The sequence below is a fragment of the Pseudomonas sp. B3(2017) genome (genome assembly GCF_002113595.1).
Classification (GTDB): domain Bacteria; phylum Pseudomonadota; class Gammaproteobacteria; order Pseudomonadales; family Pseudomonadaceae; genus Aquipseudomonas; species Aquipseudomonas ekonensis.
The window spans coordinates 1-113726 of record NZ_NEIU01000018.1; the positions used below are offsets into that span (position 1 = coordinate 1).

General features: G+C 65.8%; 100 protein-coding genes, 2 tRNA genes and 1 riboswitch (1 of these 103 running past the window's edge). Of the genes, 60 read left to right on the plus strand and 42 right to left on the minus strand.

Annotation, left to right across the window (positions count from 1 at the left end; all coding sequences use genetic code 11):
* The first annotated feature begins 133 nt into the window (after nt 1-133).
* Both CAG33_RS22440 and CAG33_RS28845 read left to right on the plus strand, forming a co-directional pair.
* A complete protein-coding gene (locus tag CAG33_RS22440) occupies nt 134-1099 on the plus strand; it encodes a hypothetical protein (RefSeq protein ID WP_085640580.1) in 966 nt (321 codons plus the stop codon).
* Nucleotides 1096-1230 carry a hypothetical protein gene (locus CAG33_RS28845; RefSeq protein ID WP_256575690.1) on the plus strand — a complete coding sequence of 45 codons (135 nt, stop codon included), beginning with the start codon at nt 1096-1098 and terminating at the stop codon, nt 1228-1230. Before CAG33_RS22440 ends, CAG33_RS28845 begins: the two co-directional genes overlap by 4 nt.
* On the opposite strand, the gene CAG33_RS22445 is transcribed toward CAG33_RS28845, so the two are convergent.
* Nucleotides 1214-2647 carry a TolC family outer membrane protein gene (locus CAG33_RS22445; protein WP_085640581.1) on the minus strand — a complete coding sequence of 478 codons (1434 nt, stop codon included), beginning with the start codon at nt 2645-2647 and terminating at the stop codon, nt 1214-1216. The two genes, CAG33_RS28845 and CAG33_RS22445, sit on opposite strands and share 17 nt — an antisense overlap.
* Before the next feature lie 206 nt (nt 2648-2853).
* A riboswitch (TPP riboswitch) is annotated at nt 2854-2959 on the plus strand.
* A gap of 147 nt (nt 2960-3106) precedes the next feature.
* Between CAG33_RS22445 and thiC the strand changes: the two genes are divergently transcribed.
* Entirely contained in the window at nt 3107-4996 is a 1890-nt protein-coding gene (gene thiC / locus CAG33_RS22450) for a phosphomethylpyrimidine synthase ThiC (protein ID WP_085640582.1), read from the plus strand.
* A 150-nt stretch (nt 4997-5146) separates the two neighbouring features.
* Nucleotides 5147-6439: a putative hydroxymethylpyrimidine transporter CytX gene (cytX, locus tag CAG33_RS22455; protein ID WP_085582948.1), complete on the plus strand. Its 1293-nt coding sequence runs from the start codon at nt 5147-5149 to the stop codon at nt 6437-6439.
* Here the strand turns inward: cytX and CAG33_RS22460 are convergent.
* Nucleotides 6408-7154 carry an RsiV family protein gene (locus tag CAG33_RS22460; RefSeq protein ID WP_085582946.1) on the minus strand — a complete coding sequence of 249 codons (747 nt, stop codon included), beginning with the start codon at nt 7152-7154 and terminating at the stop codon, nt 6408-6410. The genes cytX and CAG33_RS22460 overlap by 32 nt on opposite strands.
* 228 nt (nt 7155-7382) lie before the next feature.
* On the opposite strand from CAG33_RS22460, the gene CAG33_RS22465 reads away from it, so the two are divergent.
* The 9 genes from CAG33_RS22465 to CAG33_RS22505 all read left to right on the plus strand — a co-directional run bounded on the left by CAG33_RS22465 (nt 7383) and on the right by CAG33_RS22505 (nt 16727).
* Complete coding sequence (locus CAG33_RS22465) at nt 7383-8000, plus strand: NUDIX domain-containing protein (protein ID WP_085582944.1); 618 nt, start codon at nt 7383-7385, stop codon at nt 7998-8000.
* On the plus strand, nt 7991-8443 hold the full coding sequence (locus CAG33_RS22470; protein WP_085582942.1) for a DUF1249 domain-containing protein: 453 nt from the start codon (nt 7991-7993) through the stop codon (nt 8441-8443). The genes CAG33_RS22465 and CAG33_RS22470 overlap by 10 nt, the downstream gene beginning before the upstream one ends.
* Nucleotides 8444-8541: 98 nt before the next feature.
* Nucleotides 8542-9357 carry a 3',5'-cyclic-AMP phosphodiesterase gene (gene cpdA / locus CAG33_RS22475; RefSeq protein WP_085582940.1) on the plus strand — a complete coding sequence of 272 codons (816 nt, stop codon included), beginning with the start codon at nt 8542-8544 and terminating at the stop codon, nt 9355-9357.
* 127 nt (nt 9358-9484) lie between these two features.
* Nucleotides 9485-10093: a YqiA/YcfP family alpha/beta fold hydrolase gene (locus tag CAG33_RS22480; protein ID WP_085582938.1), complete on the plus strand. Its 609-nt coding sequence runs from the start codon at nt 9485-9487 to the stop codon at nt 10091-10093.
* Between the two features lie 42 nt (nt 10094-10135).
* A complete protein-coding gene (gene parE / locus CAG33_RS22485; RefSeq protein ID WP_085582936.1) occupies nt 10136-12043 on the plus strand; it encodes a DNA topoisomerase IV subunit B in 1908 nt (635 codons plus the stop codon).
* On the plus strand, nt 12043-13044 hold the full coding sequence (locus tag CAG33_RS22490) for an esterase-like activity of phytase family protein (protein ID WP_085640583.1): 1002 nt from the start codon (nt 12043-12045) through the stop codon (nt 13042-13044). The genes parE and CAG33_RS22490 overlap by 1 nt, the downstream gene beginning before the upstream one ends.
* On the plus strand, nt 13041-13565 hold the full coding sequence (locus tag CAG33_RS22495; RefSeq protein WP_085582932.1) for a TIGR02281 family clan AA aspartic protease: 525 nt from the start codon (nt 13041-13043) through the stop codon (nt 13563-13565). Before CAG33_RS22490 ends, CAG33_RS22495 begins: the two co-directional genes overlap by 4 nt.
* A 7-nt stretch (nt 13566-13572) precedes the next feature.
* Nucleotides 13573-15828 carry a DNA topoisomerase IV subunit A gene (parC, locus tag CAG33_RS22500; protein WP_085582930.1) on the plus strand — a complete coding sequence of 752 codons (2256 nt, stop codon included), beginning with the start codon at nt 13573-13575 and terminating at the stop codon, nt 15826-15828.
* 185 nt (nt 15829-16013) lie between these two features.
* On the plus strand, nt 16014-16727 hold the full coding sequence (locus CAG33_RS22505) for a membrane integrity-associated transporter subunit PqiC (protein ID WP_085582928.1): 714 nt from the start codon (nt 16014-16016) through the stop codon (nt 16725-16727).
* A 353-nt stretch (nt 16728-17080) separates the two neighbouring features.
* Here CAG33_RS22505 and CAG33_RS22510 read toward each other — a convergent pair whose 3' ends face one another.
* Nucleotides 17081-18598, minus strand: a complete 1518-nt coding sequence (locus CAG33_RS22510; RefSeq protein ID WP_085582926.1) for an AhpA/YtjB family protein — start codon at nt 18596-18598, stop codon at nt 17081-17083.
* Nucleotides 18599-18732: 134 nt separating this feature from the next.
* Here CAG33_RS22510 and serB point away from each other — a divergent pair, with 134 nt between their 5' ends.
* Nucleotides 18733-19947, plus strand: coding sequence for a phosphoserine phosphatase SerB (gene serB / locus CAG33_RS22515; RefSeq protein ID WP_085582924.1), 1215 nt, complete (start codon nt 18733-18735; stop codon nt 19945-19947).
* A 66-nt stretch (nt 19948-20013) separates the two neighbouring features.
* Here the strand turns inward: serB and CAG33_RS22520 are convergent, their stop codons facing one another.
* From CAG33_RS22520 to CAG33_RS22535, 4 genes are all read right to left on the minus strand, one after another.
* On the minus strand, nt 20014-21768 hold the full coding sequence (locus tag CAG33_RS22520; protein WP_085640584.1) for a molecular chaperone: 1755 nt from the start codon (nt 21766-21768) through the stop codon (nt 20014-20016).
* Nucleotides 21769-21937: 169 nt separating this feature from the next.
* On the minus strand, nt 21938-22798 hold the full coding sequence (gene asd, locus CAG33_RS22525) for an archaetidylserine decarboxylase (RefSeq protein WP_085640585.1): 861 nt from the start codon (nt 22796-22798) through the stop codon (nt 21938-21940).
* 19 nt (nt 22799-22817) lie between these two features.
* Nucleotides 22818-23633, minus strand: a complete 816-nt coding sequence (locus CAG33_RS22530) for a rhodanese-like domain-containing protein (RefSeq protein WP_085582918.1) — start codon at nt 23631-23633, stop codon at nt 22818-22820.
* 39 nt (nt 23634-23672) lie between these two features.
* Nucleotides 23673-25211 carry an HDOD domain-containing protein gene (locus CAG33_RS22535; protein ID WP_085640587.1) on the minus strand — a complete coding sequence of 513 codons (1539 nt, stop codon included), beginning with the start codon at nt 25209-25211 and terminating at the stop codon, nt 23673-23675.
* 166 nt (nt 25212-25377) lie between these two features.
* Between CAG33_RS22535 and motA the strand changes: the two genes are divergently transcribed.
* Both motA and motB read left to right on the plus strand, forming a co-directional pair.
* Nucleotides 25378-26229, plus strand: coding sequence for a flagellar motor stator protein MotA (gene motA, locus CAG33_RS22540; RefSeq protein WP_085582914.1), 852 nt, complete (start codon nt 25378-25380; stop codon nt 26227-26229).
* 3 nt (nt 26230-26232) lie between these two features.
* Nucleotides 26233-27318, plus strand: coding sequence for a flagellar motor protein MotB (gene motB / locus CAG33_RS22545; RefSeq protein ID WP_085640589.1), 1086 nt, complete (start codon nt 26233-26235; stop codon nt 27316-27318).
* Nucleotides 27319-27366: 48 nt separating this feature from the next.
* Here the strand turns inward: motB and rsgA are convergent, their stop codons facing one another.
* Nucleotides 27367-28398, minus strand: coding sequence for a small ribosomal subunit biogenesis GTPase RsgA (gene rsgA, locus CAG33_RS22550; RefSeq protein WP_085582910.1), 1032 nt, complete (start codon nt 28396-28398; stop codon nt 27367-27369).
* A 110-nt stretch (nt 28399-28508) separates the two neighbouring features.
* Here rsgA and orn point away from each other — a divergent pair, with 110 nt between their 5' ends.
* The 3 genes from orn (at nt 28509) to CAG33_RS22565 (ending at nt 31068) form a co-directional block, all read left to right on the plus strand.
* Nucleotides 28509-29051, plus strand: a complete 543-nt coding sequence (gene orn / locus CAG33_RS22555; protein ID WP_085582908.1) for an oligoribonuclease — start codon at nt 28509-28511, stop codon at nt 29049-29051.
* A 210-nt stretch (nt 29052-29261) separates the two neighbouring features.
* Nucleotides 29262-29873: a trimeric intracellular cation channel family protein gene (locus CAG33_RS22560; RefSeq protein ID WP_085582906.1), complete on the plus strand. Its 612-nt coding sequence runs from the start codon at nt 29262-29264 to the stop codon at nt 29871-29873.
* 151 nt (nt 29874-30024) lie between these two features.
* On the plus strand, nt 30025-31068 hold the full coding sequence (locus tag CAG33_RS22565; protein ID WP_085640591.1) for a Fic family protein: 1044 nt from the start codon (nt 30025-30027) through the stop codon (nt 31066-31068).
* 5 nt (nt 31069-31073) lie between these two features.
* On the opposite strand, the gene queG is transcribed toward CAG33_RS22565, so the two are convergent.
* A complete protein-coding gene (gene queG / locus CAG33_RS22570; RefSeq protein ID WP_085640593.1) occupies nt 31074-32144 on the minus strand; it encodes a tRNA epoxyqueuosine(34) reductase QueG in 1071 nt (356 codons plus the stop codon).
* A gap of 63 nt (nt 32145-32207) precedes the next feature.
* Between queG and CAG33_RS22575 the strand changes: the two genes are divergently transcribed.
* The 12 genes from CAG33_RS22575 to CAG33_RS22630 all read left to right on the plus strand — a co-directional run bounded on the left by CAG33_RS22575 (nt 32208) and on the right by CAG33_RS22630 (nt 47220).
* A complete protein-coding gene (locus CAG33_RS22575; RefSeq protein ID WP_085640595.1) occupies nt 32208-33707 on the plus strand; it encodes an NAD(P)H-hydrate dehydratase in 1500 nt (499 codons plus the stop codon).
* The gene (gene tsaE, locus CAG33_RS22580; RefSeq protein ID WP_085582900.1) at nt 33695-34165 is read left to right on the plus strand and encodes a tRNA (adenosine(37)-N6)-threonylcarbamoyltransferase complex ATPase subunit type 1 TsaE; all 471 of its coding nucleotides are present in this window, start codon (nt 33695-33697) and stop codon (nt 34163-34165) included. The genes CAG33_RS22575 and tsaE overlap by 13 nt, the downstream gene beginning before the upstream one ends.
* 51 nt (nt 34166-34216) lie before the next feature.
* On the plus strand, nt 34217-35596 hold the full coding sequence (locus CAG33_RS22585) for an N-acetylmuramoyl-L-alanine amidase (protein ID WP_371856111.1): 1380 nt from the start codon (nt 34217-34219) through the stop codon (nt 35594-35596).
* Complete coding sequence (gene mutL / locus CAG33_RS22590) at nt 35593-37515, plus strand: DNA mismatch repair endonuclease MutL (RefSeq protein WP_085640597.1); 1923 nt, start codon at nt 35593-35595, stop codon at nt 37513-37515. The genes CAG33_RS22585 and mutL overlap by 4 nt, the downstream gene beginning before the upstream one ends.
* Nucleotides 37515-38486, plus strand: a complete 972-nt coding sequence (gene miaA, locus CAG33_RS22595) for a tRNA (adenosine(37)-N6)-dimethylallyltransferase MiaA (RefSeq protein ID WP_085582894.1) — start codon at nt 37515-37517, stop codon at nt 38484-38486. The genes mutL and miaA overlap by 1 nt, the downstream gene beginning before the upstream one ends.
* A 95-nt stretch (nt 38487-38581) precedes the next feature.
* Entirely contained in the window at nt 38582-38842 is a 261-nt protein-coding gene (hfq, locus tag CAG33_RS22600; protein WP_003221112.1) for an RNA chaperone Hfq, read from the plus strand.
* Nucleotides 38843-38854: 12 nt separating this feature from the next.
* Nucleotides 38855-40156, plus strand: a complete 1302-nt coding sequence (gene hflX, locus CAG33_RS22605) for a ribosome rescue GTPase HflX (protein ID WP_085582893.1) — start codon at nt 38855-38857, stop codon at nt 40154-40156.
* A 96-nt stretch (nt 40157-40252) separates the two neighbouring features.
* Nucleotides 40253-41428: an FtsH protease activity modulator HflK gene (hflK, locus tag CAG33_RS22610; protein ID WP_085582891.1), complete on the plus strand. Its 1176-nt coding sequence runs from the start codon at nt 40253-40255 to the stop codon at nt 41426-41428.
* The gene (hflC, locus tag CAG33_RS22615; protein ID WP_085582889.1) at nt 41428-42297 is read left to right on the plus strand and encodes a protease modulator HflC; all 870 of its coding nucleotides are present in this window, start codon (nt 41428-41430) and stop codon (nt 42295-42297) included. Before hflK ends, hflC begins: the two co-directional genes overlap by 1 nt.
* Nucleotides 42298-42610: 313 nt before the next feature.
* The gene (locus tag CAG33_RS22620) at nt 42611-43798 is read left to right on the plus strand and encodes an ATP phosphoribosyltransferase regulatory subunit (RefSeq protein ID WP_085582887.1); all 1188 of its coding nucleotides are present in this window, start codon (nt 42611-42613) and stop codon (nt 43796-43798) included.
* A 54-nt stretch (nt 43799-43852) separates the two neighbouring features.
* A complete protein-coding gene (locus tag CAG33_RS22625; protein WP_085582885.1) occupies nt 43853-45145 on the plus strand; it encodes an adenylosuccinate synthase in 1293 nt (430 codons plus the stop codon).
* Nucleotides 45146-45285: 140 nt separating this feature from the next.
* Complete coding sequence (locus CAG33_RS22630) at nt 45286-47220, plus strand: methyl-accepting chemotaxis protein (RefSeq protein WP_085640599.1); 1935 nt, start codon at nt 45286-45288, stop codon at nt 47218-47220.
* 176 nt (nt 47221-47396) lie between these two features.
* Here CAG33_RS22630 and CAG33_RS22635 read toward each other — a convergent pair whose 3' ends face one another.
* From CAG33_RS22635 to CAG33_RS22650, 4 genes are all read right to left on the minus strand, one after another.
* Nucleotides 47397-48959, minus strand: coding sequence for an iron ABC transporter permease (locus CAG33_RS22635; protein WP_085640601.1), 1563 nt, complete (start codon nt 48957-48959; stop codon nt 47397-47399).
* Nucleotides 48959-49969: an extracellular solute-binding protein gene (locus tag CAG33_RS22640; protein ID WP_085640603.1), complete on the minus strand. Its 1011-nt coding sequence runs from the start codon at nt 49967-49969 to the stop codon at nt 48959-48961. The genes CAG33_RS22635 and CAG33_RS22640 overlap by 1 nt, the downstream gene beginning before the upstream one ends.
* A 284-nt stretch (nt 49970-50253) precedes the next feature.
* Nucleotides 50254-50340: transfer RNA gene (locus tag CAG33_RS22645), tRNA-Leu, on the minus strand.
* A gap of 165 nt (nt 50341-50505) precedes the next feature.
* Nucleotides 50506-50592, minus strand: a tRNA-Leu gene (locus CAG33_RS22650).
* A gap of 226 nt (nt 50593-50818) precedes the next feature.
* Between CAG33_RS22650 and rnr the strand changes: the two genes are divergently transcribed.
* The 11 genes from rnr (at nt 50819) to CAG33_RS22705 (ending at nt 67779) form a co-directional block, all read left to right on the plus strand.
* Entirely contained in the window at nt 50819-53434 is a 2616-nt protein-coding gene (gene rnr, locus CAG33_RS22655) for a ribonuclease R (protein ID WP_085640605.1), read from the plus strand.
* Nucleotides 53431-54192 (plus strand): 23S rRNA (guanosine(2251)-2'-O)-methyltransferase RlmB, encoded by a 762-nt coding sequence (gene rlmB, locus CAG33_RS22660; protein WP_085582875.1) that lies wholly within the window; start codon nt 53431-53433, stop codon nt 54190-54192. Before rnr ends, rlmB begins: the two co-directional genes overlap by 4 nt.
* A gap of 355 nt (nt 54193-54547) precedes the next feature.
* Complete coding sequence (gene rpsF, locus CAG33_RS22665; RefSeq protein WP_085582873.1) at nt 54548-54976, plus strand: 30S ribosomal protein S6; 429 nt, start codon at nt 54548-54550, stop codon at nt 54974-54976.
* A 28-nt stretch (nt 54977-55004) separates the two neighbouring features.
* Nucleotides 55005-55235, plus strand: coding sequence for a 30S ribosomal protein S18 (gene rpsR / locus CAG33_RS22670; RefSeq protein ID WP_002551829.1), 231 nt, complete (start codon nt 55005-55007; stop codon nt 55233-55235).
* Nucleotides 55236-55272: 37 nt separating this feature from the next.
* Entirely contained in the window at nt 55273-56166 is an 894-nt protein-coding gene (locus tag CAG33_RS22675; RefSeq protein WP_085582871.1) for a hypothetical protein, read from the plus strand.
* Nucleotides 56167-56187: 21 nt separating this feature from the next.
* A complete protein-coding gene (rplI, locus tag CAG33_RS22680) occupies nt 56188-56634 on the plus strand; it encodes a 50S ribosomal protein L9 (protein WP_085582869.1) in 447 nt (148 codons plus the stop codon).
* 135 nt (nt 56635-56769) lie between these two features.
* On the plus strand, nt 56770-58167 hold the full coding sequence (gene dnaB / locus CAG33_RS22685; RefSeq protein WP_085582867.1) for a replicative DNA helicase: 1398 nt from the start codon (nt 56770-56772) through the stop codon (nt 58165-58167).
* A gap of 191 nt (nt 58168-58358) precedes the next feature.
* Nucleotides 58359-60662, plus strand: coding sequence for a YgiQ family radical SAM protein (locus CAG33_RS22690; protein WP_085630946.1), 2304 nt, complete (start codon nt 58359-58361; stop codon nt 60660-60662).
* A 376-nt stretch (nt 60663-61038) separates the two neighbouring features.
* Nucleotides 61039-64314 (plus strand): DUF2126 domain-containing protein, encoded by a 3276-nt coding sequence (locus CAG33_RS22695; protein WP_085640607.1) that lies wholly within the window; start codon nt 61039-61041, stop codon nt 64312-64314.
* A gap of 88 nt (nt 64315-64402) precedes the next feature.
* Nucleotides 64403-66889, plus strand: coding sequence for a circularly permuted type 2 ATP-grasp protein (locus CAG33_RS22700; protein WP_085640609.1), 2487 nt, complete (start codon nt 64403-64405; stop codon nt 66887-66889).
* Nucleotides 66889-67779: a transglutaminase family protein gene (locus CAG33_RS22705; protein ID WP_085630940.1), complete on the plus strand. Its 891-nt coding sequence runs from the start codon at nt 66889-66891 to the stop codon at nt 67777-67779. Before CAG33_RS22700 ends, CAG33_RS22705 begins: the two co-directional genes overlap by 1 nt.
* 139 nt (nt 67780-67918) lie before the next feature.
* Here CAG33_RS22705 and CAG33_RS22710 read toward each other — a convergent pair whose 3' ends face one another.
* A complete protein-coding gene (locus CAG33_RS22710) occupies nt 67919-68506 on the minus strand; it encodes a TIGR00730 family Rossman fold protein (RefSeq protein WP_085582857.1) in 588 nt (195 codons plus the stop codon).
* Between the two features lie 343 nt (nt 68507-68849).
* Here CAG33_RS22710 and azu point away from each other — a divergent pair, with 343 nt between their 5' ends.
* On the plus strand, nt 68850-69296 hold the full coding sequence (gene azu, locus CAG33_RS22715) for an azurin (RefSeq protein WP_085582855.1): 447 nt from the start codon (nt 68850-68852) through the stop codon (nt 69294-69296).
* A 199-nt stretch (nt 69297-69495) separates the two neighbouring features.
* Here the strand turns inward: azu and nadE are convergent, their stop codons facing one another.
* The 3 genes from nadE to CAG33_RS22730 all read right to left on the minus strand — a co-directional run bounded on the left by nadE (nt 69496) and on the right by CAG33_RS22730 (nt 72581).
* The gene (gene nadE / locus CAG33_RS22720; RefSeq protein ID WP_085630936.1) at nt 69496-70323 is read right to left on the minus strand and encodes an ammonia-dependent NAD(+) synthetase; all 828 of its coding nucleotides are present in this window, start codon (nt 70321-70323) and stop codon (nt 69496-69498) included.
* A 4-nt stretch (nt 70324-70327) separates the two neighbouring features.
* Entirely contained in the window at nt 70328-71551 is a 1224-nt protein-coding gene (gene pncB, locus CAG33_RS22725) for a nicotinate phosphoribosyltransferase (RefSeq protein WP_085582851.1), read from the minus strand.
* 118 nt (nt 71552-71669) lie between these two features.
* Nucleotides 71670-72581, minus strand: a complete 912-nt coding sequence (locus CAG33_RS22730) for a LysR family transcriptional regulator (protein WP_085630934.1) — start codon at nt 72579-72581, stop codon at nt 71670-71672.
* Between the two features lie 184 nt (nt 72582-72765).
* Here CAG33_RS22730 and CAG33_RS22735 point away from each other — a divergent pair, with 184 nt between their 5' ends.
* The 8 genes from CAG33_RS22735 (at nt 72766) to CAG33_RS22775 (ending at nt 82832) form a co-directional block, all read left to right on the plus strand.
* Nucleotides 72766-74256, plus strand: a complete 1491-nt coding sequence (locus CAG33_RS22735; protein WP_085640610.1) for an aldehyde dehydrogenase family protein — start codon at nt 72766-72768, stop codon at nt 74254-74256.
* A gap of 156 nt (nt 74257-74412) precedes the next feature.
* A complete protein-coding gene (locus CAG33_RS22740) occupies nt 74413-75696 on the plus strand; it encodes an FAD-binding oxidoreductase (protein WP_085640612.1) in 1284 nt (427 codons plus the stop codon).
* 368 nt (nt 75697-76064) lie between these two features.
* A complete protein-coding gene (locus CAG33_RS22745) occupies nt 76065-77198 on the plus strand; it encodes a branched-chain amino acid ABC transporter substrate-binding protein (RefSeq protein WP_085582843.1) in 1134 nt (377 codons plus the stop codon).
* 240 nt (nt 77199-77438) lie between these two features.
* A complete protein-coding gene (locus CAG33_RS22750) occupies nt 77439-78353 on the plus strand; it encodes a branched-chain amino acid ABC transporter permease LivH (protein WP_085582841.1) in 915 nt (304 codons plus the stop codon).
* A gap of 3 nt (nt 78354-78356) precedes the next feature.
* Nucleotides 78357-79658 carry a high-affinity branched-chain amino acid ABC transporter permease LivM gene (gene livM / locus CAG33_RS22755; protein ID WP_085582839.1) on the plus strand — a complete coding sequence of 434 codons (1302 nt, stop codon included), beginning with the start codon at nt 78357-78359 and terminating at the stop codon, nt 79656-79658.
* Entirely contained in the window at nt 79655-80527 is an 873-nt protein-coding gene (locus CAG33_RS22760) for an ATP-binding cassette domain-containing protein (protein ID WP_085582836.1), read from the plus strand. Before livM ends, CAG33_RS22760 begins: the two co-directional genes overlap by 4 nt.
* Nucleotides 80524-81240, plus strand: a complete 717-nt coding sequence (locus tag CAG33_RS22765) for an ABC transporter ATP-binding protein (protein WP_085582834.1) — start codon at nt 80524-80526, stop codon at nt 81238-81240. The genes CAG33_RS22760 and CAG33_RS22765 overlap by 4 nt, the downstream gene beginning before the upstream one ends.
* A gap of 827 nt (nt 81241-82067) precedes the next feature.
* A complete protein-coding gene (locus tag CAG33_RS22775) occupies nt 82068-82832 on the plus strand; it encodes an SDR family oxidoreductase (RefSeq protein WP_085582832.1) in 765 nt (254 codons plus the stop codon).
* A gap of 105 nt (nt 82833-82937) precedes the next feature.
* Here CAG33_RS22775 and CAG33_RS22780 read toward each other — a convergent pair whose 3' ends face one another.
* The 7 genes from CAG33_RS22780 to CAG33_RS22810 form a co-directional block, all read right to left on the minus strand.
* Nucleotides 82938-84071: an AGE family epimerase/isomerase gene (locus CAG33_RS22780; RefSeq protein WP_085582830.1), complete on the minus strand. Its 1134-nt coding sequence runs from the start codon at nt 84069-84071 to the stop codon at nt 82938-82940.
* A 182-nt stretch (nt 84072-84253) separates the two neighbouring features.
* Nucleotides 84254-84826, minus strand: a complete 573-nt coding sequence (locus CAG33_RS22785; protein WP_085582828.1) for a HupE/UreJ family protein — start codon at nt 84824-84826, stop codon at nt 84254-84256.
* A gap of 27 nt (nt 84827-84853) precedes the next feature.
* Nucleotides 84854-85468, minus strand: coding sequence for an urease accessory protein UreG (gene ureG, locus CAG33_RS22790; protein WP_085582826.1), 615 nt, complete (start codon nt 85466-85468; stop codon nt 84854-84856).
* Between the two features lie 23 nt (nt 85469-85491).
* Nucleotides 85492-86166: an urease accessory protein UreF gene (locus tag CAG33_RS22795; protein WP_085640614.1), complete on the minus strand. Its 675-nt coding sequence runs from the start codon at nt 86164-86166 to the stop codon at nt 85492-85494.
* A complete protein-coding gene (ureE, locus tag CAG33_RS22800) occupies nt 86163-86663 on the minus strand; it encodes an urease accessory protein UreE (protein ID WP_085582821.1) in 501 nt (166 codons plus the stop codon). The genes CAG33_RS22795 and ureE overlap by 4 nt, the downstream gene beginning before the upstream one ends.
* Nucleotides 86664-86935: 272 nt before the next feature.
* Entirely contained in the window at nt 86936-87568 is a 633-nt protein-coding gene (locus CAG33_RS22805) for a TetR family transcriptional regulator (RefSeq protein WP_085582970.1), read from the minus strand.
* Between the two features lie 170 nt (nt 87569-87738).
* Nucleotides 87739-88287: a hypothetical protein gene (locus CAG33_RS22810; RefSeq protein WP_085582819.1), complete on the minus strand. Its 549-nt coding sequence runs from the start codon at nt 88285-88287 to the stop codon at nt 87739-87741.
* A gap of 355 nt (nt 88288-88642) precedes the next feature.
* Here CAG33_RS22810 and CAG33_RS22815 point away from each other — a divergent pair, with 355 nt between their 5' ends.
* A complete protein-coding gene (locus CAG33_RS22815; protein ID WP_085640616.1) occupies nt 88643-90721 on the plus strand; it encodes an AsmA family protein in 2079 nt (692 codons plus the stop codon).
* 151 nt (nt 90722-90872) lie between these two features.
* Here CAG33_RS22815 and CAG33_RS22820 read toward each other — a convergent pair whose 3' ends face one another.
* Both CAG33_RS22820 and CAG33_RS22825 read right to left on the minus strand, forming a co-directional pair.
* Nucleotides 90873-91403 carry a bacterioferritin gene (locus CAG33_RS22820; protein ID WP_085582815.1) on the minus strand — a complete coding sequence of 177 codons (531 nt, stop codon included), beginning with the start codon at nt 91401-91403 and terminating at the stop codon, nt 90873-90875.
* A 101-nt stretch (nt 91404-91504) separates the two neighbouring features.
* A complete protein-coding gene (locus tag CAG33_RS22825) occupies nt 91505-92437 on the minus strand; it encodes a LysR substrate-binding domain-containing protein (RefSeq protein WP_170929979.1) in 933 nt (310 codons plus the stop codon).
* A 92-nt stretch (nt 92438-92529) separates the two neighbouring features.
* On the opposite strand from CAG33_RS22825, the gene CAG33_RS22830 reads away from it, so the two are divergent.
* From CAG33_RS22830 to CAG33_RS22840, 3 genes are all read left to right on the plus strand, one after another.
* Nucleotides 92530-93168: an FMN-dependent NADH-azoreductase gene (locus CAG33_RS22830; protein ID WP_085582811.1), complete on the plus strand. Its 639-nt coding sequence runs from the start codon at nt 92530-92532 to the stop codon at nt 93166-93168.
* On the plus strand, nt 93169-93474 hold the full coding sequence (locus CAG33_RS22835; protein ID WP_085640618.1) for a multidrug efflux SMR transporter: 306 nt from the start codon (nt 93169-93171) through the stop codon (nt 93472-93474).
* A gap of 91 nt (nt 93475-93565) precedes the next feature.
* The gene (locus CAG33_RS22840; RefSeq protein WP_085582807.1) at nt 93566-94456 is read left to right on the plus strand and encodes a triacylglycerol lipase; all 891 of its coding nucleotides are present in this window, start codon (nt 93566-93568) and stop codon (nt 94454-94456) included.
* 14 nt (nt 94457-94470) lie between these two features.
* On the opposite strand, the gene CAG33_RS22845 is transcribed toward CAG33_RS22840, so the two are convergent.
* Nucleotides 94471-95358 (minus strand): DMT family transporter, encoded by an 888-nt coding sequence (locus CAG33_RS22845; RefSeq protein WP_085640620.1) that lies wholly within the window; start codon nt 95356-95358, stop codon nt 94471-94473.
* Between the two features lie 97 nt (nt 95359-95455).
* Here CAG33_RS22845 and CAG33_RS22850 point away from each other — a divergent pair, with 97 nt between their 5' ends.
* The 3 genes from CAG33_RS22850 to CAG33_RS22860 all read left to right on the plus strand — a co-directional run bounded on the left by CAG33_RS22850 (nt 95456) and on the right by CAG33_RS22860 (nt 97819).
* The gene (locus CAG33_RS22850; RefSeq protein WP_085582803.1) at nt 95456-96250 is read left to right on the plus strand and encodes a helix-turn-helix transcriptional regulator; all 795 of its coding nucleotides are present in this window, start codon (nt 95456-95458) and stop codon (nt 96248-96250) included.
* A gap of 63 nt (nt 96251-96313) precedes the next feature.
* A complete protein-coding gene (locus CAG33_RS22855) occupies nt 96314-96619 on the plus strand; it encodes a PsiF family protein (protein WP_085640622.1) in 306 nt (101 codons plus the stop codon).
* A 186-nt stretch (nt 96620-96805) separates the two neighbouring features.
* Nucleotides 96806-97819 carry an AI-2E family transporter gene (locus CAG33_RS22860; protein WP_085582801.1) on the plus strand — a complete coding sequence of 338 codons (1014 nt, stop codon included), beginning with the start codon at nt 96806-96808 and terminating at the stop codon, nt 97817-97819.
* 51 nt (nt 97820-97870) lie between these two features.
* Here the strand turns inward: CAG33_RS22860 and CAG33_RS22865 are convergent, their stop codons facing one another.
* Nucleotides 97871-99145 (minus strand): Hsp70 family protein, encoded by a 1275-nt coding sequence (locus CAG33_RS22865; protein WP_085582799.1) that lies wholly within the window; start codon nt 99143-99145, stop codon nt 97871-97873.
* A 289-nt stretch (nt 99146-99434) separates the two neighbouring features.
* Between CAG33_RS22865 and CAG33_RS22870 the strand changes: the two genes are divergently transcribed.
* Nucleotides 99435-100379 (plus strand): DnaJ C-terminal domain-containing protein, encoded by a 945-nt coding sequence (locus CAG33_RS22870; RefSeq protein ID WP_085582797.1) that lies wholly within the window; start codon nt 99435-99437, stop codon nt 100377-100379.
* 23 nt (nt 100380-100402) lie between these two features.
* The gene (locus CAG33_RS22875) at nt 100403-100708 is read left to right on the plus strand and encodes a chaperone modulator CbpM (RefSeq protein WP_085582795.1); all 306 of its coding nucleotides are present in this window, start codon (nt 100403-100405) and stop codon (nt 100706-100708) included.
* 126 nt (nt 100709-100834) lie between these two features.
* On the opposite strand, the gene CAG33_RS22880 is transcribed toward CAG33_RS22875, so the two are convergent.
* The 14 genes from CAG33_RS22880 to CAG33_RS22945 form a co-directional block, all read right to left on the minus strand.
* Nucleotides 100835-101962, minus strand: coding sequence for a sensor histidine kinase KdpD (locus tag CAG33_RS22880; protein ID WP_085582792.1), 1128 nt, complete (start codon nt 101960-101962; stop codon nt 100835-100837).
* 154 nt (nt 101963-102116) lie between these two features.
* Entirely contained in the window at nt 102117-103817 is a 1701-nt protein-coding gene (gene ureC / locus CAG33_RS22885) for an urease subunit alpha (RefSeq protein ID WP_085640624.1), read from the minus strand.
* 160 nt (nt 103818-103977) lie between these two features.
* The gene (locus CAG33_RS22890; RefSeq protein ID WP_085582788.1) at nt 103978-104286 is read right to left on the minus strand and encodes an urease subunit beta; all 309 of its coding nucleotides are present in this window, start codon (nt 104284-104286) and stop codon (nt 103978-103980) included.
* Nucleotides 104283-104819, minus strand: coding sequence for a GNAT family N-acetyltransferase (locus CAG33_RS22895; RefSeq protein ID WP_085582786.1), 537 nt, complete (start codon nt 104817-104819; stop codon nt 104283-104285). The genes CAG33_RS22890 and CAG33_RS22895 overlap by 4 nt, the downstream gene beginning before the upstream one ends.
* A 5-nt stretch (nt 104820-104824) precedes the next feature.
* Nucleotides 104825-105358: a GNAT family N-acetyltransferase gene (locus tag CAG33_RS22900; RefSeq protein ID WP_085582784.1), complete on the minus strand. Its 534-nt coding sequence runs from the start codon at nt 105356-105358 to the stop codon at nt 104825-104827.
* A gap of 9 nt (nt 105359-105367) precedes the next feature.
* The gene (ureA, locus tag CAG33_RS22905) at nt 105368-105670 is read right to left on the minus strand and encodes an urease subunit gamma (RefSeq protein WP_085582782.1); all 303 of its coding nucleotides are present in this window, start codon (nt 105668-105670) and stop codon (nt 105368-105370) included.
* Nucleotides 105671-105762: 92 nt separating this feature from the next.
* The gene (locus CAG33_RS22910) at nt 105763-106602 is read right to left on the minus strand and encodes an urease accessory protein UreD (protein ID WP_085582780.1); all 840 of its coding nucleotides are present in this window, start codon (nt 106600-106602) and stop codon (nt 105763-105765) included.
* Between the two features lie 30 nt (nt 106603-106632).
* Complete coding sequence (urtE, locus tag CAG33_RS22915; protein ID WP_085640626.1) at nt 106633-107331, minus strand: urea ABC transporter ATP-binding subunit UrtE; 699 nt, start codon at nt 107329-107331, stop codon at nt 106633-106635.
* A 139-nt stretch (nt 107332-107470) separates the two neighbouring features.
* A complete protein-coding gene (urtD, locus tag CAG33_RS22920) occupies nt 107471-108343 on the minus strand; it encodes an urea ABC transporter ATP-binding protein UrtD (RefSeq protein WP_085582776.1) in 873 nt (290 codons plus the stop codon).
* A complete protein-coding gene (gene urtC / locus CAG33_RS22925) occupies nt 108340-109419 on the minus strand; it encodes an urea ABC transporter permease subunit UrtC (protein ID WP_085582774.1) in 1080 nt (359 codons plus the stop codon). The genes urtD and urtC overlap by 4 nt, the downstream gene beginning before the upstream one ends.
* Nucleotides 109419-110921 (minus strand): urea ABC transporter permease subunit UrtB, encoded by a 1503-nt coding sequence (urtB, locus tag CAG33_RS22930; protein ID WP_085582772.1) that lies wholly within the window; start codon nt 110919-110921, stop codon nt 109419-109421. Before urtB ends, urtC begins: the two co-directional genes overlap by 1 nt.
* A gap of 159 nt (nt 110922-111080) precedes the next feature.
* Nucleotides 111081-112346, minus strand: coding sequence for an urea ABC transporter substrate-binding protein (urtA, locus tag CAG33_RS22935; RefSeq protein WP_085582770.1), 1266 nt, complete (start codon nt 112344-112346; stop codon nt 111081-111083).
* A 224-nt stretch (nt 112347-112570) separates the two neighbouring features.
* Nucleotides 112571-112870, minus strand: a complete 300-nt coding sequence (locus CAG33_RS22940) for a hypothetical protein (RefSeq protein ID WP_085582768.1) — start codon at nt 112868-112870, stop codon at nt 112571-112573.
* A gap of 44 nt (nt 112871-112914) precedes the next feature.
* Nucleotides 112915-113726 carry the 3' portion of an iron ABC transporter permease gene (locus CAG33_RS22945; protein WP_085582766.1) on the minus strand. It continues 199 nt past the right edge of the window, so 812 of the gene's 1011 nt are visible here — the last part of the coding sequence; its start codon lies beyond the right edge, outside the window — the gene reads right to left on this strand; the stop codon is at nt 112915-112917.

The window sequence follows — 113726 nt, forward strand, 5'->3', positions numbered from 1 at the left end:
ACCTGTCCCACCCCGACATCCTCGAATGGTCAAAACCCCTGCCGCCCGAGCAATGGGCCCAACGCTCCCCGGCGCTTGCAGCCGCCATCGCCCAGCGCGAAGCGGAATTGGCGGCTCAATCCGAGGCGCCGGCATGAGCACGCCAGCGGCCGGCACCACGAAGAAAGGGATGTTTTCGCGCAATGACTATCTGGCGCCGTTGCCGATCCCTACGGGGGAGAAACCCTGTGACATGCTCAATACCATCTGGCGCAAGAACGACGTCTTTATTGACATCGGCAACTACAGCATTGGCTCGGCGGTGATGGTGCTTTGGCCGATGGTGATGTTGTTTTTAGCCATGTCATTTTTTACTCGAAATCTGAATTCTGATTTCAGTCAAGATGTTCTGATCCTCGGCGCATGCATCATGGCCCTCCCAATTTTTTGGTTCATCCGAGGCCTCTTCCGCGAAGTCCCCTTGCCCGTCCGCTTCAACCGCCAGCGCCGCGAAGTCTGCGTGCCCCGCGACAACGGCGAATACTGGATCGTCCCCTGGGAAACCGTGACCGCCGCCGCCACCCAGCATTCATCGGTCAGTCAAGGCGGCAGGGTTACGATGGGCCTGCTGGTCATCGGCTTCGAAAACCCCGACCCGACCGCCGGCGAGGACAACAGGCATTTTTCGCTGGGCTTCCCTTGCGGCGGCGGCACCACGGCGATGGCGTTGTGGGAGTGCATGCGCAGTTACATGGAGATCGGGCCGCAGGTTTTGCCGCAGACCAACGACTTTGAGGGCGGCCGGGAAAAGCTGCGGGGTCGAGGCGTTATCTGGGGCATCACTTGTGAATACCTGGATGGCATCCGGCAATACTGGGTGGCGCAGGAGTTCGGCAAGGCGGTGTGGTTGGTGATAGGTGCGATCTTCATGAACGTGCCCTTGGCGATGATGCTGCAAGCCTGGAAGTTATCGCCACCCCCCGACCTGCTCCATCCCGACATCCTCGAATGGTCAAAACCCCTGCCCCCCGAGCAATGGGCCCAACGCTCCCCGGCGCTTGCAGCCGCCATCGCCCAGCGCGAAGCGGAATTGGCGGCTCAAGCCGAGGCGTCGGCATGAGCGCGCCAACGGCCGGCACCACGAAAAAAGGGATGTTTTCGCGCAATGACTATCTGGCGCCGTTGCCGTTGCGCAACCACAAAAAACCCGCATTTCTGCGGGTTTCTGCTGCCCTCAAGGACGGGCCTTGAGCTGCTCTTCGGCCGCCTTGGCCAGGTCCGGCGGCAGGAAGTCCTTGTCCGGGTTGTAGTCGGGCTTGAGGTAGCGGGTCAGATCCTGCAGGTCGCCGGGGTTGAGCGTGCCGGCCGCCTGCTTCAGGCGCAGGTTGTCGAGGATGTAGTCGTAGCGGGTGTTGTTGTAGTTGCGCACCGAGGTGTAGAGCTGGCGCTGGGCGTCGAGCACGTCGACGATGTTGCGCGTGCCCACCTGATAACCGATTTCGGTGGCTTCCACCGCGCTCTGGTTGGAGATGATCGACTGGCGGCGCGCCTGCACCTGCTCGACGTCGGTGTTGACCGCGCGGTGCAGGTTGCGGGTGCTTTCGACGATCTGCCGGCGCAAGGATTCGCGTTGCTGCTCGCTCTGGTCCAGTTGCGCATAGGACTGGCGCACCTGGGAGCTGGTCAGCCCGCCGCTGTAGATCGGGATGTTCAGTTGCAGGCCCACGGTGCCCTGCTCGACGTTGCCGCGGTAGGGCGTGCCGAAGGCGTTCGGGTTGGCGAAGCCGAGGGCATCGTTGTCGCCCTTTTCGTATTTGGCCACCGCATCGAGGGTCGGCAAGTGGCCGGCCTTGCGTTGCTTGAGGGTCTCTTCCGCCGAGCTGACCGCGTAGTTGCTGGCCAGCAGGTTGAGGTTCTGCCTGGCGGCGGTGTCGACCCAGGCCTTGGCGTCGTTCGGCGCCGGCGGCAGGATCGGCAGCGTGTGCACGATGCCCTGGATCGAGTTGTACTGACGGTTGGTCAGGGTGATCAGCGCCTCGAACGCATCGTCCACCTGGCGCTGGGCGACGATCCGGTTGGCCCGGGCGGTGTCGTAGCTGGCCTGGGACTGGAGCACGTCGGTCTTGTCCGACAGGCCCACGTCGAAGCGTTCGTTGGACTGGTCGAGCTGGCGCTTGAACGCGGCTTCCTCGGCCTTGGTCGAGGCCAGGTTGTCCTGGCTGCGCAGCACGTTGAAGTAGCTTTCCGCCGATTGCAGGATCAGGTTCTGCTCGGTGGCGGACAGTTGCAGGGCGGCCTGCTCGTTGACGTCCTTGGCGGCCTGGTACTGGAACCAGCGGTCGGCGCGGAACAGCGGCTGGGCCAGGGTCGCCTGATAGGAATGGGCGCTGCGGTTGGCGGTGGCCGACGGCTGATCGATGCTGGTGCGCACGTTGGCCACTTCGGCGCCGCCGGAGAGGTTGGGCAGCAGCCCGGCGCGGGCCTGGGGCACCACTTCCTTCTGGGCGCCGTACTGGGCGCGGGCGGCGGCCAGGTCGGCGTTGTTGTCGACCGCTTCCTGGTAGACGCTGACCAGATCGGTCTTGGTCGACAACGGCGCTTCCGCTGCCCAGGCCATGGCATTGGACGCACAGGACACGGCGACAGCCAGTGAGAGTTTGCGCAGCATGAGGCGATCCCTAGCTTGAATATTATGAGAATAATCCGGGCGCCAAAGGTAAGGCGCGGCCTGCGCAGCGTCAAGGCGCAGCGGGGCAAGGCGAGTGTAGTAGCGCTTCGGGCCCCTCACAATCCTGGCGAGCCGTGCGATTGCGCCATTCATCATGGTGTTTGCCGTGGCGTTGGCGTTCTTCGGCGGTTGTGTCTAGACTGGCCAGGTTCTTGTCGGGGTGCCTTGCTGTGAGGCTGAGATCGAATCATTTCGGATCCCGTTGAACCTGATCAGGTTAGCGCCTGCGTAGGGAACAAGATTTCTCGTCAGCCCGGCGAGTCCTCTTGTGCTTCGTCCGGGAAATTGTTCGACAATCGAACGCTCGACGACGATGCACAGCACCGCCCCCGGTGCGTCCGTGCCTTTCAGGTTCTGCCCCGACAATCCACTGCCTGGATGCTGTCTGGAGAGCCCGTGATGACGACAAAAGAAAAAAGCGCGATCAACCTCAGTGATTCGGCCAAGGTCGATGAGCAGTCGGTTCAGCCGTTCACCCGTTCGCAAAAAGTCTACGTTCAGGGCTCGCGCCCGGACATCCGCGTGCCGATGCGCGAAATCACCCTCGATGTGACCCCTACCGACTTCGGCGGCGAGATCAACGCCCCCGTCACCGTCTACGACACCTCGGGCCCGTACACCGACCCGAACGTGGTGATCGACGTGCGCAAGGGCCTGGGCGACGTGCGTTCGGCCTGGATCGAAGACCGCGGCGACACCGAGCGCCTGGCCGGCCTGAGCTCGGACTTCGGCCAGCAGCGCCTCGCCGACCCCGAGCTGACCAAGCTGCGCTTCGCCCACGTCAACAACCCGCGCCGCGCCAAGGCCGGGGCCAACGTCAGCCAGATGCACTACGCGCGCAAGGGCATCATCACCGCCGAGATGGAATACGTCGCCATCCGCGAAAACATGAAGCTGCAGGAGGCCCGCGCCGCCGGCCTCCTGAAGCAGCAGCACGCCGGCCACAGCTTCGGCGCGAGCATCCCCAAGGAAATCACCCCTGAGTTCGTGCGCGAAGAGATCGCCCGGGGCCGCGCGATCATTCCGGCCAACATCAACCACCCCGAACTGGAACCGATGATCATCGGCCGCAACTTCCTGGTGAAGATCAACGGCAACATCGGCAACAGCGCCCTGGGTTCGTCCATCGAAGAAGAAGTGGCGAAACTGACCTGGGGCATCCGCTGGGGCTCGGACACCGTGATGGATCTGTCCACCGGCAAGCACATCCACGAGACCCGCGAGTGGATCATCCGCAACTCGCCGGTGCCGATCGGCACGGTGCCGATCTACCAGGCGCTGGAGAAGGTCAACGGCGTGGCCGAAAACCTGACCTGGGAGCTGTTCCGCGACACGCTGATCGAGCAGGCGGAGCAGGGCGTGGACTACTTCACCATCCACGCCGGCGTGCTGCTGCGCTACGTGCCGCTGACCGCCAAGCGGGTGACCGGCATCGTGTCCCGCGGCGGTTCGATCATGGCCAAGTGGTGCCTGGCGCACCACAAGGAAAACTTCCTCTACACCCACTTCGAAGAAATCTGCGAAATCATGAAGGCCTACGACGTCAGCTTCTCGCTGGGCGACGGCCTGCGTCCGGGCTCCATCGCCGACGCCAACGACGAAGCGCAGTTCGGCGAACTGGAGACCCTGGGCGAGCTGACCAAGATCGCCTGGAAGCACGACGTGCAGTGCATGATCGAAGGCCCGGGCCACGTGCCGATGCAGTTGATCAAGGAGAACATGGACAAGCAGCTGGAATGCTGCGACGAGGCGCCGTTCTACACCCTCGGCCCCCTGACCACCGACATCGCGCCGGGCTACGACCACATCACCTCCGGCATCGGTGCGGCGATGATCGGCTGGTTCGGCTGCGCCATGCTCTGCTACGTGACGCCGAAGGAGCACCTGGGCCTGCCGAACAAGGATGACGTGAAGACCGGGATCATCACCTACAAGATCGCGGCCCACGCCGCCGACCTGGCCAAGGGGCACCCGGGCGCGCAGATCCGCGACAACGCCTTGAGCAAGGCACGGTTCGAGTTCCGCTGGGAAGACCAGTTCAACCTCGGCCTGGATCCGGACACCGCCCGTTCGTTCCACGACGAGACCCTGCCGAAGGACTCGGCCAAGGTCGCGCATTTCTGTTCGATGTGCGGGCCGAAGTTCTGCTCGATGAAGATCACCCAGGAAGTGCGCGAATACGCGGCCAACCAGCGGATCGACGCGGTGGACGTGGACGTCGCCCAGGGCATGGCCGAGCAGGCCGAGCGGTTCAAGAAGGAAGGCAGCCAGCTGTACAAGAAGGTTTGATCCGGCCGTAAAAAAGGGGCCTGCACAGGCCCCATCGCCGGCAGGCTGGCTCCCACAAAGGATTTGCGGCGTTCGCGAGTTCTGTGTGGGAGCCAGCCTGCCGGCGATAGCGATCGACACAACAACACATGTCCCTCTGAGATAACACCCTTGAGCATTCAACCCAGCACCTATTCCCCCGACCTCGCCGTGCCCGCCGACAAGCGCGTGTTCGGCGGCCGTGATCTGTTTTCCCTGTGGTTCTCCCTCGGCATCGGCCTGATGGTGCTGCAGACCGGTGCGCTGCTGGCGCCGGGCCTGGGCCTGTCGGGCGCGTTGCTGGCGATCTTCCTCGGCACGCTGGTGGGTGTCCTGCTGTTGGCCGCCGTCGGCGTGATCGGCAGCGACACGGGCCTGTCGTCGATGGCGGCGCTCAAGCTCAGCCTCGGCCGCCAGGGCGCGAGCCTGCCGGCGCTGCTCAACCTGCTGCAACTGATCGGCTGGGGCTCGTTCGAGATCATCGTCATGCGCGACGCCGCCAGCCTGCTCGGCACCCGCGCATTCAGCGAGGGTTCACTGTGGGCGAACCCGGTGCTGTGGACGCTGTTCTTCGGTGCGCTGGCCACGCTCCTGGCCGTGAGCGGGCCGCTGACGTTCGTGCGCAAGATCCTGCGCAAGTGGGGTATCTGGCTGCTGTTGGCCGCGTGCGTCTGGCTGACCTGGAACCTGTTCGCCAAGGCTGACCTGGCGGCCCTGTGGGCGCGTTCGGGCGACGGTTCGATGCCGTTCGCCGTGGGCTTCGACATCGCCATCGCCATGCCGCTGTCGTGGCTGCCGCTGATCGCCGACTACTCGCGTTTCGGCAAGCGGGCGAAGAACGTGTTCGGCGGCACCGCCGTCGGTTTCTTCATCGGCAACTTCTGGCTGATGAGCCTGGGCGTGGCCTACACCCTGGCGTTCGCGCCGAGCGGTGAAGTCAACGCGCTGCTGCTGGCATTGGCCGGGGCGGGGCTGGGGATTCCGCTGCTGCTGATCCTGCTGGACGAGTCGGAGAACGCTTTCGCCGACATCCACTCGGCGGCGGTGTCCAGCGGGATCCTGCTGCGGCTGAAGGTGGAGCATCTGGCGCTGGCCATCGGCGTGGTCTGCACCCTGATCGCGCTGCTGGCGCCGTTGGCCCAGTACCAGAATTTCCTGCTGCTGATCGGTTCGGTGTTCGCGCCGCTGTTCGGCGTGGTGCTGGTGGATCACTTCATCCTGCGCAAGCGCAGCGGCCAGACCGCTTCAACCGCGCTGCGCTGGCCGGCGCTGTTGGCCTGGCTGGGCGGCATCAGCACCTATCACCTGCTGGCCAACCTGTATCCGGACGTGGGCGCGACCCTGCCGGCGCTGGTGCTGGCAGGGCTGCTGCAGCTGGTGCTTGGCCGGGCCTTCAGTTACGGCCGGGAAACAGCTCAGGCTTGAGGATGCCGTTCAGGCGCGGGTAGGGGATCTTCAGTTCGACGTGGCCCAGCGCGTAAGGCGCGATGGTGGTCACGTCGTACTTGAGGATGACGCCGCCGTAGGTCAGCGCCACGTTCGGGGTCTTCACGAACGGCCAGTTCTTCACGAAATCCGCTTCCTGATCGAGCTTGGTGCTGATCAGCCAGCTGTTGTGCGCCACTTGCGCAGCCTTCCAGAACGCCTCTTCCTGGCCCGGCAGCAGCATGTCCGAAAGGGTCAGCACCTTGTGCTGCTGGCGCGAATAGTTGATGAAGCCGCGCCCTGGCGTGCCGTGGGCGCCGCCGGTGTCGAGGTAGCTCGACAGTTCGACGATCACCAGTCCGTCATGCTGCTCGCGTACCTTGGCCTGCAGGTAGCTGCTGTTGCGCGGGCCGGCGTCGCGCAGGAACTGCTCGCGGTAGGCCGCCAGGGTCGGCGCGCTCGGGGCGCCCGGTTCGGTGCGGGTCATCTGCAGCAGGCGTTTTTCGATGATGCCGTCCAGCGCAGGCTCGGCCGGGAAGCGCAGGGTGTCGATGTTCACCAGCGGGCAGTCGGCGTTGGCGCAGCCGGGCTTGAGCTGTTCGGACGCGTCGCGGACGGTTTCCAGCGGCGTGCGGTAGTTGGGCTGGAACAGGCTGGCGCAGGCGCCCAGGGTCAGGGCGACGGCAGCCACGGAAGCGATTTTGAAAAGCGACATGGACGTCCTTTCGAAAGCAGGGGAAGGCGAAAAAGTTACGGCTTCGACTCTCAACGGAGCAGTCAGTTCGCCACTAAGCTAATTAGAGTGGGTTTCGCCTCCACCGTCCATCCCGCTGACGGTAAAGGGGCTGCATCAAACCGTACGGGCGCGTTAGGATGGCGCGAAGTCGAGGCCGCAAGTGACCAAGAGGCGCCTCGTGTCGGATTCGCAGTAAAGAGGATGCTCATGACCGATTTCGCCAAAACCACTCCGAGCGCCGTTGATATCGTGCGGCGCGAGCAGTGCTACAAGGGCTTCTACCGGCTCGACCGGCTCTACCTGCGCCATGAGCTGTTCGACGGCGGCATGAGCCGTGAGATCGACCGCGAGCTGTTCGTGCGCCACGACGCGGTGTGCATGCTGCCTTACGATCCGCAGCGCGATGAAGTGGTGCTGATCGAGCAATTCCGCATCGGCGCGCTGGACAAGACCGACAACCCTTGGCTGGTGGAACTGGTCGCCGGCCTGATCGACAAGGACGAGGAGCCGGAAGAGGTCGCCCGCCGCGAGGCCCAGGAAGAGGCCGGGCTGGACATCAAGGCCCTGTGGCCGATGACCCGCTATTTCCCGTCGCCGGGGGGCAGCGACGAATTCGTCCACCTGTACCTGGGGCGCTGCAGCACCGAAGGCGTCGGCGGCCTGCACGGGCTGGTCGAGGAGGCCGAGGACATTCGCGTCACGGTCTGGGCCTTCGAAGATGCCCTGCAGGCGGTGCGCGACGGTCGCATCGCCAATGCGGCGAGCATCATCGCCCTGCACTGGCTGGCGCTGAACCGCGCCGAAGTGAGGGGGCTATGGTCGTAAGCCTGCAGCGCGACCGCTACCGGGTCGACCTGGCGGGGCTGCAGGCGGCCTGCGAGGCGAACTACGCGCGTCTGATGCGCCTGCTGCCGGACATGCGCCACGAACCCCAGGCGCGGCGCATCGCCATGACCCAGGGCGACCAGATGCTTGGCGTGCTGACCCTGGAAGTGCTGCAGGCCTGCCCGTACACCACGACCCTGCAGGTGCGCCAGGAGCACAGCCTGCCGTGGCTGCCGGTGCCGCAGCTGGAGGTGCAGGTCTACCACGACGCGCGCATGGCCGAAGTCATCAGCGCCGAGCACTCGCGGCGCTTTCGCGGTATCTACCCTTATCCGAACGCGGCCATGCACCAGCCGGACGAAAAGGCCCAGCTCAACCTGTTCCTCGGCGAATGGCTGAGCCACTGCCTGGCCTGCGGCCACGAGTACGCGGCGGTCCGATAGCGGCGAGTTGTGAACTGCGTCCGGTTCGCCGGTTTCCCCTTTTGCCGATCCCCCAGCATAATTGCCGCACCCTTTGTGATTCCGCCTGGGAGAACGCCTTGCCGAGCGTATCCACGTTGACCACCGCCGATGCGGCGTTGCTGGTGCAGTTGTCCGACAGCCACCTGTTTGCCGAAGCGGACGGCACCCTGCTGGGCATGAACACCCGCGACAGCCTGCAGAAGGTCATCGAACTGGTGCTCGGCCAGCAGCCGCGGATCGACCTGATGATCGCCACCGGCGACCTGTCCCAGGACGGCACGCTGGCGTCCTACCAGGCGTTTCGCCGCCTGGCCGAACAGATCGACGCCCCTTCGCGGTGGATCCCCGGCAACCACGACGAACCGCAGGTCATGGCCGAGGCGGCCGTGCAGAGCGCGTTGCTTGAACCGGTGGTGGACATCGGCAACTGGCGGGTGACGCTGCTCGATTCGGCGGTGCCCGGCTCGGTGCCGGGGTACTTGCAGGACGAGCAGCTGCAATTGCTCGCCCGCGCCCTGAGCGAGGCGCCCGAGCGCCATCATCTGGTGTGCTTCCATCATCACCCGGTGCCCATCGGGTGCGCGTGGATGGCGCCGATCGGCCTGCGCAACCCCGAGGCGTTCTTCGAGGTGCTGGACCGCTTTCCCCAGGTTCGGGCGGTGCTGTGGGGGCACGTGCACCAGGAAATAGACCGCGAGCGCAACGGCGTGCGGCTGATCGCCTCGCCCTCGACCTGCATCCAGTTCGAGCCGGGCAGCGACGACTTCAAGGTCGGCGAACAGGCGCCGGGCTACCGCTGGCTGCGGCTGTTGCCGGACGGGCGGCTGGAGACCGGCGTGGAGCGCGTGACCGGGTTCGACTTCACCATCGACTACGGCTCCAACGGCTACTGAGCCCTCCAACGGCAGCGCTGCTCCCTGCGGGAGCGGGCATGCCCGCGAAGGCGTCCGCACAAACGTCCCCGAACCGGCTGACTCCCTGTAGACTCCGCATTTCTTCGCCGACGCCCAGGGAGCTCAAATGTCCGGTTCGATCCTCTACATCCACGGTTTCAACAGCGCTCCGGCCTCGAAAAAGGCCTGTCAGCTGGTCGAAGTGATGGAGCGGCTGGGCCTGGGCGGCCAATTGCGGGTTCCGGCGCTGCATCACCATCCCCGCGAAGCCATCGGTCAGTTGGAACAGGCGATCGCCGAGCTGGGCCGGCCGCTGCTGGTGGGAAGCTCGCTCGGCGGCTACTATGCGACTCACTTGGCCGAGCGCCATGGCCTGAAGGCCTTGCTGGTCAACCCGGCCGTCAGCCCGCACCGGATGTTCGACGGGTTCCTGGGCACGCAGAAAAACCTGTACACCGACGAAACCTGGGAGCTGACCCACGACCACGTCACGGCCCTGGCCGAACTGGAAGTGCCGGCGCCCCAGGATCCGCAGCGCTATCAGGTGTGGCTGCAGACCGGCGACGAAACGCTGGACTATCGCCTCGCCCAGCGGTATTACCGGGCCTGTGCGTTGCGCATCCAGGCCGGCGGCGACCACGGCTATCAAGGTTTTGCCGCGCAATTGCCGGCGCTGCTCGGGTTTGCCGGCATCGGCGCCGATATGTATCAGGCAATCGATTTCACCGCACTGTGAAACCTTGCCCCATTTTCACTGAATCACTGACGACGAGACCCTATGGCCACTCCCAGCGCTAGCTCCTATAACGCCGACGCCATCGAAGTCCTCTCGGGCCTCGACCCGGTGCGCAAGCGCCCCGGCATGTACACCGACACCAGTCGGCCGAACCACCTCGCCCAGGAAGTCATCGACAACAGCGTCGACGAAGCCCTGGCCGGCCACGCCAAGTCGGTGCAGGTCATCCTCCACCCCGACCACTCGCTGGAGGTCTGCGACGACGGCCGCGGCATGCCGGTGGACATCCACCCGGAAGAGGGCGTGTCGGGCGTCGAGCTGATCCTCACCAAGCTCCATGCCGGCGGCAAGTTCTCCAACAAGAACTACCAGTTCTCCGGCGGCCTGCACGGCGTGGGCATCTCGGTGGTCAACGCCCTGTCGACCGAAGTCCGCGTGCGGGTCAAGCGCGACGGCAACGAATACCAGATGACGTTCAAGGACGGCTTCAAGGCGTCCGAGCTTGAGATCGTCGGCACCGTCGGCAAGCGCAACACCGGCACCAGCGTGTTCTTCTCGCCGGACCCGAAGTATTTCGACTCCGCCAAGTTCTCCATCAGCCGCCTCAAGCACGTGCTCAAGGCCAAGGCCGTCCTGTGCCCGGGCCTGTCGGTGACGTTTGAGGACAAGAGCACCGGCGAGAAGGTCGAGTGGCACTACGAAGACGGCCTGCGCTCCTACCTGGTGGACGCGGTCAGCGAATTCGAGCGCCTGCCGAACGAGCCGTTCTGCGGCAACCTGGCCGGCAACAAGGAAGCCGTGGACTGGGCGCTGCTGTGGCTGCCCGAGGGTGGCGACGCGGTGCAGGAAAGCTACGTCAACCTGATCCCCACGGCCCAGGGCGGCACCCACGTCAACGGCCTGCGCCAGGGCCTGCTCGACGCGATGCGCGAGTTCTGCGAATTCCGCAGCCTGCTGCCGCGCGGCGTGAAGCTGGCGCCGGAAGACGTCTGGGAGCGCATCGCCTTCGTGCTGTCGATGAAGATGCAGGAGCCGCAGTTCTCAGGCCAGACCAAGGAGCGCCTGTCGTCCCGCGAGGCGGCGGCGTTCGTCTCCGGCGTGGTCAAGGACGCGTTCAGCCTGTGGCTCAACGCCAACCCGGAGACCGGCCTGGCCCTGGCGGAACTGGCGATCAACAACGCCGGCCGCCGCCTGAAGGCGAGCAAGAAGGTCGAGCGCAAGCGCGTCACCCAGGGCCCGGCGCTGCCGGGCAAGCTGGCGGACTGCGCAGGCCAGGACCCGATGCGTTCCGAACTGTTCCTGGTGGAGGGCGACTCCGCCGGCGGCTCGGCCAAGCAGGCGCGGGACAAGGAATTCCAGGCGATCCTGCCGCTGCGCGGCAAGATCCTCAACACCTGGGAAGTCGACGGCAGCGAAGTGCTGGCCAGTCAGGAAGTGCACAACATCGCGGTGGCCATCGGCGTCGACCCGGGCGCCGAGGACATGAGCCAGCTGCGCTACGGCAAGATCTGCATCCTCGCCGACGCCGACTCCGACGGCCTGCATATCGCGACCCTGCTGTGCGCGCTGTTCGTCCAGCACTTCCGCCCGTTGGTGGATGCCGGCCACGTCTATGTCGCGATGCCGCCGCTGTTCCGCATCGACCTGGGCAAAGAGATCTACTACGCCCTGGACGAACCCGAGCGCGACGGGATCCTCGACCGCTTTGTGGCCGAGAAGAAGCGCGGCAAGCCGCAGGTCACCCGATTCAAGGGCCTGGGCGAGATGAACCCGCCGCAGCTGCGTGAAACCACCATGGATCCGAACACCCGGCGCCTGGTGCAGCTGACGCTGGGCGAAGACTACGCCCAGACCTCGGAAATCATGGACATGCTGCTGGCGAAGAAACGCGCCGGCGACCGCAAGACCTGGCTGGAGTCCAAGGGCAACCTTGCCGAGGTGCAGGCCTGATGCGGTTTGGCGGGATCCTGGCGGGTGCGTTGCTGCTGGCTTCGACGTTTGCCTGGACAATGGCGTCCGCCGAGCCGGCGCCGCAGCTGCGGCTGCTGGCCGAGCACCCGGTCGAAGGCATGCGCGGCGGCAACCTGTCGGGGCTCGCGCTGTGCGGCAACGAGCTGTGGACCGTGTCGGACCGCGACGATGACCAGATCTACCGCCTCGACACCCGCGACCCGGTCTGGCGCGCGGAAACCGTGCGCATCGACCCTCCGCCGGTGCCGGACAGCGGCCTGCCGTGGGGCATCAGTTCGCGCACCTGGGCGGCTTCGTTCGTGCGCGGCGGCGACCTGGACTTCGAAGGCATCGCCTGCGACGGCGCGGGCAACCGCTACGTCGTCAGCGAGGCCCATGCGGCGGTGCTGCAAGTGCCGGCGCAAGGGCAGGCCGCGTGGCTGAAGATCTCGCCGCTGCTGGTGCGCGAGGCCCGGGCCAGCGGCATGCTGCTGCACTTCAACGCCCTGTTCGAAGGGTTGGCGATCAACCCGGCGGGCGACCGGATGTGGCTGGCCGCCGAGCGTGAGCGCCGCGGCCTGCTGCGGATCAAGCGCCAGCAGACGGTGTGGGACTGCGACGGCGGCTGCGTGCTGCTCAGCGAAGCCGGCGTCGAGATGCAGCCGCCGCAGTTTCCCAAGGCCCGGGCGGTCACCCGTGACTTCGCCGACCTGTCGCTGTTCGACGGCAAGCTGTTCACCCTGGAGCGCAATGCGTTCCAGATCTGCCGGCGCGACCTGGAGACGGCCAAGGTCGAGCGCTGCTGGTCGTTCGCCGAAGACGCCTTGCAGGAAAAACGCCGTTATCCGCAGCCCTACGGGCTGGCGGAGGCGCTGGTGATCGACGCCCAGGGCGCCTGGATCGGCCTCGACAACAACGACGGCGCCCGCGCCGACGGCGAGAAGCGTCCGATCGTCTGGCGCTTTGCCGCCCCCGACGGCGGCTGGAGCGCCAAGCCATGAGCCCGCAGCCGCCGGGCAAGCGCGCCGGCCGGGTGATGATGATCCTGGCCTGGTGCGCGGCGCTGTTTCTGGCCACGCGGTTCTTCGGCCAGTGGGAAGAGCGTCAGCAGAACCCCAACGTGGTGGTCAGCTCTGAACAGGGCGACGGCTACATCGAGGTGAAACTGGCCGGCAATGCCCAAGGGCATTTCGTCGCCAGCGGCCAGATCAACGGTCAGACGGTGGAGTTCATGCTCGACACCGGCGCGACCGACGTGTCGATCCCGGCGGACCTGGCCGCGCGCCTGAAACTGGAAGAGGGGTTCGGCGTGACCCTGAGCACGGCCAACGGCCTGAGCCAGGGCTACCGTACCCGGATCGACCGCCTGCAACTGGGCGACATCGTGCTGCGGGACGTCCGCGCACTGGTGGCGCCCGGCCTGCACGGCGAACAGGTGCTGCTCGGCATGAGCGCCCTGAACAAACTTGAATTCACCCAGCGCGGCGGCACCATGCTGCTGCGCCAGACAACGAACCGATGAGGCCCGCATGAGCGACTCCCTTGATCTCAGCCTGGACGGTGTGGAACGCCGGTCGCTGGCTGACTTCACCGAAAATGCCTACCTCAACTACTCCATGTACGTGATCATGGACCGTGCCCTGCCGCATATCGGCGACGGCCTGAAACCCGTGCAGCGGCGTATCGTCTACGCCATGAGCGAGCTGGGGCTGGATGCCGACGCCAAGCACAAGAAGTCGGCGCGCACCGTCGGCGACGTGCTCGGCAAGTTCCACCCCCACGGCGACTCGGCGTGCTACGAAGCGATGGTGCTGATGGCCCAGCCGTTCAGCTACCGCTACACGCTGGTGGACGGCCAGGGCAACTGGGGTGCGCCGGACGATCCGAAGTCCTTCGCCGCCATGCGCTACACCGAAGCCCGCCTGTCGCGCTACTCCGAGGTGCTGCTCAGCGAACTGGGCCAGGGCACGGCGGACTGGGGCCCGAACTTCGACGGCACCCTGCAGGAACCGCTGGTGCTGCCGGCGCGCCTGCCGAACATCCTGCTCAACGGCACCACCGGCATCGCCGTGGGCATGGCCACCGACGTGCCGCCGCACAACCTGCGCGAAGTCGCCAGCGCCTGCGTGCGACTGCTCGATGAGCCGAAGGCCACGGTCGAGCAACTCTGCGAGCACATCCAGGGCCCGGACTACCCGACCGAAGCGGAAATCATCACGCCGCGCGCCGACCTGGTGAAGATGTACGAGACCGGCAAGGGCTCGGTGCGCATGCGCGCCGTGTACCACGTCGAGGACGGCGACATCGTCATCACCGCGCTGCCGCACCAGGTCTCCGGGGCCAAGGTGCTGGAGCAGATCGCCGCGCTGATGCAGGCCAAGCCGTCGAAGGCGCCGCAGATCGCCGACCTGCGCGACGAATCCGACCACGAGAACCCGTGCCGCATCGTGATCATCCCGGTCAACAGCCGCGTCGACCACGAAGCGCTGATGCAGCACCTGTTCGCCAGCACCGAGCTGGAATCGACCTACCGGGTCAACGTCAACATCATCGGTCTGGACGGCAGGCCGCAGTTGAAGAACCTGCGCGCGCTGCTGGTGGAGTGGCTGGAATTCCGCGTGCAGACCGTCCGTCGCCGCCTGCAGTTCCGCCTCGACAAGGTCGAGCGCCGCCTGCACCTGTTGGACGGTTTGCTGATCGCCTACCTCAACCTGGATGAAGTGATCCACATCATCCGCACCGAGGATCAGCCCAAGGCCAAGCTGATCGAGCGTTTCGCCCTCAGCGAGATCCAGGCCGACTACATCCTCGACACCCGCCTGCGCCAGTTGGCGCGGCTGGAAGAGATGAAGCTGCGCGACGAGCAGGACGAACTGCTCAAGGAGCAGGCCAAGCTGCAAGCCCTGCTGGGCAGCGAAGCCAAGCTGAAGAAACTGGTGCGCAGCGAACTGCTCAAGGACGCCGAGACCTACGGCGACGACCGCCGCTCGCCGATCGTCGAGCGCGCCGAGGCCAAGGCGCTGACCGAGCACGACCTGCTGCCGAACGAGAAAGTGACCGTTGTGCTGTCGGAAAAGGGCTGGATCCGCTCGGCCAAGGGCCACGAGATCGACGCCACCGGCCTGTCGTACAAGGCCGGCGACGGCTTCAAGACCTCGGCGGCGGGGCGTTCCAACCAGTTCGCCGTGCTCATTGACTCCACCGGTCGCAGCTACTCGCTGGCCGCGCACACGCTGCCGTCGGCCCGGGGCCAGGGCGAACCGCTGACCGGCCGTCTGACGCCGCCGCCCGGCGCCACCTTCGAATGCGTGCTGATGCCTGAAGACGATGCGATGTACGTGATCGCGTCCGACGCCGGCTACGGTTTTGTGGTCAAGGGTGAGGACCTGCAGGCCAAGAACAAGGCCGGCAAGGCCCTGCTGAGCCTGCCGAACAACGCCAAGGTGATCGCGCCGCGTCCGGTGGCCGACCGCGAGCAGAACTGGCTGGCGTCGGTGACGACCGAGGGTCGCCTGCTGATCTTCAAGATCAGCGATCTGCCACAATTGGGTAAGGGCAAGGGCAACAAGATCATCGGCATCCCCGGTGAGCGCGTGGCCAGCCGCGAAGAATACGTCACGGACATCGCCGTCCTTCCGGAAGGCGCCACCTTGGTGCTGCAGGCCGGAAAACGGACCTTGTCGCTGAAGGCCGACGACCTCGAACACTACAAAGGTGAGCGCGGCCGGCGGGGCAACAAGTTGCCGCGTGGCTTCCAGCGGGTGGATGCGCTGCTCGTCGAATAACTCAATGAGGCGTCCCAGAGCGCCCGATCCACGATTTAACGCGTGGATCGACGCTTTGGCGCTGGAGTCGGAACGCATATTCACGGATGATATGGCCTTTCAAGCGCCGGCGTGGCCGCGCGTTCTTCATGTTTATTGAGTATTTTCACTGTGGTCAGCCTTGTGGCGGCCACCTGGACGGGACGATGACTGCTCTGCGCCTTCCTCTAATTTTGTTGCTCGCCGGCGTTCTCGGCCTGGCGGGCTGCAGCGTTCACCAACCGGTGTCGCTGTATCAGCTGGACAGCGGAAGTCCGGCTCAGCCTGCGCAAAGCGCGGGCATGGCGGTTTTGCTGGGCCCTGTGGTGGTCGCCGACTACCTGCAACGCGAAACCCTGCTGCAGCGTCAGCCCGACGGCAGCCTGCAGGCCGCCACCGACGGCCGCTGGGCCGGTAGCCTTTCGTCGGATATCGACCAGTTGCTGCTGCGCCAGGTCGCCGGCCATCTGGACAGCCAGCGTGTGGTGCTGGCGCCCGCCACCCAGGGCTTCACCCCGGACGTGCAGGTGCTGCTGACCATCACCCGGCTGGATTCCGGCACTTCGCAGCCGGCGATCCTCGATGCGCAATGGCGTCTGCTCGACCGCCGTGGCCAGGTGCGGGACAACCGCATCGTCCATCTGCAAGAGCTGCACGCCGGCAGCACCGCTTCGCAGGTCCAGGCCCAGGGCATCTTGCTGCAGCGCCTGGCGGAGCAGTTGTCGGTGGCGCTCAAGCCGCTGGCCAACCAGCCTCCGGTGGCTGAAGTGCCACGCAAGCCGGCCCCCAAACCGGCAGCGCCGGCGGCGGAAGCCGAGAAGCAGCCGAAGATCCCGATGGCTTCGCCGATCCGCACCGACATGGAAGTGTTCCGCTTCTGAGGTCGCCCCGCTCCGATAAAAAGCCCGCCAAGTGCGGGCTTTTTCTTGCCTGTCGGTTCAGTTCTGATGACGCCGCAATTCCCCGTGGGAGCTGGCCTGCCAGCGATGGCGGTGGGTCAGGCAACAGGGATGTCGGCAGTGCCGGCCTCATCGCTTGCAGGCAAGCTCCCACAGGTTTTTGGGGTGGGCACAGAACCTGTCATCACCCCGGATCCCCGTGGGAGCCAGCCTGCTGGCGATAGCGGTGGATCGGCCTCCACAGAATTCGGCAGTGCCGACCTCACCTTTTGTGGGGCAACAAAAAGCCCGCAGGCAATGACTTGCCTGCGGGCTTTTTGCATCGGGCCTGAGGCTTACGCCCGGCGTTCGTGCATCCGCGCCAGTTGCCGCTCCAGCATCGACGGGTAAGGCTCCATCAGCCGTTCGACGCAGCAGGCGCCTTCGGGGCTGGCGATCGGGCGGATCCGTGCGCGCTGGCGGATCAGCGCGTCATCGCTGATCTTGCGCTCCACCAGCAGCAGGTTGCGGCTGTGCTGCGACAGGGCCAGGGCGTCCTGGGCCGAGTCGGTCAGCAGCAGGTCGATCTGGCTCAGGCCGAACAGCTCGTCGCCCAGGGTCAGGCCCAGCTGCAATTGCAGGGTGATGCCGCTGTCGGCGACTTCGATCTGCAACTGATGGCTCAAGGCCCGCAGCAGCTCACCGCAGCAGATGGCGTTGGTCAGGTAATCGTCGCCGCTGTCTTCGGTGTGGAACAGCATCAGCGTGCTGCCGTCGTTCAGGGTTTCGATCTCGCCCTGGTACAGCGAAGCGGCCTGGTCCAGGCAATCGCGGTAGCGGTCCAGCAGTTCTTCCAGGCGGGCCCGGGGCAGGCGGCGCAGTTGTTCCTGCGAACCCAGCTGCACCGCCAGCACCGCGCTGTGCTGGGGCACGCTCGGCGTGGCCTTGCGGGTGGCCGGCTGGGCCGAACCGTTCAGCGAGTCGTTGCGCAGGTCGGCGAACGGGTCTTCGTCGTCCTCGTCGTCTTCCACGGTGCTGACCACCTGCCGGGGCGCCGGCTTGCGGGCCTCCACCGGGCGGCTTTCGTCGAAGCTCGGATCACGCAGGTTGCGCACCTCGAAGGCCGGGTCGACGTCGTCGTCCTCGAACTCGGGTTCCGGCTCGGGCGGCGGCGCGGCCGGCTCCGGGGCGAAGTTGGCGTGCAGCTGGCGGGCCAGGTCGCCGATCTCGTCCTGGCGGTCGGTGCCCGGCGTGTATTCGTCGATGTTGCGCAGCCACACCCGCAGCTGCAGCAGCGGCGTGGACAGGTGGCGGCCCAGGCGCAGGCTCAGGGCCAGGGACAGCGCCAGCAGGATTGCGCTGAGGATGCCCATGCTCTGCAGGCTGATGGTCATCGGCTGCTGGAACTGATCCATGTCCAGGCTGATGCGCAACTGGCCGGCGGTCACGTCCTGGAAGGTGATCTTGCTCTGGTACATGCCCTCGGCTTCGCCCAGCAGGCCGTGCTTGGGCCGCTGGCCGGACTCGGCGAGGATGCGGTTGTCCACGCTGTAGATGGCGGCGTGGGCCACCAGCTTGTTCTTGGTCAGGTTGTTGAGCAGCACATTGAGGCTGAGGATGTCGTTGGACACCAGCAGCTCGGTGGCGGAGGTGGCGGTCTGCGTGGTCAGGCTCTCGCCCAGGGCGTCGGCCTGCTCGTGCATGGCCTGCTTGAACTGCAGGCCCATCACGCAGGCGTAGATCACCAGGGCCAGGGCGACCAGGATCACGTTATGGCTGGCGATGCGCAATGCGATCGGCACACGGCGGTGGCGCAGCGCACGGAAGATCAGCAGGAAGAAGTTGTCGGTTTTTACTGGCGTGGGCCGGTTCACTGAGCTCGGCTCTTTAGTCCGTGAAGTTGACGCGCAGTATAGCGACAGGCCCCAGACCGGCAAAGCGCCTGCGGTGCCCGATGGTCACTGAAAATGGGTAGAATGCGGTTTTTTTCCAGTTGCGGGGGTGCGCGTTGCGCGAAATCGTCCTGATTAACATCACAGGGTCCGACCGTCCGGGTCTGACCGCGGCCATTACCGGCGTTCTGGCCCAGGGTGGCGTTAACATCCTCGACATCGGTCAGGCGGTGATCCACGACACCCTGTCGTTCGGCATCCTGGTCGAGATCCCCGACAGCGAGCAGGGCAAGTCCGTGCTCAAGGACATCCTGTTCAAGGGCTACGAGCTGGACCAGCAGGTGCGCTTCACCCCGGTGTCCGAAGCGGACTACCAGCAGTGGGTGGGCAACCAGGGCAAGCAGCGCCACATCGTCACCCTGCTGACCCGCAAGGTGACCGCCGGCCAGCTGCAGGCCGTGAGCTCGATCACCGCCAAATATGGCCTGAACATCGACCACATCGACCGCCTGTCCGGGCGCATGCCGCTGGACACCCCGGACGACAAGGGCAAGGGCTGCATCGAGTTCTCCGTGCGCGGCGAGGCCGCGGATCCGCAGGCGCTGCGCGCCGAGTTCCTCAGCGTGGCGCAGGAACTGAACGTCGACATCGCCTTCCAGGAAGACTCGCTGTTCCGCCGCAACCGCCGCCTGGCGGTGTTCGACATGGACTCGACCCTGATCGAGGCCGAAGTCATCGATGAGCTGGCCAAGGCCGCCGGCGTCGGCGAACAAGTGTCGGCGATCACCGAGCGGGCGATGGCCGGCGAACTGGACTTCCGGGCAAGCTTCAAGGAGCGCCTGGCGCTGCTCAAGGGCCTGGACGTCAGCGTGCTGGACGCCATCGGCGCCTCGCTGCGCCTGACCGAAGGCGCCGAAACCCTGTTCGCCGAGCTCAAGCGCCTGGGCTACAAGACCGCGATCCTGTCCGGCGGCTTCACCTACTTCGCCAAGCAACTGCAGGCCAAGCTCGGCATCGACTACGTGTTCGCCAACGAACTGCAAGTGGTCGACGGCAAGTGCACCGGCGTGGCGGTCGAGCCGATCGTCGACGCCCAGCGCAAGGCCGACCTGCTCAAGGAGCTGGCGCACAAGGAAGGCCTGCGCCTGGAGCAGACCATTGCGGTGGGCGACGGCGCCAACGACCTGCCGATGCTGGCGATCGCCGGCCTGGGCGTGGCGTTCCGCGCCAAGCCGCTGGTCAAGCAGTCGGCCAAGCAGGCGATCTCCACCCTGGGCCTGGACGGCGTGCTGTACCTGTTGGGTTTCCGCGACCGCGACGGGCAGCTCTGACGGGCACGGTGTCCGGAAGGGCCTGTGGCGGGGGAGCCTGCTCCCTCGCCCCAAGGCCTTGCCGCCTCACAGCGACTTCCACAACGAATCGAAATCCTCCTCGCTCCCGCCGTTCTGCGCGGCTTCCAGCGAGCGGTAGGCGAACTGGTTGAAGCTGTGGGTGCTGGCCACCCGCCGGTCCAGCCCGGCGCGGTGCTCTTCCCCCAACGTATTGATCAGCACCTTGTTGCCCTCCTGAAACGGCAGGCGCGGCGCCAGCAGCGTCGCCGGCAGGTCGATCGCGCTGATCTGCGGCAGCAAGAGGCCGCGCAGGTAATGGCTGTGGTCGTCCCGGGTGCGCACCAGTTGCAGCCCGCAGGGCTGGGCATGGGGCGCCACCAGTTCGATGCCCATCTGCGTGCCGCCGTCGCGCACCTGGCGGATCCAGCGCACCACGGCGATGCTCCAGCCCTGGTTCGCGCTGTCCTGGATGCCGACCATTTCACCCGCCTGCAATTCGGCGGGCACTTCCTTGGGCCACGCCAGGCAATAGCCGCCGGGGCTGTGGTTGATCACCGGCAAGGCGTAGGTCGGGTAATGCGGCGGGTTGTCGGCGTCGTCACTGTCGTCGGCCAGCGGTTCGTAGTTGATTTCCTCATACGGCAGCAATTCGTCGGACGGGCTCTGGGGCGCTGCGTCGAACGCCTGGCTCCAACTGTCCTTTTCGCTCCGGGCCACCGTCTGGCTGAAGTTCGCCGTGCGGGCGCCGGGATGCCTGAGCAACTCGCTGAACGTGCGCTCGCCCCCTAAATAGAAATGCAGCGCACTCATGCCGATGCACACGGTCAGGTTGCCCTGGCCGACGGTGCGCTGGAAGCTGCGTTCGGCCGTCTGGCCCCAAGTGGCGTGCAGGTGTTGCAGGCTGTCGTGGCTCAGGCCCGACGGCACCGGCAGCGGGTTCGGCGTGTCCTGGTGCAGCAGATGGGCTTCGATGGCGTTCACCAGGGGCTGCGGGTCGAAGCCGAGCAGGCCGGCCTGCTGCTCGCTGCGGAACATGCTGCGGTAGCGCGGCCCTGTGTCGAGTTCGGCCGAAACGGCGAACAGGCCTTCGCCCGTCACCCCGGGATGCAGCTTGAGCCAGGCGGCCCACGGCTCCAGCACTTCTGCGAGCCGGGCGATCTGGTTCTGGCGCAGTTGGTTGCAGCGGGCGCTGCCCAGCAGCAGGGCGGCGATGTAGGTCTGTTCGACGCTCAGCTCCGCCGTGAGGCTGGCCAGGTCGTCGCGCACCCGCCGATGCTGCAGTTGCAGCCGCGCAGCGGTGAGGAACAGCTGATGCAGCTCGAACCACAGGCCCTCGGGCGCGGGGCTGTAGAGCTGCGTCGCGCGCAGCAGTTGGCCCTTGAGCGCATGGGTGGCCCGCTGCAGCGCGGCGCTGAGCAGGGCGGCGCGAGGGCTGGCGTATTTCGGCGCGATCCGCAGGACGATCTGTTTGTAGCCGGTCGCCAGTTGGCCCTGGAGGGCCTGGCACAGGTTGCTGATCTTGCGCGAGCGGTCGTCGAGCATGATCGCCTGGTGCAGGAAGTGCCGCTCCAGGTGCTGACAGACGAAATACACCTCAGGGCGCAGCAGTTCCAGCAGTTGCAGGCGGTTGTCGCTGGGGGTGAGCAACTGGTTGAGCTCGCCCAGCCCTTGGTAGAGCTGGCGTGCGGACTCGCCGATGTTGGCCTTGGGCAGGGCGGCGATCCAGCGCTTGAGGTCGCGTGGGGCGGGGGCGCAGAAGGTCAGGCGCAATTGGGTCGGGACTGGGGCCTGCAACTGCGGTTGGAGTCGAGGTTCGCTCATGCCGTGACGGCCTCCGGCGGCGAATGGGGCAATGCCCAGAACTCTAGCAGGTGTGCTCTGCTTCGCCGGTGTACGGAAGGTTTTTTGCGCTCGGGAGGCGAGCCGGCAGTCGGGAAGGCAAGGTGCGCCGCGCCCCTTCGCAACGGTGCGAAAGGGCGCGGCGTCAGGCTCAGGCGGACGGCAGGGCGAGGGCCTGACCCATCTGCACCGGGGAACCGGCGGACAGGGATTCGACCCATTTCACCTGATCCGGGCCGAACAGCACGATCGCGGTGGAACCCAGCTTGAAGCGCCCAAGTTCCGCACCTTTTTCCAGGTAGATTGGCGCACGGGCGGCTTCGTCGTAGCGGAAGGTCTTCAGCTCGCGCTTGGGCGGGGTCACCAGGCCGGCCCAGACGGTTTCGATCGACGCGACGATCATCGCGCCCACCAGCACCACGGCCATCGGGCCGCGCTCGGTGTCGAAGATGCACGCCACGCGCTCGTTGCGGGCGAACAGCTCAGGCACGTTCTCGGCGGTGGTCTGGTTGACCGAGAAGATGCGCCCGGGGATGTAGACCATTTCGCGCAGGGTGCCGGCCAGCGGCATGTGCACGCGGTGGTAGTCCTTCGGCGACAGGTAGATGGTGGCGAAGTCGCCGCCCATGAACGGCGCGGCGTTGGCCGCGTCGCCGCCCAGCAGTTCCAGCACGCTGAAACTGTGGCCCTTGGCCTGGAACACGCGGCCGTGCTCGATCGGGCCGAGCTGGCTGACGGCGCCGTCGGCAGGGCTGAGGATCGCGCCTGGTGTGGTGTCCAGCGGACGTGCGCCGTCTTTCAAAGCCCGGGTGAAGAAGGCGTTGAAGTGCTCGTAGGCCGTCACGTCCTCCACCAGCGCCTGGGACATGTCCACCTGATAACGCTTGGCGAACCAGGTGGTGAAGGCATTCTTGAACCAGCGCACACGGCACTCGGCGATGCAGCCGGCCAGGCGCGACAGCAGGTGATGGGGCAGCAGGTACTGGCTGAGGATGAACAAACGCTCTTTCATTGACTGTCCTTAAAAACCTTTAAAGCTCGACGGGCGTGTCGGGGTGGTTGCCCCATTCGCCCCAGGAACCGGCGTAGCCCTTGACCCGCGGATAACCGAGGGACTTGGCCACCAGATAAGTGAAGCCCGACCGGTGATGGGTCTGGCAGTGGGTGATGATTTCTTTGTCCTTGGTGATCCCGAGGCGTTCCAGGATTTGCGGCATGTCGGTGCGGATGCGCAGCTGGCGCGCCCGATCCATGCCGGCGGTCCATTCGAAATTGACCGCGCCGGGGATGTGCCCGCCCTTGGCCGCCAGCACTTTCTCGCCGGAGTATTCCAGCGGCCCGCGGGCGTCCCAGATCGCCAGGTCGGCGGCGCCGAGGCGGCTTTGCAGGTATTCGCGGGTGGCGGTGGGCTCTTCGTGCAGGGTCAGGGTCACCGGGCCGTCTCCCGGCTGCGGCACCTGGATCGACATCGGCGAGCCCTCCGCCAGCCAGGCCGGCAGGCCGCCGTCCAGGTAGTGGTAGTGGCGGTGGCCGATCACGTCGAGCATCCAGATGAAGCGCCCGGCCCAGCCGCCGCCTTCGTCGTCGTAGACCACGTAGACCGCGTCCGGGCGGTGGCCCAGCTCGCCGAACAGCTCTTCGAGCTTGTCCTTGGACGGCAGCAGCCCCGGCGCCGGCAACTGGCCGAGCTGGGTGCGCTTGGGGTCGACGAAGCGTGCGCCGGGAATGTGCCCCTCGGCATAGCGGGCAGGGCTGGTCAGATCCACCAGGATCAGGTTGGGGGCATCGAGGCGCGGGAGCAGGTCGCTCGGCTCGATCACCAGCGCCAGGCCAGAGAAGTCAGACATGTGAGGTCTCCAGAGCACAAAGGGAAACGATTGTAGCCGTCATTGGCGGCGGTGGCTAAAGCTGTGCAGGGCTTTCTCGATGCACTGCGCGGTTTTGCCGAAGGCCTGCACGGTGACGTCGGCGAACGGCCCGCCGCCCTGGTCGGCGACCACGATCATGATCACCCGGCCGTTGTTCACCAGCGAACGCAGGAACAGGTGCTCGCCGCGGAACAGCGCGCGCAGGGCCGGCGGCAGCAGGGCGGAGAACTGCGCGTTGTTGTCCGGGGTGATGCGCACCTGCGCCTGCTGGGCCAGCAGGCGCTGCAGCACGGTGCTCTGGCTGACCGCGACATTCAGCGCGGCGGCCTCCGGCGGCAGCCCGGCCGTCTGGTGCACGCGCAGGTTGGAATGGGTGCGGTCGGCCATCAGGATCATCACCCGGCGCAGGCCGCTGGCGACCAGGGCGTCGCGGGCGGCGATGGTCAGGTGCATGGCGTTGGTGAAGCGGCTCGGCTCGGCCAGCAGCTCGGCGCATTGCCGGCGCCACTTGGCCAGGTCCTCGGCGCTGGGGGCGGCGGGCGGCAGCAGGCCGGCCGGGACACGGCGGGTGCCCGAGGGCCAGAGCAGGGATACCGCGGGGTGCCACAGGTCCGGCATGAAGTGCTGGCGCGCACTGATGGCGGCCTGCTGGTGCAGTTGTTGCTGCACCTCGTCCATGGGGATCTGCAGATAGAGGCTGGTCAGGTACTGCCAGCGCTCGCTGTGGGGGCAGTCCCAAGCCTGTTGTGCCGACAGCGCCAGGCCGTTGGCCAGCAGCACCGTGTTGGCCGGCTGGTTGAGCCAATGGCGCAGGGTCGGGTCGTCGTCGAGGCGGTTCTGCTGGCGCAGCGGATGCTCGCTGTCGCGGGCGATGCGCAGCACCTTGACCAGTTCGCGCCGCTCGTTGAGCAACAGCCGGTAGCCTTGCTGCACCCAGATCGGCAAGCGCCAGGCATCGACCAGCGCCTGGCCGATCTTCAGCAGGCGCACGCCGAACAGTTGCCGTTCCACGTCGCGGGCCGATTCGCCCTTGTGGATCACCCGCAGTTCCCATTCCTCAAGCAGTTTGGGGTGGGTCAGCGCCAGGGGCCACAGCGGCGACAGGAACAGCAGGCTGCCCCAGTGGATGTCCTGCCACAGCCGCGCCAGGCGGCCGGCGAAGAAGCCGTTGGCTTGCTGCGTGGCGTGCTGGCTGATCATCTGCAGCTGGCGCAGGGCCTGGGGGATCTGCCCGTCAGGCTCGGCGGGCAGGCGCGCGAGCAGTTCTTCGGTGCGGGCCAGGCCCAGGCGGTTGATGGCGACTTCGAGGTTTTCCGCCGGCTCCGCCATGCTGCCCTGGGTGTGGCGGTTGGCTTCGCGGATGATGCTCAGGGCCAGCGCCGGGCTGTCCTGCATCAGGCCGGCGATGTCGCGCAGCGAGCTGCGGTTGTCGCGGATCGCCCGGCAGACGCGGTCGTGGGCCGACTGCGGCACCGGCAGGCGGACGCCGTCGAGCAGCTTGACCCAGCCTTCCAGGGTGTTCGGTGTTGCGTGTGGGACGTTCGTTTCATTAGCCATGTCGGGACGGGATCTTGATCTTCGAAAGACGCGCCCGGCATGGGCTAAATTGGCTTTTCGCCTGAACTGCCTATAGTCTGGCGCAGTTTTGCCGATAAGTAGAAGAAGAGATTTTTTAACTTCCGAATATGACCTTGAACCCGACTTAAACAAGTACTTTCTATCTATGGCTAAAATTATCGGCATCATCGTCGTATTCGCGAGCGTGCTCGGCGGATACGTGCTCTCCCACGGCAAGATCGCGGCCCTGATCCAGCCCTTCGAGGTGATGATCATCGGCGGCGCGGCCCTCGGCGCCTTCCTTCAGGCCAACCCCGGCTACATGACGATGCACGTGTTCAAGAAAGCCTTGGGCATGTTCAGTTCGCGCTTCAGCCACACTTTCTACCTGGAAGTGCTCGGCCTGATCTACGAGATCCTCAACAAGAGCCGCCGCGAAGGCATGATGGCCATCGAAGGCGACATCGAAGACGCCGCCGCGAGCCCGATCTTCGCCAAGTACCCGGCCGTGCTCAAAGACGAGCGCATGACCGCGTTCATCTGCGACTACCTGCGCATCATGTCCTCCGGCAACATGGCCCCGCACGAGCTCGAAGGCCTGTTCGACATGGAACTGTTCAGCCTCAAGGAAGAACTGGAGCACCCGTCCCACGCGGTCAACGGCATCGCCGACGGCATGCCCGGCTTCGGTATCGTCGCGGCGGTGTTGGGTATCGTGGTGACCATGGCCTCCCTGGGCGAAGGCGATCAGAAATCCATCGGCCTGCACGTGGGTGCGGCGCTGGTCGGTACCTTCTTCGGTATTCTCGCGGCCTACGGCTTCTTCGGCCCGCTGGCCCACTCCCTGGCCCATGACGCCAAGGAAGAGCTGAACGTCTACGAAGCCATCAAGGCCTCGCTGGTGGCTTCGGCTTCCGGCATGCCGCCGTCGCTGGCCGTGGAGTTCGGCCGCAAGGTCCTGTACCCGGCGCACCGTCCGAGCTTCGCCGAGCTGGAACAAGCGGTTCGCGGTCGTTAAGCCATGGAAAACAACCAGCCGATAATCATCAAGCGCGTCAAGCGCTACGGTGGCGGACATCACGGCGGCGCCTGGAAAATCGCCTTCGCCGACTTCGCCACGGCGATGATGGCGTTCTTCCTGGTGCTGTGGCTGCTGTCCACCGCCACGCCCGAGCAGAAGATCGCCATCGCCGGTTACTTCAAGGATCCGGTCGGCTTCTCCGAAAGCGGCACGCCGTACATCATCGACCTGGGCGGCACGCCGACCCTGGCGCCGGAAAACACCCTCAACCCTGAGGTGAAGTCGCAGCCGCAGCCGGACAAGGTCACGGTCGACACCGAGCAGGTCGAGGGCATGGCCGAGCAGGTCGAGAAGGAACGCCTGGAACTGTTGCTGCAGGAACTGCAGAACAAGGTCGAAGAGAACCCGCAGCTGCAGAAGTTCAAGGATCAGATCCTGTTCGAGATCACCCCGAACGGCTTGCGCATCCAGATCATGGACGCCGAGAACCGGCCGATGTTCGACTCGGGCTCCGCGCGCCTGAAGCCGTACTTCGAGGACATCCTGCTGGCCATGGCCGACACCATCAAGGCGGTGCCGAACAAGATCAGCATCAGCGGCCACACCGACGCCAAGCCGTACACCGGCAGCGGCGAGTTCGGCAACTGGGAGCTTTCCGCCAACCGCGCCAACGCCGCCCGGCGTGCACTGGTGGCGGGCAGCTATCCGGAGTCGCAGGTGGCGCGGGTGGTGGGTTATGCCTCGTCGGCGCTGTTCGACAAGGAAAACCCGTTCAACCCGGTCAACCGCCGCATCGACATCGTGGTGCTGACCAAGAAGGCCCAGGCCGCCATCGAAGGCTCTCAGGGCGCCGACCCGGCGAAGCCGGCCGACGGCCAGGAAGGCGCCGCGCCGGCCACCCCGGCCGATCCGAACGCCTTGCCGGCGGATCAGCAACCGGTGGCGCCGCACGAGTTGCGCGAACGGCTGAACCTGTTCGACGATCCGTTGCCGAAACCAGCCGAGCCGGGCACCCATGCGCCGACTCCGGCTCCGGCGCCCGCTCCGGCACCGGCGGCTCCCGCAGCCCCCGCGCCGAAGCAGTGACCCACAAAAAAGCCGCGATGATCTCGCGGCTTTTTTGTGTCCGGCGGTTCAGTAGCCGTTATCGGGCAGGCTGGCGATGATCGAGCGGTAGCTGTTCATCCGTTGCTGCTGGATGCGCCCGTCTTCCAGGGCCTTGAGCAGGGCGCAGCCGGGTTCGCGATCGTGCTTGCAGTCGCGGAAGCGGCAGGTGCCGAGCAGGTCTTCGAACTCGATGAAGCCGGCTTCGACGTCGGCGCGGCTGACGTGGCCCAGGCCGAATTCGCGGATGCCCGGCGAGTCGATCAGCTCACCGCCGCCGGGGAAGTGGAACAGGCGCGCGGTGGTTGTGGTGTGCTGGCCCTGGCCGGACCATTCCGACAGCGGGCCGACGCGGGTCTCCACCTCCGGCAGCAGGCTGTTGACCAGCGACGACTTGCCGACGCCGGACTGGCCGACGAACACGCTGATGCGGCCGTCGAGCAACTGCTGCAGCTGTTCCATGCCGTTGCCGTGGTGGGCCGAGACTTCCAGCACCGGATAGCCGAGGGTGCGGTACACCGCCAGCAGCGCATTGAGCGCCGGGGCGTTCTGCTCGTCGATCAGGTCGAACTTGTTGAGCAGCAGCAGCGGACGGATGCCGGCGTGCTCGGCCGCCACCAGGTAGCGGTCGATCAGGTTGGCGTGGGGCTCGGGCAGCGGGGCGAAGACGATGACGATCATGTCGACGTTGGCCGCCACCGGCTTGAGCTGGCCGCGGCTGTCCGGGCGGCACAGCTCGGTGCTGCGCGGCAGCTGCGCGACGATCACGCCGATGCCCTGGTTGCCGGCGCGCCAGACCACCCGGTCGCCGGTCACCAGCGCCGGCAGGTTGGCGCGCAGGTAGCAGCGGAACACCTGACCGGCCTGGTCGCCGTCGGTCGCCTCGACCTCGACCTGCACACCGAAGTGGGCGATCACCAGGCCGTGCTGTTCCGGGCCCAGGTCGCCGCCCTCCAGGGCCTCGACGGCCGAGGACTCGCGTTTGGCGGCGCGGGCGGCGCGCTCGCCCTGAATCTTTTCGATGCGCCAGCTCTGGCGGCGGTTGAGTTGGCGTTTGGCCATGGGTGTTCCGTAATAAAAAGAATGCAGCGAATGGGTAAAACGGCGGCGAGTTTAGCACGCCCGGCCACCCGCCTAGGCTAAACTGCGCACCATTGCTTAGGAGACGAATCATGCAGAACCCGCAGAACCTGATCTGGATCGACCTGGAAATGACCGGTCTGAACCCGGACACCGACGTCATCATCGAGATGGCCACCATCGTCACCGACAGCGACCTGAACACCCTGGCCGAAGGCCCGGTGATCGCCATCCACCACAGCGACGATGTCCTCGCCCGCATGGACGAATGGAACACCCGCACCCACGGCAATTCGGGCCTTACCCAACGTGTGCGCGAAAGCCGCGTGAGCATGGCCGAGGCCGAAGCCGAAACCATCGCCTTCCTGGAGAAGTGGGTGCCGAAGGGCAAGTCGCCGATCTGCGGCAACAGCATCTGCCAGGACCGGCGCTTCCTGTTCGCCCACATGAAGGCGCTGGAAAGCTACTTCCACTACCGCAACCTCGACGTCTCGACCCTCAAGGAACTGGCCGCCCGCTGGGCGCCGGACGTGCGCGACAGCTTCAAGAAAGGCAGCACCCACCTGGCGCTGGACGACATCCGCGAGTCCATCGCCGAGCTGCGCCACTACCGCGAGCACTTCATCAAGTTCTGATCCGCCGCAGCGGGCCCCTGTGGCGAGGGAGCTTGCTCCCGCTCGGCTGCGCAGCCGCCGCAGTCCCCGCGGGCGCGTCCTGCTTGAAAGGGTGCATGGGAGTGCTCCGCCCTCCGACGGGAGCAAGCTCCCTCGCCACGGCGCATCCGCCCCCTTCTGGTGCGGCCGCGAAATGGCTAGACTGCGCGCCTTCCTGCCAGGACCGCCACCATGCTGCTGATGCTCTACCTGATCGCCATCACCGCCGAAGCCATGACCGGCGCCCTGTCCGCCGGCCGACGCGGCATGGACTGGTTCGGCGTGGTGCTGATCGCCTGCGTCACGGCGCTCGGCGGCGGTTCGGTGCGCGATGTGCTGCTGGGGCACTATCCGCTGACCTGGGTGAAGCATCCCGAATACCTGGTGCTGACCTCGGCCGCCGCGATGCTGACCGTGTTCACCGCACGCTGGATGCGCCACCTGCGCTCACTGTTCCTGGTGCTCGACGCTGTCGGCCTGGTGGCGTTCACCCTGATCGGCTGCATGACCGCCCTGGAAATGGGCCACGGCATGCTCGTGGCTTCGGTCAGCGGCGTGATCACCGGGGTGTTCGGCGGCATCCTGCGGGACATCTTCTGCAACGACATCCCGCTGATCTTCCGGCGCGAACTGTACGCCAGCGTCTCTTTCGCCGCCGCATGGTGCTACATGCTCTGCCTGTTCCTGAACGTACCGAGCGAGCAGGCGATCCTGATCACCCTGTTCGGCGGCTTCCTGCTGCGGCTGCTGGCTATCCGGTTTCATTGGGAAATGCCGAAGTTCGTCTATAACGACGAGCATTGAGGGCGGTATCGCTTGGCCGGCGGAAACATCCTGTCGGACTTGTTGAATAGTTGGGGCTGATCGAATGGGGTAAAAAGAAGCTTAAAGGGGGTTAATTGACTCTTCATTACCCTATTTGTCTTCTGTGCCCTATTTTGCAGGATGCCTTGAGATGCACTCACTGACGCCCCGGTACCTCAGCGATTTGCGCTACGACGGATTACAGATTTCAACGCTTCGGACGCTAGGTGAGTTCCGGGGCAAGCAACAGTTGTTCATTGCGCAATCGCCTCAAGTGCTGCATGGCTTGAGGCAGATCGCAGTGATCGAATCAGCCGAGTCGTCCAACAGGCTTGAGGGCGTGACCGTGGCGCCCGCTCGCTTGAAGTCCTTGATGAGCAAACACTCTGAACCGAAAAGTCGATCCGAGCAGGAAATCGCGGGCTATCGAGACGCCCTCGCACTGATCCATGAAGCGGCTGAGGGTATGCCGTTTTCCGAAGGTGTGGTCAGGCAGTTGCACAGCTTGCTTTACCGTTACCTGCCGCAGGACGGGGGTGACTGGAAGGCAACGAACAACGACATCATCGAGCGCCGCACGGACGGATCGTCACGTATCCGCTTTCAGCCGGTTTCCGCACACATGGTGCCCATCGCCATGAGCGAAATGATGGTGCGTTATCGCCAGGCGCTGGAGCTGAATCTGACGGATCCCTTGGTGCTGGTTCCGCTGACCATCCTCGATTTCCTTTGCATTCATCCCTTTTCCGACGGCAACGGGCGGGTTGCCCGGTTGCTGACATTGTTGCTGCTTTACCAATTTGATTACCGCGTCGGGCGCTTCATAAGCCTTGAGCGAATATTCGAAGATTCGAAGGAAAGCTATTACTCAACGCTCGAATTGAGTTCCCAGGGGTGGCACGACGCAACGCACGACGTTCGGCCATGGATTGACTACTTCTGGGGGACGCTGCTCAGGGCATATAAGGAACTCGAAGAACGTGTCGGTACGATAGAAAAGCGTCGTGGGGGTAAGAGCGATAGAGTCAGGGGCGAAGCCTTGAAGCGCAGTCTGCCGTTCTCCATCACAGAGATAGAGGTGTCCTGCCCTGGCATCAGTCGCGATACCGTGCGGATGGTTTTACGTTCGCTGAAGGCTGAGGGATTGATCGAGTCGACAGGGAAGGGACGCAGCGCCAAGTGGAAAAAGCTTTAAGGATTTCATGCGCTGCGTGCGGCATGCTGCCTGAGGGCCCACTCGACATGTTCGCGCACCAGTTCCGACGGATGGTCGCGGCGTGCCTTCAGCGCTTGCAGCACCGGAATGCTCGACGGGGCGTTGCCCAGCCCCACTGCCAGGTTGCGCAGCCAGCGCTCGTAGCCGGCGCGGCGCAGCGGTGAGCCTTCGGTGCTGCTGAGGAACGTGTCTTCGTCCCACAGGAACAGTTCGGCCAGTTCGGCGTTGTCCAGGTTGTGCCGGGGCTTGAAGTCGCTTTCCCCGGACGCGCGGGCGAAGCGGTTCCACGGGCAGACGATCTGGCAATCGTCGCAGCCGAACACCCGGTTGCCGATCAGCGGCCGCAGGTCTTCGGGGATGGCGTTCTTCAGCTCGATGGTGAGGTAGGAAATGCAGCGCCGGGCGTCCAGCACATAGGGGCCGACGAAGGCGTTGGTCGGGCAGATGTCCAGGCAGGCGCTGCACCGGCCGCAGTGTTCGGTGGCGTGGGGCGGGTCGACCGGCAGCGGCAGGTCGACGAACAGTTCGCTGAGGAAGAAATAGCTGCCGGCCTTGCGGTTCAGGACCAGGGTGTTCTTGCCGATCCATCCCAGGCCGGCCTGTTCGGCGATGGCCTTCTCCAGCACCGGGGCGCTGTCGACGAAGGCGCGGAAGCCGAACGGGCCGATCTGCGCCTGGATCCGGTCCGCCAGTTGCTGCACGCGCTTGCGGATCAGCTTGTGGTAGTCGCGGCCCAGGGCGTAGCGGGAGATGTAGGCCTTTTCCGGTTGGGCGAGCAGATGCGCCATGTGCGTGTCGCCCGGCAGGTAGTCCATGCGCAGCGAGACCACGCGCAGCGTGCCCGGCACCAGCTCTTCGGGGTGCGAGCGCTTGCTGCCGTGGGCGCCCATGTAGTCCATTTCGCCGTGGTAGCCGGCCTCGAGCCAGCGCTGCAGGTGCCCCTCGTGCTCGGCCAGGTCCAGACCGCTGATGCCGACTTGCTGAAAGCCCAGCTCGCGGCCCCAGTCCTTGATGGATTGGGCCAGGGCGGGGAGGTCTGTGGTGATGGCGGACATGAGGCGAGAGAAACCGGAACTGAGGTGCGTATAATTCTGCCAGACATCGGAGCCCGAAGACGCATGCCGCACACGAAAGATCATTTACCCGACGCGCTGTACCGCGCCGCGCAGGTGCGGGACATCGACGCGCGGCTGATCGCTGCCGGCACGCCGGGCCTGGAACTGATGCACCGCGCCGCCCGGGCGACCTGGCGCGCGCTGGTGCGCCGCTGGCCGGCGGCCAACGAACTGACGGTGCTGGCCGGCCACGGCAACAACGCCGGCGACGGTTATCTGGTGGCGGCGCTGGCGCACCGTGCCGGCTGGCATGTGCGGGTGCTGGCTGTCGGCGATCCGCAGCGTTTGCAGGGGGATGCGGCGCAGGCCCATGGGCAGGCCCTGGCCGAAGGGGTGGCCGTGCAGGGCTGGAATGCGCAGAGCGAACTGCGCGGCGTGATCCTCGATGCGCTGCTCGGCACCGGCCTGAGCGGCGAGGTGCGCGAGCCGTATGCCTCGGCCATCCACGGGATCAACGCCAGCGGCCTGTCGGTGGCGGCGGTGGATGTGCCGTCCGGATTGTGCGCCGACACCGGGCGGGTGCTGGGCGTGGCGGTGCGTGCCGACCTCACCGTGACGTTCATCGGCCTCAAGTTGGGGCTGTTCACCGGCGATGCCGCCGACCATGTCGGTGAACTGGCGTTCAACGATCTTCAGGCGCCGGCCGAAACCTTCAGTGACATTCCCGTTGCCGCCCGTCGTCTCGAGGTCGCTAACCTGCCGCGGCCGGTCCCTCGCGCAGCGACGGCGCACAAGGGCCGGTTCGGTCATGTGCTGCTGATCGGCGGCGACCACGGCTTCGGCGGGGCGATCGTGCTCAGCACCGAAAGCGCGCTGCGCAGCGGTGCGGGCATGGTGTCGCTGGCGACCCGGGCAGAGCATGTGCCGGCGGCGCTGGCCCGGGTGCCGGAAGCCATGGCCCTGGGCGTATCGTCGGCCAATCAGTTGATGGGGCTTCTGGAGAAGGCTTCGGTGCTGGTGGTCGGGCCGGGGCTGGGCCAGGCCGGTTGGGCGCGCAGCCTGCTGTCGGCGGCGGCCAATGCGCCGTTGCCCCAGGTGTGGGACGCCGACGCGCTGAACCAGCTGGCCGCAGGCCGGGTGAGCTTGCCGAAGGATTGCGTGATCACGCCGCATCCGGGGGAGGCGGCCCGTTTGCTCGGGATCGGCACCGCGCAAGTGCAGGCCGACCGGCCGGCGGCGGCCTTGGCGTTGAGCAAAAAATATACAGCGGTAGTGGTGCTCAAGGGCGCCGGCAGCCTGATCGCCCATCCCGACGGCAGGTTGGCCGTGTGCCATCAGGGCCACCCCGCGATGGCGACCGCCGGCCTCGGCGATGTGCTGGCCGGGTTGCTCGGCGCACTGATGGCCCAAGGCATGGACAGTTTCCAGGCCGCCTGCCTGGCGGTCTGGCTGCATGCCAATGCGGGTCTGCAACAAGGTGAATTCGGCCGTGGGCTGGCGGCCAGTGATCTGATTCCAGCCATTCGTCAGTTGTTGGAGGAGCATGCACCGTGTCTGAAGTAACCCTGTACCTGGCCGATGAACAGGCCATGACCGACTTTGGCGCACGGATCGCCCGCATCACCGGGGGGCATGGCCTGATTTTCCTGGTGGGTGACCTGGGCATGGGCAAGACCACCCTGTCCCGCGGGCTGATCCGGGGCCTGGGCCACCAGGGCGCGGTGAAGAGTCCGACCTTCACGCTGGTCGAGCCCTACGAGATCGGCGACATCCGCGCCTTCCACTTCGACCTGTACCGGCTGGTCGACCCGGAGGAGCTGGAATTCCTCGGCATCCGCGACTACTTCGAAGACGATGCCCTGTGCCTGATCGAGTGGCCCGACAAAGGTGCAGGCTTTTTGCCAAAGCCTGACCTGACCATTACCATTAGCCCGCAAGACAGCGGGCGTTCGCTGACCATTTTGTCCCAGGGCTCGCGCGGCGAGGCCTGGTGTGCCGCTTTGGCGTTGGAATCCAAATAAATGATGGGGTTAGGTATGCGCTTTCGCGCGTTGGTGGCTGCCGCTGGGCTGATGTTGATGGCAGTGACCGTCAGCGCTGTGGCCGACACAAAGGTCAACAGCGTGCGCCTGTGGCGGGCGCCGGACAACACGCGTCTGGTGTTCGACCTGAGCGGCCCGGTGCAGCACAGCGTGTTCACCCTGACCGCGCCGGACCGGCTGGTGATCGACATCAACGGCGCCACCCTCGGTGCGCCGCTGAACGTACAGACCGCCAACACGCCGATCACCGCCATGCGCTCGGCCCAGCGTACGCCGACCGACCTGCGGGTGGTCATCGACCTGAAGAAGGCCGTCACCCCGAAAAGCTTCTCCCTGGCGCCGAATGCGCAGTACGGCAACCGTCTGGTGGTCGACCTGTTCGACAACCCGGCCGACGCCGCGCCGCCGCCTGCGCCGACGCCGTCGGTGGCCACCGTGCCGGCCGTGCCGGTGACCCCGGCGGAACCGGCGATCAAGCTGCCGCCGGCCCCGGCCGGCAAACGCGACATCATCGTGGTGATCGACGCCGGCCACGGCGGCGAAGACCCCGGCGCCTCGGGCTCGCGCGGCCAGCGTGAAAAAGACGTGGTGCTGCAGATCGCCCGCGAGCTGCAGCGTCAGGTCAACGGCATGAAGGGCTTTCGCGCCGAGCTGACCCGCACCGGCGACTACTTCATCCCGCTGCGCGGCCGCACCGAGATCGCCCGCAAGAAGGGCGCCGACCTGTTCGTCTCGATCCACGCCGACGCCGCACCTTCGGCCGCCGCGTTCGGCGCGTCGGTGTTCGCCCTGTCCGACCGTGGCGCCACCTCGGAGACCGCCCGTTGGCTGGCCGACAGCGAAAACCGTTCCGACCTGATCGGCGGTGCCGGCAACGTCAGCCTCGACGACAAGGACCGAATGCTCGCCGGCGTGCTGCTCGACCTGTCGATGACCGCCTCGCTGACCTCCAGTCTCAACGTCGGCCAGAAGGTGCTGAGCAACATCGGCCGGGTCACGCCGCTGCACAAGCAACGGGTGGAACAGGCCGGGTTCATGGTGCTGAAGTCGCCGGACATCCCGTCGATCCTGGTCGAGACCGGCTTCATCTCCAACGCCAACGAGGCCTCCAAGCTGGCGGCATCGAGCCACCAGCAGGCGCTGGCGCGGTCGATCAGCAGCGGCGTGCGTCAGTTCTTCCAGCAGAACCCGCCGCCGGGCACCTACATCGCCTGGCTGCGTGACTCGGGCAAGATCGCCCAGGGGCCGCGCGACCACCGGGTGAGCCCGGGCGAAACCCTGGCGATGATCGCCGTGCGCTATCAGGTGTCGCCGGCCACGCTGCGCAGCGCCAACAACCTGAGCAGCGATGAGCTCAAGGTCGGTCAGCACCTGACCATTCCCGGCACTGAACTGGCGTCCAAGGAATGAACCAAGTGTTGAGTTCGGCCCGCATTGAACTGCTCAGCCCCCGGCTGGCGAACCAGATCGCCGCCGGCGAGGTGGTCGAGCGCCCGGCGTCGGTGATCAAGGAACTGTTGGAAAACAGCCTGGACTCCGGCGCCCGGCGCATCGATGTCGACGTCGAGCAGGGCGGCGTCAAGCTGCTGCGGGTGCGCGACGACGGCAGCGGCATTTCCGCCGATGACCTGCCGCTGGCGCTGGCCCGGCACGCCACCAGCAAGATCCGCAACCTCGAAGACCTCGAACAGGTGATGAGCCTGGGCTTCCGGGGCGAGGCGCTGGCGTCGATCAGCTCCGTGGCGCGCCTGACCCTGACCTCGCGCACCCGCGACGCCGACCAGGCCTGGCAGGTGGAGACCGAAGGCCGCGACATGGCGCCCCGGGTGCAGCCGGCGGCGCATCCGGTGGGCACCTCGGTGGAGGTGCGCGACCTGTTCTTCAATACACCGGCGCGGCGCAAGTTCCTCAAGACCGAAAAGACCGAATTCGATCACCTGCAAGAAGTGATCAAGCGTCTGGCGCTGGCGCGCTTCGACGTGGCTTTCCATTTGCGTCACAACGGCAAGACCATCCTCAGCCTGCATGAGGCCCGCGACGACGCGGCCCGCGCCCGGCGTGTGGCGGCGATCTGCGGCTCGGGCTTCCTGGAGCAGGCGCTGCCGATCGAGATCGAGCGCAACGGCCTGCGCCTGTGGGGTTGGGTCGGCCTGCCGACGTTCAACCGCAGCCAGGCGGATCTGCAGTATTTCTTCGTGAACGGCCGCGCGGTGCGCGACAAGCTGGTGGCCCACGCGGTGCGCCAGGCCTACCGCGACGTGCTGTTCAATGGCCGTCATCCGACCTTCGCGCTGTTCTTCGAGGTCGATCCGGCGGCGGTGGACGTCAACGTGCACCCGACCAAGCACGAAGTGCGCTTCCGCGACGGGCGCATGGTGCACGACTTCCTCTACGGCACCCTGCACCGGGCGCTGGGCGATGTGCGTCCGGAGGATCAGGTGGCGGCGCCGGTCGCCTCCAGCGGATTCGTCCGCCCGACCGGCCTCGAAGCCGGCGAGTTCGGCCCCCAGGGCGAGATGCGCCTGGCGTCCAACACCCTGCTGGAGCAACCCCAGGCGCAGCCGTCGTTCAACGCGCCGGCCGGCGGCGGCAGCGGGGCGGGCTACCAGTACCAGTACACGCCGCGTCCGCAGTCCGCCGTGCCGGCCGCCGAAGCCCAGGCCGCCTACCGCGAGTTCTTCGCGCCGCTGCCGGAAACCGCAACCCCGGCCGGCGGCAATGCGCTGCCGAGCGGTCAGGGCGACATCCCGCCGCTGGGCTACGCGCTGGCGCAGCTCAAGGGCATCTACATCCTGTCCGAGAACGCCCAGGGACTGGTGCTGGTGGACATGCACGCCGCCCATGAGCGAATCATGTACGAGCGCCTGAAGATCGCCATGGCCAGTGAAGGCCTGAGCGGCCAGCCGCTGCTGGTGCCGGAGTCGCTGGCGGTGAGCCAGCGCGAGGCCGACTGCGCCGAAGAGCACGCGGCGTGGTTCCAGCGCCTGGGCTTCGAACTGCAGCGCCTGGGCCCGGAAACCCTGGCGATCCGGCAGATTCCGGCGCTGCTCAAACAGGCCGAGGCCAACCGGCTGGTCGGCGACGTGCTGGCCGACCTGATGGAGTACGGCACCAGCGACCGGATCCAGGCGCACCTGAACGAACTGCTGGGCACCATGGCCTGCCACGGCGCGGTCCGCGCCAACCGGCGCCTGGCCCTGCCGGAAATGAACGGCCTGCTGCGCGACATGGAAAACACCGAGCGCAGCGGTCAATGCAACCATGGCCGGCCGACCTGGACCCAATTGGGCCTGGACGACCTGGACAAACTGTTTTTGCGCGGTCGTTGATGAGCCAGCTTCCTCCAGCGATATTCCTGATGGGCCCGACCGCTGCGGGCAAGACCGACCTGGCCATCGAGCTGACCAAGGTGCTGCCGTGCGAGCTGATCAGCGTCGACTCGGCGCTGGTCTACCGCGGCATGGACATCGGCACCGCCAAGCCGTCCAAGGAACTGTTGGCCGAGTTTCCCCACCGCCTGATCGACATCCTCGATCCGGCCGAGGCGTACTCGGCTGCGGATTTCCGCCGTGATGCGCTGATCGCCATGGCCGACATCACCGCCCGGGGCAAGATCCCGCTGCTGGTGGGCGGCACCATGCTCTACTACAAGGCGCTGGTCGAGGGCCTGGCCGACATGCCGGCGGCCGATCCCGAAGTGCGTGCGCAGATCGAAGAAGAGGCGGCGCGCCTTGGCTGGCAGGCCCTGCACGAGCAGTTGGCGGCCATCGACCCGGTGTCGGCGGCGCGGATTCACCCGAACGATCCGCAGCGCCTGAGTCGTGCGTTGGAGGTCTACCGGGTCAGCGGTCAGAGCATGACCGCGCTGCGCCAGCAACAATCTGCGCAAAGTGCCGACGCAGCCGCATCGGGGCGGCAACAATTGCCCTATACTGTCGCGAATCTGGCGATCGCTCCGGCAAATCGCCAGGTACTGCACGAGCGCATTAAACAAAGATTCACAAATATGCTGGAACAGGGATTCATCGACGAGGTCGTAGCCCTGCGCAATAGAAGTGACCTGCATGCCGGGTTGCCGTCTATACGTGCGGTGGGTTACCGCCAGGTCTGGGATTATCTGGACGGCAAGCTGACGTCGGCCGAAATGCAGGAGCGGGGCATCATCGCCACGCGCCAATTGGCCAAACGCCAGTTCACCTGGCTGCGCAGCTGGGATGGTTTGCATTGGCTCGACAGTCTGGATTGCGACAATCTGCCACGCGCCTTGAAATACCTTGGGACGATCTCCATATTGAGCTGAGTCCCTGCAATTGCCGTCTATCCTTGGGGGTGTGGCGGCAAAAGCCACCCGTTTACCTATTTTTTTATTATTGAATCCTTAAAGGAGTGCGGCACATGTCAAAAGGGCATTCGCTACAAGACCCTTACCTGAATACTTTACGTAAAGAGAAAGTGGGGGTTTCCATCTACCTGGTCAACGGCATCAAGCTGCAAGGTACGATCGAGTCGTTCGACCAGTTCGTCATCCTGCTGAAGAACACCGTCAGCCAGATGGTCTACAAACACGCTATCTCTACCGTCGTGCCGGTCCGTCCAATTCGTCTGCCAAGCGCAACCGAATCCGATGCAGGTGACGCAGAGCCTGGTAACGCCTGATAGGAGTCTCCTTTGTTCTTTGAGCGCCACGGTGGTGGTGAACGAACCATTCTCGTTCACTTGGATGGTCAGGACCCTGAGGCGCGCGAAGATCCGCAGGAGTTTCAGGAGTTGGCACTTTCGGCTGGCGCCGAGACCGTCGCGTTTTTCAGCGTGCCGCGTCATCGGCCAACCGCCAAGACCCTGATTGGCAGTGGCAAGGTCGAGGAGTTGCGCGACCTGGTCAAGGCCGAACAGGTCGACCTGGTGATTTTCAATCACACCCTCTCACCCAGTCAGGAACGCAACCTCGAGCGCGAGTTCGAGTGCCGCGTGATCGACCGCACGGGTCTGATTCTCGATATTTTCGCCCAACGCGCCCGCACCCATGAAGGCAAGCTCCAGGTTGAACTGGCCCAGCTTGAGTACATGAGCACGCGGCTGGTGCGCGGCTGGACCCACCTTGAGCGGCAAAAGGGCGGCATCGGCCTGCGCGGCCCGGGCGAGACCCAGCTCGAGACCGACCGGCGCCTGCTGCGGGTTCGTCTGCGGCAGATCAAGTCCCGGCTGGAGAAAGTGCGCAGCCAGCGCGAGCAGTCGCGGCGCGGACGCAAGCGCGCGGACATCCCGACGGTGTCGCTGGTGGGCTACACCAACGCCGGCAAATCGACGCTGTTCAACGCGGTGACCGAGTCCGAGGTGTATGCGGCGGACCAACTGTTCGCCACCCTCGACCCGACCCTGCGCCGTCTGGATCTGGAAGACCTCGGGCCGATCGTGCTGGCCGACACCGTGGGCTTCATCCGTCACCTGCCGCACAAACTGGTCGAGGCGTTTCGGGCTACGCTCGAAGAGTCGAGCAACTCCGACCTGCTGCTGCACGTGATCGACGCCCACGAGCCGGACCGGATGGAGCAGATCGAGCAGGTGATGGTGGTGCTCGACGAGATCGGGGCGCAAGACTTGCCGATCCTGGAGGTATACAACAAACTCGATTTGCTCGAGGGCGTTGAGCCGCAGATCCAGCGCGACGCCGATGGCCGGCCGCAGCGGGTCTGGCTGTCGGCGCGGGACGGCTCCGGCCTGGACCTGCTCAAGCAGGCGGTGGCAGAGCTGCTCGGCGATGACCTGTTCGTCGGCACGCTGCGCTTGCCGCAACGTTTCGCCAGGTTGCGCGCGCAGTTCTTCGAACTGGGCGCGGTGCAGAAAGAAGAACACGACGACGAAGGCGCCAGCCTGCTGGCCGTCCGGTTGCCGCGGATCGAGCTGAACCGGCTGGTGAGCCGCGAAGGATTGCAGCCGGTGGACTTCATCGAGCAACACACTTTGCAATAAAAGCCTGAAAAAGCGGTTGTGCCGCGGTGACAGGCATTCTGTAGCATGGGGCGGCGCGCCGTGGGCGCGTCTTTGCTTTATCAGATGGAGAGCGCTATGGCTTGGAATGAGCCGGGTGGCAACTCGAACAATCAGGATCCTTGGGGTGGCAAGCGTCGCAACAATGGCGACCGCAAGGGCCCGCCGGATCTCGACGAGGCCTTCCGCAAGCTGCAGGAAAGCCTTAACGGGTTGTTCGGTGGTGGCAAGAAACGGGGTGACGACGGGGGCGGATCGGGCAAGGGCGGCGGCTTCGGCGGCCTGCTCGGCATCGGTCTGGTCGTGCTGGCGGCCGTGTGGCTGTACAGCGCGGTGTACGTGGTGGACGAGCAGGAGCAGGCCGTGGTGCTGCGCTTCGGCAAGTACTACGAGACCGTCGGCCCGGGCCTGAACATCTATTTCCCGCCGATCGACAAGAAGTACATGGAAAACGTCACGCGTGAGCGTGCGTATACCAAGCAGGGTCAGATGCTGACCGAAGACGAGAACATCGTCGAAGTGCCGCTGACCGTGCAGTACAAGATCAGCAACCTGCAGGACTTCGTGCTGAACGTCGACCAGCCGGAAATCAGCCTGCAGCATGCGACCGACAGCGCCCTGCGCCACGTGGTGGGTTCCACCGCCATGGACCAGGTGCTGACCGAAGGCCGTGAGCTGATGGCCAGCGAGATCAAGGAGCGCCTGCAACGCTTCCTCGACACCTACCGCACCGGCATCACCGTCACCCAGGTCAACGTGCAGAGCGCCGCGGCGCCGCGCGAAGTCCAGGAAGCCTTCGACGACGTGATCCGTGCCCGTGAAGACGAGCAGCGTTCCCGCAACCAGGCCGAGACCTACGCCAACGGCGTGGTGCCGGAAGCCCGTGGCCAGGCCCAGCGCATCATCGAGGACGCCAACGGCTACCGCGACGAGACGATCTCCCGCGCCAAGGGTGAGGCCGACCGCTTCACCAAGCTGGTCGCCGAGTACCGCAAGGCACCTGAGGTCACCCGTCAGCGCCTGTACCTGGACACCATGCAGGAAGTCTTCAGCAGCACCAGCAAGGTGCTCGTGACCGGCAACAAGAACGGCCAGAGCAACCTGCTTTACCTGCCGCTGGACAAGATGGTCGAAAGTGGCCGCAACACCAGCGCTCCGGTGAGCGGCGGTGCGGCAGCCACCAGCAATGAAGCCAATGTGCGTGCCGCAGCGGATCTGCAGCAACAGCAGGCACGTACCCGGGAGAGTCGCTGATGAGCAATAAATCGCTGATCGCCCTTATCGTCGGCGTGGTCGTGGCGATCGCTGCCTGGAACTGCTTCTACATCGTGGCTCAGACCGAGCGTGCGGTGTTGCTGCAATTCGGTCGCGTGGTCCAGGCCGATGTCCAGCCGGGCCTGCATGTGAAGGTGCCGTACGTCAACCAGGTGCGCAAGTTCGACGCCCGCCTGATGACGCTGGACGCACCGACGCAGCGCTTCCTGACCCTGGAAAAGAAAGCCGTCATGGTCGATGCCTACGCCAAATGGCGGGTGAAGGACGCCGAGCGTTTCTACACCGCGACCTCCGGCCTCAAGCAGATCGCCGACGAGCGTCTGTCCCGTCGTCTGGAGTCGGGCCTGCGTGACCAGTTCGGCAAGCGCACCCTGCACGAAGTGGTGTCGGGCGAGCGCGATGCGCTGATGGCCGACATCACCGCGTCGCTGAACAAGATGGCGGAGAAGGAACTGGGCATCGAAGTGGTCGACGTCCGGGTCAAGGCCATCGACCTGCCGAAGGAAGTCAACCGCAGCGTGTTCGAGCGGATGAGCACCGAGCGCGAGCGTGAAGCCCGTGAGCACCGCGCCAAGGGTAACGAGCTGGCCGAAGGCATCCGTGCCGACGCCGATCGCCAACGCCGCGTGCTGCTGGCCGAAGCCTATCGCGAGTCCGAAGAGGTTCGCGGTGACGGCGACGCCCAGGCCGCTGCGATCTACTCCAAGGCCTACGGCCAGGACCAGGATTTCTACGCGTTCTACCGTAGCTTGCGCGCCTACCGTGAAAGCTTCGCGAACAAGTCCGACGTCATGGTGCTCGACCCGAGCAGCGACTTCTTCAAGTACCTGGAGAAAGCCAAGCCTTGATTCGACGTTGACCTGCGTCATTCCGCCCGGCGGCTAAAACCTCGGGCGGGGTGATCCTTTTGGAAAACGTGTGTATGATGCGGCAGCCGGGAAATTCCCGGCTTTTTTGCGTCTGCACGTTTGATTGCTGTTTTTGGTGCAGGGCGCGGGCCCGAGGGCCCGACGGTTTTTCGAGGAAAGTGATTGGCGAAGCCGGTGACAGGGCTTTTCGCTTCGTCGCCCATGCGCGTGTCTTTTGCGCAGGCCAGTCATTTTCTGCTTCACTCAAGGCTCGCCCTCGGGCTGGCCGCCCGGATCAAAGGGGAATGGCGTAATGGCAACGGTAGACCGCTGGCTGCTGCCAGATGGCATCGAAGAAGTGCTGCCACCGGAAGCGGCGCGCATTGAAGTGGCGCGTCGTCAGGTGTTGGATCTGTTCCAGAGCTGGGGTTACGAGTTCGTCGTGACTCCCCATATCGAGTACCTGGAATCCTTGCTGACCGGCGCGGGCCAGGATCTGGATCTGCGTACCTTCAAGGTCATCGACCCGCAGTCGGGCCGGCAGATGGGCTTCCGTGCCGACATCACCCCGCAGGTGGCGCGCATCGACGCGCACACCCTGCGCCGCGAAGGCCCAAACCGCCTCTGCTACGCCGGCAGCGTGCTGCACGCCCAGCCGCGTGCGCTGTCGTCCTCGCGCAGCCCGATCCAGTTGGGCGCCGAGCTCTACGGCGACGCCAGCCCGAGCAGCGACGTCGAAGTCATCAGCCTGCTGCTGGCCATGCTGCAGCTGGCCGATGTGCCGGACGTGCACATGGACCTGGGGCATGTCGGCATCTACCGCGGCCTGGCCCGCGCTGCCGGACTGTCCGGCGAGGTCGAGCAACAGCTGTTCGACGCGTTGCAACGCAAGGCCATCGACGAGGTCACAGCCTTGACCGAAGGCCTGCCGGCGGAGCTGGCGGGCATGCTGCGCGCGCTGGTGGATCTGTGCGGCGGCCGTGAAGTGCTGACCGCCGCCCGCGAGCGCCTGGCCAATGCGCCGGCGCCGGTGCTGGCGGCGCTGGAGGATCTGCTGGCGATCGCCGAGCGCCTGGCGGCGCGCTTCCCGCAGCTGCCGCTGTATTTCGACCTGGGCGAGCTGCGCGGCTACCACTACCACACCGGTGTGGTGTTCGCGGCGTTCGTGCCGGGCGTGGGTCAGTCCATCGCCCAGGGCGGCCGCTACGACGACATCGGCGCCGACTTCGGCCGCGCCCGTCCGGCCACCGGCTTCTCCACCGATTTGAAAACCCTGGTGACCCTGGGGCGTGCTGAGATCGAGCTACCGTCCGGCGGTATCTGGATGCCTGACAGTACGGATGCGGCACTCTGGCAGCAGGTCTGCCAGTTGCGCAGTGAGGGTCAGCGTGTCGTCCAGGCCTTGCCTGGGCAACCTTTGGCCGCCGCCCGTGAAGCGGACTGCGACCGTCAATTGATCCAGCAGAACGGGCTTTGGCAAGTATCGCCACTGGCTTCTTGAGTTTTCCTGCCGGCAGGTGCCGGCACCAAGTTTGCGCGAATGAGGACAAGTGTTATGGGTAAGAATGTCGTAGTCCTGGGCACCCAGTGGGGTGATGAGGGCAAAGGCAAGATCGTTGATCTGCTGACCGAACATGCTGCCGCCGTAGTGCGCTACCAAGGTGGCCACAACGCTGGCCACACCCTGGTGATCGACGGCGAGAAAACCGTCTTGCACCTGATTCCGTCGGGCGTGCTGCGCGAAGGCGTGCAGTGCCTGATCGGCAACGGCGTGGTGGTTGCACCCGACGCCCTGCTGCGGGAAATCAACAAGCTGGAAGAAAAAGGCGTGCCGGTGCGCGAGCGCCTGCGCATCAGCCCTTCCTGCCCGCTGATCCTGTCCTACCACGTGGCGCTGGACCAGGCCCGTGAAAAGGCCCGCGGCGAGCTGAAGATCGGCACCACCGGCCGCGGCATCGGCCCGGCCTACGAAGACAAGGTCGCGCGCCGCGGCCTGCGCATCGGTGACCTGTTCCACCGCGAGCGTTTCGCCGCCAAGCTGGGCGAGCTGCTGGACTACCACAACTTCGTGCTGGTCAATTACTACAAAGAGCCGGCCATCGACTTCCAGAAGACCCTGGACGAGTGCATGGAGTACGCCGAGCTGCTCAAGCCGATGATGCTCGACGTCACCGCCGAGCTGCACAGCCTGCGCCGCGACGGCAAGGACATCATGTTCGAAGGCGCCCAGGGTTCGCTGCTGGACATCGACCACGGCACCTACCCGTACGTCACCAGCTCCAACACCACCGCCGGCGGCATCGCCACCGGTTCCGGCGTCGGCCCGATGTTCCTGGACTACATCCTGGGCATCACCAAGGCGTACACCACCCGTGTCGGTTCGGGCCCGTTCCCGACTGAACTGTTCGACGACGTCGGCGCGTTCCTGGCCAAGCGCGGCCATGAGTTCGGCGCCACCACCGGCCGTGCCCGCCGCTGCGGCTGGTTCGATGCCGTGATCCTGCGTCGCGCCATCGACGTCAACAGCATCTCGGGCCTGTGCCTGACCAAGCTGGACGTGCTGGACGGCCTGGAAACCATCAACATCTGCGTCGGCTACAAGAACCAGGACGGTGCAGTGATCGACGCGCCGACCGACGCCGACAGCTACATCGGCCTGGAGCCGGTATACGAGCAGATGCCGGGCTGGAGCGAATCGACCCTGGGCGCCAAGACCCTGGAAGAGCTGCCGCAGGCCGCGCGCAACTACATCAAGCGCATCGAAGAGCTGGTCGGCGCGCCGATCGACATTATTTCGACGGGTCCGGACCGCAACGAAACCATCGTTCTGCGCCATCCGTTCGCGTGATAAGTCGTTGATGTAAAAACACAAAGGCCCCTTGATCGGGGCCTTTGTCGTTTATGCCTGTTGGACGGCATGACCTTTGCTGCAAATATCCCCACAAGAAGTGCCATCAATTTAATGGCGTCAAAGTAGAGGGATTCAAAGTGTCGGCTGTTCTCTCACTGTTACAAAGCCGTTTGCTGCGGCCTGTGTTCGTTACCCTCGGTATCGCCCTTTTGGTGCAAGTGCTGGTGGCCGTTGCCCTGACACGGAGCACCGTCACGGCGCTGGAGGCCGACCTCGGCACACGCCTGGGCGCCGACAGCCAGAAACTCTCCGGCGAGCTGGAGCAGGCCGGGCGCGAAGTCACCTCCAGTCTCGATACGCTCTCGACCAATACCCGTCAGCGGCTCACCGCCGGCCTGTCCTCGCGCCTGAAGGACGAACAGGCCCAGCTGCGTGCGACCCTGGAAAAGGACCTGAAGGACTCGGCCAACGACATGGCCCAGTTGCTGGCCTCGGTCGCGCCCCGCGCCATGTGGGACAGCGACGTGCCGACCCTGTCCGAGTTCGCCCGCCGGGCCCAGCGCAATCCCAACGTGCTGTTCGTGGTCTACGACGACGCCACCGGCCAGCACCTGACCCGTTACCTCAACCGCGAAAACCCGATCAACAAGGCATTGCTGGAGAAAGGCCAGGGCGAGCGGGCGCTGGACAAGCTGCTGGATGCGGCCAAGCGCGATCCGTCGGTCTTTTACCTCGAAGCCTCGATCAACCCCAACGGTGTGGAGATCGGCAAGGTGCTGATGGGTGTCTCGACGGCGTCGGTGGATGCCGACCTGGCCGCCCTCGACCAGCGCTTCTCGGCTCTGATCGCCAGCAGCGACCAGTTGGTCGGCGACAGCCTCAAGGGCGCCGCCGCCGACAGCGCCGCGGCCATGCGCGCGCGCCTGCAATCGGCGCAGACCACGGCCGCGGAAATGAAGGCCAACACCGCCAGCACCGTGCAGGACGCCGCCGCGACGCTGCGCTGGCGCATCGGTATGGGCCTGGCGTTGGTCGGTTGCGGTGTGCTGCTGATGCTGGCGGTGGTGCTGGGACACCGGGTGGTCAACCGCCTGAAGATGCTCAATACGGCGATGGACGACCTGGCGGCAGGCGAGGGCGACCTGACCAAGCGTGTGCAGATCAACAGCAAGGACGAGATCGGCGACATGGCCTCGGCGGTCAACCGCTTTGTGGATAAGTTGCAGCCGATCGTGCGCGAAGCGGGGGATGTGGCCCAGCGCACGGGCGTGGAAATCGGCGCGATGACCCTGCGCAATGCCGGGGCCGACGCGGCGGCCGGCATGCAGCGCGATGAGGTCGCCGAAAGCCTGCGGGCGCTGTCGCAGATGGCCGACGAGGCGCAGTCGGAAAGCCAGGCGATGCAGGCGGCGCTGCAGCAGGTGGTCGACATCCGTCAGGCCACCGACGAGAACACCCGCACCTCGGCCAAGGTCGGCAGCCTGATCGAAGCGTTGGCGGGGCAGGTCGACACCGGGGCGAAGGTCATCGAGCGGCTGGCCCAGCAGAGCGAGCAGATCGAAGTGGTGCTGACCGTGATCCACGGCATCGCCGAGCAGACCAATCTGCTGGCGCTCAACGCGGCCATCGAGGCGGCGCGGGCCGGCGAGACCGGACGCGGGTTCGCGGTGGTGGCGGACGAAGTGCGGGCGCTGGCGAGCAAGACCCAAAGCTCCACCGGCGACATCCAGGCGCACATCGTGGCCTTGCAGCAGGGCGCGCGCGAGGCGGTGGACGCCATCGGCCAGGCCGGACGCCAGGCCAGCGAAGGCTTGCTGGTGTTGCGCGACAGCGCGCGGCTGCAGCAGTCGGTGCAGGCGTCGGTCGAGCAGGTGCATGCGGCCATCGGTCTGGCCACCCAGGCGGCGGCGCATCAGGCGCAGGGCGCGCAGGCGGTGCGCGGGCGGGTCGAGACGATCCATGCCCAGGCCGAGAAAGCGGCTCAGGCGGTTCAGGAGACCACGGCCAGCGGCAAGGTGCTGGACGGGTTGGCGGCGCAGCTCAAGGCGAGCCTGGGGCAGTTCCGGGCCTAGCGGTTGTCTGGGCGGGCCCTTTCGCGGGCAAGCCCGCTCCCACAGGCTGTGCGCCCGGCGCCAATCCATGTGGGGGCAGCATTCTGCCCTTGCCGTGTGGTGTCTGGGCTGACGCCATCGCCAGCAGGCTGGCTCCCACAGGATACGTGCGCAACACGGATCCTGTGGGGGCGGTCTCAGCGGCTCAGGTACATCCGGGTGGTCAGCAGATAGACCGGCAATCCCGACACCACGATCAGCAGCGCCGCATAAGGCGCCGCCGCCGCAAACTCCACGTTCGCCGTATGCGCCCACACTTCGGTGGCCAAGGTGTTGAGTCCGGTCGGACTGAGCAGCAGCGTCGCGGTCAGTTCCTTCATCGCATCCAGGAAGACCAGCGCGAACGCTGCGCCCAGCGCCGGGAAGATGATCGGCAGGGTCACCCGGCAAAACGCAGTGAAGGACGACGCGCCCAGCGTGCGCGCCGCTTCTTCCAGCTGCGGCGCGGCCTTGTTCAGCGCGGTGCGGATCGGCGCTTGGGCCAGCGGCAGGAACAGCAAGGCATAGGCGATCAGCAGCAGCGCCGAAGTCTGGTACAGCGCAGGCACGTAATGCAGGGCGAAATACACCAGCGTGAGCGCGATCACCAGTCCCGGCAGCGCATGCAGCAGGTACGGCAGGCGCTCGGCCCAGATCGCCAGGCGGCCCTTGTGGCGCACCACCAGCAACCCGACCGGCACCGCCAGCACCAGGCACAACGCTGCGCCGCCCAGTGACAGCGCCAGCGACGACAGCAGCGCTTCGCTGATGGCGGCGACCGGGAACGCGGCCGAAGACCCCACGGCGAGCCAGTAGCCCAGCATGCCGAGAGGAATGCCGCTGCCCACGACCGCCAGCAACAGGCAGTACGACTGGCCGGCGATCGCCCAGGCGCCGAGGCGCACCTGTTCGGCCCGGCGCGCGGCGCCCTGGCCGGTGCGTACGTGGCGGCCCTTGCCGCGCATGCGCAGTTCCAGCCAAAGCAGGGTCAGGCACAGGGCAAGCAGCACCGCCGACAGCATGGCCGCGTTGGCGTTGCTGAATTCCAGTTCGAACTGCTGATAGATCGCGGTGGTGAAGGTTTGCAGGCCGATGATCGACAGCGCGCCGAACTCCACCAGCATGTGCAGCGCGATCAACAGTGAACCCGCCAGCAGCGACGGCCAGAGCAGCGGCAGGGTGACGCGAAAGAACACACCCCAGCGGCTCTGTCCCAGCGTGCGGGCCGACTCTTCCAGGGACGGGTCGAGGTTGCGCAGTGTCGCCGCGACCGGCAGGAAGATCAGCGGATACTTGGACAGGCTCATCACCAGGATCGCCCCGCCCAGGCCTTCGAACTGCGCGCTGAGGGACACCCAGGTGAAGCTGCTGACGAACGCCGGCACCGCGAACGGCAGGCACAGGATCACGCCCCACAGGCGCCGCCCCGACAGGTTGCTGCGTTCCAGCAGCCAGGCCAGCGACAGGCCGATCACGCCGCAGGCCAGCGTCACGCCGACCATCAGCGCCAGGGTATTGCGCAGCAGGCCGAACACGTAGGGGCGCCACAACAAGTGCAGCGCCTGGGCCCAGCCGGCCTGCCAGGCCTTCAGGCCGACGTAGGCCAGCGGCAGCAGGCTCAGCACCACCAGCAGCAAGACCGGCAGCAACAGCCAGACCGACGGCCGTTTGCGCCGCGGCAAGTAACCGCCGCGGGCGGGGGCGGAGAGCGGGGCGGCCATCAGTTCAGGCCGACTTCACGTTCCAGGTCCAGCGCCTCTTCGGCGTTGCCGAGGTCGGCCGGGGTCACGTCCGGCGCTTCCAGCTCGCTGAACGGCTTGAGCCCGCGGTCCGATTCCATGCCTTTGTGCAGCGGGTATTCGGCAGTGGTCTGGGTAATCACGCGCTGGCCTTCTTCGCTGGCCATGTAGGCGAGCAGTTGCTGGGCTTCCTTGGGGTGCTTGCTGGATTTGAGGACCGCGGCGCTGGATACGGTGATCAGCCCGCCGACGTCGCCGCCGGTGAAGTAGTGCAGTTTCGAATCCAGTTTGCCTTTTTCGCGCTGCAGGGCGAACCAGTAGTAGTTGTTCACCAGCACGGTGGCCACTTCGCCGTTTTCCACCGCCTTGAGGGCGACCATATTGTTGCTGTAGGTCTTGCCGAAGGCGCGCAGGCCGGTCAGCCATTCTTCGGCGGCGTCGCGGCCGTGCTTTTTGATGATCGCCACGGCCTGTTCCTGGAAGGCGCCGCTGGTCGGGACGAAGCCGACCTTGCCTTGCCACTGCGGATCGGCGAAGTCCAGCACTGACTTGGGCAGGTCTTTCTCATCGATCAGCTTGGGGTTGAACGCCACGACACGCACCCGCGCGGTGATGCCGATCCAGGTGCCGTTGCCGGCCACGTATTCTTTGGGCAGCACCGCCAGGGTGGTGTCGTCGGCCTTGGCCAGCAGGCCCAGTTCGCCGAGGTTGTTCAGGGGCGGGGACTCTTCGGTGTAGATCACGTCGGCGGGGGAGCGGTCGCCTTCTTCGATGACCTGGCTGGCGAGCTGGTTGCTGCTGCCTTTGCGCACGTTGACGTGAATGCCGGTCTTGGCTTCGAAAGCCTTGGCGACCGCGTCGCCGACTTCCTTGTGTTGGCCGTTATAGAGCGTCAGGGCGACTGGGTCGGCAGCCTGGGTGAGGGGAGTGGCGAGCGCCAGGCCGAGCAGGGTGAAGGTCAAGCCGCGGCGCAGGGTATTTCGAAGCATCATTCGCAGGGTTCCTCACTGTCGCATTGCAAAAACTTGCAACAATGATAAACGAGTTTGGTTCTCAAATGCGCCTTGAGGTTGGAGCGAGGGTTTGCTATGCGCGGAGGAGGGGGCAGATTCCGGTGTGAGGGGCTTGCTCCCGCTCGGCTGCGAAGCCGTCGCCATTCGGCGTTGTGGCTAAACCGAGGCGGGGGTTGTCCGCCAGCGGGAGCCTAGCGCCCTCGCCACAGGAATTTTCAAACGCCGGAAACGAAAAAACCCGCTTTCGCGGGTTTTATCTGAATTGGTGCCCAGGAGAAGACTCGAACTTCCACGACCGTAAGGTCACCAGCACCTGAAGCTGGCGTGTCTACCAATTTCACCACCTGGGCTTCTCAATCAGCGATGTCGCTGTTGATGTCGCGCACTATACGGAGCGCATTTTGATCTGTAAACCCCTGATTTGATTTTAATAAATCTTCTTTTGCGAATCGGGAGGGCAGAATGCAAAAAACCCGCTTTCGCGGGTTTTTTGTGTGAGTCACGAGACTCGAAATTGGTGCCCAGGAGAAGACTCGAACTTCCACGACCGTAAGGTCACCAGCACCTGAAGCTGGCGTGTCTACCAATTTCACCACCTGGGCAGCTTCGTCAACGTGTCTGCGTTGTCGATGGCGCGCACTATACGGAGCGTCTTTTTAACTGTAAACCCCTGGCGCGCAAAAAAATGGTTTTTTTTACCGGCGGCGTTCAAAACGCTTGGGCGGCGTCGATACAAGGCTTCAGATGGGCCATATATAGCGTGAAATTTCCCGTTTCATGGCGCCTATGCCAAACTAGCCCGCATATAGACAAGGTGAAAACTCTCTAATGGCCGATTGGCAGTCCCTCGATCCCGAGGCCGCTCGTGAAGCGGAAAAATACGAAAACCCCATTCCCAGCCGCGAACTGATCCTGCAGCACCTTGCTGACCGGGGTTCGCCCGCTGCCCGCGAAGAGCTGGTCGAAGAGTTCGGTCTGACCACCGAAGACCAGATCGAAGCCCTGCGCCGCCGCCTGCGTGCGATGGAGCGCGACGCCCAGCTGATCTACACCCGCCGCGGCACCTATGCGCCGGTGGACAAGCTCGACCTGATCCTGGGCCGCATCAGCGGTCACCGCGACGGTTTCGGCTTCCTGGTGCCGGACGACGGCTCCGAAGACCTGTTCATGAGCCCGGCGCAGATGCGCCTGGTGTTCGACGGCGACCGTGCGCTGGCACGGGTGTCCGGCGTCGACCGTCGCGGCCGCCGTGAAGGCGTGATCGTCGAAGTGGTCTCCCGCGCCCACGAAAGCATCGTCGGCCGTTACTTCGAAGAAGGCGGCATCGGTTTCGTCGTGGCCGACAACCCGAAGATCCAGCAGGAAGTGCTGGTGACGCCGGGCCGCAACGCCAATGCCCAGATCGGTCAGTTCGTCGAGGTGAAGATCACCCACTGGCCGACCCCGCGCTTCCAGCCCCAGGGCGATGTGATCGAAGTCGTCGGCAACTACATGGCGCCGGGCATGGAGATCGATGTCGCCCTGCGCACCTACGACATTCCGCACGTCTGGCCCGAGGCCGTGGTCAAGGAAGCCCGCAAGCTCAAGCCTGAAGTCGAAGAGAAGGACAAAGAGAAGCGCATCGATCTGCGCCATCTGCCGTTCGTCACCATCGACGGCGAAGACGCCCGGGACTTCGACGACGCGGTCTACTGCGAAGCCAAGCCCGGCAAGCTGCGCCTGTTCTCCGGCGGCTGGAAGCTGTACGTGGCGATCGCCGACGTTTCCAGCTACGTGAAGATCGGCTCGGCGCTGGACGCCGAGGCCCAGGTGCGCGGCAACTCGGTGTACTTCCCCGAGCGCGTGGTTCCGATGCTGCCGGAGGAGCTGTCCAACGGCCTGTGCTCGCTGAACCCGCACGTCGACCGCCTGGCCATGGTCTGCGAGATGACCATCTCCAAGTCCGGCGAAATGACCGACTACTGCTTCTATGAAGCGGTGATCCACTCCCACGCGCGCCTGACCTACAACAAGGTCAGCGCGATGCTCGAAACGCCGAAAGCCGCCGAAGGCCGCAAGCTGCGCGGCGAGTACACCGACATCGTGCCGCACCTCAAGCAGCTCTATGCGCTGTACAAGGTGCTGCTGGCCGCCCGTCACGTGCGCGGCGCGATCGATTTCGAGACCCAGGAAACCCGGATCATCTTCGGTTCCGAGCGCAAGATCGCCGAAATCCGTCCGACCACCCGCAACGACGCGCACAAGCTGATCGAGGAATGCATGCTGGCGGCCAACGTGGCCACCGCCGAATTCCTGCAGAAACATGAGATCCCTGCACTGTACCGCGTCCACGACGGCCCGCCGCCGGAGCGTCTGGAAAAGCTGCGCGCGTTCCTCGGCGAGCTCGGCCTGTCCCTGCACAAAGGCAAGGAAGGCCCGACGCCGAAGGACTACCAGGCCCTGTTGGCGGGAATCAAGGACCGTCCGGATTTCCACCTGATCCAGACCGTGATGCTGCGCTCCCTGAGCCAGGCGGTGTACAGCGCCGAGAACGACGGCCACTTCGGCCTGAACTACGAAGCCTACACCCACTTCACGTCGCCGATCCGCCGCTACCCGGACCTGCTCACGCACCGGGCCATCCGCAGCGTGATCCATTCGAAGCAGAACACCCCGCACGTACGCCGCGCCGGTGCGATGAGCATCCCGAAGGCACGCATCTATCCGTACGACGAGGCGGCGCTGGAGCAGCTCGGCGAGCAGTGCTCGATGAGCGAGCGCCGTGCCGACGAGGCCACCCGCGACGTGGTGAACTGGCTCAAGTGCGAGTTCATGAAGGATCGCGTGGGCGAATCGTTCCCGGGGGTGATCACCGCCGTGACCGGTTTCGGCCTGTTCGTCGAACTGACCGACATCTACGTCGAAGGCCTGGTGCACGTCACCGCGCTGCCGGGCGACTACTACCACTTCGATCCTGTGCACCACCGCCTGGCCGGTGAGCGCACCGGTCGCAGCTTCCGCCTGGGCGACACCGTGGAAGTGCGGGTCATGCGCGTCGACCTCGACGAGCGCAAGATCGATTTCGAAATGGCGGAGAAGACCGTCAACGCACCGGTCGGCCGCAACAAGCGCAGCACCGAAACCGCAGCGCCGGCCGCCAAGGCCGCCGCCGAACCGGCTCCGGCCCCGGCGAAGACCGCCAGCCGCCGTCCGGCCAAGGAGAAGGCCTCCGATGCCTACCGTCCGAGCGATGCGGTGGCGAAGAACGCCGAAGTGCGCAAAAGCCGCGAAATGAAGAAAGCGCTGCTGACCGAAGCCAAGAACGGCGGCAAGGCGCCAGCCGGAGGCAAGGCCGGGCGGTCGGCGCCGGGCAGCAAGCCAAGCAAACACCGCAAGGGCCCGCCGAAGTCGGGCTCCGCTCCGGCCAAAAGCGGCGGGGCGCGTAAACCCAAGGCCAAGTCATGAGTCAGCTGGAAAAAATCTACGGTGTGCACGCGGTGGAAGCCCTGCTGCGTCACCATCCCAAGCGCGTCAAGCAGATCTGGCTGGCCGAAAGCCGCAATGATCCGCGGGTGCAGCCGCTGATCGAGCTAGCCAACGAGAGCCGCGTTCCGGTCGGCCAGGCCGAACGCCGCGAAATGGACGCCTGGGTCGAGGGCGTTCACCAAGGCGTGGTGGCGGAAGTCAGCCCGAGCCAGGTCTGGGGCGAGGCGATGCTCGACGAGCTGCTCGACCGCACCGAAGGCGCGCCGCTGTTGCTGGTGCTCGACGGCGTGACCGATCCGCACAACCTCGGCGCCTGCCTGCGTTCGGCGGATGCCGCCGGCGCGCTGGCGGTGATCGTGCCCAAGGACAAGTCCGCGACCCTGACCCCTGTCGTGCGCAAGGTCGCCTGCGGTGCGGCGGAAGTGATTCCGCTGGTGGCCGTGACCAACCTGGCGCGCACCCTGGAGAAGCTCCAGCAGCGCGGCCTGTGGATCGTCGGCACGGCGGGCGAGGCTGAAACCAGCCTGTATGACCAGGACCTGACCGGCCCGACCATCCTGATCATGGGCGCCGAAGGCAAGGGCATGCGTCGCCTGACCCGCGAGCACTGCGACTATCTGGTGAACCTGCCGATGGCCGGCAGCGTCAGCAGCCTCAACGTGTCCGTGGCCACCGGCGTGTGCCTGTTCGAGGCCCAGCGCCAGCGCCGGGCCAAGGCGGCCGGCAAGAAGCCTTAAGCCACCCGGCCATAAATGTGGGAGCGGGCTTGCCCGCGAATGCGTTGGTTCAGTCGACAAACACGTCGCTGACAGACCGCTTTCGCGGGCAAGCCCGCTCCCACAGGTTTTTCGGTGACCGCGGATTCTGCATTCGCCCCACAGCCCTGTGGGAGTCGCCGGTGATTGCGCCGCCGGGCAGGGGTTGTTCAAATAATCACCAATTGCCTTGCGCCTGCGCAGCCCCTTCTCTACAATTGCGCCCCTTGCCGTGACGGCAGGCACGAATGTGCCCCGCGCCGGCAAGTCCACTAGTGTCATTCACTCCTTGTCTGACCGTTTTCAAGCGGCAGGCTACAACCCGTAAGGAGCATTCATGCGTCATTACGAAATCATCTTTCTGGTCCACCCTGACCAGAGCGAGCAAGTCGGCGGCATGGTTGAGCGTTACACCAAGCTGATCGAAGAAGACGGCGGCAAAATCCACCGTCTGGAAGACTGGGGCCGTCGTCAACTGGCCTACGCAATCAACAATGTTCACAAGGCTCACTACGTGATGCTGAACGTTGAGTGCACCGGCAAGGCCCTGGCCGAGCTGGAAGACAACTTCCGCTACAACGATGCTGTGATCCGTAACCTGGTCATCCGTCGCGACGAAGCCATCACCGGCCAGTCCGAGATGCTCAAGGCTGAAGAAAACCGCAGTGAGCGCCGTGAGCGTCGCGAGCGTCCTGAGCACGATGTCAACGCCGACGGCGACGACAGCGATAGCGACAGCGACAACAGCGATAACGCTGACGAGTAATCCACGGATCTTTTGAGGAGCCTATTACATGGCACGTTTCTTCCGTCGTCGTAAATTCTGCCGCTTCACCGCTGAAGACGTGAAGGAGATCGATTACAAAGATCTCAACACTCTGAAAGCCTACGTATCCGAGACCGGCAAAATCGTTCCAAGCCGCATCACCGGTACCAAAGCTCGTTATCAGCGTCAGCTGGCCACCGCTATCAAGCGCGCCCGCTTCCTGGCCCTGCTGGCCTACACCGACAGCCACGGCCGCTGAGACCGGGTCAGTCGACAAGTAGCAAAGGATTGAATGCATGCGCGCCTTAGCTGAATTCATCATGCGCGGCCGTATGCAGGCCACTCTCGTGGTGGCCGGATGTGCAACATTGCCGTTGTTGTATTGGTTGGGTGCCGCCGCCGGGAGCCTGGTGCTTCTGCGGCGCGGATTGACGGACGCCCTGGGCGTTCTGTCGCTGGGACTGCTGCCGGCATTGCTCTGGTGGCTGTTTGCCGATGACCCGCGGGCGCTTCTGGTGCTGCTGGGTTCTTCGACACTTGCGCTGGTGTTGCGCGCAAGCGAGTCCTGGTTCCGCGTGCTGCTGGTCAGCGTGGCGATGGGCGTGGTGTTTTCAGTGGTGCTCGGGGCGGCGTTCGCGCCCCAGATCGAGATGCTCGCGCAGGCCTTGATTAAGGTCATGCCGGCGCTTCTCGGTGATGCCTACCGGCAGTTGTCGGTGGACGAGCAGGCGCGTTTCGCGTCGCTGATCGCACCGGTCCTGACCGGCCTGATTGCGGCCCTGTTGCAGATCGTCAGCGTGCTGAGCCTGATTGTCGGGCGTTATTGGCAGGCGATGCTGTACAACCCGGGTGGTTTTGGTCGCGAGTTCCGCGCCATCCGGATCCCGCTGGGGCCGGCGATGTTGCTGCTGGCGTTGATGCTTCTGGGCCCGAACCTCGGTGCGCAGATGGCCATGTTGACGCCGTTGTGCAGCGTACCGCTGGTGTTCGCCGGGCTGGCCCTGATTCACGGGCTGGTGGCGCAAAAGCGACTGGCCGGTTTCTGGCTGGTGGGGTTGTACGTGACGCTGTTGCTGTTCATGCAGCTGATCTATCCGTTGCTCGTGGTTCTGGCCATTGTCGACAGCCTGATTGATTTTCGCGGTCGTCACGTGTCGAAAGACACCGATAACGCGAACGGTGAAGGTTAAAAGTTAAGAGGTTAATACCAAATGGAACTGATCCTGCTGGAAAAAATCGCCAACCTGGGCAACCTGGGCGACAAAGTAAAGGTTAAGGCCGGCTACGGTCGTAACTACCTGCTGCCTTTCGGCAAGGCCACCGCTGCGACCGCTGCCAACCTGGCTGCGTTCGAAGAGCGTCGCGCCGAGCTGGAAAAAGCCGCTGCAGACCGTAAGGCTTCGGCTGAAAGCCGCGCTGCCCAACTGGCCGAGCTGGAAGTGACCATCACTGCCACCGCTGGCGACGAAGGCAAGCTGTTCGGTTCGATCGGCACCCACGACATCGCTGACGCACTGACCGCCTCGGGCGTTGAAGTCGCGAAGAGCGAAGTTCGCCTGCCGAACGGCACCATCCGCAACGTGGGTGAATTCGACGTGGCCGTGCACCTGCACGCCGAAGTCGAAGCCACCGTACGCGTTGTCGTGGTAGCGGCTTAAGCGACACCTGATCGGCTGGCGGCTTGTCCGTCAGACGGTTAACATCGGGCACGATCCTGTTCGCAGGTCGTGCCCTTTGTCTTTCTGGCATCACCCGTTTCCACACCCCTGCTATTCCTGAATAACCAAGTGGCCATGAACGAAATCTCTGCTCCCGAGCAATACGATCTGCAAACCGCCGCCCTGAAGGTGCCGCCGCATTCCATCGAGGCCGAACAGGCCGTGCTCGGTGGCTTGATGCTGGACAACAACGCCTGGGAACGCGTGCTCGATCAAGTCTCCGACGGCGATTTCTACCGGCATGACCACCGTTTGATCTTCCGCGCGATCGCAAGGCTGGCCGACCAGAACCTGCCGATCGACGTCGTGACCCTGTCCGAGCAACTGGACAAGGAAGGCCAGACCGCCCAGGTCGGCGGCCTTGGCTATTTGGGCGAACTGGCGAAGAACACGCCGTCCGTCGCCAACATCAAGGCCTATGCGCAGATCGTCCGCCAGCGGGCGACCTTGCGTCAGCTGATCGGCATCAGCAACGACATCGCCGACAGCGCCTTCAACCCCGAAGGCCGCACCGCCGAAGAGATCCTCGACGAGGCCGAGCGGCAGATCTTCCAGATCGCCGAGGCGCGTCCCAAGACCGGCGGCCCGGTGGGGGTCAATGACCTGCTGACCAAGGCCATCGACCGCATCGACACCCTGTTCAACACGTCCGACGCGATCACCGGCCTGTCCACCGGCTACACCGACCTCGACGAGAAGACCAGCGGCTTGCAGCCCGCCGACCTGATCATCGTCGCGGGCCGTCCGTCGATGGGCAAGACCACCTTCGCGATGAACCTGGTGGAAAACGCCGTGCTGCGCAGCGACAAGGCCGTGCTGGTGTATTCCCTCGAGATGCCAGGCGAATCGCTGATCATGCGTATGCTCTCGTCCCTGGGCCGCATCGACCAGACCAAGGTGCGTTCCGGCCAGTTGGAGGACGACGACTGGCCGCGCCTGACCTCGGCGGTCAACCTGCTCAACGACCGCAAGCTGTTCATCGACGACACCGCCGGCATCAGCCCCTCGGAAATGCGCGCCCGCACCCGGCGCCTGGTGCGCGAGCACGGCGACATCGGCCTGATCATGATCGACTACCTGCAGCTGATGCAGATCCCGGGCTCCAGCGGCGACAACCGCACCAACGAGATTTCCGAGATCTCCCGTTCCCTGAAGGCCCTGGCCAAGGAATTCAACTGCCCGGTGGTGGCGCTGTCGCAGCTCAACCGCTCCCTGGAACAGCGTCCGAACAAGCGTCCGGTGAACTCCGACCTCCGGGAATCCGGAGCGATCGAGCAGGACGCCGACGTGATCATGTTCGTGTACCGGGACGAGGTGTACCACCCGGAGACCGAGCACAAGGGCATCGCCGAAATCATCATCGGCAAGCAGCGTAACGGTCCGATCGGCTTCATCCGGCTGGCGTTCATCGGCAAGTACACCCGGTTCGAGAACCTGGCGCCGGGCAGCTACAACTTCGACGACGACGAATAACGCCTCCGTCGCCTGATCTGGCCCCATCGCCGGCAGGCTGGCTCCCGCCCTGGAATGCAGTTCCCTGTGGGAGCCGGCCTGCCGGCGATGGGGGCTGCACCAATTTCCGACCGCAGCCGTCGGAATTGGTCAAAATTTGTGCTATATTCCGCGCCCGCGAAATTCCATGAAAGCCAACACCGGTTATCGACATGCAAGCAGCCAAGCCGTTATTTGACTATCCGAAGTACTGGGCCGAATGTTTCGGGCCGGCGCCGTTCCTGCCGATGAGCAGGGAGGAGATGGATCAGCTCGGCTGGGACTCCTGCGACATCATCATCGTCACCGGCGATGCCTACGTCGACCATCCGTCGTTCGGCATGGCGATCATCGGCCGCTTGCTTGAGGCCCAGGGCTTTCGCGTAGGGATCATCGCGCAGCCGAACTGGCAGTCCAAGGACGACTTCATGAAGCTGGGCGAGCCGAACCTGTTCTTCGGCGTCGCGGCCGGCAACATGGACTCGATGATCAACCGCTACACCGCCGACAAGAAAATCCGCTCCGACGACGCCTACACGCCCGGCGGCATGGCCGGCATGCGTCCGGACCGCGCGAGCCTGGTCTACAGCCAGCGCTGCAAGGAAGCCTACAAGCACGTGCCGATCGTGCTCGGCGGCATCGAAGCCTCGCTGCGCCGCATCGCCCACTACGACTACTGGCAAGACCGCGTACGCAACTCGATCCTGATCGACGCCAGCGCCGACATCCTGCTGTACGGCAACGCCGAGCGGGCCATCGTCGAGGTCGCCCAGCGCCTGTCCTACGGCCAGAAGATCGAAGACATCACCGATGTGCGCGGCACCGCGTTCATCCGCCGCGACACCCCGCAGGGCTGGTACGAGGTCGACTCCACGCGCATCGACCGTCCGGGCAAGATCGACAAGATCATCAACCCGTACGTCAACACCCAGGACACCGCCGCCTGCGCCATCGAGCAGGAGAAGGGCCCGGTCGAAGACCCGCAGGAAGCCAAGGTCGTGCAGATCCTGGCGAGCCCGAAGATGACCCGGGACAAGACCGTGATCCGCCTGCCGTCCATGGAGAAGGTGCGCAACGACCCGGTTCTGTACGCCCACGCCAACCGCGTGCTGCACCTGGAGACCAACCCCGGCAACGCCCGTGCGCTGGTGCAGCGCCACGGCGAGACCGACGTCTGGTTCAACCCGCCGCCGATTCCGATGACCACCGAGGAAATGGACTACGTGTTCGGCATGCCGTACCAGCGCATTCCGCACCCGGCGTACGGCAAGGAAAAGATCCCGGCCTACGAGATGATCCGTTTTTCGGTGAACATCATGCGCGGCTGCTTCGGCGGCTGCACCTTCTGCTCGATCACCGAGCACGAAGGGCGGATCATCCAGAACCGCTCGGAAGAGTCGATCATCCGCGAGATCGAAGAGATCCGCGACAAGGTGCCGGGCTTCACCGGGGTCATTTCCGACCTCGGCGGCCCGACCGCGAACATGTACCGCATCGCCTGCAAGAGCCCGGAGATCGAATCCGCGTGCCGCAAGCCGTCCTGCGTGTTCCCCGGCATCTGCCCGAACCTGAACACCGACCACTCGTCGCTCATTCAGCTGTACCGCAGCGCCCGTGCGCTGCCGGGCGTGAAGAAGATCCTGATCGCCTCCGGCCTGCGCTACGACTTGGCGGTCGAGTCGCCGGAATACGTCAAGGAGCTGGTGACCCACCACGTCGGCGGCTACCTGAAGATCGCCCCGGAGCACACCGAGGAAGGCCCGCTCAACCAGATGATGAAGCCGGGCATCGGCACCTATGACCGCTTCAAGCGCATGTTCGAGAAGTTCTCGAAGGAAGCGGGCAAGGAGCAGTACCTGATCCCGTACTTCATCGCTGCCCACCCGGGCACCACCGACGAAGACATGATGAACCTGGCCCTGTGGCTCAAGGGCAACGGCTTCCGCGCCGATCAGGTGCAGGCGTTCTACCCGTCGCCGATGGCCTCCGCCACCGCGATGTACCACTCGGGCAAGAACCCGCTGCGCAAGGTCACCTACAAGAGCGACGGCGTGACCATCGTCAAGAGCGAGGAGCAGCGCCGCCTGCACAAGGCGTTCCTGCGCTACCACGATCCGAAGGGCTGGCCGATGCTGCGCGAAGCGTTGCTGCGCATGGGCCGGGGCGACCTGATCGGTTCGGGCAAGCATCAGCTGATCCCGGCGCACCAGCCGGCCACCGACAGCTACCAGAGCGCCCGGCGCAAGAACTCGACGCCGGCCGGCAGCCACAAGGTCGCCAAGGACAAGACCACCAAGATCCTCACCCAGCACACCGGCCTGCCGCCCCGCGGCAGCGACGGCGGCAACCCGTGGGACAAGCGCGAGAAGGCCAAGGCCGAAGCGTTCGCCCGCAACCAGCAGGCGGCCAAGGAGCGCAAGGACGCCGCCAAGGGCAAGGGGCCCAAGCCTGCGCGCAAGCCGGTGGTGCCGCGCTGATGCGCATGTGAGCTGAACAGGACGCCAACCTTCGGGTTGGCGTTCTTCATTCCGGCCGCAAGAAACCTGTTGCCGTTCCGGCCCCTTCGTCGGGTCGCCGCCCGGGGCAAGTCCGCTCCCACAGGTTCAGCGGTGTTCAGTGATGTTGTGCCCGACGCGAACACTGTGGGAGCCAGCCTGCTGGCGATGAGGCCGGTACAGACTGCAGTTATCCACAGGCCTGCCACATTCAGGCGCAATTTCCCCGGCCCATTTCCGCCCGCCGCCCGATTTCGGTGCTGTACTGCCCTGTGCATTTTCGCAACGGCGCCCAAGCCCCCGCATGGCACAAGTCTTGCGCGCCGTTGACTACGCCCAGGCCCGCAGGAGGCACGCCGTGTCGATTCAAGTCGCCTTGCACCACGTCACGCACTACCGCTACGACCGCGCCGTCGAGCTCGGGCCGCAGATCGTCCGTCTGCGCCCGGCCGCCCATAGCCGCACGCGGATCCTGTCCTATGCGCTGAAGGTCACGCCCAGGCAGCATTTCATCAACTGGCAGCAGGATCCCCAGGGCAACTATCTGGCGCGGCTGGTGTTCCCGGAAAAGACCGACACGTTGCGGGTCGAAGTCGACCTGCTGGCGGAGATGGCGGTGTTCAATCCGTTCGACTTCTTCCTTGAGCCCTACGCCGAACGGATCCCCTTCGCCTATGGGGCCGACGAGGGCAAGGAGCTGGCGCCGTACCTCGAAACCCTGCCGCTGACGCCAACGTTCAAGGCCTACCTCGACGGCATCGACCGCACGCCGCTGCCGGCCGTGGATTTCCTGGTGGCGCTCAACCAACGCCTGAGCCAGGACATCAACTACCTGATCCGCCTGGAGCCGGGCGTGCAGACCCCGGAAGAGACCCTCGAATGCGCCTCCGGCTCCTGCCGCGACTCGGCGTGGCTGCTGGTGCAGCTGCTGCGCCATCTCGGGTTGGCGGCGCGCTTCGTCTCCGGCTACCTGATTCAACTGACGGCGGATGTGAAGAGCCTCGACGGCCCGTCCGGCACCGAAGCGGACTTCACCGACCTGCACGCCTGGTGCGAGGTGTACCTGCCCGGCGCAGGCTGGATCGGCCTGGACGCCACGTCCGGGCTGTTCGCCGGCGAGGGGCACATCCCGCTGGCGTGCAGTCCCGATCCGTCGTCGGCGGCACCGGTCAGCGGGATGGTGGAGCCTTGCGGGTGCGAGTTCAGCCACGAGATGACCGTGGAGCGGATCCTGGAAACGCCACGGGTCACCAAGCCCTACACCGACGGGCAGTGGCAGGCGATCCAGGCGCTGGGGCGGCGGATCGACGCCGACCTGCTCGAAGGCGATGTGCGCCTGACCATGGGGGGCGAGCCGACCTTCGTCTCCATCGACGACCCCGACGGCGCCGAATGGAACACCGCCGCCCTCGGCCCGGACAAGCGCCGGCTCTCCGCCGAACTGTTCCGGCGCCTGCGCGAACATTACGCCCCAAAAGGGCTGGTGCACTTCGGGCAGGGCAAGTGGTATCCCGGCGAGCAGTTGCCGCGCTGGTCGCTGAACTGCCATTGGCGCCGCGACGGCGTGCCGGTCTGGCGCAACAGCGCGCTGATCGCCGACGAGCGGCAGGACTACGGCGCCGACAGCGCGTTGGCCGGGCGCTTTCTGGCGAGCGTCGCCGAACGCTTGAGGTTGCCGGCGCGGTTCGTGTTCGCGGCCTACGAAGACCATCTCCATTACCTGTGGCGCGAGGGCGCCTTGCCGGTCAACGTCAGCGCCGAGGATCCGCGGCTGGAGGATCCGCTGGAGCGGGCGCGCCTGCGCAAGGTCTTCAGCCAGGGGCTGGGCAAGGTGATCGGCCAGGTGCTGCCGCTGGCGCGTACCGCCAAGGGCGACCAGTGGCAGAGCGGGCGCTGGTACCTGCGCGACGACCACTGCCGGCTGGTGCCGGGGGATTCGCCGCTGGGCTACCGCCTGCCGCTGGCGTCGCAGCCGTGGGTGAAGGCGGCGGAGTATCCGTACGTCCATCCCAACGACCCGAACCAGGACTTCCCCGACCTTCCGGACACCGCGCAGCTCAACCGGCACGGCGAGCCCGCCGAGGCTGACGAGCGCCGGCCGGCGGTGGATGCGTCCGCCGACTGGCTGACCCGCACCGCGCTGTGCGCCGAACCGCGGGGCGGGCGCCTGTACCTGTTCATGCCGCCGTTGCAGCGGGGGGAGGAGTATCTGGAGCTGGTGGCGGCCATCGAGGCTACCGCCCAGGAGCTCAACTGCCCGGTGTTGCTGGAAGGCTATGAGCCGCCGGCCGACCCGCGCCTAGCCAACTTCCGCATCACCCCGGATCCGGGGGTGATCGAAGTCAACGTCCAACCGTCCGCCACCTGGGACGAACTGGTCGAACGCACGGAGTTCCTCTACGAGCAGGCGCGGCTGACCCGGCTGTCCACCGAGAAATTCATGATCGACGGGCGGCACACCGGCACCGGCGGCGGCAACCATTTCGTCCTCGGCGGGGCGACGCCGGCCGACTCGCCGTTCCTGCGCCGTCCGGACCTGCTGCGCAGCCTGATCAGTTACTGGCACAACCACCCGTCGCTGTCGTACCTGTTTTCCGGCCTGTTCATCGGCCCGACGTCCCAGGCGCCCCGGGTCGACGAGGCGCGCAACGACGCCCTGTATGAACTGGAGATCGCCTTTAAGCAGATGCCGGCGCCAGGTGAGCAATGCCCGCCGTGGCGGGTGGACCGGTTGCTGCGCAACCTGCTGATCGACGTCACGGGCAACACCCACCGCGCCGAGTTCTGCATCGACAAGCTCTATTCGCCGGACGGCGCCAGCGGACGCCTGGGCCTGCTGGAGCTGCGCGCCTTCGAGATGCCGCCCCATGCGCGCATGAGCCTGATCCAGCAACTGTTGCTGCGGGCGCTGGTGGCGCGCTTCTGGCGCGAGCCCTATGCGCCGCCGAAACTGGCGCGCTGGGGCACCGAGCTGCACGACCGCTTCATGCTGCCGCACTTCATCGCGCAGGATTTCGCCGAGGTCATCGACGACCTCGACCGGGCCGGCTATCCGTTGCGGGCCGAATGGTTTGCGGCGCATCAGGCGTTCCGCTTCCCCAAGCTCGGCGACTATGCCGTCAACGGCGTCGAACTGGAGCTGCACCAGGCCCTCGAACCCTGGCATGTGCTGGGCGAAGAGGGCGGGGCGGGCGGTACGGTGCGTTACGTCGACTCTTCGCTGGAGCGCGTGCAGGTCAAGGTCTGCGGATGGATGCCGCAGCGGCATCGGTTGACCTGCAACGGCGTTGCGGTGCCGCTGCACCCCACCGGGCGGGTCGGCGAATACGTGGCCGGGATGCGGTTCCGCGCCTGGCAGCCGGCCAACTGCCTGCAACCGACCATCGGCGTGCACGCACCGTTGGTGTTCGACCTGGTCGACACCTGGGCGCAGCGTTCCCTCGGCGGCTGCCAGTACCATGTCGCCCATCCGGGCGGGCGCAATTTCGAGACGTTGCCGGTCAATGCCAACGAGGCGGAGAGCCGGCGCCTGGCGCGTTTCTTCCGCATCGGGCACACGCCGGGGAACATTCCCATAGCGGAGGTGGAAACGGATGACGAGTTTCCGCTGACTCTCGATTTGCGACGTTTCTGAACCGTACGCGACGCTCGGACTTTTCGTATATCCGGGTGTCACGTGCCTGCGTTAGTCTGACCGTTCCTTGCCGGTTGCCGAGCTCTCCATGCCAGACCTGCTTGACCGCTACCCGCTGACGGCGGGCACCTACCACGAACTGCTCGACGGCAGCGGCGCGGTGCGTCCGCACTGGCGCCGGCTGTTCGACCAGTTGCAGCGCAGCACGCCGCATCAACTGGCGCAGCGTCAGGCGCTGCTGGCGCGGCAGATCCAGGAGAACGGCGTCACCTACAACGTCTATGCCGACCCCAAGGGCGCCGACCGCCCGTGGGAGCTGGACCTGCTGCCCCATGTGATCGCCGCCGACGAGTGGCAGCGGCTGTCGGCCGGGATCGCCCAGCGGGCGCGGCTGCTCAATGCGGTGCTGGCGGACCTGTACGGCCCGCAGCGGCTGATCCGCGAAGGGCTGCTGCCGGCGGAGCTGGTGTTCGGCCACAACAACTTCCTCTGGCCCTGTCAGGGCATTTCGCCGCCGGACGGGGCGTTCCTGCATCTGTACGCGGCGGATCTGGCGCGCACGCCGGACGGCCGCTGGTGGGTCACGGCGGACCGCACCCAGGCGCCGTCCGGGGCTGGGTATGCGCTGGAGAACCGCACCATCGTGTCCCGTGCCTTCCCCGAGCTGTACCGGGACCTGCGGGTGCAGCACCTGGCGGGCTTCTTCCGCACGCTCCAGGAAACCCTCGTGCGCCAGGCGCCGGGCGACAGCGAGACGCCGCTGGTGGTGCTGCTGACGCCGGGGCGGTTCAACGAAAGCTATTTCGAACACCTGTACCTGGCGCGGCAGCTCGGCTATCCGCTGGTGGAGGGCGGCGACCTCACCGTGCGCGACGCCACGGTGTACCTCAAGACCCTCAGCGGCCTGCGTCGGGTGCACGCGATCATGCGCCGGCTCGACGATGATTTCTGCGACCCGCTGGAGCTGCGCACCGACTCGGCCCTCGGCGTGCCCGGCCTGCTGGAGGCGGTGCGCCGCGGGCGGGTGCTGGTGGCCAACGCGCTGGGCAGCGGCGTGCTGGAGTCGCCGGGGTTGCTGGGGTTCCTGCCGAAGATCAGCCAGCACCTGTTCGGCGAAGAACTGATTCTGCCGTCCATCGCCACCTGGTGGTGCGGTGAGGCGCCGGTGCTGGCCCAGGCCCTGGAAAAACTGCCGGAGCTGCTGATCAAGCCGGCCTTTCCTTCACAGAGCTTCACGCCCGTGTTCGGCCGCGATTTGAGTGAAAAACAGCGCCAGGCCCTCGCCGAGCGCATGCAGGCGCGGCCTTATGCCTATGTCGCGCAAGAGTTGGCGCAGCTGTCCCAGGCGCCGGTCTGGCAGGCCGAGGACGGCCAGTTGCAGGCGCGGGCCATCGGCATGCGCCTGTACGCGGTGGCGAGCCGCGAGGGCTACCGGGTGTTGCCGGGCGGGCTGACCCGGGTGGCCGCCGAGGCCGACGCCGAAGTGGTGTCGATGCAGCGCGGCGGCGCCAGCAAGGACACCTGGGTGCTGGGCGACCGGCCGCCGAGCGGCGAACAGTGGAAGGCCCAACGCAGCATCGGCGTGCACGACCTGGTGCGGCGCGACCCTTACCTGCCGTCGCGGGTGGTGGAGAACCTGTTCTGGTTCGGCCGCTATTGCGAGCGCTGCGACGACAGTGCGCGGTTGCTGCGGATCGTGCTGGCGCGCTACATCGACGGCGACGATCCGCAGGCCTTGCAGGCCGCCGTGGATCTCGGCGAACGGCTGATGCTGCTGCCGGACGAAGGCGAACTGCCGCAGCGCCTGCTGGCGGCGCTGCTCGGCGAAGACTGGTCGTTCAGCCTGCGCGCCAACCTGCAGCGCCTGCAATGGGCGGCGTCCCAGGTGCGCGGCAAGCTGTCGCGGGAAAACTGGCAGGCGCTGGTGGAGCTGCAGCGCGAGGCCGCCGAACTGGACGGCGACGAGCCGGACTTCGGCGAGCTGCTGGATTTCCTCAACCGGCTGGTGACCTCGCTGGCGGCGCTGTCCGGATTCGCCCTGGACGACATGACCCGCGACGAGGGCTGGCGCTTCCTGATGATCGGGCGGCGGATCGAGCGATTGCAGTTCCTCAGCGCCAGCCTGGCGGCGTTCCTGCGGGGCGCCGGCGCGTTTGACCAGGCGGGGCTTGAGTGGTTGCTGGAGCTGGGCAACAGCAGCATCACCTACCGTTCACGCTACCTGGCGGTGGCGCAGTTGATCCCGGTGCTCGACCTGTTGCTGCTCGACGAACAGAACCCCCACGCGGTGCTGTTCCAGCTGAAGCTGGTGGCCCGCACCGTCAAGCGGCTGAACGATGATTTCGGCGCACCGAGGGAAGCCGGGTTGGCGCCATTGGCCGAGCGTCTGGCGCGCATCGACCTCGGCTGCCTGGAGAACCCGCTGTTCGGCGAGGCCAGCGTGCGCGCCGCGCTCGACGGGCTGGCCGACCTGCTGCAAGAGATCGCCGATGTCAGCGCGCAGGTGTCCGATCGCCTGGCCCTGCGCCATTTCGCCCATGTCGACGATGTCAGCCAGCGCACGGTGTCCGTCTGATGAATGCCCGCTACCAAGTCCTCCACGACACCTGCTACCGCTACGACAGCCCGGTTTCGCTGGCGCAGCAGTTGGCCCATCTGTGGCCCCGCGAGTGTGCCTGGCAGCGCTGCACCGAGCAGCGTCTGCTGATCAGTCCGGAGCCGACCGCCCGCCGGGACGAGCTGGACGTGTTCGGCAACCCGCTGACGCGCCTGGCGTTCGAGCGGCCCCATGACGAGTTGCAGGTCAGTGCGCGGCTGATGGTCGAGGTACTGGCGCGACCGGCAATGGACTTTGCCTTGTCCCCGGCCTGGGAGGCGACGTGCGCCGCGCTGGCCTACAGCGGCCGGCCGCTCTTGCCCCACGTGCTGGAAGCCTGCCGCTATCGGTTCGAATCGCCCTATGTGCACCTCAAGCGCCGCTTCGTCGAGTTCTCCGACAGCTGCTTCACGCCGGGGCGGGCCATGCTCTGGGCGGTGCAGGCCTTGATGCAGAAAATCTTCAGCGAGTTCACCTTCGATGCCGAAGCGACCCAGGTCGCGACGCCGCTGGTGGAAGTGCTGGAGCGGCGGCGCGGGGTCTGTCAGGACTTCGCCCACCTGATGCTGGCCTGCCTGCGCTCCCGGGGGTTGGCGGCGCGTTACGTCAGCGGCTACCTGCTGACCCGGCCGCCGCCGGGCCAGCCCCGGCTGATCGGCGCCGACGCGTCCCACGCCTGGGTGTCGGTGTTTTGCCCGGTGCTGGGCTGGGTGGACTTCGACCCGACGAACAATGTGCAGCCGGCGCTGGAGCACATCACCCTGGCCTGGGGTCGGGACTTCTCCGATGTGTCGCCGTTGCGCGGGGTGATTCTGGGCGGGGGCAGCCATGACCCGGAGGTGCGGGTCACGGTGATGCCGCTGGATTGACCGCGATGCGGTGGGGTTCACCTGTCCAGTGCGGGAGCCGCAGTTTGCGGCGCCCTCACTGGCGCTATCGCCAGCAGGCTGGCTCCCACAGGGTCGGCGCCTTGCATGGCCATGGGGGAGCGACTCCTGGCGTGAAGCCTCACTTCGGCTTCTGGTCCACCCACTTGGGGGCGACGGTCGGCTGCCAGCGGTCGAGGGCGTCGAGCAGTGCCTGCGGCGAATCGCTGACCTGCAGCATGTCCCGGTGCGGCGCGCGGACGAAGCCTTCGCCGACGAGGTGATCGAGGAACGCGGTGAGCTTGCTGTAGAAACCGTTCACTTCCATCAGGCCCAGCGGCTTGCCGTGGTAGCCGAGCTGGCCCCAGGTCCAGACCTCGAACAGTTCTTCCAGGGTGCCGAGGCCGCCGGGCAGGGCGATGAACGCGTCGCTGAGCTCGGCCATCCGCGCCTTGCGGGCGTGCATGCCGTCGACCACTTCCAGGCGGGTGAGCCCCTTGTGGCCGATTTCCTTGTCCATCAGGGCCTGCGGGATGATCCCGACCACTTCACCGCCGGCCGCCAGTGCGGCATCGGCGACGATGCCCATCAGCCCGACGGCGCCGCCGCCGTAGACCAGGGTCAACTTGCGCTCGGCCAATGCCCGGCCGAGGGCGACGGCGGCTTCGGTGTACGCCGGGTCGGTGCCGGCGTTGGCGCCGCAAAATACACAAACGGAAGTGAGAGACATGCCTTGCTCCTGTGTCGATCAGTCGCACAGGGTAGCGGCAGCGAGGCCGCAGTCCAAGGACTAGACTTCGCGTTCCGGCGTCTCACAGGTACCGCTGGCACCGCAGGCGTAGGCGGCAAGCAGGCTGCGCAGCAAACCGTTAAAGAACATGATCGGCACTCCGTTTCAGTGGGATGGGCCGATCATAGGCCCGGGCCGTGGTTCTGGCCGGTAGATTGTTTCGATGAGTGTCATAGCCTGAAAGTTGTATACAATCTTTGACTCAGGTCATAGGAACTTGCGAAGATTTCAGGCAGTCTTCCAACCACTCTTGTTTCTGTTAACCCTGCCTTGGAGATTCACCATGTTTTCCAAAGTTGTTGCGGTATCCCTGCTGGCCCTGGCCAGCGGCCAACTGATGGCTGCAGAGTGCAAAACCACCGTAGATTCCACCGACCAGATGTCCTTCAACACCAAGGCCATTGAAATCGACAAGAGCTGCAAGACCTTCACCGTCGAACTGACCCACTCCGGCAGCCTGCCGAAGAACGTGATGGGCCATAACCTGGTGATCAGCAAAGAAGCCGACATGCAGCCGATCGCCACCGACGGCCTGGCCGCCGGCATCGACAAGAACTACCTGAAAGAGGGCGACGCCCGCGTCATCGCCCACACCAAGATCATCGGCGCCGGCGAGAAGGATTCGCTGACCATCGACGTGTCCAAGCTGACCGCCGGTGAAGCCTATGGCTTCTTCTGCTCGTTCCCGGGCCACATCTCGATGATGAAGGGCACCGTCACCGTCAAGTGACGGCCTAGGGATCGTCGGCAGCGACCGACGTTCAGGCCAAAAGAAAGCCCGCCGGGGATCGACTCCCCGGCGGGCTTTTTCATGTGTCCGACCGTTGACCGCGTCATCGTTCATCGCGAGCGGGCTCGCTCCCACAGGCTGGCGTTGTCCTTGGGGGCGCGAGCCTGCTCGCGATGAAGTCAGCCGGATCGTTCGTCACTCACGGGGCAAACGGCATCACCCGTTTGTGGTGGGTCTTTTTGTAGGTGTTGACGATGATGTCGAACGCTTCCTGGCGCACCGGCTCGCCGTGCAGGAAGGCGTCGATCTCGACGTAGGTCACGCCGTGGGACGCTTCGTCCGGCTTGCCCGGCGCCAGGTCTTCCAGGTCGGCGGTCGGGATCTTTTCCACCAGCGGTTCCGGCGCGCCGAAGCTGCGGGCGATCGCCCGCACCTGGTTCTTCACCAGCCCGCTGAGCGGCGCCAGGTCGCAGGCGCCGTCGCCGAACTTGGTGAAAAAGCCCATCACCGCCTCCGCCGCGTGGTCGGTGCCGATCACCAGGCCATGGGCGGCGCCGGCGATGGTGTACTGGGCCACCATGCGCATGCGCGCCTTGGTGTTGCCGAGCACGAAGTCTTTCTGCACCGCTTGCTTGCCTTCGAACGCCGCCACTTCACCGGCCAGGGATTTCACCGCAGGACCGATGTTGACCGTGTGGCGCTCGTCGGGGTCGATGAAGTCCACCGAGGCCTGGGCGTCGTGCTCGTCGAACTGCACGTCGTAGGGCAGGCGCACGGCGATGAACCTGTAGCCGTCGTCGCCGCTGCGCTCGCGCAGCTCACGCATGGCGCGCTGGGCCAGCAGGCCGGCGGTCAGGGAATCGACGCCGCCGCTGATGCCCAGCACCAGGGTCTTGAGGCCGGCGTTGACCAGGCAGTCCTGGATGAAGGCGACGCGGCGCGCGACTTCCGCCTCGAGGGCCTTGTGGTCCGCGAACGGCGGCTGGACCTTGAGCTGTTCAGCAATCTCACGCTGTACGGCTTGCATGAATTCACTCCTTGCTAGATAGGCTGGAAACGGCAGGAACCTGGAAAACGTGTCGCAGGTAGGCGACGAAATTCGGGTCTTTGCAGTGGGTCTTGCCCGGCTCGTCGGAGATCTTCGCCACCGGTTGGCCGTTGCAGGCGGTCATTTTAAGCACGATGCTCATCGGTTCGACACCTGGAATGTCGCAGGTCAGGTTGGTGCCGATGCCGAAGCTCACGTTGATCCGCCCGTGCAGCGCCCGGAAGATCTCCAGCGACTTGGGCAAGGTCAGGCTGTCGGAGAAGACCAGGGTCTTGCTCATCGGGTCGATGCCGAGCCGGTGGTAGTGGGCGATGCATTTTTCGCCCCACAGCACCGGATCCCCGGAGTCATGGCGCAGGCCGTCGAAGAGCTTGGCGAAGTACAGGTCGAAATCGCCGAGGAACGCGTCGGTGGTGATGCAGTCGGTCAGGGCGATCCCCAGCAGGCCCCGGTATTCGCGCACCCAGCAGTCGAGGGCGGCGCTCTGGCTGTCGATCAGCCGCGGGCCGAGTTGCTGGTGGGCCATGATCCATTCGTGGGCCATGGTGCCCAGCGGCTTCATGTCCAGTTCCCGGGACAGGTTCACGTTGCTGGTGCCGACGAAGCGGCCGGGGAAGTCGTGCTTGAGCACGTTCACCACTTCTTCCTGCACGCGGTACGAGAACCGGCGGCGTGTGCCGAAGTCGGCCACCTGCAACTGCGAAAGCTCCTCGGTCGAGGCATTGGCGTTGAGCCAGTCGAACTTGCGGTACAGCTGCTCGCGTGCCAGCTCCAGGGTGATGTCGCGGTAACGGTAGCGGTTGCGCACTTCGCTGACGATCGCCAGCAGCGGCACCTCGAACAGGATCACGTGCAGCCACGGCCCGCGCAGGCGGATGAACAGCTCGCCGTTTTCGATGCCGGTGTGCAGGTAGCGCAGGTTGAAGCGGAACAGGCCGAGAAAGCGCAGGAAGTCCGGCTTGAGAAAGGAAATGCGCTCCAGGAAGCTCAACTGGTCGGCGCTCAGGCTCAGCTCGGCCAGGCGCTCGATCTGGAAGCGGATCTCCGCCAGGTACGGGCGCAGGTCCTCGGCGTTGCGGCAGCGGAACTCCCATTCGACTTCGACGTTGGGGTAGTTATGCAGCACCGCCTGCATCATCGTCAGCTTGTAGAAGTCGGTGTCGAGCAGGTTCTGCACGATGCGATCGGCAAACACACTCTCGCTCATAAACGGTCTCCGGGCGGGCCGTGCGGTGGCACGGCATCAATCGATGGCGCTAGTGGCGCACATCGGCGGCAGGAAACGCCAGCAAAATTTGCCGGGCGAGGCACGTTGCCGCGGCGGGTCAAGGCGCAAGCGGATCCGGGCTGTCGACCTGTTCCAGCATCCATTTCACGAAATCCCGCACCTTGGGCACTTCCGCCGCGTGCTCCGGGTAGGCCAGGTAGTAGGCGTCGGTGCTGGGCATCGCGTGGGGCCACGGGATGACCAGCTTGCCGTCGGCCAGCTCTTCCTCCACCAGGAACCTCGGCAGCAGCGCCACGCCGCAGCCGACCTGGGCGGCGCGGATGCACATATAGAAGGTTTCGAAGCGCGGGCCGTGGTAGCTGTGTTCGGTCTGGCGGCCCTGGCTGTCGAACCAGTCGTGCCAGGCCTGGGGGCGCGAGGCGTTCTGCAGCAGCACCAGGTCCGTCAGTTGCGTGGGGTCGGTGAACGGCGTGTCCGGCAGGCTGCCCGGCGCGCACACTGGCACCAGTTCTTCGCCGAACAGCTTCAGGCACTCGGTGCCGGGCCGCGAGCCCTGGCCGAAGTAGAACGCCAGGTCGCTGCGCCCTTGCAGCAAGTCGTCGGCCTCGTGCTCGTTGCACAGGTCCAGGTGGATCGACGGATGGCGCAGCCGCCAGCCCTTGAGGCGCGGCACCAGCCAGCGGGCGCCGAAGGTCGAGGGGGTGGACACCCGCAGGACTTCGGTCTCGCCGCCGTAGGAACGCAGGTAGTGGGTGGACATCTCCACCTGGGTGAGGATCTTGCGCACCTCCACCAGGTACAGGTCGCCGGCCGGGGTCATCTGCAGGCGCCGGCGCACCCGGCGGAACAGCAGGTGCTGCAGCAATTCCTCCAGTTGCGCCACCTGCTTGCTGACGGCGCTCTGGGTCAGGTTCAGTTCCTCGGCGGCCCGGGTGAAGCTCAGGTGCCGGGTCACGGCCTCGAAGCACTGCAGTGCGGTGATCGACGGCAGGTGGCGTTTGTTGAGCATGGGCAATCCTTTTTCTTGTGTTCTGGCCGGCATTCTCTGGCTGGCATGACGCAGCATGAATAAACGGAATGATATCTCGCGTAAAGGTCGTTTGTTGCACAGCCGCCCTGAGGCTACAACTAAAGGCCTGCACGGCCGCTTCAGCGCGGCCGCCCACATTCAGTTTCCGCTTGAGGAGTGACCCATGGTTGCCGCATTGCTTGATCGTCTTGGTGTGAACCCGGCCCTGTACCAGAACGGCAGAGTGCCGGTGCATTCGCCCATCGACGGCAGCCGCATCGCCGCCGTGAACTGGGAAGGCCCGGCCGAAGTCGAGCAGCACATCAGTCGCGCCGATCATGCGTTCGCGCTGTGGCGCCAGGTGCCGGCCCCGCGCCGCGGCGAGCTGGTGCGCCAGTTCGGCGAAGTGCTGCGCACGCACAAGGCCGACCTCGGCGAGCTGGTGTCGTGGGAAGCCGGCAAGATCACCCAGGAAGGCCTGGGCGAAGTGCAGGAGATGATCGACATCTGCGACTTCGCCGTCGGCCTGTCGCGCCAGCTGTACGGCCTGACCATCGCGTCCGAGCGTCCGGGCCACCACATGCGCGAGACCTGGCATCCGCTGGGCGTGGTCGGGGTGATCAGCGCCTTCAACTTCCCGGTCGCGGTGTGGGCGTGGAACACCACGCTGGCGCTGGTCTGCGGCAACCCGGTGGTGTGGAAGCCGTCGGAGAAGACCCCGCTCACCGCGCTGGCCTGCCAGGCGCTGTTCGAGCGGGTGGCGAAGAACTTCAGCGACGCCCCGGCGCACCTGAGCCAGGTGGTGATCGGCGGCCGCGACGCCGGCGAAGCGCTGGTGGACGACCCGCGCGTGGCGCTGATCAGCGCCACCGGCAGCACCCGCATGGGCCGTGAAGTGGCGCCGAAGGTCGCGGCGCGGTTCGCCCGCAGCATTCTCGAACTGGGCGGCAACAACGCGATGATCCTCGGCCCGAGCGCCGACCTGGACATGGCCGTGCGCGCCATCCTGTTCAGCGCCGTCGGCACCGCCGGCCAGCGCTGCACCACCCTGCGCCGGCTGATCGCCCACGAATCGGTGAAAGAGGAAATCGTCACCCGCCTGAAGGCCGCGTATTCGAAGGTGCGCATCGGCCATCCGCTGGAAGGCAACCTGATCGGCCCGCTGATCGACAAGCACAGCTTCGACAACATGCAGGATGCGCTGGAGCAGGCCTTGAGCGAGGGCGGCCGGGTGTTCGGCGGTCAGCGCCAGTTGCAGGAGCAGTTCCCCAACGCCTACTACGTGTCGCCGGCCATCGTCGAAATGCCGGAGCAGAGCGACGTGGTGTGCAGCGAGACCTTCGCGCCGATCCTGTACGTGGTCGGCTACACGGATTTCGAAGAGGCCCTGCGCCTGAACAACGCCGTGCCGCAAGGCCTGTCGTCGTGCATCTTCACCACCGATGTGCGTGAGGCCGAGAAGTTCATGTCGGCGGTGGGCAGCGACTGCGGCATCGCCAACGTCAACATCGGCCCGAGCGGCGCGGAGATCGGCGGCGCGTTCGGCGGCGAGAAGGAGACCGGCGGCGGCCGCGAGTCGGGTTCCGATGCCTGGCGCGCCTACATGCGCCGCCAGACCAACACCGTGAACTATTCGCTGGAGCTGCCGCTGGCCCAGGGCATCACCTTCGACTGAACCGTCGGTGAGATGACGATCCCCTGTGGGAGCCGGCCTGCCGGCGACGGCGGCGGGTCAGTCGACATCAATGTTGGCTGATGTGCCGCTTTCGCCGGCAGGTTGGCTCCCACATTCTGGACAGTGTGTTTGTTGGGTTTCTGTTGGAGTCTGGCAATGCCGTTACGCGAAGAATGTCTGTGGGAAACCCTCACGCCGCAAAGGCCCGACAACGCGGCGCTCAAGGGTGAGGTCAAGGTCGATGTGTGCGTGGTCGGCGCCGGGTTCACCGGGTTGTCGGCGGCCCTGCACCTGCTGGAGAAGGGCAAGCGCGTCTGCGTGCTCGAAGCCCACCGCGCCGGCCATGGCGGCTCGGGGCGCAACGTCGGGCTGGTCAACGCCGGCATGTGGATCCCGCCGGACGAGATCGAGGCCGGCTTCGGCGAAGCGGTGGGCAGCCAGCTCAACCGCATGTTGGGGGCGGCGCCGGCGCTGGTGTTCAGCCTGGTGGACAAATACGCCATCGATTGCCAGCTGCGCCGCGAAGGCACCCTGCACATGGCGCACAACGCCCGGGGCGAGGCGGACCTGCGCAGCCGCGAGGAACAATGGAAGCGCCGGGGCGCGCCGGTGGAACTGCTCACCGGCCAGGCCTGCGAACGGGCCACCGGCACCCGCAAGATCGCCGCCGCGTTGCTCGACCGCCGCGCCGGCACGCTCAATCCGATGGGCTATGTCACGGGGCTGGCCAAGGCGGTTGCGGGCCTCGGAGGGCAGGTGTTCGACCATTCGCCGGTCGTCCGGCTGGAACGGCAAGGGGCGAAATGGTCGGTGCAGACCGAGCAAGGCTCGGTGCTGGCCGAGCAGGTGGTGATCGCCTCCAACGCCTACACCGAAGGCGACTGGACTGAGCTCAAGCGCAATTTCTTCCCCGGCTACTACTATCAGGTCGCTTCGGTGCCGCTGACCGAGGACGCCGCCCAGGAAATCCTGCCGGGCGGGCAGGGCTCGTGGGACACCCGCCAGGTGCTGAGCAGCATCCGCCGCGACAAGGACGGCCGGCTGCTGCTCGGCAGCCTGGGCAACGGCAACCAGAAGCCGGCGTGGTTCCTCAAGGCCTGGGCCGACCGGGTGCAGCGGCACTACTTCCCCAACCTCAAACCGGTGGAATGGGAATGCACCTGGACCGGGCGCATCGCCTTCACCCCCGATCACCTGATGCGCCTGTTCGAGCCGGCGCCCGGCATCGTGGCCGTCACCGGTTACAACGGCCGCGGCGTCACCACCGGCACGGTGGTCGGCAAGGCCTTCGCCGACTATCTGTGTAACGGAAATCCTCAGGCCCTGCCGATCCCCTTCGCACCGATGCAGCCTCTGGCGGGCGTGGGCCTGCGCAGTTGCCTGTACGAGGCCGGGTTCTCGCTGTATCACGCGGGCCAGTGCCTGCGCATCGTCATCTGAGTGTTGAAATTTGTTGCTCCACGCGGCGCTTTCCGGCGCAGCGACTAGCCTGTAATGGTGCGGGCCGTAGCAGTCCCGCACCAGCAGTGTGCAGTTCGGTGACGCGGGCTGTTACAGGTGGGTTGCACGTCGTTTGGCGCCGCGGTTGCAATGATGGCGCGCGAAGGTTGCGCCTCAAAAAAACCTTGGTTTCACCTTCCGCGGTTTAGACGGTTGCACGCCCAATGAAAATGGGAACGAAACAGTCGAAATAACAAGAAAGCAGCGACTTTTTGAAGAATAAAAAACCGATGGCACGGCCCTTGCTCTGAGCATTTCGTGAAGTGAAGTCGCAGTGCCAACTAAAAAAAACCTTGGAGCACCACCTCATGTCCCAGACGTTTTACAAGAAAGGCTTCCTGGCCCTCGCAGTGGCTGCTGCGCTGGGTGTCTCTGCGTTTGCACAAGCTGATGTGAAGATCGGTGTGGCGGGCCCGATGACCGGCGCCAACGCGGCATTCGGCGAGCAGTACATGAAGGGGGCACAGGCGGCGGCGGACGCGATCAACGCGGCGGGCGGCGTCAACGGGGAGAAGATCGTGCTGGTCAAGGGCGATGACGCGTGCGAGCCGAAGCAGGCCGTGACGGTCGCCAAGGACCTCACCAACCAGAAGGTCGCCGGCGTGGTCGGTCACTTCTGCTCCTCCTCCACCATCCCCGCTTCGGAGATTTACGACGAAGCCGGCATCATCGCGATCACTCCAGGCTCCACCAACCCGCAGGTCACCGAGCGCGGCCTGAGCGCCATGTTCCGCATGTGCGGCCGTGACGACCAGCAAGGCATCGTGGCCGGCGACTACATCGTCGACGTGCTCAAGGGCAAGAAGGTCGTCGTGCTGCACGACAAGGACACCTACGGCCAAGGCCTCGCCGACGCCACCAAGGCCCAGCTGGAGAAACGCGGCGTGAAGCCGGTGCTGTACGAAGGCCTGACCCGCGGCGAAAAAGACTTCAGCGCCGTAGTCACCAAGATCCGCGCGGCCGGTGCCGACGTGGTCTACTTCGGCGGCCTGCATCCGGAAGCCGGCCCTCTGGTCAAGCAACTGCGCACCGAAGGCCTGAAGGACGTGAAGTTCATGTCCGACGACGGCATCGTGACCGACGAACTGGTGACCACCGCCGGCGGCCCGCAGTACGTCGACGGCGTGCTGATGACCTTCGGCGCCGACCCGCGCCTGCTGCCGGACAGCAAGACCGTCGTGGACGCCTTCCGCAAGGCCGGCACCGAGCCTGAGGGCTACACCCTGTACGCCTACGCCTCGGTCCAGACCCTGGCCGCCGCGTTCAACGGCGCCAAGTCCAACAGCGGCGAGAAGGCCGCCGAGTGGCTGAAGGCCAACCCGGTGAAGACCGTCATGGGCGAGAAGGCCTGGGACAAGAAGGGCGACCTGAAAGTGTCCGACTACGTGGTCTACCAGTGGGACGCGACCGGCAAATACCACCAGCTGGAAAAACAGAAATAAGCGTCGGCCCGACCGGCTGATCCGCGCAGATCCCGTGTGGGAGCGAGCCTGCTCGCGATGACGGACCGACAGGCGCCAACGGTGCCGAATGTGAGGCCGTCATCGCTGGCAGGCCAGCTCCCACAGGGGGCGCGGGGGCTGACCGGTCGCGGCTGACCCTGCTCCGACGTAAATCTGTATTTTTCCTAGAAGAGCCGCGCGCCCTCGGGCGTGCAGGTTCTCACTGCGTGAGATTGCGTTATGGATGGTATTTTCCTGCAGCAACTGGTCAACGGCCTGACCCTCGGGTCGGTCTACGGCCTGATCGCCATCGGCTACACAATGGTCTACGGCATCATCGGCATGATCAACTTCGCCCACGGCGAGGTTTACATGATCTCCGCTTACCTCGCGGCGATCAGTCTGGCACTGCTGGCTTACTTCGGTATCGAATCCTTCCCGCTGCTGATGCTCGGCACCCTGGTCTTCACCATCGTGGTCACCGGGGTGTACGGCTGGGTCATCGAACGCATCGCCTACAAGCCCCTGCGCAACTCCACACGGCTGGCGCCCCTGATCAGCGCCATCGGCATTTCCCTGATCCTGCAGAACTACGCCCAGATCAGCCAGGGCGCCCGCCAGCAAGGCGTGCCCACGCTGCTCACCGGCGCTTGGCGGATCGACGTCGGCACCGGCTTCGTCCAGCTCACCTACACCAAGGTCTTCATCCTGGTGGCGGCGTTCATCGGCATGGGCCTGCTGACCTACGTGATCAAGTACACCAAGCTCGGCCGCATGTGCCGCGCCACCCAGCAAGACCGCAAGATGGCCTCGATCCTGGGGATCAACACCGACCGGGTGATTTCCTACGTGTTCATCATCGGTGCGGCGATGGCGGCCCTGGCCGGCGTGCTGATCACCATGAACTACGGCACCTTCGACTTCTACGCAGGCTTCGTCATCGGCATCAAGGCGTTCACCGCCGCCGTGCTCGGCGGGATCGGTTCGCTGCCTGGCGCGATGCTCGGCGGGATCATCCTGGGCATTTCCGAGTCGCTGTTCTCGGGCCTGGTCAACTCCGACTACAAGGACGTGTTCAGCTTCTCGCTGCTCGTGCTTGTCCTGGTCTTCCGGCCTCAGGGCCTGCTGGGCCGTCCTCTTGTGTCGAAGGTGTAAGCGATGTCTTCAACCACTGCCAAATCCATTGATGTGAAAAAGAGTGTGGTCGAGGCCATCCTGGCCGGCCTGATCGCCCTGATCGTGTTCGGCCCGATCGTCGGCGTCGTGCTCGACGGCTACAGCTTCAACCTGGAACCCACCCGCGTGGCGTGGATCATCGCCATCGTCATGGCCGGGCGCTTCGCCCTGAGCCTGTTCCTGCAGACGCCCAGGGGCCTGCGCATCCTCGACGGCTTCGAGAGCACCGGCTCCGGCGTGCACGTGCTGCCGCCGGACTACAAGTCGCGGCTGCGCTGGATCATCCCGCTGATGATCGTCGTCGCCGTGGCGCTGCCGTTCTTCTCCAACTCCTACCTGCTGGGCGTGGTCATCCTCGGCCTGATCTACGTGCTGCTGGGGCTGGGGCTGAACATCGTGGTGGGCCTGGCCGGCTTGCTCGACCTGGGTTACGTGGCGTTCTACGCCATCGGCGCCTACGGCCTGGCGCTCGGCTACCAGTACCTGGGGCTGGGCTTCTGGACCGTGCTGCCGCTGGCGGCGATCACCGCCGGCCTCGCCGGGTGCATCCTCGGTTTCCCGGTGCTGCGCCTGCACGGCGACTACCTGGCGATCGTGACGCTGGGCTTCGGTGAGATCATCCGCCTGATCCTCAACAACTGGCTGTCCCTGACCGGCGGCCCGAACGGCATGCCGGCGCCGCTGCCGACCTTCTTCGGCCTGGAGTTCGGCAAGCGGGCGAAGGACGGCGGAGTGCCGTTCCACGAGTTCTTCGGCATCGCCTACAACCCGGACATCAAGTACTACTTCATCTACGCCGTGCTGTTCCTGGTGGTGCTGGCCGTGCTGTACATCAAGCACCGGCTGGTCAAGATGCCGGTGGGCCGCGCCTGGGAAGCTCTGCGCGAGGACGAGATCGCCTGCCGCTCGATGGGCCTGAACCACGTGCTGGTCAAGCTCTCGGCGTTCACCATCGGCGCCTCCACCGCCGGCCTGGCCGGGGTGTTCTTCGCCACGTACCAGGGCTTCGTCAACCCGACCTCGTTCACTTTCTTCGAGTCGGCGCTGATCCTCGCCATCGTGGTGCTGGGCGGCATGGGTTCGACCATCGGCGTGGTGATCGCCGCGTTCGTGCTCACCGTCGCCCCGGAACTGCTGCGCAGCTTCGCCGAATACCGCGTGCTGCTGTTCGGCATCCTGATGGTGTTGATGATGATCTGGCGACCGCGGGGGCTGATCCGCATCAGCCGCACCGGCGTCACCCCACGCAAAGGTGCCATTCACTATGAGAGGGCTGCGCCATGAGTGAAGTCGTGCTCTCTGTCGAGAAACTGATGATGCATTTCGGCGGCATCAAGGCGCTGAACGACGTCAGCCTGAAGGTCAAGCGCAATTCGATCTTCGCCCTGATCGGCCCCAACGGCGCCGGCAAGACCACCGTGTTCAACTGCCTGACCGGGTTCTACAAGGCCTCCGGCGGCAAGATCGAACTCAACGTGCGCGGGCGGCAGACCAACGTCATCCAATTGCTGGGCGAGTCGTTCAAGCCGACCGACTTCGTCTCGCCGAAGACCTTCGCCAGCCGCCTGTACTACAAGATGTTCGGCGGCACCCACCTGGTGAACCGCGCAGGCCTGGCCCGCACCTTCCAGAACATCCGCCTGTTCAAGGAGATGTCGGTGCTGGAGAACCTGCTGGTGGCCCAGCACATGTGGGTCAACCGCAACATGCTGTCCGGCATCCTCAACACCAAGGGCTACCGCAAGGCCGAGAGCGACGCGCTGGACTGCGCGTTCTACTGGCTCGAAGTGGTGGATCTGGTGGACTGCGCCAACCGCCTGGCCGGCGAGCTGTCCTACGGCCAGCAGCGCCGCCTGGAGATCGCCCGGGCCATGTGCACGCGGCCGCAGATCATCTGCCTCGACGAACCGGCCGCCGGCCTCAACCCTCAGGAAACCGAAGCGCTGAGCGCGATGATCCGGCTGCTGCGCGACGAGCACGATCTGACCGTGGTGCTGATCGAACACGACATGGGCATGGTGATGAGCATTTCCGACCACATTGTGGTGCTGGACCACGGCGTGGTGATCGCCGAGGGCGGCCCTGAAGACATCCGTCACGATCCGAAAGTGATTGCCGCCTACCTGGGCGCCGACGAAGAGGAAGTGGTATGAGCCGACCGATCCTCGAACTCAAGGACCTGAACGTGTACTACGGGCCGATCCAGGCCCTCAAGGGCGTTTCGCTGCACATCAACGAAGGGGAGACGGTCAGCCTGATCGGCTCCAACGGTGCCGGCAAGTCCACCCTGCTGATGTCGATCTTCGGCCAGCCCCGGGCGGAGTCCGGGCAGATCCTCTACCAGGGCGTGGACATCACCCACAAGTCGTCCCACTACATCGCCTCCAACGGCATCGCGCAGTCGCCGGAAGGGCGGCGGGTGTTCCCCGACATGACCGTCGAGGAAAACCTGCTGATGGGCACCATCCCGATCGGCGACAAGCATGCCAAGGAAGACATGCAGCGCATGTTCGAGCTGTTCCCGCGGCTCGAGGAGCGGCGCAGCCAGCGGGCCATGACCATGTCCGGCGGCGAGCAGCAGATGCTCGCCATCGCCCGCGCGCTGATGAGCCGGCCCAAGCTGTTGCTGCTCGACGAGCCGAGCCTGGGCCTGGCGCCGATCGTGGTGAAGCAGATCTTCGCCACCCTGCGCGAACTGGCGAAGACCGGCATGACCATCTTCCTGGTCGAGCAGAACGCCAACCACGCGTTGAAGCTGTCCGACCGGGCGTACGTGATGGTCAACGGCGAGATCCGCCTCAGCGGCACCGGCCAGGAACTGCTGGTGAACGAGGAGGTGCGCAACGCCTACCTGGGCGGGCACTGAGTTTTCCACAGCAAGACAGAGCCCCGGGTCGCAAGCCCCGGGGCTTTTTCATGCCCGGACGGTGCCTTGAACCCTGTGGGAGCGAGCCTGCTCGCGATGGCGGCGGCACATTCAACCTCGCAGGTCGCTGACGCGAGCAGGTTCGCTCCCGCAGTTGACTTTCGATGACGCCTCAATTGTGGAAAACCAAAATCCCAACCTCCCGAAGCGCGACATAAAGACGCTGCAAACGGCTGTTTTTGCACAGTTTTGACTTGTCCCCACCGGCTGTGGAACCGGCTGTGCATAACGTGGGAGTAGCTGGCTGAAAGCCTTTTAAACCGTGGCTTGCAGCTCGATGGGTGTTTTTTGATCAGCGATTTTTTGCTGGGGCGATGACCCGTTTGTCAACCTTTTTGTCAGCCCGGCAAAGGGCCCGTCGGGGTGTGCGCAAGCCTGTGGATAACTCTGTGGGCAATCTCTGGAAAGACGCCGCAGAGGGCCGTGGTTACTGGCCTCGCGCAATCATGGTGGTGACCGGGCGGTCGTGCAGGATGCCCGATGCGGCACAAGTGCTTGTCCAGGGTCAAGGGAAAAACTTTGCATTTGGCCCGCAAAGCCTTGTGCGGCGTGGCTTTGCGCCGGATCAGTTGCCCCCGGAAACTGTGGAAGGGATTGTGGATAACGTGCGGGCATCCGGCTACAGGCCACGACGGCTGGGGTGTTCAGGCGATTGAGCGTTTTTTGTACAGGGAGTGGAGGTTGCCCACAGGGTAAAGGCCGGGCATGCTGCCCGCTGATTGTCCATTCCAAGGGCCGCCCACGGCGGCCGAAGCAAGGAGAACACGATGTCCAACACCCTGTTTATCACCGGCGCGACCTCCGGTTTCGGCGAAGCCTGCGCCCGACGTTTTGCCGAGGCCGGCTGGAAACTGGTGCTGACCGGCCGTCGTGAAGAACGCCTCAAGGCCCTGTGCGCAGAGTTGTCGAAACAGACCGAAGTGCACGGCCTGGTGCTGGACGTGCGCGACCGCAAGGCCATGGAAGAGGCGATCGCCAACCTGCCGCCGTCCTTCGCCACTCTGCGCGGCCTGATCAACAACGCCGGGCTGGCGCTGGGCGTGGATCCGGCACCCAAGTGCGACCTCGACGACTGGGACACCATGGTCGACACCAACGTCAAAGGCCTGATGTACAGCACCCGGCTGCTGCTGCCGCGCCTGATCGCCCACGGCCGCGGCGCGGGCATCGTCAACCTCGGCTCCATCGCCGGCAACTACCCGTACCCGGGCAGCCATGTGTACGGCGCGACCAAGGCGTTCGTGAAGCAGTTTTCCCTGAACCTGCGCTGCGACCTGCAAGGCACCGGCGTGCGCGTGAGCAACATCGAGCCGGGCCTGTGCGAAAGCGAGTTCTCGCTGGTGCGCTTCGCCGGTGACCAGGCGCGCTACGACGCCACCTACGCCGGCGCCGAGCCGATCCAGCCGCAGGACATCGCCGAGACCATCTTCTGGGTGCTCAACGCGCCGGCGCACATCAACATCAACCGTCTGGAGCTGATGCCGGTGAGCCAGAGCTGGGCCGGGTTCGCCATCGAGCGCAACAAGGCTTAAGACCGCGTCATCGTTCTTCGCGAGCAGGCTCGCTCCCACATGAGGTCTTCGGTGTCGCGAAGATCCGGTGTGGGAACGAGCCTGCTTGCGATAGAGGACTGAACGTCAGCGCAGATAGTCGGCCAGCCCGCGGTAGCAGGTCGCCAGGTGATACGGCGTGGTGGACGGCATGTCCTTGCGGCTGACGTCGCTGTCGGCGTCGCGGCACTCGTGCCAGCCGCCCTCATGCAGGAAGCGTTGCTGCAATGCCTGCAACTGGCGCAGCACCGCCGCTTCGCCGTCCGCCCGCAAGGTCAGCGCCCGCAGGTATTCGGCCTGGGCCCAGATGCGCTGGGTCGAGTCCTTCGCGGGACGTTCCGGCAGCGGATCCAGCATCGCCAGCACAGCGCCGGTGGCGGGTTCCACGCCGTGCCGTTCGGTGAACGCGAACGACTGTTCCAGCGCGCCATGCAGCTTCGAGCCACGCAGCAGCGGCGAAGAGGCGAGCAGGAAATACCACTCGAACTGATGCCCCGGCTCATACCAGTTATCCACAGCGCCCAGCGGCTTCTCCAGCAGCACACTCTGCTGCGGGTCGATGAAGCGCGCGTGCATGGCTGTGCACAACTCGGTCAGCGCCTGCCGCACGGCGGCGTCTTCACGCACGGCCAAGGTGGCGAGGAACGCTTCGGCCAGGTGCATCAGCGGGTTCTGCAGCGGGCCGGTCTCCAGGGTGATCCAGTCCGGTTCGAGGCAGGCTTCGTAGAGGCCGTCACCGGTGGCGAAGCGCCGGGCGATGATTTCCAGGGCGGCGTCGAGGGTCGATTCCACCAGCGGTTCGCGCACCTTGTCCCAGTAATGGGCGCAGGCGAACAGGATGAACGCGTGGGTGTAGAGGTCCTTGCGCCGATCCAGCGGTTTGCCCTGCGGGTCGATGCTGTAGAACCAGCCGCCGTGCTCGGCGTCGTGGAAGTGCCGCTGCAGCGAGCGGAACAGCGCCGCTGCACGGGCTTCGGCGCCCTCGACCTGGCCGATCAGGCCGGCGAACAGGTACAGCTGCCGTGCGCAGGCCATCGCCCGGTAGCGCTGCGGCGGCATTGGGTTGTGCGCGGCGTCCAGCGCCTCGAAGGGCAGCGCCAGGTCGGCGTTCCAGCCAGGGCCTTGCCAGAGCGGCACGATCACGTCGAGAAAGTGCTGTTGCACCTGACCGAACAGGGCGGTCAATTCAGGCAGGGAGGCGGAACGGGAAGCTTGCGGCATGGGCGGACGTCGTCACGGCTGGGGCGATTGCGCGACATGGTAGCAGAGAGCTCGGCCTGAGTTGCGCGGTGTCTGTCAGGCCGCCTTCGCCAGCAGGGCTGGCTCCCGCATGGGTTCAGCGCAAGCCCGAAACCTGTGGGAGCCAGCCCTGCTGGCGATGAGGCCCGATCCGGCCGCTAGGATCAACCCGCCAACAGCCACGCCCCGGTCGCCGCCGACGCCGCACCCGCCAGCCGCACCAGCGGCGCCGCGGCCTGAGGCAGCGCGCGCACCACGCCATAGCCCGCCGCATGCAGCGCCGCCGTCGCCACGACGAAGCCGGCGGCATACGCCCATGGGCTCGACATGTCCGGCAGTTCCAGCCCATGGGCCACGCCATGGAACAGGGCGAACAGCGCCGTCGCCGCCACCGCCATCACCAGCGGCGGACGCACCGCCAGCGCCACGGCCAGGCCGAGCGCCAGCACCGAGGCGGCGATGCCGCTTTCCAGCGCCGGCAGTTCCAGGCCTTCGAAGCCGAGCAGACCGCCGATCAGCATGGTGCCGACGAAGGTGCACGGCAGTGCCCAGCGGGCCGCGCCCCGTTGCTGGGCGGCCCACAGGCCGACGGCCAGCATCGCGAGCAAATGGTCGAGGCCCCCGATCGGGTGACTGATGCCGGCCACCAGGCCGCTGTCGCCGTGGCCCGGATGGGCGAAGGCCAGGGCCGGGGCGAGCAGCAGGGCTGCGGCAGCGAAAATGCGTTTGAGCGTCATGGATAAGCTTCCTTGTCGTTGAATGAATCAGGCCGCCGTCAGCAGCCCTTGGCGTTCGATGAAGGCGATGATCTCCTCAAGGCCCTGGCCGGTCTTCTGGTTGCTGAACACGAACGGCTTGCCGTTGCGCATCCGCTGGGTGTCGCTGTTCATCATCTCCAGCGAAGCGCCGACCAGCGGCGCCAGGTCGATCTTGTTGATCACCAGCAGGTCGGACTTGCAGATCCCGGGGCCGCCCTTGCGCGGCAGCTTGTCGCCGGCCGAGACGTCGATCACGTAAATAGTCAGGTCCGACAGCTCCGGGCTGAACGTGGCGGACAGGTTGTCGCCGCCGGATTCCACCAGGATCAGGTCCAGCCCCGGAAAGCGCCGGTTCAGCTGATCCACCGCTTCGAGGTTGATCGAGGCGTCCTCGCGGATCGCCGTGTGCGGGCAGCCGCCGGTCTCCACGCCGATGATGCGTTCCGGTGCCAGCGCCTGGTTGCGCACCAGGAAATCGGCGTCTTCGCGGGTATAGATGTCGTTGGTGACCACGGCCAGGTTGTAGCGCTCGCGCAGGGCCAGGCACAGGGCCAGGGTCAGGGCGGTCTTGCCGGAGCCGACCGGGCCGCCGATGCCGACGCGCAAAGGTTGTGTGTTCATGCGGTTCTCCAAATTGAAAGGCCCTAGGAACGGAACAGACGGCTGTACTGGCGCTCATGGGCCATGCACGCCAGGGACAGGCCGAACGCGGCGCTGCCGAGGCGTTCGGGGTCGATGCGGGTGGCGTCCTGCTGGGCCTGTTGCAGCAGCGGCAGCAGTTCGCTGGTCAGGCGCTGGGCGGCTTGCTGGCCCAGCGGCAGGGTTTTCATCAATACCGCCAGCTGGTTTTCCAGCCAGGCCCACAGCCACGCGGCGAGTGCGTCCTGGGGGCTGATCCGCCAGGCGCGGGCGGCCAAGGCCCAGCCCAGGGCCAGGTGCGGTTCGGCGCAGCGCTCGAGCACGATCCGGGCCGGGGCATCCAGCTCCGGCAGGCCGCTGAGCAATTGCTGCAGCGAATAGCCCATCTGCCGGCTCTCCAGGTGCAGCTCGCGAGTCTCGCGGCTGGCGCGGTGGGCGTCGCCAAGGTGCAGCAGGTCGTCCCAGCGTTCGTCGGCGGCGGCCTCGCAGTGGGCGAGCAGCAGCGGCGCCTCGAACCGGGCGAGGTTCAGCAGCAGTTGGTCGCCGATCCAGCGCCGGGCGCTGTCGGGGCTGTCGACACGGCCGTTGTCCACCGCCATTTCCAGCCCTTGGGAATAGCTGTAGCCGCCGATCGGCAACTGCGGGCTGGCCAGGCGCAGCAGCGCCCAGGCCGAGTTCACAGGCGCACGCCGAACTGGTGGAGTTTCGGCGCGTAGTTGAAGTCCGCGTCACCGTGGTGCGAATGGTGATGGCCGCCGCCGTAGGCGCCGTGCTCCGGCTGGAATGGCGCTTCGATGGCCTGGACCTGTGCGCCGAGCTGTTCGAGCATGGCCTTGAGCACGTAGTCGTCGAGCAGGCGCAGCCAGCCGTCGCCTACTTGCAGGGCGACATGACGGTTGCCCAGGTGATAGGCCGCGCGGGTCAGTTCGAAGGCGCTGGCGCAGGTGACGTGCAGCAGTTGTTCGGGGCGGGCGCAGACCCGCACGATCCTGCCGTCCTGGGCCTCCAGGCATTCGCCGTCGTGCAGCGGCGGCTGGCCGCGCTCCAGGAACAGCCCGACGTCCTCGCCGTCGGCACTGAAACAGCGCAGGCGGCTCTTGCTGCGGGCCTCGAAGGTCAGGTGCAGCTCGGCGGCCCAGGCGGGCTGAGGGGCGATTCGGCGATGGATCACCAGCATTGGAGCGCTTCCGGCAGTGGACAATGCTCAGGCTAGAGCAAGGGGCTTGCCAATCGGCCGAGGCGTAGGAAAACCCTGTCGGAGCGTAGTGGATGTTTCAAGATGTTGCAGAAATGTGAGGCGTTTTGGTGCGTGAAGTTTTTTACATGCACCAAATGAAGGCCGTGATGCCGCGTTTTTGGAGGCAACTGTATTGATCCGGGCTACGGCGTCATGGCGGGCGCCATTGCCAGCAGGTTGGCTCCCAGAGCAGAAGGGCGGAGCGGCGGGGATTATTCGGTGCTGCCCAGGCCTTGCCAGTGCTTGAGGCCGATGAAGATGAAGCGCAGCTGCTGGGTGATCTTCGCCTGCGGCGTCAGGTGTTCCGGCAAGGCGTCGGCCGGCGGGTCGATGATGTCCGGGAGGGTGGCGAACACCGATTTGACGATCAGGTCGGCCATCACGCTCAGCGCCGCGGCGTTGAGGTGCTGGAGCTTGGGCATCAGCGAAAGGTCCGCCGCCAGGTCCGAGCTGATGCCTTCGCGCAGGCGGCCGATGGCCTGACGCACCGGCAGCGATCCGCCGTACTGCTCGCGGGCCAGGAACAGGAACTGCGAACGGTTGGCGCTGACCACGTCGAGGAAGATGCGCACCGACGCATCGATGATGCCGCCCATGACGAATTCGTTGTGGCGCACCAGGCGGATGGTCTCACGGAAGGTCTGGCCGACTTCGCGCACCAGTTCCAGGCCCAGTTCGTCCATGTCGGCGAAATGCCGGTAGAAACCGGTGGGCACGATCCCGGCGGTTTTCGTGACTTCGCGCAGGCTCAGGCTGCCGAATCCTCGGCCGCTTTCCATCAGGTGGCGGGCAGCGTCCATCAGGGCGTTGCGGGTCTGTTGTTTCTGTTCGGCGCGGGGCAGCATCAAAGGTGGGTTCTGGGCAGGACAAGCGCCGCACTCTAGCAAATCGGCTTTGCCGGCGTCGAACGATGGCGGGGATGTTGCGCAGGAAGGGGCAGGGACTTGGGTGCCTGGGGCCGAAAAGTCAAAAGCCCGATCGGTTGATCGGGCTTTTTTTCCGGGCCGTCATGGGCTCAGCTCAGCGCGGCGTTGCGTTCGATCACACGGTCACCACCGCCTTCGGCGAGGGTCTGGCCTTGTGGGGTGCGGTCGGAACCGTCAGCCGCCAGGGTCTGGCCTTGTGGAGTGCGGTCGGAGCCGTCAGCTGCGAGGGTCTGGCCTTGTGGGGTGCGGTCGGAACCGTCAGCTGCCAGGGTCTGGCCTTGTGGAGTGCGGTCGGAACCGTCGGCTGCCAGGGTTTGACCTTGTGGGGTACGGTCGGAGCCGTCCTGAACCAGGCCTTTCTCTTCCAGACGGTCGCGGCCGCCTTCTGCGACGAACTGGCCTTGAGGGGTCTTGTCGTAGCCGTCTTGCACCAGGCCTTTCTCTTCCAGGCGGTTACGGCCGTTTTCTGCCAGGGTCTGGCCTTGCGGGGTGCGGTCGGAGCCGTCGGCGGCCACGGTCTGGCTGAACACCGAATGGCTGGCCTTGGCTTGCGGAGTGGCTTGGTCGGCGGCCGGCAGGGCGAAAGCGGTGCTGGCCAGCATGGACAGGGTAAGGCTGAAGAGTAATTGGCGTTTCATGATGGGTTGCTCCTTGGGAGGGCGATAAAGTGGGTACGAGGGCAATGCTACTCTCGATAAGTCGATATAAAAGTTCATAAACACAATGGTAATAATCAACAGAATTGATTGTTCGGCCGGGAGGCTCTAGCCCGGGCCTTTCAGCCGATCGGTTTTGCACCGCGGTGGGTATTTTCCACCCACTCTTGCCTCGCAAAAGTGCGGGGGCGGTAACGCTTCCTCGACCGATCGGTCAGGATCGGCGCGTTTTTTCCGCCGCCGACAGCCTTTCGATTAAACCTGCGTCCGGTTTGCCAGTCGTAGATTCCATGTAGGGCCTCTTGTGGCCCGCCGCCGTCTTCAGGAGCTTTGTGCAATGACGCGCACCCAAAAGATCGTTACTTGGACCTTCGCCACCCTTGCCTTGCTGCTGGCGGTGTTCGTTCTGATCATCGTGTTTTTCGACTGGAACCGGATCAAGCCGCCGCTCAACGCCAAGGTCTCGGAGGAACTGCACCGTACGTTCGCCATCAACGGCGATCTGTCGGTGGTCTGGCGGCGCGAGCCGGACGAGGGCGGCTGGCGCGCCTGGGTGCCGTGGCCGCACGTGGTGGCCGAGGATCTGAGCCTGGGCAACCCGGACTGGTCGAAGCAGCCGCAGATGGTCACCCTCAAGCGCGTCGAGCTGCGCCTATCGCCGTTGGCGTTGCTGGCGCAGCGGGTGGTGATCCCGCGCATCGACCTGACCGGGCCCGAAGCCCAATTGCAGCGGCTGGCCGACGGCCGCGCCAACTGGACATTCACGTTCGATCCGAAGGATCCGGACGCCGAACCGTCGAACTGGGTGGTGGACATCGGCGCCATCGGTTTCGACAAGGGCCACGTCACCCTCGACGACCAATACTTGAAGACCCGGCTGGATGTGCTGATCGATCCGCTGGGCAAGCCGATCCCGTTCAGCGACATCGTCGGCGAAAAAGCGGCGAAGACCGCCCAGGACAAGGGCGCCGCGCCGCAGGACTACGCGTTCGGCCTGAAAGTCACCGGCCAGTACCACGGCCAGGCGCTCGCCGGGCAAGGCAAGATCGGCGGACTGCTGGCCCTGCAGGACGCCGCCAAGCCGTTCCCGCTGCAGGCCCAGGCGAAGATCGGCGAAACCAGCGTCGAGCTGGCGGGCACCCTCACCGACCCGCTCAACCTCGGCGCCCTGGACCTGCGGCTGAAACTGGCCGGCACCAGCCTCGGCAACCTTTACCCGCTGACCGGCGTGACCCTGCCGGACACCCCGCCCTACGCCACCGACGGCCACCTCATCGCCAAGCTGCACGAGCCCGGCGGCGCGCAGTTCCGCTATGAGCAGTTCAACGGCAAGATCGGCAGCAGCGACATCCACGGCGACCTGGCCTACGTCGCCAGCCAGCCGCGTCCCAAGCTCAGCGGCGCGCTGCTGTCCAATCAACTGCTGTTCAGCGACCTGGCGCCGCTGATCGGCGCCGACTCCAACGCCAAGCAAAAGGCCCGGGGCGGCGAGAGCAAGCAGCCGGCGGACAAGGTGCTGCCGGTCGAGGAGTTCAAGACCGAACGCTGGCGCGACATGGACGCGGACGTCGAATTCACCGGCAAGCGCATCGTCCACAGCGAGAAACTGCCGTTCAGCGACCTCTACACCCACCTCAAGCTCAACGACGGCGAACTGAGCCTGGAACCGCTGCGCTTCGGCGTGGCCGGCGGCAACCTGGACGCGCAGATCCGCCTCAACGGGCGCAGCGAGCCGCTGGAGGGTCGGGCCAAGCTGACGGCGCGCAAGTTCAAGCTCAAGCAGCTGTTCCCGACCTTCGAGCCGATGAAGACCAGCTTCGGCGAACTCAACGGCGACGCTGACCTCAGCGGCCGCGGCAACTCGGTGGCCAAGCTCTTGGGCGGCGCCAACGGCAACCTGAAGATGCTGATCAACGACGGCGCCATCAGCCGCGAACTGATGGAGCTGGCGGGACTCAACGTCGGCAACTATGTGGTCGGCAAGGTGTTCGGCGACAAGGAAGTGAAGATCAACTGCGCGGCGGCGGACTTCGACATCAAGACCGGCCTGGCCACCACGCGGCTGTTTGTGTTCGACACCGAGAACGCCATCGTCTACATCGACGGCACGGCGAACATGGCCACCGAGCAATTGGACCTGACCGTCACGCCGGAATCCAAGGGCTGGCGCCTGATTTCCCTGCGTTCGCCGCTGTACGTGCGCGGCAAGTTCATCAAGCCGGACGCCGGGGTCAAGGCCGTGCCGTTGATGCTGCGCGGGGCGGGGATGGTGGCGCTGGGCGTGATCGCGGCGCCGGCGGCGGGCCTGCTGGCGCTGGTGGCGCCCAGCGGCGGGGAGCCGAACCAGTGCGCGCCGTTGCTGGAGCAGATGAAGGCGGGCAAGGCGCCTGTCACCGTCAAGCCCACCAAGCCGTAGGGCCTGCAGCTCAAAACTGTAGGAGCCAGCCTGCTGGCGATGACGTCAGCAAGCGCGGCGCATAGCCAGGCAAAACAGTGGCTTGCGGTGCTGCGAGTGACGCCGTCGCCAGCAGGCTGGCTCCTACAGGTCTTCGGGTGCGGCGCTGGCGCTACAGGTCTTTCAGGATGTCGGCCATGTCATCGGCATGTTCTTCTTCCTGGGCCAGGATGTCTTCGAAGAGGCGCCGGGTGGTGGGGTCTTTCTCGCCCAGGTACTGGATGATTTCGCGGTAGCTGTCGATGGCGATCCGCTCGGCCACAAGGTCCTCGTAGACCATTTCCTTGAGGGTCTTGCCGGCCACGTACTGGGCGTGGGACAGCTTCGACAGCAGGTCGGGGTTGAATTCCGGCTCGCCGCCCAACTGCACGATGCGTTCGGCCAGGCGGTCGGCGTGGGCGGCTTCCTGGGTGGCGTGTTCGAGGAATTCGTCGGCGGCCACATTGGCCTTCAGGCCGTTGGCCATGAAGTAATGGCGCTTGTAGCGCAACACGCAGACCAGTTCGGTGGCCAGCGATTCGTTGAGCAGGCGCAGCACTTCCTGGCGGTCGGCGCTGTAGGTTTCGGTGACGGCGCCGTTTTCCACATGTTGCCGTGCGCGTTCGCGCAGGGTTTGCACATCCGATAAATGCAGGTCGCTCATGTCGGTCTCCTGGAGGCTAATCCGTTTGTGCGCCGCGTTCTGCCGACGCGGTCGCTTCCCAGGTTGTGAGTGTCGGGCGAGGCAAAAAGTTTTATCGGATTTCAGCGCGGCAGGTGTCCCGACAATCGGGCCTCCTCCTGCAGCCAGGCGAAGAATGCCTTCACCGGCGGATGCCGCTCGCGCCCCGGCACGCACAGGGCGCTGTAGCCGGCGCCGTCGACCTGCACGGTGCCCTTGTACGGCACCAGCAGGCCGCCGGCGACGCTCTCCGACACCAGGATGTTGCTCGCCAGCACCAGCCCCTGCCCGGCGATGGCGGCTTGCAGGGCGTAATGCTCTTCGTCGTATTCGCGGATCGCCGGCTGCTGCTTCAGCCAGTTTTCGCCGGACATCGCGCACCAGGCCTCCCAGCCATGGGCGTACAGCTTCGAGTTGTGCCAGCGCACGCTGATCAGCGCGGGGGTGCGCCGGGCGGCCAGCGCCACCTGCTCGGGCGAACCGTACACTCCGAACGACTCGTCGAACAGGCACAGGCCGTACAGGTTCGGGTAGTCGTCCAGGCTGTAGCGCAGCACCAGGTCGACGCTGGCGTCCTGGTGCAGGTCGATCACTTCGCAGTGAGTGTCCAGGCGCACGTTGATGTTCGGGTGGCGGGCATAGAAGCGGCCCAGGCGCGGCACCAGCCACAGCGCGGCGAACGCGGCGGTGGTGGACAGCGTCAGGCTGCTGCCGCTGCGCTGCGGGCGCAGGGTGTCGACGCTCTGCGCCACCTCCAGCAGGGCGCCGTGGAGGCTGCGGAACAGTCGCTCTCCGCCTTCGGTCAGGCGCACCTGGCGCGGCAGGCGCTCGAACAGGGCGACGCCCAGCCAGTCCTCCAGGGAACGGATCTGGTGCGAGATCGCCGTGGGCGTCACCGCCAGCTCTTCGGCGGCGGCCTTGAAGCTCAGCAGGCGCGAGGCGGATTCGAACGCGCGCAGGGCGGTCAACGGCAACGAGGCGAACATGGGAACACTCCATGGATGAAATGGATTCATCCAGACTGATTTTTGCTCATTTGAAGAGAGGCGGCTGCGAACCTCAAGCTGCAAGCCACAAGCAGTTCGATTCTAGTCCGGAGGATATACAGATGAGCAAAATTCTTGCGATCCATGCCAGCCCACGGGGCGAGCGTTCCCATTCGCGGCGCTTGGCAGAGGGGTTTCTCAGTGCCTGGCAGGCGCGCCACCCGCAGGCCCAGGTGACCCGCCGCGAAGTCGGCCGGGCGCTGATCCCGGCGGTCAACGAGGCGTTCGTCGCGGCGGCGTTCTACCCCGAGCCCGAGGCGCGGCCGTTGACGATGCAGGCGGACCTGGCGCTCAGCGACCAACTGGTCGGCGAGCTGTTCGACCATGACCTGCTGCTGATCTCTACGCCCATGTACAACTTCAACGTGCCCAGCGGCCTCAAGGCCTGGGTCGACCAGATCGTGCGGCTGGGCCTGACCTTCGACCACACGCTGGACAACGGCATCGCCCAGTACACGCCGCTGCTGCAAGGCAAGAAAGCGCTGATCGTCACCACCCGCGGCGGCTTCGGCTTCGGCCCGGGCGGCGAGCTGGAGGCCCTGAACCACGCCGATCCGTGGCTGCGCACAGCGCTGGGCTTCATCGGCATCAACGACGTCACGGTGGTGGCGGCCGAGGGCGAGGAATCCGCCGAACGCACCTTCGCGGTGTCGGTGGCCGAGGCCGAGCAGCGCCTGCTCGGCCTGGCCCGGGCGTTCTAGGTGGCCTGGCTGTTGTTGATGGTCGCGGCGGCGTTCGAAGTCACGTTCGCCATGGGCATGAAGTACGCCGACGGCTTCACCCGTTTGTGGCCGTCGCTGATCACGGTGGCTGCGGCGGTGGGCGGGGTGTATTTCCTGACGCTGGCGATGCGCGAGCTGCCGGTGAGCGTCGCCTACCCGGTCTGGACGGCCATCGGGTCGCTGGGCACGGTGCTGCTCGGGGTCGTGCTGCTGGGCGAGAGCCTGACCCTGGTCAAGCTGCTGTCGGTGGGGCTGATTGTGGCGGGGGTGGCGGGGCTGAAGTAGGCTGCCGGTTGAGTTGTCATCTTCGGCGCGGATGCTGGGCGGGCGTTTTGCTGGCCCCGCATCCCCTCAACCTTCACAAGGAAGTCCGCCCATGTCGCAAGCCTCGGCCACCCGATATCCCCTGGTGCTGGTGCCGGGCATGCTCGGGTTCATTCGCCTGGTGCTGTACCCGTACTGGTACGGGATCGTGTCTGCGCTGCGCCGGGGCGGCGCCACGGTGATCGCCGTGCAGGTGTCGCCGCTCAACTCCACCGAAGTGCGCGGCGAGCAGTTGCTGGCGCGGATCGACGAGATCCTGCGCGACACCGGCGCCGAGAAGGTCAATCTGATCGGCCACAGCCAGGGTTCGCTGACCGCCCGCTACGCGGCGGCCAAACGGCCGGACCGGGTGGCGTCGGTGACGTCCGTGGCCGGGCCCAACCATGGTTCGGAGCTGGCGGACTACCTCGAACGCCACTACCCGGCGGACAGCGCCCGGGGCCGACTGCTGGAGGTGCTGCTGCGGTTCGTCGGCTGGTTGATGGGTGTGCTGGAGACCGGCTACCGCGGGCCGAAGCTGCCGGTGGACATCCACGCGTCGCACCAGTCGCTCACGACCGAGGGCGTGGCGCTGTTCAACCGGAGTTATCCACAGGGGCTGCCCGAAACCTGGGGCGGGCAGGGGCCGGAGGTCGTCGACGGCGTGCGCTACTACTCCTGGTCCGGCACCTTGCAGCCGGGCAAGACCGACCGGGGCGGCAACCTGTTCGACGGCACCCACCGCAGCTGCCGGCTGTTCGCCAAAACCTTCGTGCGCGAGGCCGGGCAGTGCGACGGCATGGTCGGGCGTTGCAGCTCGCACCTGGGCACGGTGATCGGCGACGACTACCCGATGGATCACTTCGACATCGTCAACCAGTCGCTGGGGCTGGTGGGCAAGGGCGCGGATCCGGTGCGGCTGTTCGTCGAGCATGCGGCGCGCCTGAAGGCCGCCGGGCTCTGATGTTTGGTGAGGGATCAGGCCAGGCTCGCCCTGCTGCCGATCACGGTGGTCCAGCGCTCGGAGAGAATCACCCCGCCCAGCGTCAGCAGCCCGCCCACCAGGTGGTACATCGCCAGTTGCTCCTTGAGCACCGCCGCGGCGATCAGCGCCGTGATCAGCGGCAGCAGGTTGAAGAACAGGGTCGTGCGGCTCGGGCCCAAGCGCTGCACGGCCTGCATCCAAGCAAGCGGCGCGAGCATCGAGGCCAGCAGGCACGCGTACAGCACCAGCGGCAGGTTGTGCAGGGTCAGGCCGGACTTCGGCGAGGCGGCGTACAGCGGAAACAGCACCACCACCGCCACCAGCACTTGCAGGTACAGCAGCACCAGCGGCGGCAGGCGCAGCTGCCACTTCTTCAGCAAGGTGCTGTAGACCGCGTAGGCGAGGGTGGCGACCAGCATCATCGCGTCGCCCAGGTTCACGCCGTGCTGCAGCAGGGCGCCGAGGCTGCCCGACGACACCACCACCAGCACGCCGGCGAACGACAGCACCGCACCCACCAGCGCCCCGGCGGTCAGGCGCTGGCCGAGGCTGGCGATGGCCATGGCCAGCGACATCAGCGGCATCAGCGACAGGATGATGCCCATGTTGGTGGCGCTGGTCATCGTCGCGGCGAAGTAGGCCAGGCTCTGGTAGACCGCCATGCCCAGCACGCCGAGCACGAAGATCTTGCCCAGGTTCGGGCGGATCTGCGGCCAGTGGGCGATCACGCCCTTGAGCATGAAAGGCGTGAAGAACAGCCCGGCCAGCAGCCAGCGGTAGAAGCCGATCTCGGCGGGGAAGATCGCACCGACCGCGAGCTTGTTGACCACGGTGTTGCCGGCCCAGATGAAGATCGCCAGCAGGGGAAACGCGTATTGCATGGGGAAAAACCGAAACGTTGAAGGATGGCCAATTATCCTCTGTCCGGATCCAGCCCTATACTGCGAACCGGACAACCTGCCCCTGATGACGGACAGCATGAGCAGCAAACACATCGACCTGCTGGATTTCAGCGAACTGCCGTCGGCGGTGTACTTCCGTTACGCCGACTTCAACGCCCACGAATACGCCGCGCCGCACCGCCACCCTTGGGGCACGCTGGAGTACGCGGCCCATGGCGTGCTGCACATGGACGTCGACGGCAGCCGCTTCATGTCTCCGCCGCAGTACGCGGTGTGGGTGCCGCCGCAGGTCGAGCACAGTTTCTACAGCCATCAGCCGGTCAACTACCGGGCGGTGTGCCTGGCCCCTTCGGTGTGCGCCGACCTGCCGGCGCGGGCCTGCACCCTGGCGATCAGCGACATCCTCAAGGCGATCCTCAAGGACTTCGCCGCCCGCGACGTGAAGATCCCCGACCTCGACGCCGACCGGCGCCTGGCCCAGGTGCTGGTGGACCAGTTGCGCCAGGCGCCGGTGCACGAGTGCTACCTGCCCTACGCCAGCAGCCCGGGCTTGCTGGCGATCCTCGACGCGCTGCAGGCCGAGCCCGGCAACAACCAGACCCTGGCGCACTGGGCGCAGCAGGTGCATGTGAGCGAGCGCACCCTGGCGCGGCAGTTCGTGCGCGAATTGGGGATGAGTTTCGGCGAATGGCGCCAGCGCCTGCGTTACCTGGCGGCCATCGAAGCGCTGGAGAGCCCGCGCAGCGTGCAGGAAATCGCCTTCGACCTCGGCTACAGCAGCGGCTCGGCGTTCATCGCCATGTTCGCCCGCCAGGCCGGGTGCACGCCGGAGCAGTACCGGCGCAGCCACCTGGACGGCAGGAAGGTGTAACAAGCTTTGACTACACTGCCGGAGAGGCCGCACCCGTCGGTGCGGCGACCAGGAGAAAACTCCATGAAGATGTTGCGTGTCCCTTTGCTGATGATCGGCCTGCTGCTGTGCTCCCAAGGGTTCGCCGCCACGGCGCAACAGAACAAGATGACCACCTGCAACGCCGACGCCACGGCCAAGAGCCTCAAGGGCGACGAGCGCAAGGCCTTCATGAGCACCTGCCTGAAAGCGGCGCCGGCGGCCAACGACGCCAAGGCCCTGACCCCGCAGCAGCAGAAGATGAAGACCTGCAACGCCGATGCGGCGACCAAGGCCCTGACCGGCGATGCGCGCAAGACCTTCATGAGCGAATGCCTGAAGAAAAAATGATCGGCTGAGGCTTGCGGCGGGCGTGCGGACCTAATCGGATCGCCGCCCGTGGCAAGGAGAACGCAGAGGCTGGCATCCAACCTCCCCCTGTGGGAACCAGCCTGCTGGCGATGTGCATATCCCTAGTGCTCACCCCGGATCGCTGGCAGACTGCCAATCCTTTTACGCCGTTCGTTTTGAGGCTGTATGCCAACGTTTTCTGAGCGTCATGTCGTGTTGTGGGCCAGTTGGATCATCATTTTCGGCGGGTTGCTGCTGGTGTTGCCGTTGCGTCTGCTGCCCAGCCTGCTGGCCGGGCTGCTGGTGTTCGAACTGGTCAACATGCTCACCCCGCAACTGCAGCGGCTGATCGAAGGCCGGCGCGCCCGCTGGCTGGCGGTGGCGCTGCTCGGCACGCTGGTGGTGAGCGTGCTGGCGCTGATCTTCGCCGGCGCCATCAGTTTCCTGCTGCATGAGGCGGAGAACCCCGGCGCTTCCCTCGACAAGTTCATGGGCGTGGTCGACCGCGCGCGGGGCCAGTTGCCGCCCTTCGTCGACGCCTACCTGCCGGCCAGCGCCGCTGAGTTCCGGGTGGCCATCGGCGAGTGGATGAGCAAGCACCTGGCCGATCTGCAACTGGTGGGCAAGGACGCGGCGCACATGTTCGTGACCTTGCTGATCGGCATGGTGCTCGGCGCGATCATCGCCCTGCAGCGGGTGCCGGACGTCACCAAGCGCAAGCCGCTGGCGGCCGCGCTGTTCGACCGCCTGCACCTGCTGGTCCAGGCGTTTCGCAACATCGTCTTCGCGCAGATCAAGATTTCCCTGCTCAACACCTTCTTCACCGGGATCTTCCTGGCGGTGATCCTGCCGCTGTTCGGCATCAAGCTGCCGCTGACCAAGACCCTGATCGTGCTGACCTTCCTGCTCGGCCTGCTGCCGGTGATCGGCAACCTGATGTCGAACACCCTGATCACCATCGTCGGCCTGTCGCTGTCGATCTGGGTGGCGATCGCGGCGCTGGGCTACCTGATCTTCATCCACAAGCTGGAATACTTCCTCAACGCGCGCATCGTCGGCGGGCAGATCAGCGCCAAGTCCTGGGAACTGCTGCTGGCGATGCTGGTGTTCGAGGCGGCGTTCGGCTTGCCGGGGGTGGTGGCGGGGCCGATCTACTATGCGTACCTGAAGAGCGAGCTGAAGCTCGCGGGGATGGTCTGACCGGGCGAGCCTGGCTGGCTTGCCCGGTCAGTTGTGGCGAGGGCAGTGGGGTCAGTTCATCGCGCCGTAGCGCTTCATCGCCTCGATCGCCAGCCCGCTGCCGATGCTGCCGAAGATGTTGCCTTCCACATGCCGCGCGTTGGGCAGCATCGCCGCGACGCTGTTGCGCAGCGCGGGGATGCCGCTGGAGCCGCCGGTGAAGAACACCGTGTCGACCTGGCCCACCGCCACGCCGGCGTCGGCCAGCAGTTGGGTGACGCTGGCGCGCACGCGCTCAAGCTGGGGGTCGATGGCCGACTCGAACAGCGTCCGGGTCAGTTCCACGTTGAGCCCGGCCTCGATCCGGTCCAGCGCCACCTGGCGGCTGTCGCTGTGGGTCAGCTGGATCTTGGTCTCTTCCACTTCCATCGCCAGCCAGTGGCCGGCGCGCTGCTCGATCAGCTTGAACAGGCGGTCGATGCCGCCGGTGTCCTCGATGTCGTAGCGCATGCTGCCCAGGGCCAGGGTCGATTTCTGCGAGTACACCGAGTTGATGGTGTGCCAGGTCGCCAGGTTCATGTGGTGGCTGGTGGGCATGAACGCGCCGCTCTTCATCCGGCTGCCGTAGCCGAACAGCGGCATCAGGCCCTGCAGGCTCAACTGCTTGTCGAAGTCGGTTCCGCCGATGTGCACGCCGCCGGTGGCGAGGATGTCGTCGTGACGGTTGTCCACACCCCGGCGCTCGGGCGACAGGCGCACCAAGGAGAAGTCCGACGTACCGCCGCCGATGTCGACGATCAGCACCAGTTCTTCCCGTTCCAGGGTCGACTCGTAGTCGAACGCCGCCGCGATCGGCTCGTACTGGAAGGACACGTCCTTGAAGCCGATCTTCTTCGCCACCTCCGCCAGGGTGTCTTCGGCTTCCTGGTCGGCCAGCGGATCGTCGTCGACGAAAAACACCGGGCGGCCCAGCACCACCTGCTCGAACTCGCGGCCGGCGGAGGCCTCGGCGCGGCCCTTGAGCTGGCCGATGAACAGCCCGAGCAAGTCCTTGAACGGCATGGCCGTGCCCAGCACGCTGGTGTCGTGCTTGATCAGCTTGGAACCGAGCAGGCTCTTGAGCGAGCGCATCAGGCGACCTTCGTAGCCTTCCAGGTACTCGTGCAGCGCCAGGCGCCCGTACACCGGACGGCGTTCTTCGATATTGAAGAAGACCACCGACGGCAGGGTGATCTTGTCGTCTTCCAGCGCGATCATCGTTTCCATGCCGGGGCGCAGCCAGCCGACGGTGGAGTTGGACGTGCCGAAGTCGATGCCGCAGGCACGGGCTGGAGAGGCGTCTTTCATGTCTTTCGGTTCCGGTCAAAAAAACGGCCGCGCAGTGTATGCCAGTGCGCGGCAGATTCGAAGGCCGGTCATCCGCAATTTGCCGCCCGGATGCCTTGAAAGCCTGCGCATCGCCCCAAACTTGCTGGCATGGGCCGGCAGATCACCGGCGGTCGCAAGAACCGCCGTCCACTGCCGATAAACTTCTGCTGCGCCGATCGGTCACAAAGTTGAGATCGGTCAAACCGGCCTGCGCGAATCGGCGCAAGCTGACACTGGCGCGAAACCGATGACGATGGTGACTCCTTAGATGGACTTCAAAGACTATTACAAGATACTCGGCGTGGAGCCGACGGCGGACGACAAGGCGATCAAGGCCGCCTATCGCAAGCTGGCGCGCAAGTACCACCCCGATGTCAGCAAGGAAAAGGACGCCGAGGCCAAGTTCAAGGACGCCTCGGAAGCCTATGAGGCGCTCAAGAGCGCCGACAAGCGCGCCGAGTACGACGACCTGCGCCGCTACGGCCAGCACGGCCAGCCGTTCCAGGGCCCTCCGGGCTGGCAGAGCCGCGGCGGCTTCGGCGGCGGATCCGACGGCGGCGACTTTTCCGATTTCTTCAGCTCGATCTTCGGCAACCGCGGCCCCGGCTTCGGCGGTGGCGGCCGGCAATCGCGCAGCGCCGGGCGCCGGGGGCAGGACGTGGAAATGGAACTGCCGATCTTCCTTGAGGAGACCCTGTCGAACGAGTCGAAGAAAGTCACCTTCCAGGTGCCGCAGCACAACGCGGCGGGCCAGCACGTCAGCAACACCAGCAAGAGCCTTAACGTGAAGATCCCGGCGGGGGTGACCGACGGCGAGCGCATCCGCCTCAAGGGCCAGGGCGCACCGGGCGTCGGCGGCGGGGCCAACGGCGACCTGTACCTGACCATCCGCTTCGCGCCGCACCCCAAGTTCGACGTCGAAGGCGACAACCTGATCATCACCCTGCCGCTGGCGCCGTGGGAACTGGCGCTGGGCGCCGAGGTGGCGGTGCCGACCCTGACCGGCAAGATCAACCTCAAGGTGCCGGCCGGCAGCCAGAACGGCCAGCGCATGCGCGCCAAGGGCCACGGCCTGAAGAACAAGGCCGGCGAGCGCGGTTACCTGTTCGTCCAGCTCAAGGCCGTGATGCCGAAGGCGACGGGCGACGACGTCAAGGCCCTGTGGCAGGAACTGGCCAAGAAAGCCGCCTTCAACCCGCGAGAGAACTTCTGAACCCAGCGACGGAGTAGCCCGGCATGAGCAGCCCCCTGATCGTTCAACTGGACATGGCAGAATTCTGTGAGGCGACCGACCTGACGGACGCCTACGTGATCGAGATCGTCGAGCACGGCATCCTCGAACCTCAGGGCGCGCAGCCCCGGGAGTGGCGCTTCACCGATGTCGAACTGACCCTGGCCCGGCGCGCGGCCAAGCTGCGGCGCGACCTGGAGCTTGAGTGGGAAGGGGTGGCGCTGGCGATGGAGCTGCTGGAGGAGGTGAAGGCGCTGCGGGCGGAGAACCGGATGCTGCGCCAGCGCCTGGCGCGGTTGGTGGCCGAGTGATCCTTGCGCTGACTTCATCGGCCTCTTCGTCGGCTCGCAGCCCTGAGCGAGCCCGATGCCACTGTTGACCGCATTCCCCTGAGGGAGCGGGCTTGCCCGCGATGAACGGTCACGCGGACTCTCAGGTTAAGCCTTCCTCGGCAACACCACGCTGAACAGCGTCCCTTCCTCCCCGCTCGAACTGACCTCGATCGTCCCGCCATGGGCGGTCACCACTTCCTTGACGATGAACAGCCCCAACCCGAGGCTGGTGGACGTCTGGCCGAGCACTTCGTCGGCGCTGCGCACCAGCGGGTCGAAAATCGTGCCGATGGCGTCCTCTGAGATCGGCTCGCCGTGGTTGTGCACGGTCAGGCGCACGCTGTCGGCTTCCCCGTGCAGGCTCACCACCACGCCCTGCGGGCCGGTGCCGTGCTGCAAGGCGTTGCCGATCAGGTTCTGCAGCAGTTGGGCCAGCCGTCCGGCGTCCCACACCCCGTGGGTGTCGCCCTCGACCTTCAGGATCGTGTCGCTGTCCGGATTGCCGGCGAAGGCCTCGGCGATGGCCGCCCGCGCGGTGTCCGCCAGGTCCATCGGCGCCGGTTCGATCGGCAGGCTCTTGCCCAGGCGGCTGCGTACCAGTTCCAGCAGGTCGCTGACCATGGCCGCCATGTGCCGCGAACCGTCCTTGATGTTCTGCACGAAGGGCAGGGCGTCGTCCTGCAGCGCGGCCTTGCGCAGCAGCATTTCGGTGGAGATGGTCACGGCCTGCAGCGGCGCGCGCAGGTCGTGGCCGAGAATGGCCAGGAAGATGTCCCGCGAGCGGTTGACCTGTTCGGCGTAGGCCGCCGTGGACTCGGCCAGGGCTTCGTCGATGGCTTCGTTGAAACGGATCATGTCGCGCAGGCCGGTGCGGTCCGGCGTCTGCAGGCTGTCGACCCACAGGCGGATCACGCAGGCGCGCAAGTGGCGGAACTCGGAGGTCATCTGCACCAGGTCGAAGCCCACCGAGTGGCGCATTTCGCCATGGCTGGCGCCGGCCTGGTCCAGGCTCGGGGTCTTGGGCGGCCCTTCGCCCTTGGACTTGTCGGCCTGTTCGTCGGCGGTCTGCGGTTTGTCCATGTCCCGGGCGGCGGCCAGCAGGAGCGAGCGGGCGTGGTCGCGCAGGGCCGGGCTGTCCAGGTAGTCGGCCGCCGGGGTGATGGTGCGGGCGAAGGTCTCCCACTCTTCGACGATGGGATCGACGTTGGCCACGATGAATTCGGAAAGACGCATGAACGGTTACCTGATGCGATTCACAGGGGAGCGTCTCGAAGCGTAGTCCGTCTGGCGAAAAACGGGATGAATTGCTGTGGCGAGGGCGCTTGCTCCCGCTGGACGGCAAAGCCGTCCCCCGGGATCCTCGCCACAGCCCCTGCGGAGCACCGGATCAGAACAGGAAATACCGCTGCGCCATCGGCAGGGTGTCCGCCGGTTCGCACCACAGCAGCACGCCGTCGGCCTTGACCTGGTAGGTCTGCGGATCCACGTCGATGGCCGGCAGGTAGTCGTTGTGGATCAGGTCGGTCTTTTGCACGTCGCGGCAGCCCTTGACCACGCCGATGGCCTTTTTCAGGCCCAGGGCCTCGGGCAATCCGGCCTCGTGGGCGGCCTGGCTGATGAAGGTCAGGCTGGTGGCGTGCAGCGAGCCGCCATAGCTGGCGAACATCGGCCGGTAATGCACCGGCTGCGGCGTGGGGATCGACGCGTTGGCGTCGCCCATCAGGCTGGCGGCGATGGCGCCGCCCTTGAGGATCAGCGTCGGCTTGACCCCGAAGAACGCCGGACGCCACAGCACCAGGTCGGCCCATTTGCCCACTTCCACCGAACCCACCTCATGGCTGATGCCGTGGGTGATCGCCGGGTTGATCGTGTACTTGGCGATGTAGCGCTTGGCGCGGAAGTTGTCGTTGCCTTCGCCGTCCTGGGGCAGCGGGCCGCGCTGGCGCTTCATCTTGTCGGCGGTCTGCCAGGTGCGGGCGATGACCTCGCCGACCCGGCCCATGGCCTGGCTGTCGGAACTGATCATGGAGAACGCGCCGAGGTCGTGGAGGATGTCTTCGGCGGCGATGGTTTCGCGGCGGATGCGGCTTTCGGCGAACGCCACGTCTTCGGCGATGCTCGGGTCCAGGTGATGGCAGACCATCAGCATGTCCAGGTGTTCGTCGATGGTGTTGCGGGTGAACGGCCGGGTCGGGTTGGTCGAGCTCGGCAGCACGTTGGGGAAGCCGCAGGCCTTGATGATGTCCGGCGCATGGCCGCCGCCGGCGCCCTCGGTGTGGTAGGTGTGGATGGTGCGGCCCTTGAACGCGCCGAGGGTGGTCTCGACGAAGCCGGACTCGTTGAGGGTGTCGGTGTGGATCGCCACCTGCACATCGAACCGGTCGGCGACGCTCAGGCAGTTGTCGATGCTCGCCGGGGTCGTGCCCCAGTCCTCGTGCAGCTTGAGGCCGATGGCGCCGGCCCTGACCTGCTCGATCAGCGGCTCCGGCAGGCTGGCGTTGCCCTTGCCGGTGAGGCCGATGTTCATCGGGAACGCGTCGGCGGCCTGGAGCATCCGCGCCAGGTGCCACGGCCCCGAGGTGCAGGTGGTGGCGTTGGTGCCGGTGGCCGGTCCCGTGCCGCCGCCGATCATGGTGGTGACGCCGCTCATCAGCGCCTCTTCGATCTGCTGCGGGCAGATGAAGTGGATGTGGGTGTCGATGCCGCCGGCCGTGAGGATCATGCCTTCGCCGGCGATGACTTCGGTGCCGGCGCCGATGGCGAAGGTGACACCGGGCTGGATGTCCGGGTTGCCGGCCTTGCCGATGGCGTTGACGCGCCCGTCCTTGAGGCCGACGTCGGCCTTGACGATGCCCCAGTGGTCGACGATCAGCGCGTTGGTGATGACGGTGTCGACCACCTCGGCGGCCAGCCGCTGGCTCTGGCCCTGGCCGTCGCGGATCACCTTGCCGCCGCCGAACTTCACTTCTTCGCCGTAGGTGGTGAAGTCCTGCTCGACTTCGATCCACAGCTCGGTGTCGGCCAGGCGCACCTTGTCGCCGACGGTGGGGCCGAACATGTCGGCGTAGGCTTGACGCGAGATCTTCATTCCAGTTCCTTGCACGAATGTGTTGTGGCGAGGGAGCGCGCTCCCGTCGGGCTGCGCAGCAGCCCCAAAACCTGCCGATGATTGTCTTCACCCATTGCGCGTTGCCCGGATTGCGGGCGCTGCGCACCCGGGCGGGAGCAAGCTCCCTCGCCACAGGGCCTCAGTCGAGGTCGCCCATGACTTTGCCGGCGAACCCGAACACCCGGCGCAGCCCGGCGAGCTCGACGAGCTCCACCTCGCGGCTCTGCCCAGGCTCGAAGCGCACGGCGGTGCCGGCCGGGATGTTCAGGCGCATGCCGCGGCTGGCGGCGCGGTCGAAGGCCAGGGCGTCGTTGGTCTCGAAGAAGTGGTAGTGCGAGCCGACCTGGATCGGCCGGTCGCCGCGGTTGGCCACCGTCAGGCTGAGGGTGCGGCGGCCGGCGTTGAGTTCGATGTCGCCGGGCCGGATCTGGTATTCGCCGGGAATCATCCGTTCGCTCCTTGCAGGATCTTGTAGTAGAGGGCCGTCGGGCGGTAGGTGCCGTCCGGGCCGCAGGCGTAGTCGGGAATCTCCCCGGCCTTGGTGTAGCCCTGCGCCCGGTAGAAGTCTTCGGCCGGCGAGCCGGCCTCGGTGTCGAGGTACAGCATGCCGCGCCTGTGCTGGCGCGCGGTCTGCTCCAGCGCGTCCATCAGTTGCTGGCCGAGGCCGCGGCGGCGGGCGTTTTCGCGCACCAGCAGCTTCTGCACCTCGGCGCGGTTCAGGCCGTTGGCCTTCTGGCACAGGCTCAGTTGCACGCTGGCCTGCACCTGCTCGTCCTTGACCACCACCCACAGCAGGACGCTGCCCTTGTTCACGCTGTCCTGCACATCGTCGAAATAGGCACGGGCCTGGGCGGCGTCGAGGCCGGCCATGAAGCCGACGCTGGCGCCGTAACCCACCGCGTCGAGCAGCAGGTCGATCAGGCCCTGGCGGTAGTGCGCAAAACTTTCGGCATTGACGCGTCGCAGTTGGGCGGGGTTCATCGGTGTCACTCCTTGTGGGCGGCCGGTGGCTGCGCGCCGGGATTGAGGGTCAGTTGCATGAACGTCAGGTCGAGCCAGCGGCCGAACTTGGTGCCCACCTGCGGCATCTGCCCGGTGACGATGAAGCCGGCGCGCTCGTGCAGGCGGATCGACGCCGCGTTGCCGCTTTCGATGGCGGCGACCATCACGTGCTTGCCGCAGGCCTTCGCCCGTTCGATCAGCGCCGTCATCAACTTCGGCCCCAGGCCGTTGCCGCGCTGGTCGCTGCGCACATAGACCGAATGCTCGACGGTGTGGCGGAAACCGTCGAACGGCCGCCAGTCGCCGAAGGAAGCGTAGCCGAGCACGGTGTTGTCGGCGTCGGTGATCACCAGGATCGGGTAGGCCTGGGCCTGGCGGGCGCTGAACCACGCCTGGCGGTTGCCCAGGTCCACCGCCTGTTCGTTCCAGATCGCCGTGGTGTTGAGCACGGCGTCGTTGTAGATGTCGCGGATCGCCGGCAGGTCGGCGTGCAGCGCATCGCGCAGGGTGTAGGTCATGGCGCGGCCTCAGGCGATCGGTTGGTGGACGGTGACCAGTTTGGTGCCGTCGGGGAATGTCGCTTCGATCTGGATCTCCGGAATCATTTCCGGGATGCCTTCCATCACCTGCTCGCGGGTCAGCAGGGTGGTGCCGTAGTGCATCAGGTCGGCCACGGTCTGGCCGTCGCGGGCGCCTTCGAGCAGCGCGGCGGAGATGTAGGCCATGGCTTCGGGGTAGTTGAGCTTCACGCCGCGGGCCAGGCGCCGCTCGGCGACGAGGCCGGCGGTGAAGATCAGCAGCTTGTCTTTTTCGCGTGGGGTCAGGTCCATCGTAGACATCCGTCAGGGCAGTTCGAAAAGGTGTCGGAGCGGCGGATGCCGATCCTTGCGGGAGCGAGCCCGTTCCCGCACAAAAGCTTCATTCAGGTGTTCCAGATCCGTGGCGGCACGGCCTCGCGGCCCAGCAGCACCGGGCGCAGCAGGCGCCACAGGCCGATCAGCCAGGCGCGGGCCTGCAGCGCCTCGGCGGCCAGGCAGCGGGCCACCAGCAACCCCGGCAGTTGGGTCAGGTCGCCGCGCACGCCAGGGTCCAGGGCGCGGCAGCGCTCCAGCAGCCCGGCGTCGATCTCGCCGGTGACCAGCAATGTGGCGAACACCGGATGGCCGTCCAGCCCGATCGGCGAGTCCAGCAGGCCGTCGCCGCCGGCGATGCGCTGGCGTTCGTGCCAGAGCGGCCGACCGTCGCGGCGGATGTCCAGGTGCGCCTGGAAGTGGCCGCGGTCGAAGCGCTCCCCGGCGGCCGGGCGGCCCAGCGCCACCACGTCCCAGTAGAACAGGCGGGCGTCGTCCTCAAGGTCGATCGAGGTGGTGAGTTCGGCCTGGGCGGCGCTGTAGACGATGGTCTCCTGGGGCAGCCATTCCAGGGTCGCCCCGGGGCCGACGCGCAGGTCGAGCCGCTGGAAGGCCGGCCCGGCCGCGCGGTACCACTTGGCCGCGCCGGGGCTGGTGATCTGGGCCCAGGCGTCCCGTTCGACATGGGCGCCGATGTTCAGCCGGTCACCGCCGGCGATGCCGCCCGGCGGGTGCACGATGATGTGCTGGCAGACCTCGGGCCCTTCGGCGTACAGGTGCTTCTGCACGCGCAGCGGGCCGAGGTGGCGGCGCCGGGTGGGCCGGGTGCAGTCGCCGAAGCGGGCGTAGGCCAGCTCCAGCTCGGCGTGCCAGCTCGGGGTGAACAGGGCGGTGGGGACGGGTGAGTTCATGTTCTTCGATGATCGCCGGGACGCTACAGACTAGATCGTTACCAGCCCGCGCACACCCTCGGCCTCCATATTTTCTCCGCGGCCCTGCTGCACGATCTCGCCGCGGGACATCACCAGGTACTGGTCGGCCAGTTCGGCGGCGAAGTCGTAGAACTGCTCCACCAGCAGGATCGCCATGTCGCCGCGGGCGGCGAGCCGCTTGATGACGGCGCCGATTTCCTTGATCACCGACGGCTGGATGCCTTCGGTGGGCTCATCGAGGATCAGCAGGCGCGGGCGGCTGGCCAGGGCGCGGCCGATGGCCAGCTGTTGCTGCTGGCCGCCGGACAGGTCGCCGCCGCGCCGCTGCTTCATCTGCTGCAGCACCGGGAACAGCTCGTAGATGAACGCCGGCACCTCTTTGGCCTCGCGGCCGGGAAAGCGCGACAGGCCCATCAGCAGGTTCTCCTCCACGGTCAGCCGCGCGAAGATCTCCCGGCCCTGGGGCACGTAGGCGATGCCGGCGTGCACCCGCTGGTGCGGCTTGTGCGCGGTGATCGCCCGGCCTTCCCAGCTCACCGTGCCTTCCTTGGCCGGCAACAGGCCCATCAGGCACTTGAGCAGCGTGGTCTTGCCCACGCCGTTGCGCCCGAGCAGGCAGGTGACTTCACCGACCTTCGCCTCGAAGCTCAGGCCTCGCAGGATGTGGCTACCGCCGTAGTACTGGTGCAGCTTGTCGACTTGCAGCATCTTCAAGTTCCTTGAGTATCACTCTGCCCCTGTGGGAGCTGGCTTGCCAGCGATAGGGCCGGCACATTCGACATGGCGGGTGCCTGACCCACCGCTATCGCCGGCAAGCCAGCTCCCACAGGATTTGTATTCGCAAGGTTCAGCGACCGAGGTACACCTCGATCACCCGCTCGTTGTCCTGCACCTGCTCCAGCGACCCTTCGGCCAGCACGCTGCCCTGGTGCAGCACGGTGACGCGGTCGGCGATGGCGCCGACGAAGCCCATGTCGTGCTCCACCACCATCAGCGAATGCTTGCCCGCCAGCGACTTGAACAATTCGGCGGTGAACTCGGTCTCGGCGTCGGTCATCCCTGCCACCGGTTCGTCGAGCAACAGCAACTGCGGGTCTTGCATCAGCAGCATGCCGATCTCCAGGAACTGCTTCTGGCCGTGGGACAGCAGGCCCGCAGGCCGGTTGACCGAGGCGCTCAGGCGGATGGTCTCCAGCACCTCGGCGATGCGGTCTTTCTGCTCGCCGCTCAGGCGCGCCCGCAGGCTGGCCCACACCGACTTATCGGTCTTCTGCGCCAGCTCCAGGTTCTCGAACACGCTCAGGGCTTCGAACACCGTGGGCTTCTGGAACTTGCGGCCGATGCCGGCCTGGGCGATCCGCACCTCGCTCATCTGCGCAAGGTCCAGGGTTTCGCCGAACCAGGCCTTGCCGCGGGTGGGGCGGGTCTTGCCGGTGATGACGTCCATCAGCGTCGTCTTGCCCGCGCCGTTGGGGCCGATGATGCAGCGCAGCTCGCCGACGCCGATGTACAGGTTCAGGTCGTTCAGCGCCTTGAAGCCGTCGAAGCTGACGCTGATGTCCTCCAGGGTCAGGATCGTGCCGTGGCGGGTGTCGAGCCCCGGGCCGACACGCTGGCCGAGGCCCAGGGCATCGCGGCCGGTGCCGGCGTCGCGGTTCGGATCCAGCGGCGGGAAGAAGGCCGGTTCGAGCATGAACTCGGCGCTGGCGGTCACTCTCATGGCTCACCTCGTTTTTTCAGCAGGCCGATCACGCCTTTGGGCAGGTACAGGGTCACGCCGATGAACAGCGCGCCGAGGAAGAACAGCCAGTATTCGGGGAAGGCCACGGTGAACCAGCTCTTCATGCCGTTGACCAGGCCGGCGCCGAACAGCGGGCCGATCAGGGTGCCGCGCCCGCCGAGGGCGACCCACACCGCGGCTTCGATGGAGTTGGTCGGCGACATCTCGCTCGGGTTGATGATCCCCACCTGCGGCACGTACAGGGCGCCGGCCAATCCGCACAGCACCGCGCTCAACACCCAGACGAACAGCTTGAAGCCGCGCGGGTCGTAGCCGCAGAACATCAGGCGGTTCTCCGCATCGCGCAGGGCGGTCAGCACCCGGCCGAACTTGCTCCGGGCCAGCTTCCAGCCGATGAACAGGCTCGCCGCCAGCAGCAGCACCGTAGCCAGGAACAGCGCCGCGCGGGTGCCGGGTTCCGTGATGCCGAAGCCCAGGATCGTGCGGAAATTGGTGAAGCCGTTGTTGCCGCCGAACCCGGTCTCGTTGCGAAAGAACAGGAGCATGCCGGCGAAGGTCAAGGCCTGGGTCATGATCGAGAAGTACACGCCCTTGATCCGCGAACGGAAGGCGAAGAAGCCGAACGCCAGCGCCAGCAGCCCCGGCGCCAGCACCACCAGGCACAGGGCCCAGAGGAAGTGGTCGGTGCCGCTCCAGTACCAGGGCAACTCGTTCCACGACAGGAACGTCATGAACGCCGGCAAGCCGTCCCCGGCGGCCTGGCGCATCAGGTACATGCCCATGGCGTAGCCGCCGAGGGCGAAGAACAGGCCGTGCCCCAACGACAGCAGGCCGGCGTAGCCCCAGACCAGGTCCAGCGCCAGGGCGACGATGGCGTAGCAGAGGATCTTGCCGACCAGCGTCAGGGTGTAGGCCGAGACGTGCAGCGCGCTGTCCGCCGGCAGCAGCGACAGCAGCGCCAGGGCGATCAACAGGGCGAACGCCGCGGCGCCGACGGCGAGGGTGATGGTAGGGCCGGCCTTTTGCGTGGCCGTGAGCAACAGTGGCTGGTTCATCAGTCGATCACCCGTCCCTTGAGAGCGAAGAGGCCTTGCGGACGCTTCTGAATGAACAGAATGATCAGCGCGAGGATCAGGATCTTGCCGAGCACCGCACCGATCTGCGGTTCGAGCAGTTTGTTGGCCACACCGAGGCCGAAGGCGGCGCACACGCTGCCGGCCAGTTGGCCGACGCCGCCGAGCACCACTACCAGGAACGAGTCGATGATGTAGCTCTGGCCCAGGTCCGGCCCGACGTTGCCGATCTGGCTCAGCGCCACGCCGCCGAGGCCGGCGATGCCCGAGCCGAGGCCGAAGGCGAGCATGTCGACCCGTCCGGTGGGCACGCCGCAGCAGGCGGCCATGCTGCGGTTCTGGGTGACGGCGCGCACGTTCAGGCCCAGGCGCGTCTTGTTCAGCAGCAGCCAGGTCAGCGCCACCACGAACAGCGCGAAGGCGATGATCACGATGCGGCTGTAGGGCAGCACCAGGTTCGGCAGCACCTGGATCCCGCCGGACAGCCACGCCGGGTTGGCCACCTCGACGTTCTGCGCGCCGAACGCCAGGCGCACCAGTTGGATCAGCATCAGGCTGATGCCCCAGGTGGCGAGCAGGGTTTCCAGCGGCCGGCCGTAGAGGTGGCGGATCACCGTGCGCTCCAGGGCCATGCCGATGGCGGCGGTGACGAAGAACGCCACCGGCAGCGCGATCAGCGGATAGAACTCCAGGGCCTGCGGCGCGTGGCGCTGGATCAGCAGTTGCACCACGTAGGTCGAGTAGGCGCCGAGCATCAGCATTTCGCCGTGGGCCATGTTGATCACGCCGAGCAGGCCGAAGGTGATCGCCAGGCCCAGCGCCGCCAGCAGCAGGATCGAGCCCAGGGACAGTCCGCTGAACGCCTGGCCGAGCAGGTCGCCCACCAGCAGCTTGCGCTTGACCTGGCCCAGGCTGGTTTCGGCCGCCGTGCGCACGCCGGCGTCGGTTTCGGCGCCGGGTTCGAGCACGCCTTCGAGGCGGGTGCGGGCCAGCGGGTCGCCGGTCTCGCCGAGCAGGCGCACGGCGGCCAGGCGCACCGCCGGGTCGGCGTCCGCCAGTTGCAGGTTGGCCAACGCCAGGCTCAGGGCGGCGTGGACATGCTCATCGGTTTCGCCGGCCAGTTGCCGGTCGAGGAAGTTCAGTTGGGCGGGCTTGGCGCTCTTCTGCAATTGCTGCGCAGCGCCCAGGCGGATCTTCGCGTCGGCGGCGAGCAACTGGTGACTGGCCAGGGCGGTGTCGGTCAGGCCCCGCAGGCGGTTGTTCAGGCGCAGGGTCTTGGTCTGGCCGGCGACGGTCAGTTCGCCTTGCTGCAGGGCGCCGAGCAGTTCGATGCGCGCCGGATCGGGCTGCGCGGCCCAGGCTTCCAGCAGTTTGGCCTGTTGCGCGGGGTTGGCGGCGACGAAGTCTTCGGCATCCCCGGCGTGGGTGGCCATCGGCAGCAACAGTGCGACGGCCAGGATCAAGCGGATAAGGGCAGTGGGCATAGAGAGGCGCCTTGCTTGGATTGTGTGGGAGCTGGCTTGCCGGCGATGCAGGCGACTCGGTGCACCTGGCGAACCGAGGTGATGCCATCGCTGGCAAGCCAGCTCCCACAGGATCGGTGTCAGGCTCAGGCGTCGTGCCCAAGCCTGACGTTCAAGGGGTCAGTTGCTCTTCACCGCATACTCCGGCTTCTTGTCGTTGCCCGGGATGAACGGGCTCCACGGCTGGGCGCGGACCGGGCCTTCGGTCTGCCAGACCACGTTGAACTGACCGTCCGGCTGGATCTCGCCGATCATCACCGGCTTGTGCAGGTGGTGGTTGGTCTTGTCCATGGTCAGGGTGTAGCCCGACGGCGCGGCGAAGGTCTGGCCGGCGAGGGCTTCGCGCACCTTGTCGACGTCGGTGGACTTGGCTTTCTCCACCGCTTGGGCCCACAGGTGGATGCCGACGTAGGTGGCTTCCATCGGGTCGTTGGTCACGGCCTTGTCGGCGCCCGGCAGGTTGTGTTTCTTCGCGTAGGCTTTCCAGTCATCGACGAATTTCTTGTTCACCGGGTTCTCGACGGACTCGAAGTAGTTCCACGCCGCAAGGTTGCCCACCAGCGGCTTGGTGTCGATGCCGCGCAGTTCTTCCTCGCCCACCGAGAACGCCACCACCGGCACGTCGGTGGCCTTCAGGCCCTGGTTGGCCAGTTCCTTGTAGAACGGCACGTTGGAGTCGCCGTTGACCGTGGAGACGACCGCGGTCTTGCCGCCGGCCGAGAACTTTTTGATGTTGGCCACGATGGTCTGGTAGTCGCTGTGGCCGAACGGGGTGTAGACCTCTTCGATGTCCTTGTCGGCCACGCCCTTGGAATGCAGGAACGCGCGCAGGATCTTGTTGGTGGTGCGCGGGTAGACGTAGTCGGTGCCGAGCAGGAAGAAGCGCTTGGCGCCGCCGCCGTCCTCGCTCATCAGGTACTCGACCGCCGGGATCGCCTGTTGGTTGGGCGCGGCGCCGGTGTAGAACACGTTCGGCGACATTTCCTCGCCTTCGTACTGCACCGGGTAGAACAGCAGCCCGTTGAGCTCCTCGAACACCGGCAGCACCGATTTGCGCGACACCGAGGTCCAGCAGCCGAACACCACTGCCACCTTGTCCTGGGTCAGCAACTGCCGGCCCTTCTCGGCGAACAGCGGCCAGTTCGACGCCGGGTCCACCACCACCGGCTCCAGCAGCTTGCCGTTGACGCCGCCCTTGGCGTTGATCTCGTCGATGGTCATCAGCGCCATGTCCTTGAGGGACGTCTCGGAGATCGCCATGGTGCCGGACAACGAATGCAGAATCCCGACCTTGATGGTCTCGGCGGCCTGGGCCGTCCAGGTCATGCCCATCGCGGCAATGCTTGCCGAGAGTGTGAAAGCCTTGATCAAACTGCGACGCTTCATTGTGCGATCTCCATGAACGTTAAAGTTTTTTATGGTTGGCAGATGCGGACGACTGAAGGGTGTTTTGCAAGGGCTGTGCCCGGTCTGGATCGGGCAGGAAAATGTCGGTCTAGAGCGGTTGCGCGCAGAGGCGGCGCACCAGGAGGGGACAGGCGGCAGGGTGTGGTGCAAGGAAGTGCTTCATCGTGGTGCTGCCGCCAGGCGGCAGCGGTGTCGGTTGCAACTCAGTTCACGCCGGGGAACGAATCGACGTACTTGATGGTGAAATCAGGGAAGGAATCAACGATCTGGATTTTGTAGTCGGGAAAGCTGTCGACGGTTTTCCATTTGCCGGCCGAGTCCGGGAACGAGTCGACTCTCTTCACTTTGAGGTCGGGAAACGAGTCCACAACCTTCACCTTGTAATCGGGGAAGCTGTCGACGAATTTGATCTTGCCGTAGACCTTCGAGACATCGACGGTCGTATCGGCCAGCACCGCGCTGGATCCCACAAACAGCAACGCGACAACAGCTGTTTTCAACATGACGCTCATCCTGAGAAAAATCGGGTGCGCAGTCTAAGGCAGGCTCAGCGGCGGCGCATCAGGCCGATGAAGAACAGTCCGCCGAGGGCCGCGGTGGCGATGCCGATGGGCAGGTCTTCGGGAGCGATCAGCGTGCGTGCGGCGACGTCGACCCACACCAGAAACACACTGCCGAGCAACACGCACACCGGCAGCAGGCGCCGATGTTCTGCACCGATCAGACGCCGGGCGATGTGCGGCACCATCAGTCCGACAAAGCCGATGGAGCCGCTGATCGACACCAGCACCCCGGTCATCAGCGAAGCAATCACGAACACCCGAAGACGCACCGACCGGGCGTTCAGGCCGAGGGTGACGGCCGTCTGTTCGCCGGCCATCAAGGCGTTCAGCGGTCGGGCCATGCCCAGCAGCAGGATCAACCCGAGCAGGGCGCTGAGCGCCGGCACCGCCAACAAATCCCAACGCGCCAGACCGAGGCCGCCGAGCATCCAGAACATGACTGCCGAACTGGCTCGATGATCGCCCATGAACAGCAGCAGATTGGCGATCGCCATCATCACGAACGACACCGCCACGCCACACAGCAGCAGGCGATCACTGTCCAGCCGACCCTGACGGTTGGCGATGCCCAGTACCAGAAACATGCTCGACAACGCGCCGATGAACGCGGCGATCGGCAAGGTCAGCAGACCGACGATTTCACCGACGTGCAGCACCACGATCACTGCGCCGAGGGTTGCACCGGAAGTGACGCCGAGCAGGTGCGGATCGGCCAGCGGATTGCGCGTGACCGCCTGCAGCACCGCACCGATCAATGCCAGTCCGGCCCCGACCAGCGCACCGAGCAACATGCGCG

What these genes read in the sequence shown, in the direction of transcription:
- CAG33_RS22440 (WP_085640580.1), top strand. Translation starts at nt 134, where the DNA reads ATGAGCACGCCAGCGGCCGGCACCACGAAGAAAGGGATGTTTTCGCGC.
- CAG33_RS28845 (WP_256575690.1), top strand. Translation starts at nt 1,096, where the DNA reads ATGAGCGCGCCAACGGCCGGCACCACGAAAAAAGGGATGTTTTCGCGC.
- CAG33_RS22445 (WP_085640581.1), bottom strand. Translation starts at nt 2,647, where the DNA reads ATGCTGCGCAAACTCTCACTGGCTGTCGCCGTGTCCTGTGCGTCCAAT.
- thiC (WP_085640582.1), top strand. Translation starts at nt 3,107, where the DNA reads ATGACGACAAAAGAAAAAAGCGCGATCAACCTCAGTGATTCGGCCAAG.
- CAG33_RS22460 (WP_085582946.1), bottom strand. Translation starts at nt 7,154, where the DNA reads ATGTCGCTTTTCAAAATCGCTTCCGTGGCTGCCGTCGCCCTGACCCTG.
- CAG33_RS22465 (WP_085582944.1), top strand. Translation starts at nt 7,383, where the DNA reads ATGACCGATTTCGCCAAAACCACTCCGAGCGCCGTTGATATCGTGCGG.
- CAG33_RS22470 (WP_085582942.1), top strand. Translation starts at nt 7,991, where the DNA reads ATGGTCGTAAGCCTGCAGCGCGACCGCTACCGGGTCGACCTGGCGGGG.
- CAG33_RS22480 (WP_085582938.1), top strand. Translation starts at nt 9,485, where the DNA reads ATGTCCGGTTCGATCCTCTACATCCACGGTTTCAACAGCGCTCCGGCC.
- parE (WP_085582936.1), top strand. Translation starts at nt 10,136, where the DNA reads ATGGCCACTCCCAGCGCTAGCTCCTATAACGCCGACGCCATCGAAGTC.
- CAG33_RS22490 (WP_085640583.1), top strand. Translation starts at nt 12,043, where the DNA reads ATGCGGTTTGGCGGGATCCTGGCGGGTGCGTTGCTGCTGGCTTCGACG.
- CAG33_RS22495 (WP_085582932.1), top strand. Translation starts at nt 13,041, where the DNA reads ATGAGCCCGCAGCCGCCGGGCAAGCGCGCCGGCCGGGTGATGATGATC.
- parC (WP_085582930.1), top strand. Translation starts at nt 13,573, where the DNA reads ATGAGCGACTCCCTTGATCTCAGCCTGGACGGTGTGGAACGCCGGTCG.
- CAG33_RS22505 (WP_085582928.1), top strand. Translation starts at nt 16,014, where the DNA reads ATGACTGCTCTGCGCCTTCCTCTAATTTTGTTGCTCGCCGGCGTTCTC.
- CAG33_RS22520 (WP_085640584.1), bottom strand. Translation starts at nt 21,768, where the DNA reads ATGAGCGAACCTCGACTCCAACCGCAGTTGCAGGCCCCAGTCCCGACC.
- asd (WP_085640585.1), bottom strand. Translation starts at nt 22,798, where the DNA reads ATGAAAGAGCGTTTGTTCATCCTCAGCCAGTACCTGCTGCCCCATCAC.
- CAG33_RS22530 (WP_085582918.1), bottom strand. Translation starts at nt 23,633, where the DNA reads ATGTCTGACTTCTCTGGCCTGGCGCTGGTGATCGAGCCGAGCGACCTG.
- CAG33_RS22535 (WP_085640587.1), bottom strand. Translation starts at nt 25,211, where the DNA reads ATGGCTAATGAAACGAACGTCCCACACGCAACACCGAACACCCTGGAA.
- motA (WP_085582914.1), top strand. Translation starts at nt 25,378, where the DNA reads ATGGCTAAAATTATCGGCATCATCGTCGTATTCGCGAGCGTGCTCGGC.
- motB (WP_085640589.1), top strand. Translation starts at nt 26,233, where the DNA reads ATGGAAAACAACCAGCCGATAATCATCAAGCGCGTCAAGCGCTACGGT.
- rsgA (WP_085582910.1), bottom strand. Translation starts at nt 28,398, where the DNA reads ATGGCCAAACGCCAACTCAACCGCCGCCAGAGCTGGCGCATCGAAAAG.
- orn (WP_085582908.1), top strand. Translation starts at nt 28,509, where the DNA reads ATGCAGAACCCGCAGAACCTGATCTGGATCGACCTGGAAATGACCGGT.
- CAG33_RS22560 (WP_085582906.1), top strand. Translation starts at nt 29,262, where the DNA reads ATGCTGCTGATGCTCTACCTGATCGCCATCACCGCCGAAGCCATGACC.
- CAG33_RS22565 (WP_085640591.1), top strand. Translation starts at nt 30,025, where the DNA reads ATGCACTCACTGACGCCCCGGTACCTCAGCGATTTGCGCTACGACGGA.
- queG (WP_085640593.1), bottom strand. Translation starts at nt 32,144, where the DNA reads ATGTCCGCCATCACCACAGACCTCCCCGCCCTGGCCCAATCCATCAAG.
- CAG33_RS22575 (WP_085640595.1), top strand. Translation starts at nt 32,208, where the DNA reads ATGCCGCACACGAAAGATCATTTACCCGACGCGCTGTACCGCGCCGCG.
- CAG33_RS22585 (WP_371856111.1), top strand. Translation starts at nt 34,217, where the DNA reads ATGTTGATGGCAGTGACCGTCAGCGCTGTGGCCGACACAAAGGTCAAC.
- mutL (WP_085640597.1), top strand. Translation starts at nt 35,593, where the DNA reads ATGAACCAAGTGTTGAGTTCGGCCCGCATTGAACTGCTCAGCCCCCGG.
- miaA (WP_085582894.1), top strand. Translation starts at nt 37,515, where the DNA reads ATGAGCCAGCTTCCTCCAGCGATATTCCTGATGGGCCCGACCGCTGCG.
- hfq (WP_003221112.1), top strand. Translation starts at nt 38,582, where the DNA reads ATGTCAAAAGGGCATTCGCTACAAGACCCTTACCTGAATACTTTACGT.
- hflK (WP_085582891.1), top strand. Translation starts at nt 40,253, where the DNA reads ATGGCTTGGAATGAGCCGGGTGGCAACTCGAACAATCAGGATCCTTGG.
- hflC (WP_085582889.1), top strand. Translation starts at nt 41,428, where the DNA reads ATGAGCAATAAATCGCTGATCGCCCTTATCGTCGGCGTGGTCGTGGCG.
- CAG33_RS22620 (WP_085582887.1), top strand. Translation starts at nt 42,611, where the DNA reads ATGGCAACGGTAGACCGCTGGCTGCTGCCAGATGGCATCGAAGAAGTG.
- CAG33_RS22625 (WP_085582885.1), top strand. Translation starts at nt 43,853, where the DNA reads ATGGGTAAGAATGTCGTAGTCCTGGGCACCCAGTGGGGTGATGAGGGC.
- CAG33_RS22635 (WP_085640601.1), bottom strand. Translation starts at nt 48,959, where the DNA reads ATGGCCGCCCCGCTCTCCGCCCCCGCCCGCGGCGGTTACTTGCCGCGG.
- CAG33_RS22640 (WP_085640603.1), bottom strand. Translation starts at nt 49,969, where the DNA reads ATGATGCTTCGAAATACCCTGCGCCGCGGCTTGACCTTCACCCTGCTC.
- rnr (WP_085640605.1), top strand. Translation starts at nt 50,819, where the DNA reads ATGGCCGATTGGCAGTCCCTCGATCCCGAGGCCGCTCGTGAAGCGGAA.
- rlmB (WP_085582875.1), top strand. Translation starts at nt 53,431, where the DNA reads ATGAGTCAGCTGGAAAAAATCTACGGTGTGCACGCGGTGGAAGCCCTG.
- rpsF (WP_085582873.1), top strand. Translation starts at nt 54,548, where the DNA reads ATGCGTCATTACGAAATCATCTTTCTGGTCCACCCTGACCAGAGCGAG.
- rpsR (WP_002551829.1), top strand. Translation starts at nt 55,005, where the DNA reads ATGGCACGTTTCTTCCGTCGTCGTAAATTCTGCCGCTTCACCGCTGAA.
- CAG33_RS22675 (WP_085582871.1), top strand. Translation starts at nt 55,273, where the DNA reads ATGCGCGCCTTAGCTGAATTCATCATGCGCGGCCGTATGCAGGCCACT.
- rplI (WP_085582869.1), top strand. Translation starts at nt 56,188, where the DNA reads ATGGAACTGATCCTGCTGGAAAAAATCGCCAACCTGGGCAACCTGGGC.
- dnaB (WP_085582867.1), top strand. Translation starts at nt 56,770, where the DNA reads ATGAACGAAATCTCTGCTCCCGAGCAATACGATCTGCAAACCGCCGCC.
- CAG33_RS22690 (WP_085630946.1), top strand. Translation starts at nt 58,359, where the DNA reads ATGCAAGCAGCCAAGCCGTTATTTGACTATCCGAAGTACTGGGCCGAA.
- CAG33_RS22700 (WP_085640609.1), top strand. Translation starts at nt 64,403, where the DNA reads ATGCCAGACCTGCTTGACCGCTACCCGCTGACGGCGGGCACCTACCAC.
- CAG33_RS22705 (WP_085630940.1), top strand. Translation starts at nt 66,889, where the DNA reads ATGAATGCCCGCTACCAAGTCCTCCACGACACCTGCTACCGCTACGAC.
- CAG33_RS22710 (WP_085582857.1), bottom strand. Translation starts at nt 68,506, where the DNA reads ATGTCTCTCACTTCCGTTTGTGTATTTTGCGGCGCCAACGCCGGCACC.
- azu (WP_085582855.1), top strand. Translation starts at nt 68,850, where the DNA reads ATGTTTTCCAAAGTTGTTGCGGTATCCCTGCTGGCCCTGGCCAGCGGC.
- nadE (WP_085630936.1), bottom strand. Translation starts at nt 70,323, where the DNA reads ATGCAAGCCGTACAGCGTGAGATTGCTGAACAGCTCAAGGTCCAGCCG.
- pncB (WP_085582851.1), bottom strand. Translation starts at nt 71,551, where the DNA reads ATGAGCGAGAGTGTGTTTGCCGATCGCATCGTGCAGAACCTGCTCGAC.
- CAG33_RS22730 (WP_085630934.1), bottom strand. Translation starts at nt 72,581, where the DNA reads ATGCTCAACAAACGCCACCTGCCGTCGATCACCGCACTGCAGTGCTTC.
- CAG33_RS22735 (WP_085640610.1), top strand. Translation starts at nt 72,766, where the DNA reads ATGGTTGCCGCATTGCTTGATCGTCTTGGTGTGAACCCGGCCCTGTAC.
- CAG33_RS22740 (WP_085640612.1), top strand. Translation starts at nt 74,413, where the DNA reads ATGCCGTTACGCGAAGAATGTCTGTGGGAAACCCTCACGCCGCAAAGG.
- CAG33_RS22745 (WP_085582843.1), top strand. Translation starts at nt 76,065, where the DNA reads ATGTCCCAGACGTTTTACAAGAAAGGCTTCCTGGCCCTCGCAGTGGCT.
- CAG33_RS22750 (WP_085582841.1), top strand. Translation starts at nt 77,439, where the DNA reads ATGGATGGTATTTTCCTGCAGCAACTGGTCAACGGCCTGACCCTCGGG.
- livM (WP_085582839.1), top strand. Translation starts at nt 78,357, where the DNA reads ATGTCTTCAACCACTGCCAAATCCATTGATGTGAAAAAGAGTGTGGTC.
- CAG33_RS22760 (WP_085582836.1), top strand. Translation starts at nt 79,655, where the DNA reads ATGAGTGAAGTCGTGCTCTCTGTCGAGAAACTGATGATGCATTTCGGC.
- CAG33_RS22765 (WP_085582834.1), top strand. Translation starts at nt 80,524, where the DNA reads ATGAGCCGACCGATCCTCGAACTCAAGGACCTGAACGTGTACTACGGG.
- CAG33_RS22775 (WP_085582832.1), top strand. Translation starts at nt 82,068, where the DNA reads ATGTCCAACACCCTGTTTATCACCGGCGCGACCTCCGGTTTCGGCGAA.
- CAG33_RS22780 (WP_085582830.1), bottom strand. Translation starts at nt 84,071, where the DNA reads ATGCCGCAAGCTTCCCGTTCCGCCTCCCTGCCTGAATTGACCGCCCTG.
- CAG33_RS22785 (WP_085582828.1), bottom strand. Translation starts at nt 84,826, where the DNA reads ATGACGCTCAAACGCATTTTCGCTGCCGCAGCCCTGCTGCTCGCCCCG.
- ureG (WP_085582826.1), bottom strand. Translation starts at nt 85,468, where the DNA reads ATGAACACACAACCTTTGCGCGTCGGCATCGGCGGCCCGGTCGGCTCC.
- ureE (WP_085582821.1), bottom strand. Translation starts at nt 86,663, where the DNA reads ATGCTGGTGATCCATCGCCGAATCGCCCCTCAGCCCGCCTGGGCCGCC.
- CAG33_RS22805 (WP_085582970.1), bottom strand. Translation starts at nt 87,568, where the DNA reads ATGCTGCCCCGCGCCGAACAGAAACAACAGACCCGCAACGCCCTGATG.
- CAG33_RS22810 (WP_085582819.1), bottom strand. Translation starts at nt 88,287, where the DNA reads ATGAAACGCCAATTACTCTTCAGCCTTACCCTGTCCATGCTGGCCAGC.
- CAG33_RS22815 (WP_085640616.1), top strand. Translation starts at nt 88,643, where the DNA reads ATGACGCGCACCCAAAAGATCGTTACTTGGACCTTCGCCACCCTTGCC.
- CAG33_RS22820 (WP_085582815.1), bottom strand. Translation starts at nt 91,403, where the DNA reads ATGAGCGACCTGCATTTATCGGATGTGCAAACCCTGCGCGAACGCGCA.
- CAG33_RS22825 (WP_170929979.1), bottom strand. Translation starts at nt 92,437, where the DNA reads ATGAATCCATTTCATCCATGGAGTGTTCCCATGTTCGCCTCGTTGCCG.
- CAG33_RS22830 (WP_085582811.1), top strand. Translation starts at nt 92,530, where the DNA reads ATGAGCAAAATTCTTGCGATCCATGCCAGCCCACGGGGCGAGCGTTCC.
- CAG33_RS22840 (WP_085582807.1), top strand. Translation starts at nt 93,566, where the DNA reads ATGTCGCAAGCCTCGGCCACCCGATATCCCCTGGTGCTGGTGCCGGGC.
- CAG33_RS22845 (WP_085640620.1), bottom strand. Translation starts at nt 95,358, where the DNA reads ATGCAATACGCGTTTCCCCTGCTGGCGATCTTCATCTGGGCCGGCAAC.
- CAG33_RS22850 (WP_085582803.1), top strand. Translation starts at nt 95,456, where the DNA reads ATGAGCAGCAAACACATCGACCTGCTGGATTTCAGCGAACTGCCGTCG.
- CAG33_RS22855 (WP_085640622.1), top strand. Translation starts at nt 96,314, where the DNA reads ATGAAGATGTTGCGTGTCCCTTTGCTGATGATCGGCCTGCTGCTGTGC.
- CAG33_RS22860 (WP_085582801.1), top strand. Translation starts at nt 96,806, where the DNA reads ATGCCAACGTTTTCTGAGCGTCATGTCGTGTTGTGGGCCAGTTGGATC.
- CAG33_RS22865 (WP_085582799.1), bottom strand. Translation starts at nt 99,145, where the DNA reads ATGAAAGACGCCTCTCCAGCCCGTGCCTGCGGCATCGACTTCGGCACG.
- CAG33_RS22870 (WP_085582797.1), top strand. Translation starts at nt 99,435, where the DNA reads ATGGACTTCAAAGACTATTACAAGATACTCGGCGTGGAGCCGACGGCG.
- CAG33_RS22875 (WP_085582795.1), top strand. Translation starts at nt 100,403, where the DNA reads ATGAGCAGCCCCCTGATCGTTCAACTGGACATGGCAGAATTCTGTGAG.
- CAG33_RS22880 (WP_085582792.1), bottom strand. Translation starts at nt 101,962, where the DNA reads ATGCGTCTTTCCGAATTCATCGTGGCCAACGTCGATCCCATCGTCGAA.
- ureC (WP_085640624.1), bottom strand. Translation starts at nt 103,817, where the DNA reads ATGAAGATCTCGCGTCAAGCCTACGCCGACATGTTCGGCCCCACCGTC.
- CAG33_RS22890 (WP_085582788.1), bottom strand. Translation starts at nt 104,286, where the DNA reads ATGATTCCCGGCGAATACCAGATCCGGCCCGGCGACATCGAACTCAAC.
- CAG33_RS22895 (WP_085582786.1), bottom strand. Translation starts at nt 104,819, where the DNA reads ATGAACCCCGCCCAACTGCGACGCGTCAATGCCGAAAGTTTTGCGCAC.
- CAG33_RS22900 (WP_085582784.1), bottom strand. Translation starts at nt 105,358, where the DNA reads ATGACCTACACCCTGCGCGATGCGCTGCACGCCGACCTGCCGGCGATC.
- ureA (WP_085582782.1), bottom strand. Translation starts at nt 105,670, where the DNA reads ATGGACCTGACCCCACGCGAAAAAGACAAGCTGCTGATCTTCACCGCC.
- CAG33_RS22910 (WP_085582780.1), bottom strand. Translation starts at nt 106,602, where the DNA reads ATGAACTCACCCGTCCCCACCGCCCTGTTCACCCCGAGCTGGCACGCC.
- urtE (WP_085640626.1), bottom strand. Translation starts at nt 107,331, where the DNA reads ATGCTGCAAGTCGACAAGCTGCACCAGTACTACGGCGGTAGCCACATC.
- urtD (WP_085582776.1), bottom strand. Translation starts at nt 108,343, where the DNA reads ATGAGAGTGACCGCCAGCGCCGAGTTCATGCTCGAACCGGCCTTCTTC.
- urtC (WP_085582774.1), bottom strand. Translation starts at nt 109,419, where the DNA reads ATGAACCAGCCACTGTTGCTCACGGCCACGCAAAAGGCCGGCCCTACC.
- urtB (WP_085582772.1), bottom strand. Translation starts at nt 110,921, where the DNA reads ATGCCCACTGCCCTTATCCGCTTGATCCTGGCCGTCGCACTGTTGCTG.
- urtA (WP_085582770.1), bottom strand. Translation starts at nt 112,346, where the DNA reads ATGAAGCGTCGCAGTTTGATCAAGGCTTTCACACTCTCGGCAAGCATT.
- CAG33_RS22940 (WP_085582768.1), bottom strand. Translation starts at nt 112,870, where the DNA reads ATGTTGAAAACAGCTGTTGTCGCGTTGCTGTTTGTGGGATCCAGCGCG.